A 112691-nucleotide genomic window follows, 5' to 3' on the forward strand; every position below is an offset into this window, starting at 1 on the left:
TTGTCTTCGGCTCCCTGAACCAGAGCGACGGGGTGGCCGGCCGCTTCGAGAAGGGCAGCATCATCCGTCACCGGACCCTGATGGGTGCGATGCAGGTCCAGCAGAAGCGGGAAGTGGAAGCCCTGGGGCGTCTGGGCACGCCACAGCGATTCGCGGCATACGGTTGTATCCACCAGGCCGTCGCGACCGCGCTTGAGCGTATCAGCAATGGCAACGGCTGGGATGGCGCCGGGATGGCGCTCCAAAGCTGACAGCACGTTGCGCACGACATCTGCAGGGACATAGGGACGGGCACCGTCGTGAACCAGCACCAGATCGGGTGGTTCGGGAAGCTGCGCGAGGGCTTCGAGCCCGGCACGGACGCTGTCCTGACGCTCCCGCCCACCCGCGACCGGGGGCAGGGTCTCGAGGCCGTCGAGCGCCTGCAGTAGGAGCGGATCGTCTCCGACCGGCTGGATGAGGGTCACATGGTCTCGCAGCGCTTCGGCTGCATGACGAATGACTGTCTTGCCACCGAGCAGCATATACTGCTTCGGCATGGCGGCGAGGCCGGTGGTAGCGGCGGCGCTGGCATCAGCGAAGCGGCGACCGGAACCGGCGGCGAGGAGGATGGCAGCAATACGCATGGTGTTCAGGGAATGCGGATTTGTCACCTGCACGTCAAGCCAAGAAAAAGCCCCGCAGAAACTGCGGGGCCTCAACTTTGAAACAGGTCGTTTCAGTCGGCGGTCAGCGGCCGATATCGCGTAGTCTGACGCCCTGGTTGAGCTTGTGCTCAAGGGATTCGAGCGTAACACCGCGTGTCTCAGGCACGAAGGCGAGAGTCACGAGAATGAAGACGCCGTTAAGGGCGGCATAGAGCCAGAACGTATGCGACGGGCCAAGCGCGCCAAGCAGCGTCAGGAAGGTCGAACCGACCGCCATATTGGCGATCCAGTTGGTGAAGGTCGAGCAGGCGATACCGAAATCGCGGCCCTGCAGCGGCTGGACTTCGGCGCAGAGTACCCAGATCAGCGGACCGGCCGAGAAGGCGAAGCCGGTGATGAAGAGCAGCAGCACGGCAACCGAGAGGTAATGCATCAGCGTGCTCGAATCCTGTCCGAGCGAGAGAAGAACCGCAAGGGCACCCATGCCGATGGCCATGATGATGAAGCCGGCGATCAGCATCGGGCGACGGCCCCAGCGATCGACGAAACCAATGGCGATGAAGGTGGCGAGCATGTTCACAAGACCAACGATGGCCGTACCCCACATCTGACCGTCCTGACCGAACCCGGCCACTTCGAAGATACGCGGGGCGTAGTACATGACCACGTTGATGCCGGTGAGCTGCTGCACGATCTGAAGACCGATGCCGAGCATGACCGAGCGGCGGAAGTTCGGGTTTTCGAGGAACATCGAAAAGCCGCGCTGCTTCTGCTTCAGGCCTTCCTGGATATCCCTGATCTCGCCTTCGGCTTCTTCACGCGACGGACGAAGTGCCGTGAGGGTTTCCAGTGCCTCATCGTGACGGCCTCGTAGCATCAGCCAGCGCGGGCTGTCCGGCAGGAACAGCGATCCAACCAGGAAGAAGGCGCCTGGAATGGCGACAATACCCAGCATCCAGCGCCAGGCGCCACGATAGGCGAAAATGGCGTCAGACACGAAAGCCAGCAGAATCCCGATCGTGATCATGAGCTGGTAGACCGAAATCAGGCTTCCACGGTGCTGCTCGTCAGCGACCTCCGAAATATACAGAGGGGCAACGAAGCTCGCTACGCCGATCGCAAGGCCAAGAATGGCGCGAGCGACAATCAGCATCGTGGCCGAGTTCGCGCCGACGCAGCACAGGGCGCCAATCATGAACAACGCCGCGCTGAGAACCAGAGCGCGTTTACGGCCGATGGAGTAGGACAGCCGGCCAGCGCAGAGAGCGCCGAATGCGGCGCCGACCATCATTGAAGAGACGATCCATTCCTGCGCGGGAACGCTGGCGTTGAATTCCTTGGTGATGAAGCCGAGCGCTCCGGAAATCACACCGATATCGAGCCCGAACATCAATCCGGCCACAGCGGCCAGAATTGCTGCGAGCATCATTTTTCCTACCAGCGGAACTTTCGCTTCGCTTGGAGCAGAAGGAGAACCATGACTCATGTGAGGGAACCTTAGTCGAGAAAACCTGAGCGTGTGTATCGTGAAAGCCCTACTGCGCGACACGGGAAGTCTCAGGATGGATGTGATGTTCTACCATCCGGGACGTTATTTCAAACCAAATTCATTGTGACCCATAACATGAGCCATTGAGTGTGTCCGATTAATCGCAGCGCTCGTGACAAGCCGCGACGTTGTAAAGGGGCGCGCGAGTAATGGATTAATTTATCATCAAAATTGAAAGTAACGAAGTTTATCTATAATATAACCGATAAAATAGGTCGATTTTCTATAAATACGTGGAATCAAAAACGTAAATAAAATGATAACATCAATTAAAATAAATATTTTATAAATATATAGTATTTGATTTTTTCACAACTCTTACGTCGTGCCATTCTATAACTCGTCGAGACATTGTTCAATTGGTCTTTTATCTATGGATCAAGCAATCATGCTTACTTCTGATAGAGAAAAGATATCATGAACATTTTCACAATTGTTTCACGTGGTCTTTCGATTCTTGTTTTCGCTGGTTCTGTTGCCGCTGCCAGCCAGGTCGTGCCTGCGAATGCTCTCGCAGTTCACGCCGACAAGAATGACGGCGCGCGTATCGCTCTGACAGGTCCGCGTCCTGAGAAGGGCACAAACATTGACCCTTGCACAATCGCTGGTAATTGCATCGCACATATCGGATGATATAGCGGGTTTTTAACGACCGCCCTTGTGAGATAGCCTAGTGTGTTTGTGGAAATGAACCGTCCGTATAGCGAGGACTAGGCACTGACAGTTTTACCGGTCGCCTCTGATAACAAGGGGGCCAGCAGATCAATCACGCTGGCCACCCTTTGTCATACGCTTTGTATATTATTCGGGCATGCTTGCATCGCTCTGTTGGGAGCTATGTTTCTTGTCTTGCCAGCGCATTCGAGTGACATCGCTCTGGGTATGCAGCGTTTTGCTCAGCAGAACGGCATAGACAATTCGTATATTTTCGATATGTCCCAAGACCGTCAGGGTTATATCTATCTCTCGACAATAAGAGGGATCTATTTTTTTTCCGGAACCAGATTTTACCGTCTCCCGGTAGGGAGCGCGCTTTCGACGGGTAACCGTACTATAATGATGCGCCAGATACCGGATGGCAGAATGCTGCTCTCCGACGGGCGCCACCTGCTGATCTCCAGAGGCGAAACGTCTGTTCGCCGTTCCCCATCGACATTGTTGTTCGATACATTGCCCTTTGATCATCAGGGGCACATTGATGGGATATTTGTCAGTAGTGATCAGGTTTTTCTGCAGGATCGATCGGGTCTTCACGGATGTAGTTTCTCCCCGCAGTCAGAAATGCTCTCTTGTGCGGAACAGAGTGTTTCGGGAACGAGAGGCGCTTCAATCTATCAGACGGGCAATCGTGTTCTCGTCGTTTCAAGGAATGCGACCTCAGTTCGTGATCTGAGTGGGCGGGACGTTATTCCTTCCTCAAGATCGTCAGGGTTTTCGATCTGTCCAAACGCGCCTGCTGGCTTGAACATCTGCCTGCTGCGCGAAAAAAATCTAACGTCCTCCGATAGCGCTGGCGTTCTTTCTCAAGCTCCTATCGATTGGGAGTTCAATGTGGCAGATCTTGGAGAACGACCCACCTTTGCTGTCGGCTCATCCGATGCGACTATTTTCTTCGATGGCAACTGGATGCGATCATTTGACGGTCGACACTGGAGTTTTCTCAACCACGATCTGAGCCGTGAGCAGGATATTACCTTCGCCTATGTCGACCGGGACAAGCAGCTCTGGACCGCACAGGATCTGGTTGAACTCGACAAGCTGATTGGCTGGGGCGATTGGGAAAATCTCGAACCGCAGGACATCCGTTCTGTTTGGTCAGTCCTGCCAACTGGCGATGATAACCTCGTATTCACAGGCCAAGGAATATATGCGCTCTCCGGCGATGAATTGGGTCACAGGCTTGCGGACGGGAACTTTTTCTTCGGAACGAGCGATGGCGCAGGAGCATTCTGGGCTCCTGTAAACGATGCGACCTTACTTCGTTGTCGTATAAAAAATCTGATGCTGGCATGTGATAGACATCTCGAGGTTAGCCGTGTGATGGGTCTGGCCTTTTCAAGACGATCTGGCACGTTATGGATCGCCTCCGATGACGGTTTGCTGTCTTTCGCCTCCGGCACGGAAGCGAAGCCAGATATGGTTAGGGATGTGCAGGGAAGGCCGCTTGCGGCCCCGGCCGCCACAGTTGCACTCAGGAAAGATGGAACGCCCTGGGCCGTTGAGGGTAACATTCTCTATCGAAAATCGGCTGACGAGCGATGGGTCCCTGTCGTCACGCACTGGCCGAATTCTGCTGATTTCAAGCCGATTGCCATGACCTTCTCATCGCGGAACGATCTGTGGATCGGAGGATTGCGGGCTCGTAACGGACTTCTGCATCTCACGCTTGAGGGGAATCATGTTCGCAGAATCGAACAGATCGATCCCTCGCTGGTTGGCTCTTCGATTGTTTTCAGTCTGCTTTGGGATTCAAGGGGGCGTCTGTGGGTCGGAACGGAGAATGGACTGGCGGGGTTTGACGGGCATCAGTGGGTCCGTGCGACCAGGGATGACGGTCTGATCGCAGCGAACATCAACCAGCAGGGTCTTTCAGAGGACCGGGACGGGACAATCTGGATAACGGCGTCTCGCGGCGTCTCGCATCTGATGCATCCAGAGCATCTGTTTCAGAAGCAGGATCTCAGGCCAGTTTTCATCAAGGTGATGCTGGGCGAGAAAATGTTGCCGGAAAAAGCTGTGCCCTATTCGCGTGACCCGCTCATGGTCACTCTGGGCGCTCTTAATACAGCGCTCTCTTCCACGACTTATTTCCGCTATCGTCTCGACGGCGTGCATGGGAACTGGATTACAACGACGACCGGCGAAATTCGCTACAATTTCGTACCGCCGGGACATTCCCGCCTGATAGTGCAGGCCCTGAATGATAACCGCAATCTGGTCTCCGAGCCTATCGTCCTAGAAATCCGGATGCAGCGGCCGTGGTGGAGCGCATGGCCGCTCATCCTGCTCTATACGGTTTCGATCATCGCGCTGCCTTATGCGCTGAACAAGCTGCGTTTTCGTTATCTGATGAAACGCCAGCGCCATCTCGAGGCTCTGGTCGATGAACGCACGATCGAGATGCGAGCGGCCCAGACGGCGCTCGAGCAGCAGGCTCGTCAGGACGGTCTTACGAAGCTTATGAACCGGCGAACTGCCGAGGCGAGCGTCATGCGTCTGCTCGAGAAATTGTCACGCCCCGACGATACGGGGGTCATGCGCTCGGCTACCCTGGCACTGTTCGATGTCGACTACTTCAAGTCAATCAATGACAGTTTTGGTCACGCGATCGGAGACGAAATTCTGGCAGGGATTGGCGCGCGTCTGATTCAGGCGAAGCGGCAGGAAGAAATCATTGGCCGTCACGGCGGCGAGGAATTCCTGATTGTCGTGCAGGGGGAGTTTGACGATGCGCAAGCACGTATCGCGAGCCTGTTGTCAGGACTGAGCGATGTGCCCTTCGAAACCAAGATAGGGCCGTTATCGATCGGTTGCAGCGTCGGGATAGCCCGCACGAGAGCAGAGGAGGCCTGGGCAGATGCGCTCGAGCGCGCCGACCGGGCTCTGTACAAGGCCAAGCTTGAGGGACGAGGCCGTATCGTGGTTAGTGCACAAGACCAAGACGATGAGGGCTATCCAGACTGAAGGCCGGGATCGTGGCTTCAAAGCGTTCCGATGTGGCGGGAACGATCATATGAAAAAGACCGCGCATAAAGCCGCAAGGCGTCGGCAGAGCAGCCCCCGACGTGTACTCAAAAACTTCATTCGCCACTAGAATGGGCTGCTCGCCGACAACGCCCTCGCCGTGAATATGATCCGTTTTACCGCGTCCGTCGGTTATTTCCCATGACCGGCTCAGGAGCTGGACGGTTTCATCGCCGCTATTTTCGATGCGGATATGATATGCCCATGCGTAATGATGGTCTTCGGGCAGGGACTGATCCTCGAGCCAGAACGTACGCACGGAAATCGTGATGTCTCTTGTCACCGCTTCATAGCGGGGAGCGGCATCCATAGCTTCAGCAAGACTCGCTTCCGGGTCTGCTACAAGGCGGGGAGGGGCAGGCTTATGCGACATGCCCGCCTTGTAGGCCCATGGAGACGCTAAAAGCAATCAGGCTTTGAGCGCGGCGAGGCCCCTCTCAAGATCGGCAATCAGATCCTTGCTGTCTTCAAGTCCCACCGAAAGCCGTATGGCCCCGTCCGTGATTCCAAGCCGTGCGCGTTCCTGCACGTCTACCTTGGAGTGGGTCGTCGTGGCCGGGTGTGTGGCCAAAGAGCGTGCATCGCCGAGATTGTTCGAAATGGCGATGAGCCTGAAGGCATTGAGGAAACGGAAAGCGCCTTCCTTGCCGCCCTCAACTTCGAAGGCAACGAGTGAGCCGCCATTGCTCATCTGTTTTTCAACGAGCGCACGCTGCGGGTGAGAGGCCAGACCCGGGTAGGAAACGCGGGCAATACCGGGCGCATTTTCGAGGAAATGAGCCACCGCACTCGCATTTGCCGCCATGGCATTGACGCGCAATGGCAGGGTTTCAATCCCCTTGAGCAATACCCAGGCATTGAAAGGTGAGAGGGCGTTACCCGTGTTGCGGGTGAATGGCTGCAGTGTCTCTTCGATCCACTGCTTGCGCCCGAGGACAGCACCGCCGAGCACGCGCCCCTGACCGTCGATATGTTTCGTGCAGGAATACAGCACCACATCAGCACCCAGAGCGATCGGCTTTTGGCCTACCGGTGAGGCGAAGACATTATCGACCATCAACAGTGCGCCTGCCTTGTGGGCGAGTGTCGCAATGCGCTCGATGTCGAGAATATCAAGCATCGGGTTGGAGGGGCTCTCGATCAGAACCGCCCCTGTCGGCTGTGAGAGGGCCGCTTCCCAGCCAGCCCAGTCATCACCGTCGACCAATACAGTCTCGATGCCGTATTTCGGCAGCAGCGTGGTGACGATCCAGTAGCACGAGCCGAAAAGAGCGCGCGAGGCCACGACGCGATCGCCCTGCTTGAGGTGGGCGAGTAGGGCGGAAGAGACGGCGCCCATACCGCTGGCTGTGACGATGCAGGCTTCAGCCCCTTCGAGCAGGGCCAGTCTGGCTTGCAGGGCATCGGTCGTCGGATTGCCGAAACGCGAATATTGATAATGGGCGACATCGCCCGTGAAGGTGGCGGCTGCCTGCTCGGCACTGTCATAGACAAAGCCGGAGGTCAGAAAGATCGCTTCGCTGGTTTCGCCGTGCTCGGTGCGGCTGACATCCTGATGAAGCAGCTTGGTCGACGGGCCGTAGGATGTATCTGTCATGGAAAAGACGCTCCAAAATGCACCTAAAAGAAAGTGGTGCGATTCTGGCCGTGGAAAACCTGGAATGCAGAACATCCCGGGCCTCTTTAGCGCTGTTGTTTAGCCTCGCCGCAATCCGGCCTTTCAAATCGCGAGGGACGCCCTCCTTCGAGAAGCGACGGCGGAACTATGCGCAAAGCGAGCCTGCTTCGTCAACCGATGCCGCGTGATTGCATCGTGACACAAGCTGCGATAGAAGGAGCGCCATGCGGGTGTAGTTCAATGGTAGAACGGCAGCTTCCCAAGCTGCATACGAGGGTTCGATTCCCTTCACCCGCTCCAGAATTCCCCTGAAAATTCGAAATAGTTCAGCCGCGCAGAAGCTTCTTCTTTGGCGCTTCCGGCGTCTTGTCTTTTGGGGCCGAGGGGGCAGCCGGGGCAGGAGCGCCGTCCTGATAGCCTGAACCATTCCAGGTCCAGCGATCATTCTTGTCGATCAGCAGATCATGCATGCCATTATGCCGGCTTGGCAAAACCGAAATAGCCCCGCTGACCGAATCCAGAACAAGCTTCCAGCCGCCTTTATGGCGCAGATAGACCGAGGTCGAGCATCCTGCGGAACCACAGAGGCGCGCTGATTGCAGCTGCACGAACAGCGCCATATCGCTGCGATCAGACGAAAGCGGGGCTGACGCAACGAGAACGACCGGATTGTCATCATGCTTGGCGGCATCGGCAAGATCGGCGCTGTTGAGTTGGCGGGCAACCTGATCGAGATTGGTGCCGGGTTGCGCGCTCAGAATGACCGGCCGAGGCCCTGAGGCGTCTTTTGCCTGGGCGGTATTTGTCGTGGCGTGATGCGTTCGGGCAAGGCTCGCTGGTATGGCCAGCCCCATGACTGCGATACTCGCCACAGCAAGACCAAAACGCATCGGAATTTCTTTCATATTCAGTATCGGATCGCTCTTTCGGCGAGTCGTGGGCAGATTGCCTTTGCGGCTCTTTTAGGCGTGACGCAGTGTCACGACCAGTACGTCACGATAGGCCGGACGCGCGGGGTCAATCGGCTCGACAGGAGTTACGCCATGATAGACGCGATGATCGTCGACGAGGGCCGTATCGAGCGGTGCCTCAAGAGTGAAAGAACCGATTTCCTCACGATGATCATTATGGATCGAGGTCACTCCTGAAGCCACGTTCTCGCGATTGACCATCAGCACGAAGACCCAGTCCACGCCGTCGCGATGCATGCCCTCGGGTGTGGGGCGGCCATTCTTCCCCGCCTGCGCCTCTATGCGGAACTGATGAATTTCAGCGTGCCAACTATCGGGCTGCGTCGAGGCGGGTGTCATGCGCAGCGCCAGAAGATGGGCGGCATTCAGAATGGATAGCATGACGGGATGCGCGGCAATCGCATCCTCAATGGGCCCAAACCAGCGTTCTATGCCGCCATTGAGGAGATTGTAATCGCGGCTCTGATAATGCGGTTGGTGGCGTTTGCGCTCGATACGCCCGCCCGTCAGCGCGTAGGTAGCATAGCGTCTTTTACGGTAGCGCCCGCCATCGGCCATGTAACGGTCGAGACCTAGGCGGTTCCAGCTTTCAGCGAAGTTCTCCCAGTCCTGAAAGCCGAAGGCTTCCAGGAAGGAACGCATTTCCTTGCCGCGTTCGAAAGCGAACCCCTTCTCCTGAAGGGTCGCGACCATCGTGTCGAGGCGCGCCGATTCGGCTGGGGGAAGGACTTGAGAACGCTGCAAGGGCATGACGTCAATCTACCGCTGATCGAAGGTTACTGGTCCAGACGCGGACGAGTCGGCAACAGATGTGCCTTCAGGAAAGCTGCCGTTCCGCGCGCAAGACCCATGACGCCGATCTGATGCTGACGGAAAATTAGATCATGCAGCCATCGCGGTGCAAGCCCACGCAGAAGGCCACCTCCGAAACTCGTCGAGGAGCCGACCATACCCCAACCATTATAGTCACCTAGCGAGACCACGGCACCACGATCGCGGTAAACAAATGTCGAGGGCTCACGTCCCTGCGCGATGACAGGAATGGCGCGCCCCAGATAGATGCCCTGCTGTCTGGCGACCTGTGCCGTGGCAGGAAGCGGCGCGTCATTGATGCGCGCGCAGTCGCCGAGAGCGAAAATCGACGTATCGCGGGTCGATTGCATGTGATGGTTGACGACGATCTGTCCACCACGGGCGATATCAAGCCCTTCGAACAATTCCGTTGCGGCACTTGCTCGCACACCTGCCGCCCAGACGCGCAGCTCGGCGGGAACGACACGGCCATCCTTGAGTTGGAAGCCTTCCTCATCCACCGAGGTCACCATCGCCTCGGTCAGAACGCTGACACCAAGCGCCTCAAGCTGCTTGCGGGCATCGTTGGAAACGCGCTCGGGGAAAGCGGGAAGAATGCGCTTGCCTGTCTCGATCAGGGAAAGGCTGAGAATGTTCTTTCTGGCTTCCTTGCCATAGCCGGGGGCGAGGTCGATGGCGCTGCAGAGCTCAGCGGCCAATTGTGTGCCTGTTGCGCCGCCGCCGACAATGCCGACATCGAGCTTGCGGTTGGCCGCAGCTGCCTCGCGGAAGGCGGCACGGAATTTTTCATGGAACAGGCTGGCATCGGGCAGGGAATCGATGAAGGTGCAATTGGCCATGACCCCTTCGATGCCGAAATCATTCGAGCGGGAGCCAAGAGACACGATCAGCATGTCGTAGGGAACGGTCTCGTCATTCGCGAGACGGATCTCGTGCTTTTCGCGATCAACGCTGCTCAGCGAGCTCTGCACAAAGCGAAAGCCGAAGCGGCGACTCGCCTCGACGAAGGTCGTACAGTCACGCGATTCTTGGCCGGTGCCCGCGGCAAACTCATGCAGCATGGGTTTCCAGTAATGCACGGCACCCTTGTCGATCAGCGTGGTCTCGATCAGGCGATGACGCCCACGACCGAGGGTCATTGCCGTTTCCATCCCGGCAACGCCACCACCAATGATGACCACGCGAAATGCATTTGCCATGCCTGTTCCTCCTCAGCGTCGTTCGGGCGCGTATACGACGCTGATCTGATTGCGTTTTGGAGTAGCTCTCGGAGCTATCGACCCATAATGTGGGTGCAATCGATCCGTCCGTCCAGTCGCTGAAAGCCCTCGGACGATCAAAAATGGACAGACAGGGTACTAAATCTGAACGCAATCAGATGCAAGCGGTTCTCAACAAAGAGAAGGCCCGACTATGAGGGCAATCTAATGCCGCTCTTGTCGTCGCTGGGCGACCGACCTGAAAAGCCGGTCGCCGGAAATTTCAGCTCCGGTAGGAGCCGTTGATGTCGATATAGCCATGGGTCAGGTCGCAGCTCCAGATCTGGGCATGACCATTGGCCAGCCCAAGGTCGATCTGGATCTCGATTTCCTGCCCCTTCATATGGGCGACGACCGGTGCTTCGTCATAGCCTTCGACGACAGTGCCCTGACGGGCAATCCAGGTGCCTCCGATGGCGACCGAGAGGGTGTCGCGATTGGCGGGTTCGCCGCTCTTGCCGACTGCCATTACGACACGTCCCCAATTGGCGTCTTCACCAGCGATGGCGGTCTTGACCAGCGGCGAGTTGCCGATGGCAAGCGCGATCTTCTTGGCGGACTCGTCGGAAACCGCACCGTTCACACGCACGGTGAAGAGCTTCGAAGCGCCTTCGCCATCGCGCACGACCATCAGGGCCAGTTCGAGAAGCAGGGATTCGAAAGCCTCACGGAAAGCAGCCAGTTCCGGATCAGCCAGAGAGGTGATCGGGGGGTGTCCGGCTTTGCCAGTGGCAAAAACCAGCACCATGTCGGAGGTGGAGGTGTCAGAATCGACCGTAATGGCGTTGAAGCTGTGATCCGTGCCGACATGCAGCATGGCCTGCAGCACGTCATGGGAAATGGCAGCGTCTGTCACTACAAAGCCGAGCATGGTCGCCATGTCGGGCGCGATCATGCCGCTCCCCTTGGCGATACCCTGAATCGTGACATCTTTGCCCGCAATGGTGACCTTGCGTGTGGCCGCCTTGGGGAAGGTATCGGTGGTCATAATGGCGCGTGCCGCATCTTCCCAGCCGCTCGGTGTGAGCGTCTCGTACAGACCCGGCATCGCATCACTGATGCGTTCGGCGTCCAGCGGCTCGCCGATCACGCCCGTCGAGGCGAGGAAGACTTCAGTGGCGGCGCAATGAACGGCGCGTGCAGCAGCAGCGGCAGAGATCTGGGTGGCCAGAACACCGGCACGCCCGGTGAAGACATTGGCATTGCCCGAATTGACAACCAGCGCCCGTGCCGTGCCCTGGGCCAGGGCAGCGCGGCTCCAGTCGATGGGGGCGCCGGGACATTTGCTGCGGGTGAAAACGCCTGCTGCTGTCGTGCCGGGCTCGAACTCCATCATCATGAGATCGGGGCGATCCTTGTAACGGATCTGAGCGGCGACAGCGCCAAGCCGCACGCCTGCTACCGGCTCAAGGCGCGGCAAAGGCTGGGCGAGGGGGGAGAGGGGAAGGGCTTTGGCCATGATCTGTCTCCGAGCTTGGAAGGTCGGAAGGAGGATGCACGGCTTGGGGCTCAGGTCCAGCCCCTCGCCCCTGAATGAGGCGAAAAGACCGGATTTCTGAGTGAAAAGTGAGCGTTAGCGCTTACTTCTTGGGGGCAGCAGGAGCGGCTGCAGGCGCGTCGGGAAGCGGCTTGCCCTGTGCGTCGTAACGCACGATCTTGACCTTGTCCTGAGCGGCCTTGACGATATCGCGCACATTGTCGCGGATCAGCTGCTGGCGGATCTCGTCATGAACCTGCTCCAGCGGCGGCACGGGGGCTTCACGCGAGGCCAGAACCTGAATGACATGCCAGCCATACTGGGTCTTGACCGGGGTCTGGCTGATCGTGTTCGGCTTCATGGCGAAGGCTGCCTTGGAGAATTCCGGCAGCATATCGTCCTTCTTGAACCAGCCGAGATCGCCACCGCTTGCGCCCGACCCCTTGTCGGTCGAGAGCTTCTTGGCGAGATCTTCGAACTTCGCGCCGTGGTTCAGCTGCTTGATCACGTCCTTGGCCGTGGCCTCATCAGCAACCAGGATGTGGCGTGCATGGATTTCCTGCTCGCCCTTCTTGGAGGCGTAATTCGCCTGATAAGCCTGCTTGATGGCGTCTTCGGTGACCAGCGGTCCGACCTTCTCCTGCAGATAGGCATTCTGCAGCGCGTTATCGGCGGCTTCCTGCATCTGGGCCTTCACGTCAGGCTTCTTGTCGAGGCCTTCTTTCAGGGCGTCGATCTGGATGGCCTTCTGGCTGACGATCTGGTTCAGCAGGATGTTGACCAGCGTGTTGGGCGGCAGCTGACGCGCCTGCGGGGGCAGGCCGGCTGCGGCCTTCTTGACGTCATCCAGATAGATCTTCTGGCCGTTGACCGAGGCGATCAGCGGGTTGGCGTCGGCAGGAGCCGCCGGAGCAGCGGCCGGGGCCGCATTCGCCGGAGCGGCGGGAGCCGGGGCAGCGAAGGACGGCGCTACCAGAGTCGTGCCGGAGAGGAGAGCAGCGCAGAAAAGAGCCGGGCGGATAAGCCGCATGGAGAAACAACCTCGAAAAACTCGTGGAACTTCTGCCAGCATGGCGCAGGCTTTACCTCGCGGCAAGGCCGCTTGCCGGAACTTGGCGTGTTTTGATGGCACTCTTCATGAAGAAATCGTGCATTGCAGCCTGTTCAGACGGCCTGAACGCAGGGGGCTCGGTTGACCGGGGCAAGTGCGCGCCTTATCTCATTTCCCGCGTGGACGATCCTGATCCTGCTTCGGCGGGTGCGCCGCGCTTTCGCCGTATTCCGGGTTTCGACGCTTTCGGCTTCGGAACAACCCGAAAGGGGCGGGTCGGGATAATCCGCCTCTCAGTTCGCGGTCCGTCTGTTTCGGACCAGGTCGCCAGAAGGACAGTCATGTTCGCTCGTATCGCCCGCGCCGTGTTCGGCACCGCCAATGATCGCTCACTGAAGGGCTATCAGAAGCGCCTGCCTGAAATCAACGCGCTCGAGCCTGCCGTCAAGGCGCTCGACGATGAGGCGCTGCGCGCGAAGACCCAGGAATTCAAGAGTCGTATTGCCGGGGGTGAAAGCCTCGACAAGATCATGCCCGAAGCATTTGCCGTCTGCCGTGAGGCCTCGCGTCGTGTGCTGGGCATGCGTCATTTCGATGTGCAGCTCGTGGGCGGCATGGTGCTGCATTCGGGTCGTATTGCCGAAATGCGCACAGGTGAGGGCAAGACGCTGGTGGCGACACTGGCGGTCTATCTCAGTGCGCTCGCAGGCAAGGGCGTGCATGTCGTGACGGTCAATGACTATCTGGCCAAGCGCGACGCCGAGGAAATGAGCAAGCTCTATACCTTCCTCGGCCTGACCACCGGTGTGATCATTCCCAATCTGTCGGACGACGAGCGTCGTGCGGCTTACGGTTCTGACATCACCTACGGCACGAATAACGAATTCGGCTTCGACTATCTGCGCGACAACATGAAATACACGCTGGAAGAAATGGTCCAGCGTCCATTCTATCATGCGATCGTCGACGAGGTGGATTCGATCCTGATCGATGAAGCGCGTACCCCGCTCATCATTTCCGGCCCTGCCGATGACAGCTCGGACCTCTATCGTGCGGTCGATGACGTCGTCATTGAGCTCGTGAAGAACAAGGAAGCCTTCGAGCGTGACGAGAAGCTGCGCACGGTTATCCTGACCGAGCAGGGCTCAGACCAGGTTGAGGCGCTTTTGCATGAGGCAGGCGTTCTCAATGAAGGCGGCCTGTATGACGTGCATAATATCGCCGTCATGCATCATGTGCAGCAGTCGCTGCGCGCCCATACGCTCTTCGCGCGCGATGTCGAATATATCGTGCGTGGCGGCAAGGTGATCATTATCGACGAGTTCACCGGCCGCATGATGGATGGCCGTCGCTATTCCGATGGTCTGCATCAGGCGCTTGAAGCCAAGGAACATGTTGAGATCCAGCCTGAGAACCAGACACTGGCCTCGATCACCTTTCAGAATTATTTCCGTCTCTATCCCAAGCTTTCCGGCATGACCGGCACGGCCATGACCGAGGCAGACGAATTCGCCGAGATCTACAAGCTCGACGTGGTCGAGATTCCGACGAATCTCCCGGTCGCGCGCAAGGATACGGATGATGAGGTCTACATTACGGCGCGCGAGAAATTCGAGGCGGTAGCCAATCTGATTCAGGAAGTCTCGAAATCCGGCCAGCCTGTGCTGGTAGGCACGACATCCATCGAAAAGAGCGAGCATCTTTCGAACCTGCTCAGCTCCAAGAAAATCCCGCATAGCGTGCTGAATGCGCGTTTTCATGAAAAGGAATCGCAGATCGTTGCGCAGGCCGGGGCACCCGGCGCCATCACGATTGCCACGAACATGGCGGGCCGCGGCACCGACATCAAGCTCGGCGGCAACCTCGACATGCTGATCCGCCAGAGCCTCGAAAAGATCGAAGATGAGTCGGCGCACGAAGCCGAGACCCTGCGTCTGCGCGAGGAAATCGCGGTCAATCACGGCAAGGTCAAGGAACTGGGTGGGCTCTATGTGATCGGCACCGAGCGTCACGAAAGCCGTCGTATCGACAACCAGCTGCGTGGTCGTTCCGGCCGTCAGGGCGATCCGGGCGCGTCGCGCTTCTTCCTCTCGCTCGAAGATGATCTGATGCGCATCTATGGTGGCGAGCGCATGGGGGCGTTCTGGACCAAGCTCGGCATGAAGGAAGGCGAGGCCATCGTTCATCCCTGGCTGAACAAGGCCCTGGAGCGCGCCCAGAAAAAGGTCGAGGCGCGCAATTTCGACATGCGCAAGAACGTCCTCAAATACGACGACGTCATGAACGACCAGCGTAAGGAAGTTTACGCCCAGCGCCGCGAATACATGGCGATGGAAGATGTCTCCAGCATCGTTCAGGATCTGCGTGAGCAGAGCATCGAGGAAGCGGTCCATGCACGCATCCCCGAAAAGGCTTTTGCAGAGCAGTGGGAAAGCGAGGCGCTCGAGGCCGATCTGCTGTCGCTTCTCAACCTGAACCTGCCGATCAGCGACTGGTCGAAGGAAGACGGCATGGATGCGGGGCTGGTCATCCAGCGCGTCGAGGAAGCTGCCAATCAGGCACAGGCAGCGCGTTCGGCCAATATCGGCCCGAATATCATGCGCCATATCGAAAAGCAGGTTCTCCTGACCTCGTTCGACGCCGTGTGGAAAGAGCATCTGCATGCGCTCGACCAGCTGCGTCAGGGCATCGGCCTGCGTGCCTATGGCCAGCGCGACCCGTTGAACGAATACAAGCACGAGGCCTTCCAGCTCTTTACGGCCATGCTGGATGACATGCGTCTGCGCGTGACCACCACCATGTCGCGTATCGAGGTGGTGCAGCAGGCGGATCCGTTCCCCGGAACCGAGGCGCAGCAGATATTTGCGCCCAATGACGAGGGCTTCTCGTCTGCGGGGCTGGAGCCGCGCCAGGTCGGGATGCAGCCTTCAGGTCTGTTTCAGGCGCCTACGGCCGACGGGCTGAGCGTGTCAGAGGCCCAGACCTATGCGCAGGAAACGCCGCGCAACGCGCTCTGCCCCTGTGGGTCGGGCAAGAAATTCAAACATTGTCATGGCCGTCTGGCCTGAAGAAAAAAAGCAAGGTTGAGGAGAGGTTCTGATGGCCGGTCATTCGCAATTCAAGAACATCATGCACCGCAAAGGTGCGCAGGACGCGAAGCGCGCCAAGCAGTTTGCGAAGATCCTGCGTGAAATCACGGTGGCGGCCCGTTCGGGTCTGCCTGACCCCACCTCCAATCCCCGTCTGCGTGCTGCCATGATTGCGGCGCGTGAAGCCAACATGCCCAAGGACAATGTCGAGCGCGCTATCAAGAAAGCCAGCGGTGCCGGCGGTGGCGAGGATTATGTGGAAGTGCGCTATGAGGGCTATGGCCCGGCTGGCGTCGCCGTGATTGTCGAAGGCCTCACCGATAACCGCAACCGCACCGCCAGCGAAGTACGCGCCGCTTTCTCTAAGCATGGCGGGTCTATGGGCGAGAGCAACTCGGTGTCGTTCATGTTCCAGCGTCTGGGCGTCGTGACCTATCCGATCGCCGCCGCGTCTGAAGAAGACATGCTGGAGGCCGCCATCGAGGCGGGTGCCGATAATGCCGAGCTGACAGCAGACGGACATGAGATCACCTGCGCCATGGAAAACCTCTTTGCCGTGCGTGACGCGCTCGAGGCGCGTTTTGGTGAACCCAGCTCGGCCAAGCTCGACTGGCGCCCTGAAAATACGGTGACTCTGGATGAGGAAAAGGCGCGCTCGGTCCTGAAGCTGATCGACGTGCTTGAAGACAATGACGACATCCAGGCCGTCTATGCCAATTTCGATATTCCCGACGACGTCGCCCAGGCACTGGCTGCTTGATCCGACTTCTCGGGATTGACCCCGGCCTGCGCTTCATGGGCTGGGGTCTGATCGATGTTGAAGGTAATCGCCTTCAACATGTGGCCTCAGGCGTTATCGCAACCGACGGGGCTGAATCGGTGCCGCTGCGCCTGTGCGAATTGCACGGCGCCTTGCAGAAGCTGATACGTGACTATCAGCCTGCCGAAGCTGCCGTTGAAGAAACCTATGTCAATCGTAACGGCTCCTCGACACTCAAGCTTGGCTATGCACGCGGCGTCGCCTTGCTGACCCCCGCCTATGAAGGCCTGCCTGTTGCCGAATATGGGGCGATGATGGTCAAGAAGTCGGTTGTGGGCACGGGCGCTGCGACGAAGGAGCAGGTCACGATGATGGTCAAGCGCCTTCTGCCCGGTGCGGTAATCCACAAGGCCGATGCTTCAGATGCTCTCGCAGTGGCAATCTGTCATGCACATCATCGAGAGACCTCGCGTCTCGTTCAGGCCGGAAAGCGCATGGCATGATCGGACTTCTGACCGGCATTATTGTCAGCACGGAAACGGATCGCTGCATTCTTGATGTGAACGGGGTGGGCTATCTCGTTTCTGCCTCCAGCCGAACGCTTGCCAATCTGCCTTCCGCCCCCGAGAAGACACGTCTTCTGATCGAGACCGTGGTGCGTGAGGATGCCATCCAGCTCTTCGGGTTTCTGGCCTCGGAAGAACAGGAGTGGTTTCGTCTGCTCACGACGGTGCAGGGGGTAGGGGCCAAGGTGGCGCTTGCCATCCTCTCCGTTTCGACGCCGGGAGATCTCGTTCTGTCCATCAGTGCGGGAGACAAGGCGATGCTGACCAGAGCGGCAGGCGTCGGGGCACGTCTGGCCGAACGCATCGTGACCGAACTCAAGAGCAAGGTGGGCAAGATGCCCGGCGGCGGCGGCGCCCCATTGGGGAAGGTTGCTGGGTCTGCGGTCGGGAGCGTCGAGGTGGATGCCCTGCAGGCTCTGGCCGGTCTGGGGTTCCGTCGTGCCGAGGCATGGCCCGTTCTCAGCCGTATTCTGGTTGACCATGAGGGGGCGAGTCTCGACAAGGTCATCCGGCTGGCTCTGAAGGATCTGGCCCGATGAGCCCGACAGGAAGGTCTGAGCAGCTCCGGAAGGGTTCAGGTAAGCGTTCAACCACACGGTCAGGCCAGGGAGCGGGCGGAGCAGGATCATGAGTGAAACAGATCGCGGTGCCCTGAACCCCGAGCGCCGCATGGATGACAGTGATCACGGGCTGCGTCCGCAGACACTGGAAGATTTCACGGGGCAACGCGCGAGTTGCGAAAACCTGTCCGTCTTCATTCAGGCGGCCCGCAGCCGCGGCGAGGCGCTTGATCATGTGTTGCTTCACGGTCCGCCAGGACTGGGCAAGACGACGCTTGCGCAGATCGTGGCGCGCGAACTCGGGGTGGGGTTTCGGGCGACATCGGGGCCGGTCATCCAGCGCGCGGGCGATCTTGCGGCTATCCTGACCAATCTGCAGCCCAATGACGTGCTGTTCATTGATGAAATTCATCGGCTGCAGCCTGCGATCGAGGAAGTGCTCTATCCCGCGATGGAGGATTTCCAGCTTGATCTGATTATCGGCGAGGGACCGGCGGCGCGCTCCGTGCGTATCGATCTCGCGCCCTTCACGCTCGTTGCTGCGACGACACGCGCAGGCCTGCTTGCAACGCCCCTTCGCGATCGCTTTGGCATTCCGCTGCGTCTCGTTTTCTACACGCCCGAGGAACTGCGTTCGATCGTCTCCCGTGGCGCCACAAAGCTCGGCATGAACCTGACCGAAGAAGGCGCAGAGGAAATCGCCATGCGCTCGCGTGGCACACCCCGTATTGCCGGTCGGCTGCTACGCCGTGTTCGTGATTTTGCTGCGGTAGGCGCGCCGGAGGGGCGGGCGATTACACGCCCGATGGCCGATGCTGCGCTGTCACGTCTGGAAGTCGATTCGGTTGGGCTGGATGCGATGGATCGCCGGTATCTGCTGCGTATCGCCGAGCATCATCATGGTGGGCCGGTTGGTGTCGAAACCCTGGCTGCGGCGCTGGCCGAAGCACGGGACACGCTTGAAGATGTCATCGAGCCCTATCTGATCCAGGAAGGGCTCGTGCTGCGTACCTCAAGAGGGCGCATGCTCGGTGAGCGTGGCTGGGCCCATCTGGGCATGAAGGCGCCTGCCTCGGCCAGCGCTGCCCAGTTCGATCTGCTGAGAGAAAATGATGAAGGCGCATAAGACCGGTTTTCGCGTTTACTACGAAGACACGGATGCAGGCGGAATCGTCTATCACGCGCGTTACCTCGCCTTTGCCGAGCGGGCGCGCACCGAGGCGTTGCGGATGGCCGGAACGCCTGTTTCTGCCCTCCAGGAAGAAACAGGTCTGGTCTTTGTCGTAACGAAGCTGGGCATAGAGTATCACCAGCCCCTGCGTCTGGATGACTGGGCCGAGATCACAACTACAATTGATACGGTAGGGGCCGCACGTTGCCAGTTGCGTCAGATCGTGACGTGTGGCGACATGCGTGCCGCCACGCTGACAGTCGAGCTGGCATGCATCATGCAGAATTCCGGGCGGCCCGCCCGAATTCCGCCGCGATGGCGTGCTTCCCTGCAGGCGTTATCGAACCAGAGCTGAGGATCGGCGGGAACGATTGCGCGTAACGATTCGGGATAGGCGCCGGTATCGCTTGCACTGTATAGGCGTGACGCAGAACGAAGCCTCAGGAGGTTTTTTTGGATCGAGCGGTAAATGCGGCTGACCTAGGGGCCGCCGCTTCTGGTTTGTCACCGTTGGACTTGTTCCTTCATGCGTCCATCGTGGTGCAGCTGGTCATGCTGGGGCTGATCTTGTGCAGCGCCTTTGTCTGGGCCGTGATCATCGAGAAGATCATTCTGATGCGTCGCGTCAATCGCGAAGCGACGGAATTCGAGGACCGCTTCTGGTCCGGTGGCAGCCTTGAGGATCTTTACGATTCCGACGGCGCCAAGCCGCTTCATCCGATGGCTGCCGTATTTGGCGCAGCCATGGGCGAATGGCGTCGTTCGGCGCGTATCACCGGCATCGATCTTGCACGCGGTGGCGTACGCGACCGCGTGGATCGCGCCATCAACATCACCGTCACGCGTGAAATGGATCGCCTCAGCCGTCGTGTCGTCGCCCTTGCCACCATCGGCCCTGTAGCGCCGTTCGTTGGTCTGTTCGGCACGGTCTGGGGCATCATGCATGCCTTCGGCTCGATTGCCGCCATGCACAACACCAATCTGTCGGTTGTGGCGCCGGGTATTTCCGAAGCGCTTTTCGCGACAGCCATTGGTCTCGTGACCGCCATTCCGGCCTATGTCGCCTATAACGTGACAAGCAGCGCGCTCGACCACTTCGCCGAGCGTATGGATGCATTCGGCACCGAGTTCGCGGCGATCCTGTCGCGCCAGTCGGAAGAGCGGAGCTAAGACCGATGGGCATGTCTGCAGGGGGCGGCCCCGCGCGCGGCCGCAGGCGACGCCCGGCGTCGGAAATCAACGTGACCCCGCTTGTGGACGTCATGCTGGTGCTGCTTATCATCTTCATGGTGACAGCCCCCATGATGACGAGCGGCGTCAATGTGGATCTGCCCAAGACCGATGCGAGCCCGCTCAACGCCGATACGAAGCCGATCACGGTGTCGATCAAGGCTGATGGCAGCATTTTCATGGGTGAAGATCCTGTCTCGGCCGACCAGCTGGTGGCGCAGCTTCAGCAGGCGGCACAGAACGACAAGGAGCATCGCATCTTCGTGCGTGCCGATGCTCATATCAATTACGGTCAGGTGATGGACATCATGGGGAAGATTACCTCGGGTGGCTTCACGCACGTGGCGCTGCTTGCCCAGCAGCCCGCCGCGGGCCAGTAACCAGAGGAGAAGCAGCCTTGCTGCGTCCCCGTCGGTCCGATGTCCGGCGCTTCCGTTATGCTTTGGGAGCGTCGGTTGCAGCGCACGCGCTGTTCATCGGCTTTCTTCTCGTGCGGCTGCCGATGAGCAAGCCGCCCGAGCCCCCCGAACCCCCGCCGATCGAAATGGCTTTCGAGGATTCCGGCCCGCCGGCGACGCCGCACAAGGCTGATACGCCTGCGCCCAAGCCCGCTCCTGCGCCCGCCCCGACGCCCACCGACGCACCTCCGGCGCCCACGCCCCCCACGCCTGAGCCTGTTGAAGAGCCTCAGCCGCCGCCGCCGCCGCCTCAGGCTGTTCCGCCACCGGCAGAGAGCAAGACGCCGCCTTTACCCGACGTGAAAACGCCGGAGAAGATGGTCGACGACTCGGCCGAGCCCATCAAGGCCTCGCCGCCCAAGCCGTCACCGCCATCCGCTTCCAAGCAGGTGGCGCCGCCTTCGCCGCAGACACAGCCTGTCGACAAGCTGCCTGAGACACCGACTTTCTCGCATATCACGCAGCCCAACCCGACGAAGAAGACGCAGGCCGACTCGCATTCGCTGCTCGCGACGCTGGACGCCCTACGTGCAGACCAGAAGCAGACCCATCCGCCAAAGGCACGCGCCAACCCGCAGCAAGGCGGTGCGCCCAATGGTGGTGGTGCCCCCAATGGCGATATCACCAACGCCCTGAGCTCAGCCGAGCAGAAGGCAATCGGCGGGTCCGTGCGGCGCTGCTACTCGGAAGACACCGAAGCACGTAATTATGCCTCATTTACTGCGCATCTTATCGTCACCGTTGATGCGACCGGAGAGGCAAGAATGGCGCGTTTCGCACCCGATACACAGGCGAAGGCAAATGCCGACCCGTCTTATCGGGCGCTGGCCGAGCGGGCACGTGATGCCGTGTTGAGCCCGACCTGTTCGAAACTTCCCATACCTTCAAACCTTCTGGGCAAGACGCACGAACTCAAATTCGTGTTCCGCCCATGATCCTCAAAGAGCGCAAGAGAAGCGAAGTCATGCCAGTCGATATGCCCCTGTTGACCGACGATCAGGCACAGAGCCTTTCCACCCTTTTCTCCCGCCGCTCCCTTCTTGGTGCATCCATTGCTGCAGGCGGCCTGATGGCCACCCCGCTCAGTGCCTTTGCCCAGGCAGCCAGTGCGCCGGGTGAAGCCGAGATTACGGTCGATCAGGCCCGTACGGCACCGATCCCCATCTCGATCCCCTCCTTCGGACCGGGGCTTGGTGAGCAGATCACCAGTGTTGTGTCGGCCGATCTCGATTCGACCGGACTCTTCACTATTCTGCCCGGCTCGTCGGGAACGCCTGATTTTGCAGCTCTCAAGGCGCAGGGCGCCCGCGCCGCCGTGACGGGCAGCGCCGCCGGGTCGAGCAGCACGCGCGTCGAGATGCGTCTGTGGAACGTCCTGACCGGTGAGCAGATCCAGGGTACGGCCTATACGGCATCGGCAGGAAACTGGCGCCGCATCGCCCATACGATTGCTGACGTGATCTACGAGCGCATGCTGGGCGAGAAGGGCTATTTCGACACGCGTCTCGCCTATATCGCCCGTACCGGCCCGCGCCATCATCAGATCACCCGTCTGGCTGTCATGGATCAGGATGGGGCAAACAACCACATCCTGACGTCGGGACAGTGGCTGACCCTGACGCCGCGTTTCAATCCGGTGCGTGACCAGATTGCGTTCATGTCGTACGCGAATAACCGCCCGCGCGTTTATACGTTCGATCTGGGCTCAGGCAGCCAGCGCATGCTGGGTGAGTTCGACGGCATTTCCTTCGCGCCGCGCTTCTCTCCCAATGGTAGCCAGGTCGTTCTGTCGGCCACGCGTGGTGGTGGGTCAGATATCTTCGTTGTCGATCTGGGGTCGGGTGCCAAGCGTCAGATTACCAATTCGGGTGCGATCGACACCAGCCCGTGCTTTAGCCCGGATGGCAGCCAGATCGTGTTCAATTCCGATCGTGGCGGTTCCCCTCAGCTTTACATGATGAGCGCATCGGGCGGCGGGGCACGACGCATTTCCTACGGTCATGGCACTTACGGTTCGCCCGTCTGGTCGCCGCGTGGGGACCAGATTGCGTTTACCCGTCTCAGCGGCGGTCGATTCTCTCTGGGCGTGATGGGCCCCGATGGCTCGGGTGAGCGCATCCTGACAGAGGGCTTCACCGTAGAGAGCCCGACCTTCTGCCCCAATGGCCGCGTGATTGCCTTCTGCCGCCAGTCTGCGGCTGGTGCCGGTGGCGCTGGATTCTCGAGCGGAATCGGAACGATCGACATTACCGGTTTCCACGAGCGTCCGATCCGTACCGAAACCGGTGCATCCGATCCGGCCTGGTCGCCGCTGCAGGGCTGAGTTTCGTGTCCCCGGCGCCGCTTTTTGTGGCGTCGGAGACACTAGTTTCTGAATTTCTCATGAATTCCGCGCGACTTGGCTCGTGACGGTTATCATCCCGCTTGACCACAGTTCTCAGGAATGAGTATGGCCGATCTTGGTCGTCGGGATCGGTGAGGCCCAATGGTTCTGGTAACCAGCAAGCAAAACGGGAACTCCGACCTTCGTAATTAGTTGTCGTCACGCTTCCTGGTCCCGGATGGGGACTATATTCAGGGTTGGCAAAAATGAATTTCAAGCTTCTCGGTGCGCTTGGTCTGGCAGTCGTTCTGGCTGCCTGCTCGGACGAATCAAACAAGGGTGCATCGACCGGTGCAGGCGCAACGGCTCAGGAAACCGGCGCTGCGCCCGGTAGCGAAGCCGATCTGGTCGCCAATGTCGGCGATCGCGTCTTCTTCGACCTGAACCGCAACACGCTCTCCAGCGATGCGCAGGCAACCCTCGACAAGCAGGCAGCATGGCTCGCCCGCTACCCGCAGGTCAGCGTCCAGATCGCCGGCAACTGCGATGACCGCGGCACGGAAGAGTACAACATTGCTCTGGGTCAGCGTCGTGCAAACGCAGCGCGCGACTATCTGGTCGCCAAGGGCGTTGCTCCTTCGCGCATCACGACGATCTCCTACGGTAAGGATCGTCCGACCGCCGATGGTGACGACGAGCAGGCATGGGCTCAGAACCGTAACGGGATCACCTCGGTCAAGTAATCGGTTCGACGCTCGAAAGGGCGTTTCTCCGACCGACGTCTGACGGCGGACCGTCCAGCGCAAGCGGGACGGGGAGAAGTTTCTGTCTCAGGCCTTCAACTGCCTGAGACGGTACCCAGCGAGCAAAGCCTCGAAACCGGCTGGCGCTTATGCGTCAGCCGGTTTTGTTTTATGGTGAATGCAATCTTGCGTGGCATGCTGCCCGCTCCCACGATTTGACTGAAGGATGCGCCATGCGCGGTGCCCGAGTTTCCCGGTTCTTCATCCTCTCGACCGTTTCCCTGCTCTCCGTGCTCGGCGCTTCTGCCGCACAGGCTCAGGTCACGAGCCGCGAAGGCATCGCCCTTCAGAACCAGATCCAGCAGCTCAGCGAACAGCTTCAGCAGGTTCAGTCCAGCGCGCAGAGCGTTCCTGTTTCCGGTGGAGGTGCCGCGTCATCTGTTCCGGCTGGCAGTGGCGATCTGGTTTCGCAGCTCCTGCAGCGTGTCTCGACCCTCGAAAACGAGAATCGGGAAATGCGCGGCGAGCTCGATCAGCTCACGAATCAGGTCCAGACGCAAAACGCGACTCTCACCAAGCAGATTGGTGATATGCAGTTTGCCGCGCAGAATGGCGGCGGCGGCAGTGCACCGGCAGCAGCGCCTGCGGCATCCGACGCGCCAGCCTCGCCCCCCGCAGCCCCTGCCGCAGCCGACAAGCCGGTAACGGCGCTTGAGCTGCTCAAGACCGGGCAGGCAGCGCTCAAGAGCCGCGATTACGCGACAGCGCAAAGTGACGCCAGTCAGGCGCTGAAACTCGCCAAGACACCCAATGGCAAGCTCGAATCGCAGTTCCTTCTCGCTCAGTCTCTCGCCGGTCAAAAGCAGTATCGTGACTCGGCCGTCGCCTATTTCGATGCCTATAACCGCGCACCAAAATCGCCGCGTGCGCCTGAGGCGCTGTTGGGCGTTTCCGCGTCGATGCTGGCGCTCGGAGACAAGAATTCTGCCTGTCAGGCCCTGCAGAAGCTGGACGCTGAATTTCCCTCGGCCACGCCCCGCGTGAAGGCCGCTGTGACAACCTTCAAGGGTCGCGCAAGCTGCCATTGAGAAAAGCTCACCCGGTTGGCGAGAGTGAGTTCGCCAGCCTGATGTCTGTCTTCGGGCCTTTCCTCCCTGATGAGGCCCGCTTTCCCATCGGTATTGCTGTGTCAGGCGGGGCAGATAGTCTGTGCCTTGCCTGGCTGATGCGACGCTGGCGCTATGCGGTCCTGGCGCTGGTTGTCGACCATGGTCTGCGAGACAATTCCGCAGCCGAGGCGGCAGAGACGGCGTCCCGACTGCAGGCGCTCGATATCCCCTCCGTCATTCTCAGGCTCGACTCCGTTATTCGCACGGGGAGCCTGCAGAAAAACGCCCGTATCGCTCGTTATGAGGCGCTCGAGGCGGCCTGCCATTCTCGTGGTATTCTCGATCTGGCGCTGGGCCACCATGAGCGCGACCAGGTCGAGACGTTTCTGCTTCGAGAGGCCCATGGGAGTTCGACCCATGGTCTGGCCGCCATGGCGTTCGCGAGAGAGACGCCGCAATTGCGATACCTCAGACCACTGCTCGAAATCGCGCCGGAACGTCTGAGGGCGACCCTGCGACAGCAAGGGATCCAGTGGGTTGAGGATCCCAGCAATCGCAATCCTGTGTTTGAGCGCGTTCGTATCCGTCTTTCCCTTGATGAATCCGGGCATAGAGCGGCACGGGCCCAGCTTGCTCTTCATGCAGGACAGCGAAACGAGGCCGCTCTGGTGAACGTGGCGGCACTCTCGAAACTGCATGCCGATCCGTTGGGATTTGTGGTCATGGATTCCTTGCCCGGCGATCCAGCCCTTCTCGGGCGAATTTGGCAGAGCGTTTCCGGTGCCGCCTATCCACCGTCTCCTCAGGCTCTTGCCGCGTTGATTGCGGCGCCAAGGCCGGCGACATTGGCGGGCGCGCAGCTCTGCGCTGCCGGGCGGCTGGGTAAAACCTGGCTGTTGGTGAGAGAGCCCGCAGCGATTGCTAGACGTATCGCAGCGCAGTCTGGTGTGACATGGGACGGAAGGTTCACCCTTCGGGGCATGGTGCCAGAGCCGGGGACAGAAATCGCGGCTCTTGGCGCCGAGGCGCGTCACTTTCGAGACCATGCGCTACCGGCAAAAATCCTGAGCGGGCTGCCTGCGCTCTGGATCGGGACACGCTTGATGGCCGTGCCTCAGCTGGATGCTTTTGCTGCGCCTCATTGGGCGAGGCTGCGTTTCTCTTTCAGTCCGGCCACGCCCCTCAGCGATCCCTCATTCTGGCCGGAATACCGCGAAACAGTGAAAACTTGATCGCAAGGGGGTGGGAACATACTGCCGAATGCTTATGTTAGTTCGCAAAGTGTGGTTGCTGCCGGTCCCTGGCAGAGAACCAGGGACTGTCGTGTCATCGTCGAGCAGTCTTCGACCCAAAGTTTGGAAACAATAGAGACAGTGATGAACAATTTCGGCCGTAATCTGGCACTCTGGGTGATCATCATCGTTCTGGCGCTGCTGCTCTTCCTGGCGTTCCAGCCAAGTGGAAGCCAGCACGCCTCCCAGCAACTCGCCTATTCCGATTTCGTCACTGACGTCGATCAGGGTAAGGTGCGTTCGGTAGTGGTTCAGAACCAGAACATCACCGGTACGCTCAAGGATGGCACATCCTTCGAGACCTATGCCCCCGTCGACCCGGGCCTCGTGCCCCGTATGACTGGCAAGGGAGTTGAGGTTGTCGCCAAGCCGCTCGACGCCGATGGCAGCCCCATCCTGCGGGCGGTCACGAGCTGGTTACCGATGATCTTCCTGCTCGGGATTGGCATTCTGTTCTTCCGTCAGATGCAGTCCGGCAGCGGTCGTGCGATGGGGTTCGGCAAGTCCCGGGCCCGTCTGCTGACCGAAAAGCAGGGGCGCGTCACTTTCGATGATGTTGCGGGTATCGATGAGGCGAAGGCTGAGCTCGAGGAAATTGTCGAATTCCTGAAAGATCCCCAGAAGTTCACGCGTCTTGGCGGCAAGATTCCCAAGGGGGCGCTGCTTGTCGGTCCTCCGGGCACAGGCAAGACCCTTCTGGCGCGCGCCATTGCCGGCGAAGCCAACGTGCCGTTCTTCACGATTTCCGGTTCCGACTTTGTCGAGATGTTCGTAGGTGTTGGTGCGTCCCGAGTCCGCGACATGTTCGAGCAGGGCAAGAAATCTGCTCCCTGCATTATCTTCATCGACGAAATCGACGCTGTGGGCCGTCATCGTGGCGCTGGTCTCGGCGGCGGTAACGACGAGCGCGAGCAGACCCTCAACCAGATGCTGGTCGAGATGGATGGCTTTGAGAGCAATGAAGGTGTGATCCTGATTGCCGCCACCAACCGCCCGGACGTGCTTGACCCCGCGCTGCTGCGTCCCGGCCGCTTCGATCGTCAGGTTGTGGTGCCTAACCCGGACGTCTCTGGTCGCGAGAAGATCCTGCGTGTGCATATGCGCAAGGTGCCGCTTGCCTCTGACGTCGATCCCAAGGTCATCGCGCGCGGTACGCCTGGTTTCTCGGGTGCCGATCTGTCGAACCTTGTGAACGAAGCGGCGCTGCTTGCTGCCCGTCTCGGCAAGCGTACGGTCGCCATGCTCGAGTTCGAGAATGCCAAGGACAAGGTGCTCATGGGTGCCGAGCGCCGCTCGCTGGTGATGAGCGATTCAGAGAAGCGTAATACGGCCTATCACGAAGGTGGACACGCCATCTGCGCGATCCTGACTCCGGGTTGCGATCCTGTGCACAAGGCAACAATCATTCCGCGTGGTCGTGCGCTTGGCATGGTCATGAGCCTACCGGAGGGCGATCGCTATTCGAAGAGCAAGGCTCAGTGCAAGGCTGATCTAGTTCTGGCGATGGGCGGTCGTGTTGCTGAAGAGCTCATTTTCGGTGCCGAGAATGTCTGCACGGGCGCTTCGGGCGATATCAAGATGGCAACCAATCTGGCGCGCCGCATGGTTACCGAATGGGGCATGAGCGACAAGCTCGGCATGATTGCCTATGGCGATAACGGGCAGGAAGTGTTCCTCGGGCATTCGGTAACGCAGAATAAGAATGTCTCTGAACAGACGGCGCGTGAAATCGACCGTGAGGTGAAGGAACTCGTCGACGAAGCCTATCGCCGGGCTCATGCCCTGCTGCTGGAGCACATCGATGATCTGCATCGTCTCGCGAATGCGTTGCTCGAGTTTGAAACCCTCTCGGGTGACGAGGTCGGCAAGGTTATTCGTGGTGAGCCAGTGGAGCGCGCGGCTGTCGATGATTCCGCCCCGGATAACCGCCGCGCCTCGGTGCCGACGGTGAAGCCAGAACCTGTCGGTGAAACCGACGCCCTTGATCCTTCACCTCAGGCAGGGTGAGCCAAGATCAGGACTGAGAGAGAAATGGGGGGCGAGAGCCCCCCTTTTTTCGTAATACAGGCTATGCTTGAAGAAGGTCGTTTCACGACACGGACAAGTGGGAAGAAGGACTGTCATGAATAAAGAGCGCAAGGCAGAGCGTAAGCTGTTCGGCACAGATGGTATTCGGGGGACGGCCAATAGCTTTCCGATGACGGTTGATGTGGCGCTGCGTCTCGGTCAGGCCGCAGGGCTCTACTTTCGTCGCGGTGCCCATCGCCATAGTGTCGTTTTGGGCAAGGATACGCGGCTTTCGGGTTACATGATCGAAAGCGCTCTGGTCTCGGGATTCCTCTCTGCCGGGATGGACGTCATTCTCGTCGGTCCTCTGCCGACACCTGCGATTGCCATGCTGACCCGCTCGCTGCGCGCCGATTTGGGCGTGATGATCTCAGCGTCGCATAATCCGTTCGGCGATAACGGCATCAAGCTTTTCGGCCCTGATGGTTTTAAGCTGTCTGACGAGGTCGAGGCAGAAATCGAAGATCTCATGGACCAGGATCTGACAGCCCAGATGGCGCCGCCGGAAGAAGTGGGGCGTGCCTCGCGGCTGAATGATGCTGCCGGTCGCTACATCGAGGCAGCCAAGGCTTCTTTCCCGAAAGGGTCACGACTCGAAGGTCTGCGTATCGTGCTGGATTGCGCCAATGGCGCTGCCTACCGCGTGGCGCCTACGGCCCTTTGGGAACTAGGGGCTGAGGTCATCAAGATCGGCTGTGAGCCGAACGGGGTGAACATCAACGCAAAATGCGGCTCCACCTGTCCGGAACCCCTGCGCGAGGCGGTGATTGCTCATAAGGCGCATCTTGGCATCGCGCTCGATGGTGATGCCGATCGCGTCATTATTGTCGATGAAAAAGGACAGATCGTCGATGGCGATCAGATCCTCGGCCTGATTACCCTGTTCCTGCAGAAAAGCGACCGTCTCGGCAGTAATGATGCAGTTGCCACGATCATGTCCAATCTCGGTCTTGAAAAAAAGCTGGCCGAGCATGGCGTGACTCTTCATCGCACAGCGGTGGGCGATCGATACGTCGTCGAGAAAATGCGTGAGCGTGGAATCAAGCTTGGTGGCGAGCAATCGGGACACATGATCCTGTCCGATTTCGCGACAACGGGTGATGGGCTCATCGCAGCCCTTCAGGTGCTTGCTGTCCTCGTTGAGGAGGGGCGCCCCGCAAGCGAGATCCTGCGTGTTTTCGAGCCCTATCCGCAATTGCTGCGCAATGTCCGCTATCAGGGTGGCGATCCACTTCAGACCGAAATCCTTGCCGAGGCACGACGTGCGGCAGAGGCGCGGCTTGGCACGCAGGGGCGTCTTGTCCTGCGTAAAAGCGGTACCGAGCCGCTGATTCGCGTGATGGTGGAGGCAGAAGATCCGGCTCTGGTTGAAGAGATCGTCTCTTCGATCTGCGATGCGGTCCAGAAGGCGGTTGCGGTCTGATGAAGGGCCGGGTGCTGATCGTTGCCGGAAGCGACTCTGGTGGTGGCGCGGGGATTCAGGCCGATATCAAGACGGTCAGTGCCTTTGGGGGCTTCGCAACGACGGCGATCACAGCTGTCACCGCGCAGAATACATGCGGGGTGAATGCGATCGCCTATCTGTCGCCTGGCATGGTGGCCGATCAGATGAGGGCGGTGCTTGAGGATATCGGGGCTGATGTCATAAAGCTCGGCATGCTGGGTAATGCCGAGATCATGGAGGCGGTGTGCGATACGCTTGCGCGCTATCCTTCCATACCCTGCGTGATCGATCCGGTGATGGTCGCAACCAGCGGGGCGCGGCTGATGACTGAAGACGGCGAGGCTGCATTCCGACGTCTCTACGCCCATTGCTTCATGTTGACGCCCAATCTGCCTGAACTCGAAGTTCTGAGCGGACATTCGCTCTCGACGTCACAGGAGATGAGAGAGGCTGCAAGCGAGGTCATGAAAAGTCAGGATATTGCGTGGATCCTCGCAAAAGGCGGGCATCTGCCAGGAGAGGACGTGATCGATATCCTGCTTTCAAAGCAGCACGAACGGCAGTTTTGGGACCGGAAGATCGACACGCTGCATACGCATGGGACAGGTTGCACCCTGGCGAGTGCTATTGCCGTGTGCCTTGCCCAGGGCGAGGGCGTAGAGCGGGCGGTGGAGCGCAGCAGGGCTTATGTCCGCCATGCAATCCTGCAGGCACCACCTTTTGGAAAAGGAAGCGCCCGGCCGATGAATCATATGCATCAGAAGGAAGGCTGAAGGGACGATACCGTCAGTTTGTTCTGTTCCGTCGTTGCGTCAGGCAAAAGCGGTTTGCTGTCGTCGCGTAGCACATAGCCACGCCCCCAGACTGTGCCGATCAGATGCCCGGCGCCAAACTGCTGCAGTTTTCTGCGCAATTTGCAGATGAAGACATCGATGATCTTCATCTCCGGTTCATCAATGCCTCCGTAAAGATGGTTCAGAAAAGCATCCTTCGTAAGAACATTGCCCCTGCGCAATACGAGAAGCTCAAGGATGGCATATTCCTTGCCTGTAAGCTGCACGGGGTTGCCATCGACAGAAGCGCTCTTGGCATTCAGGTCGAGCGAGAGGGGGCCGACCGTCATGACCGTGGTGCTGAAGCCGCGCGAGCGGCGCAAGACCGCCTGAAGACGAGCCAGAAGCTCCTCTGAATCGAAGGGCTTCGTGATGTAGTCATCAGCCCCGGCGTGAAACGCTTTTATTTTGGCTTGCGCCCGGCTTAGTCCACTCAGAACAATAATCGGCGTCTGTATTTGGGTTTTTCGAACGCGCCTGATGACTTCGTATCCTTCGAGGTCTTCGAGAGTCAGTTCGGTCAGGGCAAGATCGTAATCGTAATGGCGGAGCATATCGATTGCTTCATGCCCTGTATGAGCATGATCAACAGTAATGCCGCCCTGTTTGAGGGTTTTGATCAGCGCATGAGCCGCAGCTTGATCGCTTTCCACAAGAAGGAGGCGCATCTCATCAATCTCCTGGGTTGATGATGGTTTGGTACTACCTAAGGTTGCTGTCGGCAAGCAAAATACTTTCTTTCACTGAAAACATTTCCTCGAATTAGTAACGAGTTTTTAACGTATTGATCCTAAGGTTTTCTTGTGGATACACAAGTCTACATCAAAAAAATCAGATTTTCTGAATGAGTTACGCTATCTCATACCTTGTGTTTATCGCATAGTTGCGGCGAGAGTTGACGTTCTTTAACACCAGCTTCTGGTATTCCCCTTAGGTACCCCAGGGTTCGGTGATCAATACTCGTATAGGTTGTATTGATATAAAGTTATCAGAAAGCAAACCAAAGTCGAGGATAGGGCGAAGGGACGATGCCCTCCAATCTTTTTTGGATTTTTTCGCGACTGAAATTCGGTCAATACTAGGTATGGATTGTGAACCGAGAGTAGGCGCCGTGCGGCTCAAGCAAAACACGCAAATACAAAGGTGGCATGAGATGCTTGATCGTGCCCAAGCACTTATTGAAGTTTTGCGGCGGGAAACGGGCGTTCGTCTCACGCGAAGAAACGCGGAGGCGAAGATCGTCAGTGCCGAGCGTGCCATACTCATGTCTAATGACGGTGATCAGGCTGTAGAGGGGTTCGTCAGCTGGTTACCAAAGGCAAGAAGCGCCATTGAAAAGGCGCGCAGCGCCGAGCGCGAAGTCGCGATCGACGTGGCTGTGGCCTATCATGTGTTCATGCTTGCCAAGGGGGATCAAAGCGAGATTAGCGAGCGCAGTGAGAGTTGTGAAAAGAAATGACTGTCTCGCGGCGACTTATCGGCCTTATGTGCTGCCCGGGATCGCCATCAAGGTATTATAGGCGGCGCTCAGCCTCGATGGCGCTCCAGGGGCGAATGCCGATTATAACGCAGGCTACCGGGTGCGTGCGATCACGCACAAAAGAGAGATAGGTTTCGCCATCATCTGAGAAGAGATCGGTTCGGGCGCTCATCGTTGCGCTGACCGCACCTGGCGTCTGCTTGCTGAGAGTGGCTGCGGCGTGGCTCAGGAGGCGCCAAGCTGCAGCCTCGACCGCCTCAATCAGGCGTTCCGGTGCTGCCTTTTCGCGCCCGAACCGTTCGGCAAGGCAATCCCAGTCCTGTCGGGTGACAAAAGCGGGAATACCTCCGGATGGGGTTTCCCGCTCGGCACGGCAAAGGAGCCCTGCCTGGGCCAGCTCAAGAATGTCGGTGGCGGGCAAGGTGGCTGGGTCGAGCGCAAATTCTTGCATTGGCAGATCGACTCCAGTCTCAGTTCTGTCCGGGCGGTGTGCCCATCGCCTGCATGAGCGCGGTAACCTGCTCCGGATGCGCGTGGAACAGGGCAACGTTGCCAGCGTTCGGCGCGGGCAGACCGGCGGGCAGCGCCTGTCCGTTTGTCGCCGCCAACGTCATGCCGAACGCCGTCATGCCCATGGTGAAGCTCTCGGGTGTGAAGCCATGGGCGCTCAGGATCGCTGGTACACCGGGGGTTGCTGCAATCTGACCAATTGTCTGCTGCAGTGAGAGCTGTGTCGAGTTGGGCGGGCGAATATTGGCCGCCTGAAGCGCCTGCAGGGTTTCGGCGGCGCGTGGCAAGAAGTCGGCCGGTAGCGGATAACGCAGCCCCGCCTCGATATCCTGCTTCATGACAGGAGAGAGGGTTTGCTGCTGTGCACTCTGGGCAAAGGCCGATGGGGTGAGTGTCCCCAGGATGCCGAGGGCGGCGGCTATTGCGACGATTCTGGTCATCAGACCCATTCCCCCTTTCGCATGAGTGGCGTGCGTGCGCCGTCCTGATGAACGCCATCGAGATCGATTTCGTTCGAACCGATCATCCAGTCGATGTGAATCATGCTCGTATTGGCACCGCGTCTTGCCAGTTCTTCCGGCGTCGCCCCTTCGGTATCAAACAGGCACTTCGTATAGGCCTGACCCAAGGCGATATGGCTCGACGCGTTCTCGTCAAACAGGGTGTTACGAAACAGGATGCCCGTATCCGAGATGGGGGATGCGTGGGGAACGAGCGCCACTTCGCCCAGTCGTGCTGCACCGTCATCGGTTTCTAGAATACGTCTCAGGGCGTCTTCGCCCTTGGCGGCGTGAGACTCGATGATCCGTCCATCGGCAAAGGTCACGCGGATATCGTCGATGAGCGTACCCTGATGAAAAAGCGGCTTCGTGCTGGCGACATGGCCACTCACACGATGGCTATGGGGCGTTGTGAAGACTTCTTCTGTCGGGATGTTCGGATTGCATTCTATGCCGTTGGTGGTGTGCTCTGCGCCACCAGCCCAGGCATGGCCATCGGCCAGCCCCACCAGCAGATCGGTACCCGGACCGGTGAAGTGTAAAGAGTCGAAACGACGTTCATTCAGCATCGCGGCCTTCGCGTGAAGCGTCGCATTATGCTGTTTCCAAGCAATAACCGGGTCGGGCGTGTCGAGGCGGGATGAGGCAAAGATCGCATCCCACAGACGTGCCTGAGCCTGGTCCGGGGAGAGATCGGGAAAGACCTGCGCCGCCCAGTTGGCCGTGGCATAGGCTACGATGGTCCAGTTGGTATCGAAGCGGGTGATGATTTCCATCGCCTCGCGATTCGCATGCGATGCGGCGCGGCTGGCGCGTGAGACTCTTTTGGGATCCTGACCGTTCAGCAGGGTCGGGTTGGCCCCCGTAACGGCCAGGCGGGCCGCGCCCTCGCGATAGGCGCGGGCGATACCGTCCGCCATCCAGGCGGCACTTGTGTCGAGGCTTTCATCTGACGCAAAGCGATAGCGGGCGAGGGTTGTCTCGTCATCGCTGTACTGCGTCGTGACGAGGCTCGCCCCGGCGCGATAGGCGTGTTCGGTCAGGCGCCGCACCAGTGGCACGGCTTCGAGCGGGGCTGAAATGACCAGCTCCTGTCCGGGCTGAAGATTGAGGCCGATTCTGATCGCAACCTCGCCGAGTCTGTCGAGACGTTCGGCGAAGGGCAGGGTGGTTTCAGACATCAGTTTTCTCCTGGCGGGCAACGCCCGTTCTGGCTCGATTGGGGCGCCTGATCGAATGTTTATTCGCCGAATGTCTCGGCGTGATGAGCGCGGCGCGGGGCGCGACGCGGGCGTTCCTGACGGGGTGCCTTGTCGCGGCTGGCCGGCTTTTCATCGCGTGGCGCCGTGCGGATTTCCACTTCCAGTTCACGAATGCGGCGCTGGACGCTCTCCTTCAGGGAAGGGGAGGTATGCGGCTTCATTGTGGCCAGGGTTTCCTTGAGGTCGCGCAGTTGCTTCTGCTTCTCGGCCAGGTTGCGGCGGATTGGCTGGTTGTCGGAAAGCTGTCCTGTGTAGGAGCGCATGGTCGAGTCTCTTTATTCTGCTCTGGTACAGGCCAGAGTGTGTCGTTACCCGGAATCCGTCTGGCGCAGCTTGGCGTCAGGGCGGGTCCGGTTGCGGTCATGTTGGAAGGGCAGGACGCGCGCCTGATTTCAGCGCGACGTCAGACCCATGGAGGCAAGTGCCTCGATCAGCCGGTTCATTTCTTCATCCGTGCCGATCGTGATGCGAAGCCAGTCGCGAATGCGTGGCGCACTGAGCTGTCGCACGATGATGTGGCGCTCCCGCAGACCCGCCAGCAACGTGCTGGCCTGGTGGGCGGGGTGATGCACAAGAACAAAATTGGCACAGGACGGCAGAATGTCAAAGCCCAACCCGGCCATGCGCTGCACAAAACGTCCTCGCGTCGCCATGACCTGCCCCGTTGTGTGCTCGAGCCATTCCTCATCGGCGATGGCAGCGGCAGCGCCCGCCTGGGCAAGGCGGCTGAGCGGGTAGGAATTGAAGCTGTCCTTGACGCGGATAAGGCCTTCAATCAGATCGGGATGGCCGATGGCGTAGCCTACCCGAAGCCCCGCCAGCGCACGTGATTTCGAGAGTGTCTGCACGACGAGAATATTGTCGTGTTCCTCAGTCAGTCGGATGGCGGATTCAGCGCCGAAATCGACATAGGCTTCATCGATGATGATTGTCCGGTCCGGCTGAAGCATCGCAAGGCGTGACAAGGCCTCGAGCGACACTGCGTGGCCGGTGTTGGCATTCGGATTTGCAATGGCAATGCCGCCACAGGCAATGGTGTAGCTCTCGATATCGATCTCGAAGCGCTCATTGAGCGGGATCTCGCGATAGGGCTGGCCAAACAACCCGCAATAAACCGGATAAAAGCCATAGCTCACATCGGCGAAAAGCATGGGGGCATCGGGCGAAATCAGGGCACGGAAGGCGTGGGCGAGCACTTCGTCCGAGCCATTGCCGACGAATACCCGGTCTTCAGTCGTGCCATAGGTTGCGGCAATGACGCGCCTCAATTCCCGTGCCGTGGGGTCGGGATAAAGACGCAGCGTGTCGTCGCAGCCGTTCTTCATCGCCTCAAGGGCGGCCGGGCTGGGACCATAGGGAAGCTCGTTCGTATTGAGCTTCAGAATATCGGTGAATTGCGGCTGCTCGCCCGGGATGTAGGGATGCAGATCCGCTACGAGGGGGTTCCAGAAGCGGCTCATGAGGAACTCGCCATGTCAGAAGTGAAGAGATGTTTCTGGCCATGGGTTTCAGCGATGTCGCGAACAGACAGACCCTCGGCGTCACGCTGGTCGGGGTCTGCTCCATGAGACAAAAGAAGGCTCACCATATCCTGTCGGCCGAACATGACGGCAAACATGAGGGGGGTGCGTCCGAGATGGCTCGGGATGTCGAGTTTGGCGCCAGCGCTGACGAGCAGTTCCGCCACGGCCAGATGACCCTTGAAGGCAACACCCGAAAGGGCCGTTGCCCCCTTGGCATCCTGTCTGTTCGGGTCGGCGCCACGCTCCAGAAGCAGGGCGGTAGCCGGCAGGACTCCGTTATAGGCGGCGACGATGAGCGCCGTATAGCCGCGGCTATCCTGCGCATCGACCGCCATTCCGGCATCGAGAAACTGGGTCAGCATATCGGTGTCGCCAATGCGTGCCGCATCGATGAAAAGCGCCGTTATCTGCTCGGGCGAAAAACTGCCTGCCGGCATCATTTCGGTCATGGAAAAGCCTGAAGCTGTCATATCCTTTCCAGAATAGCCGAGCGTCCGTAGAACCGGAAGCTCAGGCATTTCTTTTCTTCATATGCGGCCTTTCGCCCTGCCTGTGGCTGGTCAGGGCGCGCGCAGGCTCTGCCCTCGCTCCGGCAAGCTGAACCAGGAGAGGTCTCTGCCCGTGGATTTGAGGCAGCGTTCTAGACGGCCTCCCGGCTCCCAGTATCCTTCATCTGTAAGCTGGAATGTGCCGAAATGCATGGCAACCGCATGACGGGCTTCAAGCAGCATGGCGGCTTCGACGGCCTGCTCGGGCGTCATATGCACCGGCTGCATGAGCGAGATCGGCTCGTAAGCGCCAATTGGAAGCAGGGCGAGATCCGGCGCACCCAGGCGGCTGTTAATCTCGGCCCAATGATGGCCATGGGCCGTGTCGCCTGCAAAAATCAGGCTCTTCAGCCCTGTACCAATATGAAAGCCACTCCATAGCGCCCGATTCTGGTCGAATGGTGTGCGGGCCGAGCCGTGCAGGGCCGGAATTGCCGTTATTGTGATCGGGTCGATACGAAATTCCTGCCACCAGTCGAGCGTGGCGACGGCGGAAAAGCCCAGACCACGCAGATGGCGCCTATTGCCAAGCGGCGCGATACAAAGCGGCCTGTCACGCCGGCCAAATCGTCTGAGTGTCGGGCGATCGAGATGATCGTAGTGACAGTGAGACACGAGAATGATGTCGATCGCCGGTATGGCGTCGAAAGCCAGCCCAGGAGGCACCACCCGTCTGGGGCCGAGATGTCGAAAAGGGGAACAGCGTTCGGACAGGATGGGGTCTGTCAGAATGGCGAGTGGGCGTTCTCCCGCCCGACCGATGCGGATCAGAAAGCTCGAATGGTTGATGAAGCTGGCAGAAATCTCGCCCGGCGCAAGTTCGGGAAAAGGCTCGGGTGAGAAAGTCGGAACATCGTTCGGCCATCGGAGCCGCAGGCTTCTTTGCCAGGAGAGGATACTCGTGAAGTCAGGTTCGACCGACGGGCGTTCCGGGGGAGCCTGCAAGGGAGGGGAAAGGCGATAAGAGGCCGGGTTATGAAAACTCCGGCCGTCGCAATGATCGGATTCTGGAAAAGGCTTCACCGCAAATCCTGCAAATTTTCGTGTGGTCGAGCAGTCGTGAAGAGTTTGGCTCTAGCACAATGTGGGCAATAGGCGTCTTATGCGCAACGCAATGTATTGCCGGGCCGGTAGGTTTCAGTTTGGTGTCAATGCTGTCGGGATTTTGAGGCAATATGTGCGGCGCAGCGGAACATCGTCATCACGCAGGCGTATGTTCAGGGTGTTCTGGTGATCTTCTCCCCGTGGCCAGGCCATGAGAGGTGAGAGTGGTCGCCAATTCTGCGTGGTCGCCTATGCGAAAAGGATCCCTGGTGGGGTTGTCTCAGGCAGCAAACCGGTCTTGAACATTGATGTCTGTCCGGCGGATGGTTTTCCATCGCAGAGAGTTAATTCGGAGGTCGATTTTTGATGCGTTCTTTAAGCAACCCGTCCGCGTTTGGCGCGGAAACAGGTGGAGCGGCCGGCGCCAATGTCTCTGACATCGCACAGCTGAGCATCAACACTATCCGCACCCTGTCGATGGATGGTGTGGAAAAGGCCGATTCAGGCCATCCGGGAACGGCGATGGCGCTGGCTCCTGTTATGTACACGCTCTGGCAGAACGACCTGAAATATGATCCGGCAGATCCGCTCTGGCCGGCACGCGACCGCTTCGTGCTGTCCGTTGGTCATGCTTCGATGCTGCTGTATTCGACGATCTATCTCACCGGCATCCGCGATGTGGTGAAGGACAAGGTTCTCGACAGCCCGTCGCTGACCCTTGAAGACCTCAAGCAGTTCCGCCAGCTGAACTCCAAGACCCCGGGTCACCCGGAATACCGCCACACGGCGGGCATCGAGACCACGACCGGCCCGCTGGGCCAGGGCTGTGGCAACTCGGTCGGTATGGCAATGGCCGAGAAATATCTCGCAGCCCATTACAACCGCCCTGGCTATGACCTGTTCGATTACCACACCTACGTGTTCTGTGGTGACGGCGACATGATGGAAGGCGTTTCGTCCGAAGCAGCTTCCATGGCCGGTCATCTGGGTCTGGGCAACCTGATCTGGCTGTATGATTCGAACCAGATCTCGATCGAAGGCTCGACCAACCTTGCCTTCACCGAGAACGTTGCCGAGCGCTTCCACGCTTACAAATGGCATGTTGTGACCGTCAACGATGTCAATGACATCGCCGCTGTCAGCAAGGCGCTTGAAGAAGCCCGTTCGGTCAAGGACCGTCCGAGCCTGATCATCATGCACACGATCATCGGTTTCGGTGCCCCCAAGAAGGCTGGTACGGCTTCGGCCCATGGTGAGCCCCTGGGTGAAGAAGAAATCGCCGGTGCCAAGAAGGCCTATCACTGGCCCTGGACCGACGCATTCCATGTGCCGGAAGGCGTTCTGGAGCATTTCCAGGAAGGTCTCGGCAAGCGTGGCGCTACGGCGCGTGCAGAATGGCATGCCCTGTTCGACCGCTACACGAACGAATATCCGAAGGAAGCCGCAGAGCTGCGCGCCATCTTCGAACGTCGCCTGCCAGAAGGCTGGGACAAGGATATTCCGAAGTGGGATGCAGACGCCAAGGGCATTGCCTCGCGCGCAAGCTCGGGCAAGGTCATCAACGCCGTTGCCAAGAACGTCCCCTGGATGCTCGGTGGTTCGGCTGACCTTTCGCCGTCGACCAAGACCAACCTCACCTTTGAGGGTGCAGGGTCGTTCCAGCCGCCGCAGTGGGGTGGCACCTATGCGGGTCGCAATATCCATTTCGGTATTCGCGAACATGCCATGGGCTCGATCTGCAACGGTCTGGCGCTGGCCGGTCTGCACGCCTATGGTTCGGGCTTCCTGATCTTCTCTGATTACATGAAGGCTCCGATCCGTCTGTCGGCTCTCATGGAACTGCCGGTCACCTACATCTTCACGCATGACTCGATCGGCGTTGGTGAAGACGGTCCGACCCATCAGCCGATCGAACAGCTTGCTCAGCTGCGTGCAACACCTGGCATCATGACTATTCGTCCGGCAGACGCCAACGAAGTGTCTGAAGCCTGGCGCACCCTGATGCCGATGACGCACAAGCCCGCCGTGCTGATCCTGAGCCGCCAGAACCTGCCGACGCTGGATCGCAGCAAGTATGCCTGCGCTTCCAACCTCGCCAAGGGCGCCTATGTGCTCGCCAGCTGTGAAGGCAAGCCGGACGTGATCCTGATGGCTTCGGGCTCGGAAGTGTCTCTGGTGGTCGACGCCTATGAGAAGCTGACCGCAGAAGGCATCAAGGCGCGTGTCGTTTCCTTCCCGTCCTTCGATCTCTTCGAAGAGCAGGATCAGGCCTACAAGGACAGCGTGCTGCCGCCGGACGTCAAGGGACGTGTGGCTGTCGAGCAGGCTGCTGCCTTCGGCTGGGATCGTTACACCGGCATCGGCGGTTCGATCATTGCGATGAACAGCTTCGGTGCTTCGGCTCCGCTCAAGGCGCTGCTCACCAAGTTCGGCTTCACGCCGGAGAAGGTGTATGACGCAGCGCGTGAGCAGGCTGCTCGCAAGTAAGACGACTACCGGGGCCTGACCGCTTCCTCGGCGGTCGGGCCTCTGGGGCCACAGCGTGCTATGGCCCCCTCTCATGAGGTCAGGGTCGGAAGGCCGACCTGAGCTGAGACGGGTGTCCACAGGGAGCCCGTCAGGTGGACAGACAGGAGTACGTCATGGACGTCGAACAGAAGCAGGGTGCCGCTACGAGCGGGAACCCGCTGCGTGATCTTTCCAATTTTGGCCAGTCACCCTGGCTGGACTTCATCCAGAGATCCTATACTGCCGATGGCAGCCTCAAGAAGCTGGTGGACGAAGACGGCCTGCGTGGCGTGACGTCAAACCCGGCCATCTTCGAAAAGGCGATGGGCTACGGCACGGATTACGACGCCCAGATCAAGGATCTGCTGGCCGCCGAAACCCTCTCTCCCGGCGAACTCTACGAAAAGCTTGCCATCACCGACATTCAGGCTACCGCTAAGGTCATGCACCCGGTCTTCGTTCAGACCCAGGGTCTCGACGGCTATGTGAGCCTTGAAGTGTCGCCCTATCTCGCATTCGAGACCAAGGCTACGGCTGACGAAGCCCGTCGCCTCTGGGCCGCCGTCAACGAAGAAAATCTGATGATCAAGATCCCGGGCACGCCCGAAGGGATCCCGGCATTCCAGGAAGTCACGTCTGAAGGCATCAGCGTCAACGTCACGCTGCTGTTCTCGCTCGAAGCCTACAAGAATGTCCTCGAAGCCTATATCAAGGGCCTCGAAATCCGCCATGCAGCGGGCAAGGACATCAGCAAGATTGCCAGCGTTGCCTCGTTCTTCGTGTCGCGCATCGACGGCAAGATCGATGGCGCCATCGATCGTCGCGTCAAGGAAGGCGACAAGGACGCAGAAGCCCTCAAGGCCCTGCGCGGCAAGGTCGCTATCGCGAACGCCAAGGTTGCCTATCAGCATTATCTGGAAGTCACGGCTTCCGAGCGCTGGAAGAAGCTCGCCGCCGCTGGTGCCCAGCCGCAGCGTCTCCTCTGGGCCTCGACGGGCACCAAGGACAAGACCTTCTCCGATGTGCTTTATGTTGAAGAACTGATCGGTGCCGACACGGTCAACACCATTCCGCCGGCAACTTTCGATGCCTTCCGCGATCACGGCAAGCTGCGCGCCAGCCTGACCGAAAACGTCGAAGACGCCTTCAAGGTGATCGAGCAGCAGGCCAAGCTGGGTCTCGACCTCGACGGTGTCACCAAGACTCTCGTAACAGAAGGCTGCGCTTCGTTCTGCGACGCTTTCGACCAGCTGCTTGGGGCGGTAGCAAACAAGCAGGCCACGTTTCTCGGGTCCAAACTGATTGAGCAGAAGGCCGAGCTTCCAGCCGACCTGAAAGCCGCAGCCGATGCGGTGCTCGAAGACTGGCGCAAGACCGGCAAGGGCCGCAAGCTCTGGGCCAAGGACGCGACGGTATGGACCGGCGGCGACGAAGCCAAGTGGCTGAAGTGGCTCGACATTGTCGATGAGCGTCTGGCCCATGTGTCTGAGCTTGAGGCGTTTGCGAGCGAGGTGAAGGCCAAGGGCTTCAGCGACGTGCTGCTGCTCGGTATGGGCGGTTCGAGCCTCGGTCCGGAAGTGATTGCCGAGACCTTCGGTCACATCGCAGGCTTCCCGAAGCTGCATGTGCTCGACAGCACCGACCCGCAGCAGGTCAAGACGTATGAAAATGCCGTCGACCTCAAGAAGACCCTGTTCATCGTTTCGTCCAAGTCGGGCGGTACGCTTGAGCCGAACATTCTGAAGGCCTATTTCTTCGCTGCTGCCGAAAAGGCACTCGGCTCGGCTCCTGGCGCACATTTTGTCGCCGTGACCGATCCGGGCTCGCATATGGAAGGAGTGGCCAAGAAGGATGGCTTCTGGAAGATCTTCTACGGCGAAAAGCAGATTGGCGGCCGTTTCTCGGTTCTGTCCAATTTCGGTCTGGTTCCTGCCGCTGCTGCCGGTCTGGACGTGCGCGCATTCCTCGAATCAGCGCTGCGTTCGGTCAAAGAAGCTTCGGCCAGCACCCCGCCCGCGCAGAACACTGCGCTCCAGCTCGGTGCCATCCTCGGCGCTGCCGCAACCAAGTTCGGCCGCGACAAGGTGACGATCATCGCATCGCCTGCGATCTGTGATCTCGGCGCCTGGCTCGAGCAGCTTCTGGCTGAATCGACCGGCAAGAAGGGCACGGGCCTGATTCCCATCGACGACGAGACCCTCGGGGCTCCTACCGTCTATGGCAAGGATCGCGTCTTCGCCTATCTGCGTCTGAAGGGTGAAGCCTGCCCCAACCAGGAGAAGGCAATCGCCGCTCTCGTGGAAGCAGGTGAGCCGGTTGTGACGATCGATCTGGCCGACAAGCTCGATATCGCTCAGGCTTTCTTCCACTGGGAATATGCCACGGCAGTTGCCGGTTCGGTTCTCGCGATCGACCCGTTTGATCAGCCGGATGTGGAATTCAGCAAGATCGAGACCAAGAAGCTCACGACTGCCTTCAACGAGACGGGCAAGCTTCCGCCTGAGACACCGTTCGCAACCTCGGGTGCGTTCGAGTTCTTTGCTGACGATGCCAACGCCAAGGCGCTTGGCGGCGGCGATGCGCTGGCGATCCTGAAGGCCCATTTCGGCCGCGTGAAGGCGGGCGATTATGTGGGTGTTCTGGCTTATGTCGAGCGCGATCTGAAGACACGCGAGTGGATCCAGAACGTTCGCCTCGATCTGCGTGACCAGTTGAAGGTTGCAACGGCTGCCGAGTTCGGCCCGCGCTTCCTGCACTCGACCGGTCAGGCCTATAAGGGCGGCCCGGATAGTGGCGTGTTCCTGCAGATCACGGCTGACGATCATGCCGATCTGAGCGTCCCTGGTGAACGCTTCACTTTCAGTGTGGTGAAGGCTGCTCAGGCACGTGGCGATTTCGATGTGCTTTCCGAACGTGGCCGCCGTGCCCTGCGCGTGCACATCAAGGGACCGCTCGAAGCTGGCCTTGCCGAACTGGCAGCGGTCATCAAGAAAGCCGTCTGAGACTGACGCAATCCGCCCCGCTCCAACGGGGCGGATTGTTTTTTGACGTGGTAGTTAGAGGGCACAGGAAGACTGTGCAGGAGTTTTGAAGATGCAAATCGGTATTGTTGGCCTTGGCCGTATGGGCGGCAACATTGCAGTGCGCCTGACCCGTCATGGTCATGACGTCGTGCTGTTCGACCGCACGCCTGAAGTTGTGACCAAGACGTTCGACCGTGCCGAAAAGGGCCGTGCGATCGCCTCGAACTCTGTCGCCGATCTGGTCAGCAAGCTGACGGCAGAGCGCAAGATCGTCTGGGTCATGCTTCCGGCTGGTGAGATCACTGAAGCCTGCGTGCAGGAACTGCGCGGCCTGCTCGGCAAGGACGATATCGTGATCGATGGTGGCAACAGCTACTACAAGGACGATGTCCGTCGTGCGCACGAGCTGATGGAAAAGGGCATTCACTACATTGACGTCGGTACGTCGGGCGGCGTCTGGGGCCTCGATCGCGGCTATTGCATGATGTACGGCGGCACCAAGGACTCGGCCGATCATATCGACCCGATCCTCAAGGCACTGGCACCCGGCAAGGGTGACGTCGTGCGCACGATCGGTCGCGACCGTGAAGGCCTCGATCCCCGCGCTGAGGAAGGCTATCTGCATTGTGGTCCGGCTGGTTCGGGTCACTTCGTCAAGATGGTCCATAACGGCATCGAATACGGCATGATGCAGGCCTTCGCCGAAGGCTTCGACGTCATGAAGTCCAAGAACTCCCCCGTCCTGCAGGAAGACCAGCGCTTCGACCTGAACATGGCCGATATCGCTGAAGTGTGGCGTCGTGGCAGTGTCGTCTCGTCCTGGCTGCTCGATCTGACGGCCGATGCGCTCGCCAAGAATGAATCCCTCTCCGAGTTCTCGGGCGAAGTGGCTGATTCCGGTGAAGGTCGCTGGACGATCGAAGCGGCCATCGAAGAGTCGGTGCCGGTTCCGGTCATGACGGCATCGCTGTTCACACGCTTCCGCTCGCGCAGCGGCAACAACTACGCAGAGAAGATCCTCTCTGCCATGCGCTTCGGCTTCGGCGGTCACGTCGAGAAGAAGTGACATTTCGGGCCGGGACCGCTCTGGTCCCGGCCCTTTTTTTATTCCTACACTCTTGGCCAGAATGTCAGCGGGAGCCGTAACGCTCCTGCTTGCACTCCGGCTTTCAGTTTATCGACTAAAAAGGTTTGGCATATGGTCGAGATTTCCGCTTCAGCGCGTGCGGCACTGTCCAATTCAGAGGCGCCGCGCGGCGTACGCCCGGCCCCTCCGGGCTCCATGGTCATTTTCGGCGGTGGCGGCGATCTGACGAAACGCCTTCTGGTTCCGGCTATCTATAATCTGGACGTGGCTGGTCTGCTCAGCGAGGATTTCTCCATCATCGTGGTCGACTGGGCCGAGATGACGACAGAAGGGCTGCTGGAGCAACTCAGCGCTGCCCTTGATGATTTCGTCAGCAAGCGCGGGACCAGCGCCACAGTGCTGCGTCAGGATGTGTGGGATCGCCTTTCCAAGAGCATCACCTATCTGCGCGGTTCTTTCGAGGAAATCTCAACGTTCCAGGCATTGAAGGAAAAGCTGGGCGATCGCTCTGCTGTTTTCTATCTCGCTGTGGCCGCGCGTTTCTTCGGTCCCATTGTCGACCTCCTCGGGGAATCCGGTCTTGCCGAACAGACCGATACGGTCTCGCGTCGCGTCATCATCGAGAAGCCCTTTGGTGCAGATCTGGAATCGGCTAAGGCGCTCAATGCGCGTCTCCAGCGTTCGCTCGATGAAAACCAGATCTACCGCATCGACCATTATCTCGGCAAAGAGACGGTGCAGAACATCCTGGCCCTGCGTTTCTCGAACGGCTTCTTCGAGCCGCTCTGGAACCGGCAGAACATCGACCACGTGCAGATTACGGCAGCAGAGACGGTCGGTGTCGAACGTCGCGGTCGCTTTTACGAAAGCACGGGTGCCATTCGCGACATGGTCCCCAACCATCTGATGCAGCTGCTGTCGATGGTCGCCATGGAGGCGCCGACTTCGTTTGACGCCGAAGCCGTGCGTGACGAGAAGGCCAAAGTGCTCAGTGCCATCCAGCCAATCGATCTGAGCCAAGTGGTACGCGGGCAGTATGTCAGCGGTTCGTTCGGCGTGGGCGATGAGGCCGAAGCGCTGCGAGGCTATCGTGAAGAACCCGATGTCGGGATGGGCAGTCAGACCGAGACCTATGTCGCGATGAAGCTGCGTATCGATAACTGGCGTTGGGCTGGTGTGCCGTTCTATCTGCGCACGGGCAAGCGCCTGCGTCGTCGCAAGACCGAAATCGCGATCCACTTCAAGCAGGCGCCGTTCGCTCTCTTCCGTGACACGCCCGTCGACAAGCTCACGCCCAATATCATGGTGCTGCACATCCAGCCGACTGAAGGCGTGACCATGCAGTTCTCGGCCAAGGTGCCTGGTCCGTCGGTGCGTCTCGGCGGTGTGCGCATGAAATTCGATTATTCCGACTGGTTCAGCGAGGGGCCGAGCACGGGCTACGAGACGCTGATCTATGACTGCATGATCGGTGACCAGACGCTTTATCAGCGCGCCGATACCATTGAAGAGGGCTGGCGTATCGTTGAACCCGCCTTCAAGGAGAACATCGCCGATAAATCGCCGCTCTGCTTCTACCCGGGTGGCCTTGATGGCCCGCGTGAGGCCGATGAACTGCTGGCACGCAGCGGGCGTCGCTGGCTCGATCTGAACAACTGACGCACTTTCGCGCCAAGACAGGAACTCCCATGACACATGATCTGGATGCCATCCACGCAGTCCTGCCGCCCATGGCATCCACCATTCGCATGGTTGTCTCGGATATCGACGGCACGCTGATCGGTCCTGACAAGAACCTGGCAGAATCGACGCAACAGGCGGCGAAGCAGCTCAGCGAGGCGGGCATCAAGCTTTGCCTCGTGAGTTCGCGCTCGGCTGAGGGCATGCTGCGTTATCATCGGGAGCTAGGTCTCGATACGCCATTCGGTGCGCTAAATGGCGGGCTGATCGTGGGACCGGACGACGAGATTCTCTCGACCCTGTCACTCCCCGCCTCCTGCGTCGATGCGGCGTGCGACACGCTTTCGGTGCACCAGGTGGATACCTGGCTGTTCCGTGGTCACGAATGGCTGATTCGCGATCCTGGCGCCTATTATGTCGAGCATGAGCGCAGATCGGTCGGTATCGACCCTGTCGTCGTGCCCGACTTCAAGCCGTTTCGCGAGGGCGTTGGCAAGATCATGGCCGCCAGCAGCAATTTCGCGTTGCTGCAGCGCATGGAAGTTGAGATCGGCGCCATGCTCAAGGGCGAGGCGAGCGTACACCGGTCGTCAAATTATTATCTCGATATCACGCACAAGGATGCGAACAAGGGCTTTGCCGCGCGTGCTCTGGCCGAGCGTCTGGGCATCCCGATGAGTGAGGTTGCCTGCATCGGCGACATGTCCAATGATGTGCCGATGCTCAAAATCGCCGGGCTAGGGATTGCCATGGGCAACGCGACCGAAGAGGTCAGTGCGCATGCCCATGTGACAACAGGGCACAACGATGCAGATGGATGGGCAGAAGCCATGCGGCGCTTCGTCCTTCCTAGGGCCCCCGGCGCGGCCTGACATAAAGGAATGATAAGATGAGTGGACACGATGTGACTTCAGCCCGCGTGGTCGTTCTGGAGGATGGCGAAGCCGTCGCCCAGAAGATGGCCCAGTGGCTGCTGGATCAGGCTCTGGCCAAGACCGACGGGCCTTTCGTCGTGGCGCTGTCGGGCGGCTCGACGCCCAAGCGTCTGTTCAAGATCATGGCTGAGCCGGCTTATGCCTCGAAATTCCCGTGGCGCCGGACCCATATTTTCTTCGGCGATGATCGTCATGTGCCCTTCACGCATGACGACAGCAATTATCGCATGACGGACGAGCTGCTGCTTGAGCATGTCGATCTACCTGCCGAAAATGCACACCCTATTCCTGCCGATGGTACGGCCGAGCAGGATGCGGTCTGGTATCAGAGCGCTCTGCAGGACCTGTATGGCAGCCATCATCTGACCCCGGGCAAGCCGCTTTTTGACGTCGTCATGCTGGGTATGGGCCCTGACGGGCATACCGCCTCGCTCTTCCCGCGTCAGCCGATCCTGCAGGAAAAGACGAAATGGGTCGCTGCCTGCACGCCAGATAACGCGCCTCATGACCGTGTTTCGCTGACCTATCCCGCCATCCATTCGAGCCGCAATGTCGTGTTCCTGATCGAGGGGGCAGGCAAGGCCGAGATGCTGGCACGGGTTCGCAGCGGCGATGAATCGCTTCCGGCATCGCATATCACCTCCGAAGGTGAGGTTGTGTTCCTGGTCGACAAGGCCGCTGCAGGAGAGCTTCAGAATGGTTGAGATCGCTCAAGACGCCGCTGCTCGCGTCGCAGAACTGAAACGTGAAGCTGCTACTCATGCCATTTCCTATATCCAGGATGGCATGGCTGTGGGCCTCGGGACGGGCAGCACGGCGAAATTCATGATCGATGCGCTCGGTGAGCGCGTCCGTCGTGAAGGGCTCAAGATACGCGCTATCCCGACATCGGAGGCCAGCGCGGCTCAGGCACAGAGCCTGAATATCCCCATCACGAATTTTGCTGATGATCCATATCTCGACGTCGCCATTGACGGCGCCGACGAGGTGCAGACGGGCTCGCTGTTCCTGATCAAGGGGCGGGGCGGCGCGCTGTTGCGTGAGAAGATCGTGGCCGTCTCGGCTCGCAAGTTCATTGTGATTGTCGATGAGAGCAAGATCGTCACCGATCTGGGCACGCATATGCCCGTGCCTGTCGAGATCATTCCCTGGGGTTGGGAGCGCGTCGAGAACCTGCTGCGCAAGACAGGCGCGAAAGCCTGCGTTCCGCGCCGTAATGCAGACGGCTCACTTTACATGACCGATAATCACAACATCATCATCGATTGTGATTACGAGTGCATCAAGGATCCGCGCGGTCTGGCAGACCACATCATCTCCATTACAGGTGTCGTGGACCACGGTCTTTTCCTTGATATCACCTCGGAAGTTCTGGTGGCCGGCGCGGCCGGTCTGCAAAGGCTGAAAGCATGAGCGGGGCGACAAATCAGGCCGGTCCCGGCCTCTACGTCGTCATGGGTGTCTCTGGCTGCGGCAAGACGACCGTGGCCCAGGGGCTTGCTCAGCATTTTGGTACGCCTTTCCAGGAAGGGGACGACCTGCATCCGGCGGCGAATGTCGCCAAGATGCATAGCGGTATTCCGCTCGACGATGCCGACCGGGCGCCCTGGCTTCAGATCTGTCATGAATGGCTGAAGATGCATGCGCAGACCGGGGGCGTACTGACCTGCTCGGCGCTCAAACGCAAATACCGTGATACGCTGCGCAACGGGCTTGATGTGACATTCGTCTATCTCGAGACGAGCGAACGCACGATTGCCGAGCGATTGAAGCAGCGTATCGGCCATTTCATGCCCCCAAGCCTCCTGCCAAGCCAGCTTGCAACACTGGAGCCGCCGGGCAAGGATGAGAATGTCATCACTGTGGACAGTGCTGGCACTCCGGAGATTGTAATGGGCAAGCTTCTGGCGTCGCTGAAAGCCCGTGGCGCCTGAATTTTGTCAGTGCAGGGATCGATTCATGAGCAGTTTATGGATCGATCCAATCGCCTGTGGGCGTCGGATTATCCCTTGTCGTCAACAGCTTATGCACAGGCTGATCCGCAGAGTTGTTCCTCGAATCTGGGGATAAGTTTCCTGTCTTGCGGCAGGCCTGAGGAACCGTGCGCTGTCGCGCGAACGCGTCATGCTGAGCGATACCTTCCCAAAAGGCCCCGGCCGTGATCCTCTTTGCCTAATCTGGCAATTCGGAAAATCTGATGATGAAGCAAAAAATACGGTACAGCCTGCGGCGACTGGCGGGACCGGTTGTGCTTGGCGTTGTTCTGGCCAGTCTTGCGGGCTGCAAGCACAGGCATGGTGAAAACCGTCGCACAGAGATGAGCTACGGGTCATTCTCACTGCAACACGCGCCTTCTCCGATCCCCGCAGCGATGCGATTTTCCATGAGGGGTAAGGTCGGTCAGGGCAATATTGCTTATGAGCATAGCCTCGCCTTGCGTGTTTCGGCAGACAAGGTCGGCGCCCATCTGGCGACTTTGCGTGATTACTGTCTCGCGCAGCAGGGCTGTGAGCTGGTCTCGGCATCGGAAGATGCAGAAGACCAGAATGAGGGGAGTGAAAACCGTTCGGCGAGGCTCTCGGCGCGTTTGCCTCATGACAAGGTCGAGGCGTTTCTCAAAATTGCCGCGGCGCCTCTGGCAGGGGAAACCGCAGATGCTGTCGTCACCCAGAGCCTGCGCACCAGTGAGCGTGATCTCAATAGAGAAGTCACCGATGTCGATCGCCGTCTGGCCCAGATGACCGCCTATCGTGACCGTCTCGAGGTGCTTGAAGCCCAGAGTGCAGGCAAGACGGATGACCTCATCAAAGTGGCGAAAGAGCTTTCAGAGGCGCAGAGTACGCTGGAAAGCGCATTGAAAGAGAAAAAGGATCTCTCCCGTCAGGTGGATACGGAAGAGGTCAATGTCACCTATAGGTCTGCACATGAGAATCTAGGGCCCCTGCGTCAGCGCTGGAAAGATAGCGGTGCGCTTCTTAGTGAGACGCTGGCAGATCTGTGGGATTTCCTGATTCAGGCTGTGGTCTGGGCACCGCTGGTCGTCATCGGCCTGTTGATTGTCAGGCGCGCGATCCGTCACGGCTGGTTCAGTCGTAAATAGGGCGGTCCTGCTCAGGGTTTTGTGAGGCGGTGAACCTTGGCCGCCTCCATGCGTCATGAAAAGATGAGAGTGAATATTTTGTAATAGAAGAGAGGGCGCCCCTTGCAGCTTTCCACTGATCGAGACGCGCGGCCCGGTAAGAAGATTCATGGCCGGCCCATAGAGACGGATATTCCTGCGCGTCTCGACCGGCTGCCCTGGTCACGGTTCCACATGCTGATTGTTGTGGCGCTCGGCATCACCTGGATCCTCGACGGGCTTGAAGTCACCATTATCGGCTCGCTGGCGCCCTCGCTGCAGCGTGACGATACGCTTGGGCTGTCAGCCGATGGCATTGGCTTTGCGTCTTCCTCCTATGTCGCGGGGGCAGTGCTGGGGGCGCTTGTATTCGGCTGGATGACCGATCAGCTCGGGCGCAAGCAGATCTTCTTTCTCACTCTCGCTCTCTATGTCGTTGGTGTTGGCGCTTCGGCGCTCTCATGGAATCTGACCAGCTTCGCCGTGGCCCGCTTTCTGACTGGCATGGGTATCGGTGGCGAATACTCGGCGATCAATTCCGCAATTGACGAGCTTGTTCCGGCGCGACTACGCGGCCGTGTGGACGTGATGGTCAACGGGACATTCTGGGCTGGCGCTGCCTTTGGCGCCATCGGCTCGGTCTGGTTACTCAACTCTGCGATCATTCCAGTCTGGCTCGCATGGCGCGTGGCGTTCGCACTGGGGGCGCTCCTCGGTGTGGCGGTGCTTTTTCTCCGCACCTTCGTCCCTGAGAGCCCGCGCTGGCTGATGACCCATCGCCGCGTGGAAGAGGCCAATGCCATCGTCAGCCATGTGGAATCCCACTGTGTTGAGCCTGAAGGCGGTTGGGGGCAGAAGCTGCCAACCGTCCTTATCTACCCGGCAGGGGTATTCAGCCCGGCCGAAATGATCCGGATCATGGTGCAGCGCTATCGCGGACGCTCGCTCTATGTGCTGGTCCTGATGATCTCCCAAGCATTTCTTTATAACGCTGTGTTCTTTACCTATGGCATGGTGCTGACGAAATATCATGGCGTGTCACCGCGCGCAGTTGGCTGGTACATTCTGGCCCTCGCCATCGGCAATCTCTTCGGCCCGCTCATTCTGGCACGCTGGTTCGATACCTGGGGTCGCAGACGGATGATCGGATTGAGCTACGCCATTTCGGGCGTACTCATGATGGCTGTGGCCTATGCCATGGGCGTTCATGCCCTGACTGCCGCCAGTCAGACACTCTCCTGGTGCTGTATCTTCTTTTTCGCCTCGGCAGCGGCCTCGTCGGCCTATCTGACTGCAAGCGAGCTCTTTCCCCTCGAAATGCGGGCTTTTGCGATCGCGGTGTTCTATGCGGTCGGCACGCTTTTCGGCGGCGTTGCGGCACCCGTCATCTTCGGGCACCTGATCGGCACCGGACGGCTTTCCCTGCTTGTCATGGGCTATGTCGTCGCAGCGATCCTGATGCTGATTGCCAGCGCAGTGGCCTGGATCTGGGGCGTGGATGCCGAAAACCGCTCACTGGAAGAGGTCGCGCCACCGCTTTCCGAATATTATGCCCGGGAGGAGGAGCGCGCCGTCTGATTGCGGCCCGTTCTCCTCACTACTCCTTAGCCCGGATAGCCGATCAGCTCTGATAGAGCTCCAGGGGGAGACCGTCGGGATCGCTGAAGAAGGTGTAAAGCTTGCCGGTATAAGGGTCCGTTCGTACCGGCTCGCAGGTTACGTTATGGCGCTCGAGATGCTCGACCGCTTCCTGCATGTTATCGACACCAAATGCCAGATGACGCAGCCCGGCGGCCTCTGGCTGTGTCGGGCGTGAAGGCGGGGTTGGGAAGGAGAACAGCTCGATCTGCGTATCGCCGATGGCAATGTCGCATTTCCATGACTGCCTTTGGGCCCGCCAGACTTCACGTATGATGCTCAGCCCAAGGATCTCGGTGTAGAAGCTGCGGGATTTCTGATAATCGGATGTGATGATTGCGATGTGATGGACGCAGGTGAACATCGTCTGAGACCTATTGCTGACGGGCTTTGCGGCCATTGGACAATTCGGTGACGACACCATGCATGGTGCGCAGTTCCTGCTCTGTCACTTCACCACGCTGAAAGAGGTGGCGCAGATTGCGCACCATACCGGGGCGCTTCTGCTCATTGCGCAGAAAACCGCATTCATCCAGATCGCGTGTCAGATGACCGAGGAAGTTCTCAAGCTCGCCCTTTGTCGCCACGTGGGTTTCGTTCGTCATGAGCGTACGCGGCGGGGTGGTCTCGCAGGCCATCCACCACTCATACGCCATGATCAATACGGCCTGGGCGAGGTTCAGCGACATGAAATCAGGGTTGAGCGGATAGCGTATCAGTACATCGGCGCGCGCCATGTCCTCGTTATCGAGACCGGCGCGCTCGGGGCCGAAGAGCAATCCGGCTTTCAGCCCCCGATCGGCAATGGCGCGGAGTTCCGACGCTGCGCCACGGGCGGTCATGACAGTCTTTACGATGTGGCGCGGGCGCGGGCAGGTAGCCATGACGTGGTGCAGGTCTGCTACGGCCTCATCGACCGTATCGAAAACCTGCGCCGCATCGAGAATGCGATCGGCGCCTGATGACGCGTACCATGCGCGCTCCTGCGGCCATCCATCGCGCGGGGCGACCAGACGCAGATGAAACAACCCGCCATTGGCCATGGCGCGTGCTGTCGTACCGACATTTTCGGCCAGCTGCGGCCGGACGAGAATAACAACGGGGCTGAATTCCCCGATCGGCCCGATATCGGCGCCGCCGTCACGACCTGTCATGCGCGCCTCCATGTCGTGCCATTGGCAGTGTCTTCAAGAATGATTCCCTGTTCGGCAAGCTGGCTGCGGATACTGTCCGCAAGAGAAAAATCTCGCGCTTTTTTCGCGGCAACACGCTGGGTGATCAGCGCATCGATGGCAGTATCCTCGGAGCCCGAACGAAACCACTCATCCGGTGTGGCTTCCAGAAGGCCGATATGGGCACCGCAGGCCTTGAGAGAGGCAGAGGCTTCTGCATCACCACCAAGGGCTGCATCGGCAAGCGGATGGAGGCAGGCAAGGGCGAGGGGGGTGTTCATGTCATCGCACAGTGCCAGCATGAAGGCATCGGGTATTATTCCGGTGTCTGCTGGTGGGGTCTTTTCCAGGGCACGATAAAACCGGTCGAGAATGCGCTTGGCTTCCTCGAGTTTCTCCCAGGTAAAGTCGAGCACCGAACGATAATGCGTGCCCAGAATAAGCAGACGCAGAGCTTCTGCGGGTGCGCGCGTCAGAACCTCGCGAATGGAGAAGAAATTGCCCAGTGATTTGGACATTTTCTCGCCATTGGAGAGCAGCATGGCGTTGTGCAGCCAGTAGCGTGCGAAGCTGCTGCCGGGGTGGCAGCATAGCGACTGGGCGCGTTCGTTTTCGTGGTGCGGGAACATCAGATCGTCGCCGCCGCCATGAATGTCGAAGCTCTCGCCGAGATAGCGATGCGACATGGCCGAGCACTCGATATGCCAACCCGGTCGGCCACGCCCATACGGGCTGTCCCAGCCAGGCTGATCGGGTGTCGAGGGCTTCCACAGGACGAAATCGCCTGGATGGCGCTTGTAGGGAGCCACCTCGACGCGTGCGCCTGCCAGAAGATCGTCAGGGCTGCGGCCGGAGAGGCTGCCATAGCTGGCGCAGCGATCAACGGCAAAGAGCACATGCCCTTCGGCCTCATAGGCATGACCATTGGCGACAAGCTGGGCGATCATGCTTAACATGTCATCGATATGATGCGTGGCGCGCGGTTCGATATCGGGCGGCAGAATGCCGAGGGCCGCCACGTCTTCATGAAAGGCGATGGTGGTGCGTGCCGTCAGGCTTGCAATATCTTCACCATTCTGTTGCGCACGCGCAGTAATCTTGTCGTCCACATCGGTGATGTTGCGCACGAAAGTAACCGTCGGATAGAGCCGACGCAGCAGACGAACGAGGATGTCGGCGCTGAGCATGGCGCGCAGATTGCCGATATGCACGGCATCATACACTGTGGGCCCACAGTAATAGACGCGCACATTGGCAGGATCCAGCGGCACGAAAACCTGTTTCTGCCGGGTCTGGCTGTCATGAAGGGACAGGGAATAGGAAGGGCTGGCCATGATCCAGAGTAGATGCGTCAGCCCTGCGCCTAGCGCAACTCTATTTTACGGCTTTGAACGCTGGTTTTCTGCCCCTCGTGGTATAAGCAGAACAATATGACAGAACTTCGCTCTTCCATCACGGTGCCGCATTGGGGCCAGCATTTGCGCGCGCTGGTCAAAATAGCCGCGCCGCTCAGTTTTTCGCAGCTGAGCGAGATGGCCATGAATGTGACCGATACGGTGCTGCTGGGCAGTCTCGGTGCGACGGCGCTTGCTGTTGGGGGCATGACCACCAATCTTTTCTTCTGCACCTTCATCACGTTTCAGGCGGCCCTTGGGGGGGCCAGCATCCTGATCTCCCGGGCGAGGGGACGGGCCTTTGCTGCGCAGAACACGCTGGAAGATCTTTCGGGAATCGTCTCTTCAGGCGTGGTCCTCGCGTTGCTGCTCTGCCTTCCTGTGCTGGTGATACTTCTGCCTGCAGGCTCTCTGTTGGCATTTTTCAATGAGCCGTCGCAGATCGTCACCCAGGGCAGCCGCTTCATGCATTTGCTGCTCTGGGCGCTGCTCCCCAATCTGGTCATCATCGGCCTGTTGCGCATCATTCTGCCTGCCTTCGGAAGCGAGCGGCTGCTTTTATGGACCATGCCGGGCATGGCCGTCATGAATGGCTTCCTCAATGCCGGGTTGATCCATGGTCGCTTCGGACTGCCGGAGATGGGGCTATGGGGCTCGGCTTGCGCCACGATCGTGACAGGATGGTCCATTGCGCTGCTTCTGGTGGTGCTGGCCCGTCGGCAGGCCCATCTGAAGCGCCATCTGCGCGTAGCGCGCCCTGACCCGCGTGCGATGGGCGAGATGCTGCGTCTGGGGCTGCCCATGATGGGGGCAACCGGCGCAGAGTTGCTGGCTTTCCAGATGACGGGGCTGCATGCGGGGGCCCTGGGGGCGGTCTCTTCTGCCGCGCATCAGATCGCGCTGAGCGTCACAAGTACAGCTTTTATGATCAGCCTCGCCGTTTCACAGGCGGTCAATATCCGTGTTGCCTATTGGCTGGGCGCCGGCTCACCCCGTGCCGCCTTGCGCTCGACGCTCGGTGCTCTTTTTCTGGTGCTGCTCTGGACCAGCTTCACAGCGACCGTGCTGCTCGTCTTTCCTGAATATATTGCCGGGTTCTATCTGCGCTCGGGAAGCGCAGATGCGGCCCAGGTCATGCCGATTGCGGTGTCGCTGCTGAAGATTGCCGGTATTTTCCAGATTCTGGATGGCGTGCAGTGCGTTTGCGCCGGTGCCCTGCGTGGCTGTCACGACACATTCATGCCGATGGTGCTGATGGTACTGACCTACGTACCTGTCTCGATTTTCGGTGGCGACTGGCTTGCCTTCAAGGGGGGATACGGCGCGATCGGTCTGTGGATCGGTCTTGCGACGGGGCTCGGTATCCTGGCGTTTCTGCTGTCGATACGTCTCGCCGTCACGTTCAGGCGCAAACTCGGCTCTGGCGAGCCCGTTCCGGGGGAAGGGCTCGCAGATCCGGCGTGAAGGGTATGATTCAGGCCTCGGGAATACGGATGGTCTGTCCGGGATAGACACCCTCACTATGGGCGAGTTCGTCCTTGTTTGCCTCGTGCAGATCCTGCGCCGTGACGTCGGCATCCGTCTTTTCCGCGATGGCGGCCAGCGTCTCGCCCGGCTTGACCTGATGGAAGACCGGCTCGGGTGTTCCTTCCGGTACCGTGATATCGGCGTGGACGGTATCGATACCGGCGATGTTGCCCGCGGCAAGAATGATGGCGTCACGCTCGGCAGCACTTTCGGCCTTGGCTTTGACCGCCACCGTCGTGTCTCTTACCGTGATATGCGATACGGAAAGCTGTGAAAGCCCGTACTGCTTGAAGGCGCGCTTGATCAGGCTCTCATGGGGCGCACGCGGCGCCGGTGCCCCTGCGGGATTGATCGCCTCGATCTCCGCCTTGTCATTAAGCTTGCGACCCGCCGCCCGGTTGAATTTGAAAATAGCCATGAGAAGGCTCCCTTTTTCTTCGTCCTGCGCAGATGACTCGCTGCCGCAGGCTATGCCCATCGTATTTCTGCTGACGTATCAGTCCAGTGATTGTTCCCTCACTGACCCGATTTGCCCTGGTGAGGTATCCTACTGTGGGGTCGATTTAGATTGACAGCGTGGCGGGGGTCCTATACCTGCCGCCGCTATTGCCGGGAACGTGGACATGCCGGCCGTTACCAGACCGGGATCTGCATCCCGAGGTTGCGGTTCGAGGAATGCGCCCGTCTTTCCTAATTCGGGGGAAGGCCTACCGGCGCAACATGCGGTTGCCACGCAGCATAGGGCAGCCCGAAGTCGAAGCGAGTTCTTGCACATGAGCAAGCGCCAAGAGAGCAAGTATAAAATCAATCGCCGTCTGGGCGTAAACCTGTGGGGCCGCGCCAAGTCGCCGGTCAACAAGCGGGAATACGGCCCCGGTCAGCATGGCCAGCGCCGCAAGCAGAAGCCCTCCGACTTCTCGATCCAGCTGATGGCCAAGCAGAAGCTCAAGGGCTACTACGGCAACATCAGCGAGAAGCAGTTCCGCAAGTATTATGATGAGGCCGTGCGTCGCAAGGGCGATACGTCGGAGAACCTGATCGACCTGCTGGAGCGTCGCCTGGATGCGGTGATCTACCGCCTCAAGTTCGCGATCACCCCGTTCGCTGCCCGTCAGTTCGTGAGCCACGGCCACGTGACGGTCAATGGCCGCAAAGTGAACATCCCTTCGTATCTGGTTCGCGATGGCGACGTGATCGAAGTGCGCGAAAAGTCCAAGCAGCTTGCTGTTGTTCTTGACGCCGCCCAGTCCGCTGAGCGTGACGTGCCGGAATACATCGAGGTCGATCATCGCCAGATGAAGGGCAAGTTCGTTCGCAGCCCGCGTCTGTCCGATGTGCCGTACCCCGTGCAGATGGAACCGAACCTCGTGGTCGAGTTCTACTCGCGCTAAACGCCGGTTTTTCTACCGGGTGTTTCTGGCCAATGCCGGATCGGGTTCACCCCCGGTCCGGCATTTGTCGTTTCAGGTAATTGCCGTTTTACCGAAGGTCTTTTTCGATGTCCGAAGCCGCGTCCGCCCCCGTTTCTGCCACCGGCCTTGCCAGCGAGATCCGGCGTCGCCGGACCTTCGCCATCATTTCGCATCCTGACGCCGGCAAGACGACCCTGACAGAGCGCATCCTGCGCGCTGGTGGTGCCATCCAGCTCGCGGGCAATGTGCGCGCCAAGGGTGAACGCCGCCGCACCAAATCCGACTGGATGGGTATCGAGCGCGATCGCGGCATTTCGGTCGTTACCTCGGTCATGACCTTCGAATATGGCGGCTGCGTTTTCAATCTGCTCGATACGCCGGGCCATGAAGACTTCTCCGAAGACACCTATCGTACCCTTACGGCTGTTGACTGCGCCGTGATGGTCATCGACGCTGCCAAGGGTATCGAGGATCGCACACGCAAGCTGTTCGAGATCTGTCGCCTGCGCGATATTCCCATCGTGACCTTCATCAACAAGATGGATCGTGAGGCGCAGGATTGCTTCGGCCTGCTGGACGAGATTGCCTCGACACTGGCGCTCGATACATCTCCGGCGACCTGGCCTATCGGACGCGCCGGGCATTTCGCTGGCACGTATGACATGCGCACACGTGAGATACGCGGTGAAGCGGTCGATCTGCCCCAGTCGGATGCCCGCATGGTCGCGCTCTCGGAGGAGCTGGAACTGGCTGAAGCGGCTCTGCCGCTCTTTGATCGTGAGTCTTTTGACGCCGGTCATCTGACGCCGGTATTTTTCGGCAGTGCGATGAAGGAGATTGGCGTTACCGATCTTCTCGACGCACTGGTGGCTTATGGCCCCGAGCCACGTGCGCAACCCAGCGAGACGCGAGAAGTAAAGGCCGATGAAGAGCAGGTAACGGCACTGATCTTCAAGATTCAGGCCAATATGGACCCGAACCATCGTGACCGCATGGCTTTTGCCCGTATCTGTTCTGGCAAGCTGACGCGTGGCATGCGTCTGAAGCATGTCCGTACAGGAAAGCAGTTTGCTCTGCACACCCCGCAATTCTTCTTTGCGCGTGACCGACAGCTTGCCGAGGAGGCTTTCGCGGGTGACGTGGTGGGACTTCCCAACCATGGGACCCTGCGTATTGGGGACACACTCTCAGAGAGTGAAGAACTGCGCTTCACAGGCGTGCCGCATTTTGCGCCTGAAATCCTGCGGCGTGTGCGGCTGGACGATGCCATGAAAGCCAAGAAGCTGCGTCAGGCTCTGGTCGAACTGGCGGAAGAGGGGGTTGTGCAGCTTTTCCGTCCACAGGACGGGTTGCCGCCGATTGTCGGCGTCGTGGGCACCCTGCAGCTTGATGTGCTGCAGTCGCGTCTGCAGGGAGAGTACGGGGTTGCTATCGGTTTTGAGTCGACGCCCTATACGATTGCCCGGTGGGTAACGGGTGAGCGCGCCAAGATCGAGGCGTTCTCCATGGTCAATCGCTCGGCCATGGCTGACGATCTGGATGGCGATCCCGTGTTTCTCGCCAGTTCGAATTTCATGATGCGCCGCACGGTCGAAATGAATACCGATCTCGGTTTTCACGATATCAAACAGATCGGCCTGAGCGTCTGATCCTGATCTCAGAACTGGGAAAGAGCCCCGGAATTACCGGGGCTTTTTTTTGCGCTGCGCCTAGGTGAAGAAGGCTCCTATCGGTCAGTCAGTATGGTTTTCCAGTCTGCAGGCCAAAGAGCGGGTCTCGAGACCGATGGTGGACAGACGCCCCTCACATCATGAGCAAGGCGATCGTGCCTAGAGCAATCAACCCGCCGAGAATGGCCCCCATGGTGAGGCCTATGCCTTCCTGACGATGATCCATTGAGGAACGGTGCAGGTTCGGCGCATCGCTGAAATGAGAAATCTGGGTCATGGCAAACTCCCTTTTCCGGGATTGGTGACACGACTCTCTTATAACGGATTACACGCACGTAATGTGTTGTGCTGATTGCATGGCAGATAGGCAAAGAAAAAGGCCCTTGGCATGATTGCCAAGGGCCTTTGTTCCTGAACCAACCTGAAAGCCGCCTGAGCAGCGATCAGATCAGGCCAAAATCAGCGCAGGATGATTTCGACGCGACGGTTCTGCGGCTCGCGGGTGTTCGGACCCGTCGGGACCAGCGGATGCTGCTCACCATAGCCGTGGATGTCGATCGCAGCGGCAGGAACGCCGTCACGGATCAGCTCAGCCTTGACCGACTGCGCACGACGGACCGAGAGGCCCTGGTTGTACTTCTGGCCGCGAGCACCGGGGTGTGCAGCAGAGTTGTCGGTGTAGCCGTTGACTTCGATGCGCGTCGTCTGGACGTGCGTGGAAGCCTGAGCTGCCTGGGCAACGATCTCACGAGCGCGACCCGTCAGGTTCGACTTGTCCCAATCGAAGAAGACCAGGTAGGTGCGGGCCGGCTGCACTGCCGGCGGAACGACGACCGGAGCCGGCGGCGGCGGCGGGGGAGCCGTGTCGAATGCATAACGCAGGCCGACGATGAACTGGTGCTGGAAGCGGTCACCGAAGTTCACGTTACCCTTGTGCACGCCCGTACGGTTCCACGAGGTGGAGCGGTATGCGCCATCCGTGAAGGTCTGGCCGATCATGCGGTATTCACCGGTGAGGGCGAGGCCCGGAACGCCCGGGATGTCATAGGCTGCACCGACGATGCCCTGGTAGGCGAAGCCACCCTGCGTGCCGCCAACGCGGTTGGTCGCGCCGTTGGTGTAGGACGTGGTGATCGGGTTGTAGTGCTGCCACAGGTAGCCTGCACCGACACCAACGAACGGCGTGACCGGCAGGTTGATGCCGAACTGAGCCAGATCGATGTCATACAGAACGTTGACGAAGCCGCCATAGGACTGGTCGGAACCGCTGGTCGAACCAGGCGTACCCGTCGGGTTGCGGTGGTTGATCTGCGAGTAGTTGTAAACGCCTTCGACTTCAGCGCGCAGGCCGTTGCCGAAGCCCCAGCCGAACGAACCGAAGCTCGTGAAGCCGTCCTTGTGACGGAACTTGGAGCTGGAGCCGTTATCGCTGGTCGTGCCGTCAGCCTGCGTCGTCGGGGAGAAGTGCGCGTGCTGGGTCTGAGCCAGGTTATAGCCACCGCCGATATTGACATACGGGCCGGTGATGGTGCTCGCCATGGCGATCGTCGGGGCGGCTGCCATCGACGTCATGGCCAGAAGTGCCGTGCGGAGACGCATTAGTTTCGTCCTCATAAATTCATCCATTCAAGCCTGCCTCGTTGCCCCCGAAGAGGCGAAGCAACAACAAGCTCAGCGCGATGCATAAGTGCGTATAGAGCCGTCAGTTCCGGTTCAGGAAGTGAGTTCCATAGGTATTTGACGATTAGACGAAATAGCCGTGTCCAAACTGCAACACTTCATTCCGTCCGATTAACAATTTCTTATGCAGTGCCTCGTTCTAACGGGGTTTTTTCTGATTCGTGTCATCAACGGATCGTGAGGTGACTGACTGATTCGTAAGGAAAATCGCGAAACAGGTCCGGTTCCGTTACTCCCGGCATCCGGCTTGCACCAAAACGTCACGCACCGTGTCCATTTCAACATCGCGACTGGTAAATGCCTTGCCGATTCCGCGCACCAGCACGAATGACAGCCGTCCGTCCTGAACCTTTTTGTCACGTGCCATCGAAGCAATGAGTTCTTCCGCGCTTAGTGTCTCGTCGAGCCAGTCGAGGCCGGCGGGCATGCCCAGACCGCGCAGATGGGCATCCAGACGCTGCATGTCACTTTCCGGACAGTGACCAAGCGCCACTGAAAGAGCAGCGGCCAGGTGAAGGCCTATTGAAACCCCCTCACCATGAAGAAGGCGGCCGTCATACTTGTAATGGGCCTCAAGGGCATGGCCGAAAGAGTGGCCCAGATTGAGCAGGGCGCGTCCATCCTGGGCTGCAGTTTCTTTTTCGTCCTCCATGACGACACGCGCCTTGAAACTGCAGGCGCGCTGCACGGCCTCGGCAAGTGCTGCAGGGTCGCCATCCAAGATATCGGCCCCATGGGTCTCGCACCAGGCAAACAGTTCAGGGTCGGCAATAAGCCCGGCCTTGACGATTTCGGCATAGCCCGCGACCCGTTCGCGTCGTGAGAGGGTTGCCAGCGCAGAGCTGTCAGCCAGTACGATCTGTGGCTGATAGAAGGCGCCAACGAGATTTTTGCCTGCGCGAGCGTTTAGCCCCGTCTTGCCGCCAACGGAACTATCGACCTGCGACAGAAGGGTGGTCGGAATCTGGACGAAAGGGACACCGCGCAGAATGCTTGAAGCAACGAAACCGGAGAGATCGCCAACCACACCGCCGCCGAGGCCGATGACTGCCGTGCGGCGTTCCATGCCGTGGTCGAGAATGTCGTTGATGAGCTGCGCATAACGCGTGAGCGACTTCGATTCCTCACCCACTGGCACGACAAAGGATTTTGCCTCGATGCCGGTTTCGGCGAGCGCCGCCATCAATCGGGGAAGATGCAGCACGGCAACATTTTCGTCTGTCACCACAACAGCGCGCTTCTGCGGCAGAATCGGTGCCAGGTAAGCGCCCGCGCGGCTGATCAGATCCGACCCGATGAGCACTTCATAATGATGGGATTCCAGCGTGACGGGCACCTTGAGGGGATGCGCATAGGAATCAAGGGCTTCGATTATACGTTGGGCGCCGTGATCGACGCTGTCATCTCCACAATCCACGATGATATCGGCCTCTGCATAAATAGGGTGACGCTGTGCCTGAAGCGTCGCCAGAGTTGTCTCCACATTGCCCTTGTCGAGAAGGGGGCGCCCGGTGCGTCCTGAAACGCGCTTGACCAGAATGGGCAGGGGGCAGCGCAACCAGATCGAGCGGGCGTGTTTTTTAACGAGTCCACGCGTCTGGGCGTCAATGAAGGCGCCACCGCCCGTCGCCAGCACCTTGGGCGCACCTTGCAACAGGCGCTGGATCACCCGTCGCTCGCCATCGCGGAAAGCAGGTTCACCATGGCGCGCGAAAATTTCAGCAATCGTGCACCCCGCAGCCCGTTCGATTTCGTGATCGGCATCGACAAAATCGAGACCGAGTCGAGAGGCGAGGCGCCGACCGATTGTCGTCTTTCCTGCCCCCATCAACCCGACAAGAACAATAATTCCGTGCGAGGAGGCGGTCAGGGAGGAGACCGATCCCGGGACGGGATCAGGCAGGTCGGTCATCGTTCGGTTTCGATCAGAAAAAAGGTGGGGCGTGACATTCATGCAAGGCTAACATACAGGAAAGCCGCTCGCCACCGACCTGACCCTGTGTGGGTTGCGCGACGTGTCGAAAATCCCGTTTTCGCGCCTATGTTCAGGAGCCCTCATGTCTACGTTGAGCTTTCCGAGGATCGCCCTCGCCCTTCTCGTTCTGCTCGTTCTGGGTCTGGGCGGCGCCTTTCTGAAGCTGGGCATGAACCCGCCGCTGCCGGTTCAGACGATCGTGCATAAAGAGCTTCCAGGTACACAATTCGCGGTGACACAGACACAGGCGATGCCCCAGGCTGGCCAGCCGCTGCCTGCCATGCCCGAGCCGGTCGCCGCGCCGACGCTCCAGCACTGAAGCCCCGCTCTCATACGAAACGGGAGAGCGCCTTGCCGCCAGCGGCCGAGGCCTTTCTCGAAATGCTTCTCGCAGAGCGCAACGCCGCTTCGCGTACGCGTCAGGCCTATGCGGCGGATCTGGAAGATTTCGTGGCCTTTCTGCGTCATGCCTCACCGGGTGGCGCCCTTCTGAATGCCGATCGTGCGGCGATAGCGGCCTATGCGGCTGTGCAGGGCAAGGCGGGGCTTTCGTCCCGCACCACGGCGCGTCGGCTCTCCTGCCTCAGGCAGTTCTTTCGCTTTGCGTTGAGGGAGGGGTGGTGTGTTGTCGACCCCACCGAGACAGTCGCCATGCCACGGCACAAGAGTGCCTTGCCCAGATTGCTCTCGCAAAATCAGGTGACAGCCCTGATCGATCTGGGCTGCAACGGACATGACGATCCGAGGCGTGACCTTGTGAGCCGCGCCGCGCTTGAACTGCTCTATACAACCGGGCTGCGCATTTCCGAGCTACTCGGCTTGCCGGGGAGGGTGTTCATGCGCGACGCCCCCATGGTGCTGATCAGAGGCAAAGGGGGGCGTGAACGGCTCATTCCTGTGTCTCATGCGGCACGAGAGGCTGCGCTCGCCCTGCTGCATCACGACCGGGACATCGACAGCCCTTATCTCTTCCCCGGGCGAAACCCTTCAAAGCCCCTGACACGTCAGGGATTCGACAAGATTCTTCTGCAGGTTGCGCTCAGGGCTGGCATTGACCCCGATCTGGTCTCGCCGCATGTGCTCCGTCATTCCTTTGCGACCCATCTGCTCGAGCGCGGCGCCGATCTGCGGGCGCTGCAGATGCTGCTCGGTCATGCCGATATCGGCACGACCCAGATCTATACCCATGTGATGCAGGAACGGCTCAGGCAGGTGCTTACCCAGCATCATCCGCTCTCTGATGAGACGGTCTCGTGACGCAACGGATTGTTGTCGGGATGGAAGCCGTGCTATCGGCGGGTCATGCGTCAGTATCTCGATTTCGAAAAGCCGGTTGCCGAGCTTGAAAACAAGATTGCCGAACTTCGTCAGATGGCGAAGGACGGCGAAGGCATCAACATTGCCGACGAAATCGGCAAGCTCTCCGACAAGGCGGAAAAGCAGCTTCGGGCAGCTTATACCAAGCTGACGCCTTGGCAGAAGGTGATGGTCGCGCGTCATGCGCAGCGTCCTCGCGCCCTCGATTACTTTAAGGGGCTGCTTGAGGAATATACGCCGCTTGCCGGTGATCGCCTCGGCCATGACGATCAGGCCATCGTCGGCGGTCTGGCCCGTTTCCGCGGTCAGGCCGTGATGGTGATCGGCACCGAACGTGGCTTCGACATGGAGTCGCGCCTGCGTCACAATTTTGGCATGCCCAAGCCTGAAGGCTATCGCAAGGCACAGCGCCTTGTCGAAATGGCCGGACGTTTCGGGCTGCCGATTCTGACCTTTATCGACACGTCTGGCGCCTGGCCGGGTATCGATGCCGAAGAGCGCGGTCAGGCCCAGGCGATTGCCCGTTCGACCGATTGCTGTCTGCGTGCCCCTGTGCCGCTTATTGCCATCATCATCGGTGAAGGTGGTTCCGGCGGTGCTGTGGCTCTGGGCGCGGGCGATCGCGTGCTCATGCTCGAGCATTCGATCTATTCGGTCATTGCCCCTGAAGGTGCAGCGTCGATTCTCTGGCGCGACCCGAAGCAGGCTTCGACTGCTGCCGAGGCCCTCAAGCTGACGGCTCAGGATCTGCTGAAGCTGCGTCTTATCGACCGGATCATCCCCGAGCCGATCGGCGGTGCCCAGCGCTTCCCGGATGAGGCAATTGCGTCGGTGGGTGATGCTATCGGCGATATGCTTGGCGAGCTTCTGCCGTTTGAAAGCGAAAACCTGGTTGCCAAACGTCGCGAGAAGTTTCTCGCCATGGGGCGCGAGGCGCTCTAGGCGCGCGCGAGCGAAGCAATCCACGCATTAAGATAAAGCATACAGATGCCCGACCGAGAGGTCGGGCGTTTTGTCGTTTCAGGGGGCGGGTTCACCGGGGATCGGAGTGACGCCCAGCGATTCGATCAGCGCCTTGATACTCTCACCGGCGGCTTCGACTTTTTCCTTGTCATATCCCTTGGCCACAAGAGACACGCCCCTGCGCCCGTCGGGTCTTTCGAAAGGATAGGAGCCGAGATCGAGCTCGGGGAAATCGTGCTGTATGGCTTCCAGCCCCTCGGCCAGCGTCCCCTCGCGCAGATCGGCATGCCAGGCGACCGAGCAGAGCGGCGCGCCACCTTCTAGTGTGGGGAGCAACGCGGTGAACATCGATTGCATGATCGAGGGGACACCGGCCATGACATGAACATTGGCGATGCTGAAGCCCGGTGCGATCGACACCGTATTGCGTATCGGAACGGCCCCTCGTGGCAGCCACGCCATACGCTGGCGGGCCTTGTTGAATTTCTCCTGGCCGAGATAGGCCTCGAGTTCACGATAGCTTTCTTCATGGCATTCGAGCGGAACGCCGACGGCCTCAGCGACGCATCCGGCCGTGATGTCGTCATGGGTCGGGCCGATGCCCCCCGTCGTGAAGACGTGATCGAACTGGACGCGACAAGTCGCAACAGTTTCGACGATTTTTCTGGCTTTATCGGGGATGACGCGCACTTCCTCAAGGGCGATCCCGGCCTGAGCGAGGCCGGTTGCTATAAAGCGGATATTGGCGTCCTGCGTGCGGCCTGAGAGAATCTCGTTGCCGATAACCAGGAGGCAGGCGGTAGGAGTCATGACTGGGTCCCTCTGAGTGACGAGGAATGGAAACATCGACAACCATACAGTGTTGTTTTGCGTTAAACCTCGAGTAATCGATGACTTTTTCGCGGGAGAACAGAAATGGCCGAACCCAATGTCGAGGCTTGCGCGTCATGCGCTTACGACGTGCGTGCCGAACTCGGTGAAGGCCCCGTCTGGATCTCCGGCGAAAACGCCGTGTATTTCGTCGATATCAACGACTGTAAGGTGCATCGGTTCAGCCCGGCTCAGGGCGAGGCCTGTCATTGGGCAGCGCCGGGCAAGGTTGCGTTTCTCATGCCGGTTGATGATGGCAGCTTTCTCGCGGGGCTCCCGGACGGGCTCTATCGCTTCGACCTTACAGACGGAAGCTTTGTGAAAGCACTGGAGGTCGAGGCTGAATTGCCAGGCAATCGTCTGAACGATGGCTGCGTCGATCTGCACGGGCGAGGCTGGTTCGGGACGATGGATGATTCTGAAGAGGCGCCCTTAGGCTCGCTTTACAGCGTGACGCATGAGGTTGGCGGATTCGTGCTCAGAAAACACGATACGGGCTATGTGGTATCGAATGGCCCCACCGTCTCACCTGACGGCAAGCATCTCTACGCCTGCGATACGCCGAATGGCGTCATCTATCGCTTCGATATCACGGACGAGGGTGAGCTTGAGAACAAGCAGGTCTTCCTTCGTCTTCCCGAAGAGGAAGGTTATCCCGATGGCGTAGTGGCCGATTGCGAGGGGAATGTGTGGTGCTCGACATGGAGCGGAGGGCATGTGCGCTGTTTCACACCGGAAGGTGCAGAGCGTTTCTCCATCCGTATTCCCGCAGCCAATGTGACAAAGGTCTGTTTTGGTGGCGATGATCGCAAGACAGCTTATGTGACGACTGCCCGCAAGGATGTTTCAGAAGAGGCGCTTGCTGCCCAGCCGCAATCGGGCAGCCTTTTCACCTTCCGTTCTGACAAGGCGGGCTTGCCGCAGCATCGTATCGCCCTGTCAGCCTAGAATAAGTTCCTTGAGCAAAGGAATGAGTGGCCGGTCAGGAGCTGGCATCGGGTAGGCATCAAGCTGGTCTGCGGTAACCCAGGCCAGCGCCTGTCCTTCTTTGCCGACGGGCTGGCCACGCCAGCGTCGGCACACGTAGAGTGGCATAAGGAGATGGCGCGAGCCAATATTCTCCGAGACAAAGGTGAAAGGCGCAAGGCAGCCAGACGCGATGTCGATGCCGAGTTCTTCATGCATTTCACGAATCAGCGCCTGTTCCGGTGCCTCATGCGGCTCGACCTTTCCGCCGGGAAACTCCCAGAGCCCCGCAAGGGGTTTGCCCGGTGGGCGTTGCGCCAGAAGGATGCGACCTTCGCCGTCTATCAGGACGCCAGCAACGACAAGCAGAATGCGTGAGGCAGCTTTATCGGTCCGGGTAGTATCCATACTGGTGTCGCGTTCCCTGCAATAGGTCAGTACGGGATATGGATCCGGGCCCCGTGAAAGAAATGGCACACGCGTCGTGCCAGAGCGCTGGAAATCCATTTTTTCCAGCAAGGCGATTGATGCCAGATTGTCGTCAGCGACATCCGCTAGGATACGGGAGATGGGCAGGGTCTCGAAGGCCCATTCCACAACCGGGCGCACGCAGGCTGTTGCGACGCCTTTCTGCCAATAGGGGCGCCCGACCCAGTAGCCGATCTTGGCGCCCTGATTGGGATGGCCAAGAGAGAGGCCGATGCAGCCAATCAGCATTTCGCCCTCGCAGATCGCGAAATGCCAAGCTGTGCCCGCTGTCTGGCGATCAATCGTGCTTAGAATCCATTGATCGGCCAACTCCCTCGGGTAGGGAAAAGGGAGGTGGCTGAGCATGCGCACCACGCTCCAGTCATTGACCAGACGATGCACCGCTGCACCGTCACCAGTGCAGAGGGGGCGAAGCGTATAGGGGGCGACGTCGAGCGAAAGACTCATTCGGAGCGTCACTCCGCTGCTGCGCTGTCCGGCTGGATGCCCGCGCGCCGCAGAAGGTCGCGCAGTGCATTGATGACCGGAAAGACTTCCTGATTGCGGTCACCGCCCAGTTCGCGCCAGGCATTCTGTTCGAGTTCCACAATTTCGCGGTCTTCGGCGAAGATGCGGTTCGTGAAGCCGACCAGAAGCGGCCAGGCAAGTTCGAGCGCTCCCTTCAGCTTCGGGCGACGAATCGAGAGCAGGCCGAATACGCGGCAGGTGAGGTGATCCTCATCCTGGGGCACGTAGACGATCCAGAGATCCATGACCGGCGGCTCGTCTTCGGTGCGGATATGCAGTGTCTGGTAGGGGTAGACGGTCCGGATGGTCATGACATCGCGGTGGGCGAATTTGGCACTCGCATCACGACGCTCGCCGAAGATCAGCGCCTCACCCCAGGGTTGCTTGCCGCCAACACGCGCAAAGCTGTAGCGCGCCTCAACCATGCGGGGTTCGTTTTCGCCGCCCAGATAGCGGGGCTTCATCTTGCCCATCTGCTTCGAGTGCATGAACTGATGATTCATATCCATCAGATTCTCATGCATGAAGCTGTAATGGCATTTCACCTTCTCGCCGAAGCGCCGTGTCTTGTAAGCCGGATCGGCCACTGAACCGAGCTTGGGGAAGGGGGTGGTCTCTGCTTTTTCGGCATCGCCGGGGAAGACGAAAATCAGCCCCTCGACTTCACGGCAGGGATAGGTGCGCACGCCATTGGGCAGTTTGCCCTTGCCGAGATAGGGCACGTCGATGCAGCGTCCCGAGCGGCCATAGGCCCAGCCATGATAGCAGCACTGCACGGCCTCGCCTTCGACGCGACCCTTGCTGAGTGGCACCTGACGGTGGGCGCAGCGATCTTCAAGCGCGAAAACACTGCCTTCCTGCGGGCGGACGAGGGCAATGGGCTGACCCGCAAAGCGGGTGGCGATGGTCTTGCCCTTCTTGAGTTCATGTGACCAGGCGACAGGGTACCAGTAATTCGGATCGCATTTGACCCGCCTCAGATCGACCGTGTCCTTGCCAAGGCGCATGGCGTCCGAACAGCGTTGTTCGGCCAGTTTGTGGGGGGCGGTGTCGAGAGTAAGGCTTTCCGTCATGGGTATTCCTGTCGTGACCTCCTCCTGACCGGTGACTTCAGAAGGACATGCCCTCGAAAGTCTGGGTCCTGAGATTGAGCATGATGATGCGCAGCCAGACACTAGCAGGCTTGTCGTATAGGGGAACAGCGCCTTTCTGGCGCAGGTCGTGCGAGGGTAAGTTTCATGCGTGCGTCGAGATTCGAGAGAAAGAATCTTGCGTTTTCGAGGCGTTTTGCGCTGGCCTTGTGCAACAAACTGTGTTTTTTTTGTCGCATTCAATCCGATACCGAAAGAAAAATCCTTTCCGCTGTTGTAACGATTTTTCATTACTGCATAGACTGTCTCCTGTTGAAGTTCCCATGGAGAGACAGCTCGAACGATGTTCACAAAACGAAGAATACTTGCGGCAGCGACCCTTCTCTCCTTTCCTTTCGGGTTCACCTATGCTCAGGCTGCCACCCAGCCAGCTGCACAGACCGCGCCCAAAGCGAAAAAAGCCGCCTCTGTCCATAGCAGGACGTCGATCGGCTCGACGCAGGCGCTTGCCTCCGTCCCTAAAATCCGCACGCGCAAGGCCCGCGATGCGAGCGGCGACAGCGGTGAATCTGTCATTGTGACCGGCACGCACGCCTTCAATCGCAAGGCGCGTGACAGCGCGGTGCCGGTAACAGTCGTTTCATCGGCGACCCTGCGTCGTTCCGGTCAGCTCAATCTTGCAGACGCCATCACCCGCGTTGATCCGTCCATCACGGTTACGGCCAATGGTGCCGATGCCGGTGCGTTGACCTCAGCCATCCGTATGCGTGGTCTCAACCCGAACGAAGTGCTGGTGCTCGTCGACGGCAAGCGTCGTAACACGACTGCCAATATCTATGCCGATAACGGTCCGCAGCAGGGCTCGACGCCCGTCGATCTGAACATGATCCCGGCAGGGGCCATCGATCACATCGAAATCCTGCGTGATGGCGCGGCCGCGCTTTATGGCTCGGATGCCATTGCGGGCGTCGTGAACATCATCACCAAGAAGACCAGTCATGGCATCAATACTGTCGCCCAGACCGGCGCCAATGCCTATAATGGCGATGGCTGGCAGTATCTGATTGGCGCCGATGGCGGCCTTAAATGGGGTAATGACGGCTTCGTCCATCTGAGTGGTCAGGTCTATCACACCGATCACTGGGTCTCGAATCTCAAAAGCACCAACGATCATCGCTGGACCCCGACCTCAAGCTGGCCCGCAAACTCCAACAAGATCCTCTCCAACCCCGAGGAAACCCGCGAAAACCTCTCCATCGAATGGGGTAAGGGCATCACCGAGGGCATCGAGACCTATGGTCTGATCACCTATGCCCATCGTCACTCCGAGGCCTACGAGAACTACCGTACCCCCACCGTCGCACCGAGCGCCTTTCCTTACGGGTTCTCGCCGCTCGAGACCATTGAAGAGAATGATTTTCAGGCGAATCTCGGCATCAAGGGCGATAATCTTTTCGGCTTCAGCTGGGATCTGAGCACGCTCTACGGTCAGGATGACGACGATATCGGGAACAAGAACACCTTCAACCCGAATTACTACAAGGCGTATGGCTTCTCGCCTACCACCGTGCGCGCGCAGAGCTATTCACTTGCGCAGTGGACCAGCAATTTTGACGCGCGACGCAATTTCCGCATTGCCGATGTCGTGCCGATGACGTTGGCATTTGGTGCGGAGCATCGTCTGGAGATGTACAAGATCAAGGCGGGCGAGCCGGCTTCGTATGAGCTGGGCGGTACGCAGGGCTTCGCCGGTCTGACACCTCAGAACGCGGGCCAGTGGCAGCGTAATATCTGGGCAGGCTATCTGGATGGCGATTTCCACCCACTGCCGCATTGGGATCTCGATTTCGCCGGACGCTTCGAGCACTACACCGATATGGGTAACACCGAAAACGGCAAGGTTACGACGCGCTATGACATCACCAGCAAGCTGGCGATCCGAGGCACGATCAGCAACGGTTTCCGTGCGCCGACCATGCCCGAGCAATATTACTCGGCGCTTAACGTGTCGCCGACCGGTGCTTCGGGGCTGCTCCAGACGGTTGGCGCTGCTGGCAAGACCATTGGTGCGCAACGTCTGAAGCCTGAGAGATCGACCAGCGCTGAAGGTGGCATCATCGCCGAGCCGCTTAAGGACTGGCACGTCTCGGTTGACGTCTATCAGATCAACATCCGTGACAGAATCATTGGCTCGGCGACAGTCAATGGTCAGCAGGCGCTTGATGCTATCGCTCTAACGGGCGTGAACCTGCCGAGCGGGATTGAACTGGACAACGTGACCGCCAATTACTTCGCAAACGTGGCCAGCACGCGTACGCAGGGTCTCGACCTGCAATCCGATTACCTGTTGCATCTGCATCGCTTTGGCACGCTCAACCTGAGCGCAATGCTCAACCTTAATCGGACCCGCATCAGCCATATCAACACCAATGCGTTTGGCGACCCCGCGGCCAATGCGCAGACGGTGGGCTACCTCACCACGGGTTCACCGCGCAGCAAGCTGATCCTGAATGCGTACTGGACATATCACCAGTGGGATGTGAACCTGCGTCAGACCCGCTATGGCGAGACGAAGTCGCTGCTCACCTATGAAGATCTGGCGCCGACTGCAATCAAGTATTCCAACACCGAATGGGCCGAGTTCAAGAATACCCCGGCATGGCTGACCGATCTTGAAGTGGGGTATCGCTTCACCGAACATTGGCACTTCGCTATTGGTGCCAACAACATCTTCAACCAGCGTCCGCGTCACGTGAATCCGATCACCAACTATCTGGGACCGAAGATCTACGACACCGATTCCTCCGGTATTCCGATCTACGGCGCCTATTACTACGGTCGCCTGAACGCGACCTTCTGATCCGTGCCTGACATGCGGGGCCCACTGACCGGACCCCGTATGACGCTATCGTTTCAGAATACTTTTCCAGGCCTGACTGACATTTTGTCAGTCAGGTTTTTTTGTCTGCCATGCTTCAGCCGAGCGTCGCACTCAAATGATCAATGAACTGGGCGGCGACACGCCCCGAGCGACCACCGCGCTCCATGGCCCATTCGAGCGCATGACGGTGCAGGGTCTCTTTCGAGATTTCCAGCTTGCGGTGCGTCGCATAGCCATCGACGATGGCCAGATAGGTTTCCTGGTTGCAGCCATGAACGCCGATCCAGAGGCCGAAGCGGTCTGAGAGCGAGACCTTCTCTTCGACCGCTTCCTGAGGATTGATGGCGCTGCCGCTCTCGTTTTCCACCATGTCGCGCGGCATCAGATGGCGACGGTTCGACGTGGCGTAGAACAGCACATTCTCCGGTCGGCCCATGATGCCGCCATCGAGCACCGATTTGAGCGATTTATAGTCTGCATCCTGTGTCTCAAAGGAGAGATCGTCACAGAACACGATGCAGCGTCTTGGCTGGGCACGCAGGATATCGAGAAGGCGGGGCAGGGTGGAGAGGTCGTCGCGCTGTATTTCGATCAGCACGAGAGCATGAGGAAGATCGCGATTGGCCTCGGCAAAGCAGGCCTTGACCAATGAGGATTTCCCCATTCCGCGCGCGCCCCAGAGCATGACATTATTGCCGCTGCGACCTTGGGCGAAATGACGTGTGTTTTCCAGCACGAGGCGCGTCTGGCGGTCTATGCCGCGCAGCAGGGACAGATCGACGCCCTGAACGCGGGCTACGGCGCGCAGTGTCGCAGAGCTTCCCTGCCACATGAAGGCATCGCTGTCTTCGAGTGTTGCCGGGCTGGCCGGAGCGGGTGAGAGGCGCTCGAGCGCACTGGCAATGCGTTCGAGTTTTTCGATCAGAACGGCGTCCATGGGTATGTCCCTTGCTCCGTGGCTATGCTTGACGAGCGGGCGCGACCTATTATGGTCCGGGCCAATCGGGCTGGCTTTCGGGCGCGTCCGTTCCCTGACCTATCGACATATGGAAGAAACGCATGCTCGCCAACAGCGGGATTATCTCACTCCTCCCGATGATCCTCGTGTTCGTCGTGTTCTATTTTGTGCTCATTCGCCCGCAGCAGGCGCGCCAGAAGGAGCTCAAGGCCCAGCTCAACGCGCTGCGTCGTGGTGATCGTATCGTGACCAGTGGTGGTATCATCGGCACGGTACAGCTCGCACGCGAAGGAACCAAGGAAGTCGAAGTCGAGATCGCTCCCGGCGTGAAGGTCCAGCTGATGCGTGAAAACGTGTCGCAGGTGCTGACCAGCTCTGCCAAGCCTGCCAATGACGGCGCCAAGCCCGCCAAGTAAATCCGGCTTGAAAACTGGACATAAAAAAACCGGCTCCCGTGAGGAAGCCGGTTTTTTTGTTCGACCTGACAGTGATCAGGCAGAGAGCAGCTCTGCTTCGGCAAACTCGTAGTTGGCGAGCTTGTCGAGATAGTTCGTGATGTAGTCCGGACGACGGTTGCGGAAGTCCAGGTAATAGGCGTGTTCCCACACATCCAGACCCAGAAGGGCGCGACCCTGGCCCTCTGCCAGCGGGTTGGAGCCATTGGCGGTCTTGGTCACGGCGAGCTTGCCATCGGTGCCCAGAACCAGCCATGCCCAGCCCGAACCGAACTGCGAGATAGCTGCCTGCTTGAAGGCGGCCTTGAAGGCATCGAGACCACCGAGATCGGAGTCGATCTTGGCAGCGAGCTTTGAAGGCACCTGACCGCCATTCGGGGCAAGGTTCTTCCAGAACAGGATATGATTCCAGTGCTGGCCAGCATTGTTGAAAACGGGCGCCTGGGCAGCGTCGCCCTTAACGGCGAAAATGATTTCCTCAAGGCTCTTGCCCTGAAGCTCCGGCTTGGCTTCGACAAAGCCATTCAGCGCCGTGACATAGGCCTGATGATGCTTGCCGTGGTGCAGCTCGAGAGTTTCCTGGCACATGCCCGAAGCGGCGAGCGCGCTGGTCTGGTAGGGAAGGGACGGCAGTTCGAAAGCCATGGTGCGTCTCCTGGACTATCATGGTGAGGACAAAGCGGAGCTGCTTGGTCTTCCAAGGCAGCTATGGTGCCGGACGGGTTTCGTCAACCCGTCGGCCTTTTTGTGAGCTCAGGCTTTTTCTGACGGCTCCGGCGAATGGACGACGCTCTTTTCAATGGCAGAGAGCAGCGCAGAATAATCATCATTCGCGTGGCGCTTGTTGGCGAGGGCAAGGGCCTGATCAGCGATGGCAATGGCCGGGCAGAAGCTATGGGTGCTGCGTGCTGCGGAAATGAGCAATCCCATATCCTTGGACATCAGGCGCGTCGGAAACTGCGCGCTGAAATCACCACGTTCGGCATAAGCGAGCTTGCGCTTGTGATGCGGGGAAATTACCGCCACCTGACCGAGGGCTTCGTAGAGCATAGAGCGATCGAGTCCGCTCGACAGGCCATAGCCGACAGCTTCTGCAATGACGTTGAGTGTGGCACCCATGATGCCGTTGATCACGAGCTTCAGGCGCGTTCCGGCCCCGACGGGACCTGCATGGATGCTGAGCTTGCCGATGGCGCTGAGCACAGGGCGCGCGGCTTCTAGGTCGTCATGTGACGCCCCCACCAGCATGACGAGTTCGCCTTTTTCGGCCTCGGGTGTGCTGCCCGACATGGGCGCATCGACAAAACGCAGCCCCTTTGCGTTGGCGAGATCGTGAAGCTTCTCCGTGGCCTCGGGCGAGATCGTGCTCGTATTGATGATGATGGTACCGGCTCGGGCTCCGGCCAGAAACCCTTCCGCACCTTCGGCAGAGGCGAAGACAGCAGAATCATTGGGTACGCAGAGAACCAGAATGTCGGACAGCGCGGCGAGCGCAGAGGCCGTTTTCACGACGGGGGTGTCAGCATCCTGCTGTTTACCCGACGGTGTGTAGGCACTGACGCCATAGCCGGCTTTTCTGAGATTTTGCCCCATGAGTGCGCCCATGGCGCCATAGCCTACAAAGCCGATCGTCTGTTGAGTCATTCCTGTTACATCCTCTATGCGCATGATGTACCTGATTAAAGCACTGGCATGACACCGGTTGCGCTCCCGATGCCTAGCTTGTCCGATCTGCAGTAAGGGCCGGAACTGTCCGGGTGAGAAGTGGTGCTATGGTCTCAATATGCCTGCCGCAACTGGCGTGGAAGTTCGCCAGGGCCAATCCGTCGGGTAGGGCGGTGATCTGGCCGGGGCGGAAAGGCACCCGGGCCCAGCCCATGCCGTAAGCATCGATTGTCGACAGATGGGCCGCGACCCCGAAGGTGATGACCAGCTTAAGGTTGGTGAGTATGCCGAGCAGTTCGGCCAGAACAGCGACATTTGTCGGCTGCATGGGGGAGGGATCTGCGTGGTGCAGATCTGTCCCGCCCAGATGGTGGAAGGCCAAGCTCGCCCCTATCGTCTCGGGTATCTCGTCATGCAGGCGCTCTTCAACCGCCAGGCGCTGATCGGCTGCGAAGGGCGCGAGACTGACAATAAGGATGCAGGCATCCTGGGAGGGAGAAAATTTTCTGGCCATGTCGAGAAGGTCATCAAGCCTCTGTCATCGTATCAGTCGTCGAGATCGTCATCAGAGACGATATCGGCCGGATGTCTGACGGGTGCCGAGCGTGTCCGGACCGGAGCGTCTCCCTGGCGTCGGGTGAATTCGCCCGCGATATCGGCCAGTTCGATGAACTGATCGACCTGGCGGCGCAGATCGTCGCCGATAAGAGAGGGAGAAGAGCGCAGCGAGGATACGGCTGTTACCCTTACGCCGCGTCTCTGTATTGCCTCGACGGCGCGTCGCAGATCGGCATCTCCGCTGAAGATAATGGCATGGTCGATGCGGTCAGCCAGTTCCAGCAGGTCGACGGCAAGCTCGACATCCATGTTACCCTTGAGACGGCGCCGCCCGGACTGATCAGTGAATTCGCGCGCATTTTTGGTGACAAGCATGAAGCCATTATAAGCAAGCCAGTCGGTGAGCGGCTTGAGCGGCGAATACTCTTCAGTCTCTGGTATTGCGGCGTAATAGTGGGCGCGCAAGAGTTTTGTATTGCTTTTAAAATACCGTAGGAGCCTTCTGTAATCTACTTCGAAGCCGATGGTCTTCGCGGTATAATAGAGGCTCGAACCATCTATAAATACGGCAGTTCTCTCGTTTTTATCGAGCATCTCTTACCCATTTCAGAAAAACTGCAACACTTTACGATGTCGCAGCAGGAATAATCTCAAACTGTGGTTTAACGAATTCTGAATTCAGAATATAGTGATATCATTGCTTTATAGCCATTTCTCATCATATTGCTGCGTTCATTGCATTTGTGATGCTGCTTCAGCCCGCTCGCAGCAGCGATATCTGGGATAGTGCTGGTACGAAGGAATGTTTGCCCGGGGAGGGCATTTGTGCTAGCCGATCCAATTCTCGTGGATTTGCGGATATTGGTTGGGAAGAGTCTATGGCACGCGTAACCGTTGAAGATTGCATCGAAAAGGTTCCGAACCGCTTCGACCTCGTTCTCCTTGCTGCCCAGCGCGCCCGCGGCCTCTCGCGCGGTGAGGAAATGACCCTTGATCGCGATAACGACAAGAATCCCGTCGTTGCCCTGCGCGAGATTGCTGAAGAAAAGGTCAATCTGAGCGCGCTCAAGGACGGTATCGTTCGTTCTCTCGCCCGCGCTCCCGAGCCCGAGCCTGTTGACGAAGAAGTCATGGATCTTATCCCGACCGATCAGAATATCTTCGGTCTGCAGGACGTCTCCACCGAAGAAGAACACGCCCACATGGCTGAAACGATGTCTCCTGCCGAGCTCGAGGCTTCCTTCGAGGCGGAATTTGGAGGACGCGGTCGCCGCTAATCTCTTGCGATGCCGGACCTTTTTGTGGTCCGGTATTGTCTCCGGGTCTGATGGGGCCCGGATGTGATCAGGATTGGGAGAGAGTACCGGCATGTCTGACACCCTTCTCCCCGGCGCCGAAATGGCAGCTTCGGTCCCCTCGATCTCCGGTCTCTTGCGCCGCATTGCAGGCTATGACCCCCATGCGGATCTAGCCCGCGTCGAAGAAGCCTATGCCGTCGCCGAAAAGGCGCATCGCGAGCAAAAGCGCGATAATGGCGAGCCCTACATCATCCATCCGATTGCAGTGGCCAATATCCTTGCGGGTTTCCGCATGGATGTGCCTTCGATCATGGTGGGGCTGCTGCATGATACGGTCGAAGATACCGGCATCACCCAAGCTTTTCTGAAAGAGCGCTTCGGCGAGACGGTCGCAAGCCTTGTTGATGGCGTGACCAAGCTGACGAGGCTTGAGCTTCAGTCAGATCGCACCAAGCAGGCCGAGAATTTCCGCAAGCTTGTTCTGGCAATGTCACGCGACATCCGCGTGCTGATCGTCAAGCTGGCCGACCGTCTCCACAACATGCGCACGCTGCATTATGTCCAGCGGCAGGACCGCCGCTTGCGTATCGCGCGCGAGACCATGGACATCTACGCGCCGCTTGCCGAGCGCATCGGTATGGACCGGGTCAAGACGGAACTGCAGAATCTCTCCTTTGAGCAACTCGAGCCCGAAGCCGACGCCACGATCAGGGCACGTCTGAACTTTCTGCGTGGCCATGGCGCCGATATCATCGAGCAGATCCGTACCGAGCTGAAAGAGCTTTGTGCAGAAGTCGGCCTTGAGCATGTCGATGTGACAGGGCGTGAGAAATCGCCTTTTTCGATCTGGGCGAAAATGCAAAAGCGCAATGTCGCTTTTGAGCAGCTTTCCGACATCATGGCATTTCGCGTGATCGTGCCGACACGTGATGCCTGCTATGCCGCCCTGGGTGCCATTCATGGCGCCTATCCCATGATTGCCGGGCGGTTCAAGGATTACATCTCGACGCCCAAGGCGAACGGATATCAGAGCCTCCATACCGGGGTCACGCTTCGTCAGCCGCGCAATCAGAAGATCGAAGTCCAGATCCGCACCGCTGATATGCATGACTTCGCCGAAAACGGTGTGGCCGCTCACTGGGCGTACAAGGAACGTGACGCTGCGCAGGCCTCGAACAGCGAAGTTGCAGCGCTGGGACTCAACAAGCTGCGCTGGGTGCAGGATCTTCTCGAAATTCTCGAGGATTCCGAGGCGCCGGACGAGTTTCTCGAGAACACGAAGCTCGAGCTTTATCAGGACCAGGTTTTCTGCTTCACCCCCAAGGGGCAGCTCATTTCCCTGCCACGCCGCGCGACGCCGGTCGATTTTGCCTATGCTGTGCATAGCCAGGTCGGTGATGCCTGCGTGGGGGCGAAGATCAATGGTCGCCTGATGCCGCTGCGGCATGAATTGCAGAACGGCGATCAGGTCGAGATCATGACCGCGCGTGGTGGCACGCCGTCGGCCTCGTGGGAACGCTTTGTCGTTACTGGCAAGGCGCGCGCGCGTATTCGCCGCTATGTTGCCTTGCAACAGCGCCAGGTCAATCTCGACACGGGGCGGACTGCCCTGGCCAAGGCTTTCCGTCAGGAAGGTGCCGATGGCAGCGAAAAAGTGCTCGAGACCCTGCTGCGCGATCTGCGCCAGCCTAGCATCGAGGATCTATACGTTGCCGTTGGTACGGGGCAGATCGGCCCCCGTGACGTCGTCAATGCGGCTTACCCCGAGTTGCGTCAGACCCATCGTGCGCCGCGCATGGTGCCGGGCCTGTCGGGTCGCCTCGGCGGCGGTCTGGGTACGCCCGCGCGCTACGGGGCAAAGAGCGGTTCGATCATCAATGGCGTTGGCTCGGGCATCGCGACACATTTCGCCGGGTGCTGTCACCCGCTGCCGGGCGACCCCATTGTCGGGATCATCGCGCAGGGCAAGGGCGTGACCATCCATCAGCGTCATTGCCAGAATCTCAGTGCGTTCTCGTCTACGCCTGAGCGGTTCCTCGAGGTCGACTGGGACTACGAGGCCCTGGCGCAGGGCGAACGTGGCGCACCGCATATCGGACGTGTGAGTGTCATCGCCGCCAATGAATCCTCTGTGCTGACAACCCTCACCAACACGGCCTCGAAGCATAATGGCAGCGTGGTCAATCTGCGCATTCTCAACCGGCAGCTCGATTTCATGGAAATCCTCGTCGATCTGGAAGTGCGCGATGTGCGGCATCTTTCTGCAATGATCGCCGCGCTGCGTTCAGCGCAGGGGGTCATGCAGGTCGAGCGTACGAAGAACTGACCTGACCTCATGATACGCGGTATTGGCACGGATCTTTGCGACATGCGGCGTATTGCCCGCGCGCTGGAGCGTTCGGGAGATCGCTTTCTGGAGCGCAGCTTTACACCTGCCGAGATCGCCTATGCCAATACACGCAAGGGCGACGGGCGTCTGGGCATTCTGGCCAAACGCTGGGCAGCCAAGGAAGCCTGCGCAAAGGCTCTCGGGACCGGATTTCGTGATGGTCTGCACTTTACCGATATCGAGGTGCGCAACGATCCGCTCGGCAAGCCGCTGCTGCATCTTACCGGCAAGGCAGCTGACTGCCTGAATGCGATGGCCCTGCCGGGCGAGCGTGCCGATATTCAGGTGAGTCTCAGTGACGAGACCCCTTATGCAATTGCCTATGTGATCGTGCAGTCAGTCTCGCAGCATTTGTGATAGGCTGTCGCCAAATCCCCCATATCTGCGCTAAGAACCGGAAATGACCGAAATGAATCCGGAGGCTTCGCCCTCCAAGCGAAAAGAAGACACCCCTCTGGAAATCGTTCGCTTCGTCGCGATCTGGATCATCGTGTTGATGGTGATACGAACGGTGCTGGTCGAGCCCTTCAATATTCCGAGCGCGTCGATGATTCCGACCCTTCAGGTCGGTGACTATATTATCGTTACGAAGTTCGATTATGGCTGGTCACGTTTTTCGATGCCGTTCTCGCCGCATCTTTTCGATGGCCGTATCTGGGGTACGACACCGCATCGCGGCGATGTGGCGGTGTTTCGCTACACCCAGAACAATTCGATCGACTATATCAAGCGCATTATCGGTCTGCCTGGCGATCACATTCAGATGCGCGCGGGTGAGCTTTATCTGAACGGCACTCTGGTGCCGCGCCAGTCGCTTGGTCCCTATTCGGTCATGGATGAAAATCGCATGCCCCAGACGGGCATACGCTATCTCGAATCCCTGCCCGGCAGCGGTGGCGCGGCGACCGTGACCCATCAGATCCTGAAGCAGACCGATGAGGGTGAGCAGAACGATACCCGCGAATATGTCGTGCCCGAGGGATATTTCTTCGCGATGGGCGACAATCGGGACAATAGCGGCGACAGCCGCTTCCAGCGCGATAACGGGCAGGATCTTGGGTACGTGCCGATGGTCAATCTCGTCGGAAAGGCGCGTTTCGTGTTTTTCTCTTATGAGGCCGTGCATCCGCTCTGGCAGTTCTGGCAATGGCCGTTCGAGATACGGTGGAGCCATCTTTTTGCGACCATGCATTGAGGCTCTGTCATGACGGGTCATGACGACACTCTCGACGCGTTGCAGAAGGCTCTCGGTCATCGCTTTGCTGATCAAGGCCTGCTGCGTCAGGCCCTGACCCACCGCTCTGCCGTATCGTCGCGACAGGGACGGCGCGCGCCTCGCGGCGGAACCAAGCCGGTCGACGCCATTTCGAATGAGCGGCTCGAATTTATGGGTGACCGCGTTCTCGGGTTGCTTATGGCCGAGTGGCTGCTTGAGCAATTCCCCAATGAGCCCGAAGGGGCACTGGGGCCGCGTCATGCGTCTCTCGTGTCCCGTAACGCGCTGGCTCCTATTGCCGAGAGTATCGGTGTGGCCGGGGCGTTGCGCATTGCCGAACACGAGGAGCAGGCCAATATCCGCAGCCTTGCCAATGTGCAGGCCGACGCGATGGAGGCCCTGCTGGGCGCCATCTATCTTGATGGCGGGCTCGAACCCGCACGCCGTCTCGTGCGCGAAAAATGGAAAGATCTGCTCCTGTCGCAGATAACCCCGCCCAAGGACCCAAAGACGGCCTTGCAGGAATTTGTGCTTGCGCGCGGCTCCGCCTTGCCGGAATACGAGACCCTGTCGATGGAAGGCCCATCGCATGCGCCGCGCTTTACCGTTGCGGTTTCTGCTATGGGTGAGGCAGGTGAGGGTGTTGCAGGAAGCAAACGCCAGGCCGAGAGCGAAGCGGCGACAGCCCTCCTCCGGCGATTGAACCGTAGCCGTAAAGGCACGAAGGATAAGAAATGACGACACGTTGTGGTTTCGTCGCCCTTGTGGGGGCACCGAATGCCGGAAAATCAACCCTGATCAACCGCATGACCGGCACGAAGCTGTCGATCGTGAGCCCGAAGGCGCAGACAACGCGCTTCAGGGTTCTCGGTATTTTGATGCGCCAGACAACGCAGATTCTGCTTGTCGACACACCTGGCATTTTCAAGCCAAGGCGCAAGCTGGATCGTGCGATGGTCGCCGCAGCCTGGACCGGCTCACAGGACGCCGATATTTCGCTCCTGCTGATCGATGCGAAGGCGGGTATTCGCGAAGAATCGCAGGCTGTCATTGAGACCCTCGCCAAGCAGAAGCGCCGCGTCTGGCTGGTGCTGAACAAGACCGACCTGATTGGTGCCCAGCAGCTTCTGCCTCTCACCAAGGCCATCACAGATCAGCTGGCGGTTGAGCATGTCTTCATGCTCAGTGCACGATCCGGCGATGGTGTGGACGATCTGCTTGACCATCTGGCGGCAGAACTGCCCGAGGGGCCCTATCTCTATCCTGAAGATGATCTGACTGATCTGCCCGACCGTCTGCTGGCGGCCGAACTGGTGCGTGAACAGATCTTCATGCAGACGCATGAGGAAATTCCCTATCAGGCAACGGTCGAGACCGAGAGCTTCAAGGAGCGGCCCGACGGCTCAGTGCGTATCGATGCAACGATCTACGTGTCGCGTCCGGGGCACAAGGCCATTCTCATTGGCGAGGGCGGTCGCAAGATTCGCAGCATCGGCGAGCGGGCGCGTCTTGATCTGGGGCGTCTACTTGAAAGGCCCTGCCATCTTTTCCTCAACGTGCGCGAGCGCGCCGGCTGGGATGAGGAAAAGGCCAGACTGCGGGCTATCGGTCTGGATGACGCCTGAGAAGTTCTTGTGAGGACAGGCCGCGCCCTATAAGAGGGGCGCGGGTTGTAAAATGGCCTTCATAAGGCTGCAACGAAAGAGGATGCGATGACCGAAACTCCTGCACGCTACAAGCGCGTTCTTCTCAAGGTTTCGGGCGAGGCCCTCATGGGCAAGGGCTCTTTCGGCATCGAGCCGCAGATCGTCGAAGAGATCGCGAATGATGTTGCCCTGGTCTCGCGTAGTGGCGTGCAGGTCTGTCTTGTTATCGGCGGCGGCAATATCTTCCGCGGTGTCGCAGCGGCGGCCAAGGGCATGGATCGTGCCCAGGGCGACTATGCCGGCATGCTGGCGACGGTCATCAATGCATTGATGATGCAGAACGCGCTCGAAAAAGCCGGGATCGATACGCGCGTCATGTCGGCCATTCAGATGTCCTCGATCGCCGAGCCCTATATCCGTCGTCGTGCCGTGCGCCATATGGAAAAGGGGCGCGTGGTCATCTTTGCAGCCGGAACCGGCAATCCGTTCTTCACAACAGACACGGCGGCAGCGTTGCGTGCCAACGAGATGGAATGCGACGTCTTGCTCAAGGGCACCCAGGTCGATGGCGTCTATTCTGCCGATCCGCGCCGCGTGCCCGATGCCGAGCGCTATGATGAACTGTCCTATATGGATGTGCTCTCGCGCGATCTGAGCGTGATGGATGCGACGGCCATTTCGCTCGCTCGCGAGAATCGTCTGCCAATTATCGTATTCAATATTCATGCACCGGGAGCCTTTGCCAGCGTGATGCGCGGCGAAGGGCGTTTCACCCGGATTATCGAAACGGCTTGAACTGGGCGCCATCAGACGCCCCCCTTTTGAATATCCGTAAAGGAGAGAACAATGCCTGCTGAGCTGAACGACCTGCTCGAAGATCTGACCCGCCGTATGGATGGCGCCATGGAAAGCCTGCGCCGCGACCTGTCCGGTCTGCGTTCGGGCCGTGCGAGCCCGAACCTGCTCGAGCCGGTTCGTGTCGAGGCCTATGGCAGCGATGTGCCGCTGTCTCAGGTCGGGTCGATTGCGGTTCCCGAAGCCCGTATGCTGACGGTGTCGGTCTGGGATCGCGGGCTCGTTGGTGCCGTTGAGCGCGCCATTCGTGATTCCGGTCTGGGCCTCAACCCTGCGGCAGACGGGCAGACGGTACGTGTGCCGATTCCCCAGCTGACCGAAGAGCGTCGTAATGAGCTGGCGCGCGCTGCCGGTCGTTATGCCGAGAACGGCAAGATCGCCGTGCGTAACGTGCGCCGCGATGGCATGGATCAGATCAAGACCCATGAGAAAAAAAGCGAAATCAGCCAGGATGACATGAAGGTCTGGTCCGATGGCGTGCAGAAGCTGACGGATCAATACGTCAAGAAGGTCGATGACATGCTCGCGGACAAGGAACGCGAAATCAAGCAAGTCTGACCAGGCGCCGTGTCCTCCTCACGCACCCTTCCTGCCGCAGCAGCGGACCCTGCGCCCGGCATTGTGCCGCGTCACGTTGCTGTCATCATGGATGGCAACGGGCGCTGGGCACGCGCACGTGGCAAGCCGGTGATGGCTGGCCATCGTGCTGGGGCTGAAGCCGTCAAACGTTGCGTGAAGGCCGCCATCCTCTCGGGTGTACGCTATCTGACGCTTTACGCGTTTTCTTCCGAGAACTGGCAGCGGACGACAGAAGAGGTCTCTGACCTGACCTCCCTGCTGAGGTTCTATCTGCGCCATAAGGTTGCCGAGTTGCATGAGCAGAATGTCCGGCTCGAATTCATCGGCGATCTGTCCCGGTTCGATGCCGGGCTGCGGGCGGAGATTGAGCGCGCCAGAAATCTTACCGCCCGCAATGGGCGCCTGACACTCATTCTGGCGCTTTCCTACGGCGCCCGGCATGACATGCTTGCTGCGGCGCAGCGTCTTGCGCTGGCCTCGGTCCGGGGGGAAATCGATCCCGCATCGCTTACAGAGCAGGATTTCAGGGATCACCTGCAGACATCGACCTTTCCTGACCCAGATCTCATTGTGCGCACCAGTGGCGAGCGGCGCCTCTCCAATTTTCTGCTCTGGGAATCGGCCTACGCCGAATTGTCTTTTCTCGACGTGATGTGGCCGGATTTTGATGAGACCCATTTCGCAGCGCTTTTGACCGATTTCGCTGGACGTGAGCGCCGGTTCGGCAGGCGTCTGCAGCCGGATCCCGTATTGTGACATCCAGCAGCGCCAATCCGCGCTGGTCCGATCTGCGCCTGCGCCTGATTTCCGCAAGCGTGATCGTTCCTGTTGCGCTTTTGTGTATCTGGGCAGGCGGCAGCGCCTATCGCCTCATGATCCTGCTCGTGAGTATCGGCCTCGTCTATGAGGGCGCGGCAATGGCCGGGCTGAGCTGGCAGAAAGGTGCGCGCAATTGGCGAGGCGCTCTGCTTCTGCTCTGGCCGCCCCTTGGATTGCTGCTAGCCATGAAGGGCGAGTGGCGCGCCGCTCTTGGGCTAGCGCTCTCTGCCGCGATTTTCGGCGCTGCCCAATGGGCGTGCGTTGCTGTTGCCAGTCTTGGCGGGTTGTCTCTGCTGTGGTTGCGTGAGCAGCCCGGTACGGGTGCCCTGCCCGTACTCTTTATCATTCTTGTCGTGATTGCCAGCGATAGCGGGGCCTACATGGCCGGGCGCATTATCGGTGGGCCAAAACTGGCCCCGAGCATTTCGCCAGGCAAGACACGCTCCGGCGCGGCAGGCGGGCTTGTGGCGGCAGGGCTGGCAGGGCTGGCAGTTGCCGGTTGCTCGGGGCAGGGCGGTCTTGCTGGCGGGGCAGTCTGGGGAATGATCCTTGGCTGCGCTGCGCAATGCGGCGATCTTGCCGAGAGCGCTGCCAAGCGTCGTGTCGGCATCAAGGATTCCGGCTGGCTCATTCCCGGCCATGGGGGGCTTCTGGACCGCTTTGACGGGCTTCTAGCGGCGGCACCTTTGGCCGCTCTGGTTTCTCTTGCCGTGCCAGGGCAGGTTTTCTGGACCGCTCTTCCAGTCGATATCCTGGGCGCCCTTCTGCATCCGTTCTTTCCGTCTTTCTCTGCTTTCTCGCATTGATCTGGAGTATCCTGAGATCATGACCTCCTCACCGCGCAGCGTTACCGTTCTGGGTAGCACCGGCAGCATCGGCTGCTCTACAATCGATCTTCTGCTGGCCGAGCCGGAGCGTTTTCAGGTTCGTGCGCTTGTGGGTGGCCGCAATGTGGCCCTGCTCGCAGAGCAGGCCCGTGCCCTTCATGCAGAAATCGCGGTGATTAATGACGAGACGCTGCTCGATGATCTGCGTGGCAGATTGCAGGGGAGCGGCGTGAAAGTTGCAGCCGGGCGTCAGGCGGTCATCGAAGCCGCAGCCATGGAAGCTGACTGGACGATGGCCGCCATAACCGGAGCAGCCGGGCTGGAGCCCACCCTGGCCGCGACCCGCAATGGTCATTCCATCGCCCTGGCGAACAAGGAGGCTCTGGTCAGCGCGGGTGATGTCATGCTGCGCGAGGTTGCTACGGCGAAGGCGACCCTGCTTCCGGTTGATTCCGAGCATAACGCTATCTTCCAGAGCCTGACGGGCAGCCCGATCGAGAGCATCGAGAAAATCATTCTCACGGCATCGGGCGGTCCATTCCGTTGCGCGTCACTTGAGACCATGCGTGAGGCAACACCGGAACACGCACTCAAGCATCCGACATGGAGCATGGGCGCCAAGATCACCATCGATTCGGCCTCCATGGCCAATAAAGGACTTGAGGTCATCGAGGCCGCGCGTATTTTCGGTTTGAGCAACGAGCAGATCGACGTGCTGGTGCATCCGCAATCTGCGGTGCATGGTCTGGTGCAGTTCCGCGATGGCAGTCTGATCGCCCAGCTCGGCGCGCCTGATATGCGCGTGCCGATCGCCAATACGCTGGCATGGCCGGATCGCATGCAGACCAATGCCCCGCGTCTGGACCTCGCAGCACTCGCGCGCCTCGATTTCGAAGCGCCCGACGAGGTTCGGTTCCCCGCGCTGCGTCTGGCGCGTGAGGCACTCGTCGCAGGATCTGCCTCGCCGACAATTTTCTCGGCAGCCAATGAGATTGCTGTCGAGGCGTTTCTGAACCGTCGTATCGGCTTTCTGGGCATTGGCGATACCATTGCCTATGCCATGGAGACGCTTGGCGCGCCGAAGCTCGATACGCTTGACGATGTGCTGCATTGGGATGCGGAAGCGCGTCGCGTTGCAGAAATCTTTGTTTCGCGTGAGCGCAGCAACTCTCTCAATAGCGCGGTGTCTCTCCATGCATGAGTTTGCGGTAACGATTCTGGCCTTCGCCTTGATTCTGGGTGTGCTCGTTTTCGTGCATGAAATGGGTCACTATCTTGCGGCACGCTGGCGTGGTGTGAAGGTGGACACTTTTTCCATCGGTTTCGGCCCGGCGCTTTACCGCTGGCGCGATCGTACCGGCACGGAGTGGCGTATCTCGGCCATCCCTCTTGGGGGCTTCGTCAAGCCGCATGGTTTCGAGGACCCTGAAGACGCCACGCCCGAGCAGAAAGCGGCCTGGGTTCCGGGGCAGACCTTTCATGACAAGCCTGTCGGCTCCCGCATGCTGGTCATTGTCATGGGACCGGTTTTCAATTTCATCTTCGCGATCCTGCTCTTTACCGTGCTGTATGTCTCGGTAGGCAAGCCGGAACTCAAGAACGAGATCGCGCAGGTTGTGCCGCATAGCGCTGCCGAACGCGCCGGGCTGCAGAAGGGCGATATCATCACGCGTCTTGGTACGCTCGATGTGTTCAATTTCGCCGACATCCAGGCACACGCCGTTGCCATGCCTGGCGTGCAGACCACTCTGGGCATCACGCGCGGTGACCAGAAACTGAACGTACCGATCACGCTCGATCGTGTTCCGGGCAAGAAGGGCGCCGCCGATACTGGCAGCATTGGCGTCTTCGCTGAGCTCGTTCCAGGCAAGCCAATGTCTTTTGGCAAGGCCGTGGGGGCGGGGCTGCAGGAAACCTGGCATGTCTCGGTGCAGACATTGCAGGGCGTATGGCAGATCCTCTCCGGCCATCGTAGCCCGAAGGAGCTTGGAGGCACGATCCGTATCGCCCAGCTCTCAGGGCAGGTCGCCCATTACGGCTTTGCCAGCATCCTGTCTTTCATGGCGCTGCTTTCGATCAATCTCGGCCTGATCAATCTCTTTCCGATTCCATTGCTCGATGGCGGCAGATTGATGTTTTACGTGGCGGAAGCTGTGCGTGGAAAGCCGGTGTCACGCCGCGTTCAGGAAGTCAGCTATCAGGCTGGTTTTGCGATTATTGCGGCGTTGTTCCTGTTTTCGACATTCAACGATCTGTCGAATCTGGGCCTCTTCCATTAGGATAAGTCAAGCGCTATGCGAACTGACACAGAGTGTTACGACACTTCATGTGGTGGGGTGCTTGCCTCGCAGGGCATAAGTCGGATACGTCCGATTTGAACAAACGCGGTCGACGGTTCCGGCTTCGTTGCGTAAAGTTAAATTGTCTGAAATAAACCTTCACGCTGGGTTGATGAAGTTAAGGAACGTCCGTCTTGTCAGGTAAACGTCTCGTTCTCCTTGCGTCTGTTTGCATGCTCCCGATATGGGCAGGCACAGCCGAGGCTCAGAAGACCCGTCGTGCCCCCTCGCATCATGGCGCGCATCAGCGCCCTGCCGATGGGCAAGTGATCGAAGCGATCGATGTGAAGGGCAATACGCGCATCGAAACCAGCACCATCCTTTCCTATATGGTGGTGCAGCCTGGTAACCATTTCAACCAGGACGACCTCGATCGTTCGCTGAAGACGCTCTACGCGACCGGCCTGTTCAAGGACGTCACCATGCGTCGCTCCGGCGGCACATTGATTGTGGATCTGGTCGAGAACCCGATCGTCAACCGCATCGCCTTCGAAGGCAATCACGCGGTCAAGGACGAGGATCTTCGCAAGGAGATCAGCATGCGTCCTCGTGCCGTGTTCTCGTCTCAGGCCGCCGCCGCAGATCGCCAGAAACTGCTTGATCTTTATGCGTCCAAGGCCCGTTTCGGCGCAACCGTAACGCCGCAGATCATCAAGTTGTCGCATAATCGTGTCGATGTGATCTTCAAGATCAACGAAGCGCGTCAGACCCTGATCAACAAGATTGTCTTCGTCGGAAACAAGGCTTTCAACGAAGCGCGTCTCGCCTCAGTCGTCTCGTCGAAGGAGACGGAATGGTATCGTTTCTTCTCGTCATCTGACGAATACAACCCGGAGCGTATCAAGTACGACGCCGAGTTGCTGCGTCGTTTCTACCTGCATAACGGGTATGTGGATTTTCACATGATCAATGCGACGGGTGAATTGTCACCTGATCGCAAGAACTTCATCATTACCTTCACGCTCGACGAAGGCCCGCGCTATCGTATCGGCAAGATGGATGTGCGCTCGAGCCTGCGTCACGTCGAGTCCAAGGATCTGAAGAAGTATATCGACCTGTTCCCGCACCAATGGTACGACGGCACAGCGATCCAGAACAACGTGACGGGCATGCAGGAGCGCCTGCAGGCAACCGGACACCCCTTCGCCATGGTGCGCTCCGAGATTGCGCGTAACCCCGAGAAGCATATCGTCGATCTGCTCTTCGACGTGAATGAAGGGCCGCATGTCTATGTTGAGCGCATCGACATCAATGGCAACACGGTAACCAAGGACAAGGTTATCCGTCGTGCGCTGCCTATGGCAGAGGGCGACCCATACACCCCGTTTGATCGTAAATATTCGAAGGCCGCATTGCAGGATCTCGGTTATTTCAGCACGGTCTCTGTCGACCAGACGCAGGGCTCAGCCCCCGACAAGGTCAACGTGGCAGCCAATGTGGTCGAAAAGCCAACGGGCGAATTCTCGCTTGGTGGTGGTTATTCGACCGACGTCGGTATTCTGGGTAACGGCTCGGTCAAGCAGCATAATCTACTCGGCACGGGTATGGATGCCGGTATCTCCGGAACAGTGGCGTATTATCAGAAGCAGGTCGATCTCTCTTTGACCGATCCCTACTTCCTGAACCGCAACATCGTGGCAGGTATCGATATCTTCGGTATCGAAAACAACTACCAGACCTACCAGTCCTATAAGGAAGGGCGGTATGGTGCTACGCTGCGCATGGGGTATTCGTATAATAACTATCTGTCGCAGTCCTGGAGCTACTCGCTGATTGATCGTCACGTCGGCAATATCTTTAGCCAGAGCGACATTGACACTTACGGTTATCAGTATGTCCCGTCCTATTATGTGCAAGACTCCGCTGGCTGGTCGCTTCTTTCCCAGTTGAGCACCACGCTGACCTATGATCGTCGCGACAACCGCATGCGTCCGCGCAAGGGTTTCGTCATCAACGTAAGCGGAGACTTCGCCGGCCTCGGCGGCAATGTGAAATATCTGCGCGCCAAGGTTGACGCTCAGTATTACGTGCCGCTGGACTCAATCACAGGCAATCACGACTGGGGTCTGCAGTTCAAGGGCGGCGCCGGCTATATGGGCGACTGGTCCAAGAACAGCAATGTCAGCATCATCGACAATTTCTATCTCGGTGGTGAAAACCTGCGCGGCTTCTTGCAGGGTGGTGCGGGCCCCCGTTCCGGCCATCTTAACTCGTCTACGCCTTTGCCGGGTCAGGAAGATCTTATCGGTGGCCGTTTCATCTATACCGCTTCAGCGCAGCTTAATTTCCCGCTGCCTATGGGCGACGATGTCGGTATTTCCGGTCGATACTTCGTCGATGCCGGTAGTCTTGACGGTTTGCGTGTGAAGCATCTTTACACCAACGCCGCGCAGGATGGATCGCGATATACGCCGGTTACGGGTAATACGCTTGTTCCCCGTGTCACTACGGGTCTTGGTATTTCCTGGAAGAGCCCATTCGGCCTCGTCAATATCGACGGCGCCGTGCCTATCCGCAAATCGCGTAATGACCGTCTCTATCCGCTCCGTTTCGGTTTCGGACAGCAATTCTGAACGCAGCCTAATCCGGTCGGGTCATAGTCTCTCGCAAGCATTCTGGCCCGACGGTTTTGAACAGAGGTTTCCATGTCCTTTTTCTCGGCAGCCCGTTTCATGGCTGCTTCGGCACTGCTCGCTTCCGTCAGCCTTCCGAGCCTGGCTCAGGCCCAGTCCGCGCAGTCCTCTTCCGGTAATGGTGGCTGGTTCGTTCCCAAAACGGCGCAGCCCGCCCAGGCTCCGGCACCGCATGCCGTGCGTCGTGTGCCCGTCGCCCAGCCAATGCCGCAGCAGGATGGCGATGAGCCCATGCAGCAGCCGGAGGCTCCGCCTGTCCTGCCGCAGCCGCCGATCCCTGACTCGCCAGATCTGCCCAAGGCCGCGCCTCCACCGGCAGCGTTGCTTGGTGTGATCAGCATCCCGACGGTGATGCGTCTCTCCAGTGCGGCTGCCGAGGCTCAGCGCGTTTTGGGTGAGCGCCGTGACAAGCTGGCAGCAGCGGCCCAGAAGGAGCAGGCAGGCTGGCGTGTCGAACAGCAGAAGCTGCAGGAAAGCGCCCGCACGCTGACTTCGGACCAGATCCAGCTGCGCGAGCGTCATCTGCAGGAACGCCGCGCTAAGGCACAGCGTGATTTCGCAAATCGCGCTCGCATCATTCAGGAAGCGGCCAATGTGTCGCTCAACCAGATCGAGCGCGAACTTGTACGCATCGTGCGTCAGGTTGCAGCCTCGCACAGCATGAACCTCGTTTTGCACAGCGAGCAGGTTGCCCTGCATGTTGATGGTCAGGACATCACCGAAGAGACCGCCAAGGTTCTGAACAAGATCCTGCCGCACGTCTTCATTCCTGCTGAAGATGTTGATCCGGAAGTACTTGCCAAGTCTGGCAAGATGCCGACCACCGCCGATGAGGACACAAACTCGCAGGTTGGTCCCGGGCCCGCTGCCGATGCAGCCGCGCCACAGGCTCCTGCCGCGCCTGCCTCGATCCTCCGGAAGCACTGATCTGCCATGACGCTCTCTTTGCCCGATGCTCTTCCTGGCGATCCGCGTTTTTTCGATCGTCAGGGACCATTTTCTATCGACGCGCTCGCTGCCTGTGCGGAAGCCGAGATCGTCGGTCAGGAGGGGGCAGGCGAGATCACGCTGCGTGGTGTGGCGCCTCTTCAGGCAGCGACCAGCCAGGAAATCAGCTTTCTGGATAACCGACGGTATCTGCCCCTTCTGGCAGAGACGAAGGCCGGCGCAGTCATTCTGGGGCCGGCTTTCAAGGACAAGCTGCCTCCCGGTGTGATCGGTCTTGTCAGCAAGGCGCCTTATCTTGCCTGGGCGCGTATTGCTGCGCAGTTTCACCCTGTCACACCGTCCCGCCCAAGTGTGCATCCCACCGCGCTGGTCGACGAGACGGCCAGGCTGGGTGAGGGGGTCGAAATCGGTCCTTTTGTCACCATTGGGGCTAATGCGGAGATCGGCGCAGATAGTGTCATTGCGGCCCATGCCGCAATCGGCGACGGTGTCGTGATTGGTGCACATAACCGCATCGGTGCGCATGTCTCGTTATCTCATGCGATACTCGGTGATCGTGTGACACTTTATCCCGGTGCCCGCATCGGTCAGGACGGGTTCGGTTTTGCCGTGGGGCCAGCCGGTTTTGAAACGGTGCCGCAGCTTGGTCGCGTTGTGCTGGGTCATGATGTCGAGATCGGCGCCAACTCGACCATCGACCGTGGCTCAATGCGTGACACCATCATCGGGGCGGGCACGCGGATCGATAATCTGGTGCAGATCGGTCATAATGCCCAGCTCGGGCGCTGCTGCATTGTCGTGTCGCAGGCAGGAATTTCCGGCTCGACCGAGCTTGGCGATTTCGTCACCATTGCCGCTCAGGCGGGGCTCATCGGCCATATCAAGATCGGTGACAAGGCTCGTGTTGGCGCGCAATGCGGCGTGATGTCCGATGTCGAGGCGGGTGCCGATGTGATCGGCAGCCCGGCCATGCCTTTCCGGGAGTTCTTCCGCAATGTGGCCTTCCTCCGTCGTCTGGCGAAGAAGGACGGCAAGAGCGAGGCATGAGCCTTGCATGCCTGCCTGTGGCCACGAAGACAGAGTTTTGCTAGAAGCAGGCCGACACGTTAAACCTGCCGTCATGTTTGTGACGGATGAACGCTGCGGCATATCCGTTTCGTTCAGGAACAAGAAGTGAGCAGAACATTGGACGCCTCTGCGAAAGAGAAGAACAAGGAAGTGACGGCCGAGACCACAGCAGTCGATATCGAGACAATCGATATCATGCGCATCATGTCGGCCATTCCGCATCGCTATCCTTTCCTGATGATCGACAAGATGGTCGATATCAAGCTCGGTGAGTCGGCGACCGGCATCAAGAATGTCACCATCAACGAGCCGTTCTTCACGGGGCATTTCCCCGCGCAGCCGGTCATGCCGGGCGTGCTGATTGTCGAGGCCATGGCCCAGACCGCAGCAACGCTGGTGGTGCTGACGCTGGGTGACGCGTTCGAAGGCAAGCTGGTCTATTTCATGACCATCGAGGGCGCGAAGTTCCGCCGTCCTGTTGGCCCTGGTGACCAGCTGCATATCACGGTCGTCAAGGAGCGTGCCCGCGCCAATGTCTGGCGTTTCAAGGGCGTTGCACGCGTCGATGGTGTGTCGGTTGCCGAGGCGACCTTCAGCGCCATGATCATGGGTTAAGAACAGCTTCGTGGATCGTTCCGTGTCAAAATGGCCCAGCACTGTCAGCATTCATCCAAGCGCTCTTGTCGCCCCTGAGGCGGTCCTTGGCGAGAATGTCACTATCGGGCCCTGGTGCTCTGTCGGTCCTGAGGTTTCGCTCGGTGAGGGCGTCAGGCTTCATGCCAGCGTCATCATCGACGGCGTGACGGATATCGGCGCTCAGGTCGAGATCTATCCTTTCGTCACGGTCGGGCTCGCACCGCAGGACCTCAAATATCGCGGCGAGCCGACACGATGCAGCATCGGCGCTCATACGGTGATCCGTGAGAACGTCACCATTCACCGTGGCACGGCACAGGGAACTGCTCTCACACGGGTAGGGTCTCATTGTCTGATTATGGCCAATGCCCATGTGGCGCATGATTGCGACATCGGTGACGGCGTGATCATCGTCAATAATGTCGTCATGGGTGGTCATGTCGAAATCGGCGATGGCGCACGGATCATGGGCGCTGCGGCACTTCATCAATTCGTGCGCATCGGCCGCGGGGCGCTGGTCGGGGGTGTTTGTGGCGTCGAGGCCGATGTCATCCCCTATGGCAGCGTGCTTGGCAATCGCGCACGTCTGGTCGGTCTGCACTGGATCTGGCTCCGCCGTCAGGGTGTCAGTGCTGAAGAGATCCAGCAGATGCGCCGGGCCTTTCGCATTCTCTACCCACGTACGGGACGTAACGAGGCCGTACTCGAGTCACGTCTGGCTGCGGTCAAGCGTGACTTTCCCGAAAGCGCCCGGGTGCAGGAAATCATTGCCTTCATGGAAGTGCAGAGCCGCCGCGGTCTCGTCCGAGCCGCGAGCCCGGCCCAGCTTTCGGCAGAAACCGAGGGCGCGTGACGGGGAGCGCGGTCGGCATTCTAGCGGGTGGCGGGCCGCTACCGTTTCAGGTTGCCGAATCAGCGCGTCGTCAGGGTCGCGACGTTTTCATCATCGGGTTTCAGGATTTCGTCGATCTCGACCAGATCCGTCACTGGCCCCATCGCATCATCCGTCTCGCGGCGGCTGGCGAAATTCTCTCATCACTACGTCAGGCCAATTGCGGCGACATCGTGCTTATCGGCCCGGTGCGACGTCCTGCCCTGCGTGATCTGCGCCCTGATGCCGAAGGCGCCAGGTTGCTGGCGCGGGTCGGTCGGGCCCTTTTTTCCGGCGATGACGGATTGCTGGGCGCGCTGGTCCGTATTTTTGGTGAGGAAGGGTTTCGCGTCCGTGGGGCGCATGAATTTCTGACACAGTCTCTCGGCAGGGTTGGCGCTCTCGGGCGCATCCAGCCCGATGTGCAGGCCAGAGCCGATATAGAGAGAGGGATTGCGGTCGTGCGGGCGATCGGTGCGCTCGATATCGGGCAGGGCTGCATCGTGCAGGACGGGCTTGTCCTTGCTGTCGAGGCGATAGAAGGCACAGATCAGATGCTGGAGCGGGCAGCCCGTTTGTTGCAGCCCGGGCCGGGTGGGGTTCTGGTCAAGATGCTCAAGCCCGGGCAGGAAGCGCGGGCGGATATGCCGACGATCGGGCCCAGAACCATTATCAATGCGCATGCGGCAGGGTTGCGGGGCATTGCCTTTGAAACAGGCTTCACCCTGCTGACCGATCCTGTGGAATGCGAAGCAACCGCCGACAGGTTGGAGCTGTTTCTCTATGGCTTGAGCCGCGCCGAGAGTCAGGGCGCAGGCTGAGTCTTATTTTTCGGGAGTAAAACCATGGCAACCTATTTGCACACCATGATCCGCGTGTTTGATCTCGATAAAAGCGTGGCCTATTACCAGATGCTCGGCATGCGCGAGATCCGTCGTCGGGAAGTGCCTGACGGGCGCTATACGCTTGTCTATCTCGGCTTCAACGACAATGCGCACGGCGAAGCGGAGGTCGAGCTTACCTATAACTGGGATCAGGCTACGCCCTATGACCTGGGGAATGGTTTTGGTCACTTCGCCATCGGCGTTCCCGATGCGGCGGCAACTGTCGAACGGATCCGTGCCGGTGGCGGCAAGGTAACGCGTGAGGCGGGGCCTGTGAAGTTCGGCACGACGATCATCGCATTCGTTGAAGATCCCGATGGCTACAAGATCGAGATCATTCAGAAAGACACGTTCTGATTGTCCGGTCTGCCCGGCATTGTGATGCCGGGCAGATCTTTCAGCTAACCGGCTTTCCTGGAGCGTTTCAGGCGCTCGGTCGCTTTTTCCAGCGCGTTCACGATGCTTGTGGCATGGCGTTGAACGCTCTCATCGGCATGGTTCGTGAGAAGGTCTGCAGCGAGCAGGGCTGTTGCAAGATCGTTGCGCAGATCATGCCGAAGCGTAGAGAGGCGCTTTTCTGCATCATCGCCTGATGAATCCCTTGTCTGCGTCATGCTCAGATTCCTTGATTTGATTGACAGGGCTGTTCTGGGCTCGTAAAAGCCCGCGCACAGAGGAAGATGGCGTCAGCCTTGTGTCGTCTTCTTGTCAGGGTGGGCCTTCACCGGCTTCGCCGTCAATCATTGCCTTGAGGAATGACGCCATGAAGCGTACTTACCAACCGTCCAAGCTCGTCCGCAAGCGTCGCCACGGCTTCCGCGCCCGTATGGAAACCGTCGGTGGCCGTCGCGTCATCAACAACCGTCGCGCCAAGGGCCGCAAGAAGCTCTCGGCCTGATTCCCGACTTGGCAGGCCAGCCCCAAAAACTTCGGAAAAGACCCGAATTTCTTCGGGTTGCCAGCCGGGGGCGCAAGGTCGCCACATCCGGGCTCGTGCTTCAGGTTTTGAAAACAGACGAAGAAGCACCGGCCCGCGTCGGATTTACAGTGACCAAGAAAGTCGGGAACGCCGTTGTGCGTAACCGTACGCGCCGCCGCCTTCGGGCGGCGTTGCGCCATGTGGCCTCAGGGAACGATCTCTCTGCAGTCGACCTTGTCCTTATCGGACGCGATTCGACCAGAGGTCGTCCTTTCGGCAAGCTGGTTGCCGATCTGGAACATGCCCTGAAAAAGGGCCAGGCCCTGTGATGGAATCGGGCAGAAAGCTGGTTCTCTCCTGTCTTCTGGCCCTTTTGCATGTCTATCGCCGCTATATAAGCCCACAGCTCGGCACGAATTGCCGGTTTTACCCGTCATGCAGCGTCTACGCCCAGGAAGCCCTGCGTCGACACGGCGTATTGCGTGGCCTCTGGCTGACGACAAGACGGCTGTCTCGGTGTCATCCCTATTGCAGCGGGGGCATCGATCCTGTGCCCTGACGGGCATAAAATACCGAATTCACCTTGCGCCTATTGTTTTGTGACCGGAATTCGGCCACTTGAACCGCTACGGACGCGGCCTTAGGCCTGCTTCCCTCGTTATTCGTTTCATTCTCATTGGAAAGACCGGTATTCGGCTGATGGATATCAAGCGCATCATCGTGGCAACCAGTCTCTCGGCCGCGATTGTGGTCGGCTTCGATTATTTCGTGCCTCAGCACGCGAAGAAAGACGTCGAGACCCAGACAACCCAGCAGGCCCAGGGCACAACGCCCGAAGCGGGCGGCAAGGTCTCCGCTCTTCCCGTGGCAGTGCCAGGCGGGGCCCCGGCCAATGGCCCGGCTGCTGCTGCAGGCCCTGCCGGTCGCATTGCGATTGAGGGGCCCGATGCTACGGGGTCTTTCAGCCTGCGCGGCGCTCGTTTCGATAATCTGGTGCTTACGCATTATCGTGAGACACTGGACAAGAATTCGCCGCTAGTGCGTCTGCTTGAGAATGGCGACGGTCCGCAGCCGAGCTTTGTCGAACTGGGCTGGCAGGCACCTGCAGGGTCGTCCCTGCGTCTGCCGGACGCCACGACCGACTGGGACAGTGACGACAAGGCGCTCTCTCCCGATCATCCTGTGACCATGCAGTGGGATAACGGGCAGGGGCTGATTTTCAGGATTGAGATCAAACTCGATCGTCGCTATCTGTTTGCCATCACCCAGAGCGTTCAGAATCAGGCCGGTGCGCCTGTTTCGCTGACGCCGTTCCAGCGTGTAGAGCGTGACTACAAGCCGCTCGAGACCGGTGGCATGATCGTGCAGGAAGGCCCGCTTTCGGTCATGAATGACCGTCTGGACGAGGAATCCTACAAGACCATGCGCAAGGGCGCGACCAAGCCCGATAATTCGGCGTGGTCTGCCGATGGTGTGGGCGGCTGGGCAGGCATCACCGACAAATACTGGCTTACGGCGGTCATCCCCGACCAGAAGGCAGCGGTTTCGGTGCATTATCGCTTTGTCCCGAATGCCAAGGAAGGGTCGTATATCGTCGACACGCAGTCCAGCCAGCCAATCCAGATTGCGCCAGGCTCGACAGTCCAGACGACCAGCATGGTCTTTGCGGGCGCGAAGGAGGTCAATCTCCTCGACCAGTACACGAATGACCTGCATATTCCGTATTTCTACAAGGCAGTGGATTTCGGCTGGTTCGCGTTCCTGACGCGCCCGATGTTCCATGTGCTGCACTGGCTCTACGACAAGGTCGGCAATTTCGGCATCGCACTGCTGATCATGACGTTGATCATCAAGCTGATCCTCTACCCGCTCGCCACCAAGTCCTTCGCCTCGATGGCGCGCATGCGGACGCTTTCGCCACGTATCCAAGCCATCCGTGAGCATAACAAGGGCGATCAGCTGGCCCAGAACCAGCAGATCATGGCGCTTTACAAGGAAGAGGGCGTCAATCCGGCTGGGGGCTGTCTGCCGCTTCTGGTTCAGGCACCGGTTGCGTTCTGCCTCTACAAGGTGCTGAACATCACCATCGAGATGCGTCATGCCCCGTTCTATGGCTGGATCCGCGATCTCTCGGCGCCCGATCCGACGACCATCTTCAACCTTTTCGGCCTGCTGCCGTTCAACCCGAGCTTCATGCCCGAAATGCTGCATGTCGGCATCTGGCCTATCCTGTTCGGCATCACCATCTGGCTGATGCAGCGTCAGAGCATGGTCAGCATGGACCCGGCACAGCAGAAGATCATGCAGTTCATGCCGGTCATCTATACGATCTTCCTGGGTCGTCTCTCGGCAGGCATCGTCATCTACTACACCTGGAACAACATCCTCAGCTATGCACAGCAGAAGCTCATCCAGGTGCAGATCGACAGTAAGGTAAAGAAGGGCGGCAAGGCCGTCAGCAAGTCGTGACCCGCAAAGAAGACCCGACCGTTTTCACCGAAGAGCAGATCGAAAACGGTCGTCTGCTTTTCGCCGCGGAATGCGAATTCTTCTTTGGCGCCCAGAAGCTCGATCAGCTTCCTCCGCTCGCCGGACCGGAAGTGGCTTTTGCAGGGCGCTCCAATGTCGGCAAGTCCAGCCTGATCAATGCCCTGACGGGGCGGAACCGGCTGGCGCGTGCGTCTTCCGAGCCGGGCCGTACCAAGCAGCTGAATTTCTTCGATCTCGGCGGCAGGCTGGCTCTGGTTGATATGCCGGGCTACGGCTTCGCGAAGGCGGCCAAGTCGGTGAAGGAAGAATGGCAGACGATGATGTTTGCCTATCTCCGCGGGCGTCCCACCCTGACGCGCGTCTTTCTGCTGCTAGATGCCCGCATCGAGCTGAAACAGGCCGATCGCGATGTCATGGAGATGCTCGATCGCGCTGCCGTGCTTTTCCAGGTTGTGCTGACCAAGGCCGATGGCATGGGGCCGAACAAGCTCAAGGCCAAGATTGCCGAGGTCGAGGCCGTGCTGGCCAAGCATGCGGCAGCCTATCCACATATCGTGATAACCAGTAGCGAAACCGGACTGGGCATCGAGACTTTGCGTGCCGAGATCGCCCGCTCCTGTGCGGGCTCAGGGTCGGAAGGGGAGCAGGGATGAAGAAGGACGCAGCGGAGTTCACGCTCCCTGACATGAATGACGAGGGACAGCAGCAGGCGGCCCTGCTTGCCAGTGCCCTGCCTTTTCTGCGTCGTTATGCCGGTGACACGATCGTGGTCAAATACGGCGGCAACGCAATGGGCAAGGATCATCTGTCGAGTGCGTTCGGTCGCGACATTGCCCTGCTGAAGCTGGTCGGTATCAACCCGATCGTTGTGCATGGCGGCGGTCCGCAGATCAGCGCCATGCTCAAGCGTCTTGAAATCGAGTCCCGCTTCGTTGACGGGCTGCGCGTGACCGATCAGGCGGCCATTGAAGTGATCGAGATGGTGCTGTCGGGCAGTGTCAACAAGCAGGTGGCCGATCTCATCAATCGCGCCGGGGCGCTGGCTGTCGGCATTTCCGGCAAGGATGGCGGGTTGCTGCAGGCGCGCAAGCTGATGCATCGCAGCCGCGATGCGCGCTCAGGGCAGGAAGAAGTGCAGGATCTCGGCTTCGTCGGCGAACCGACCAAGATCGACCCGCGCGTCCTTTATTCCCTGCTCGGGTCTGGCCTCATCCCCGTGATCGCACCGGTTGGTGTGGGCGAGAAGGGTGAGACTTATAATATCAACGCAGACACGGCTGCAGGAGCGATTGCTGGCAGCGTCAATGCATCTCGTCTGCTGATGCTGACGGATGTGGCCGGGGTGCTTGACGAAAACGGCAAGCTCATTCCCGAGCTGACAGCCGAAGAGGCGCAGCGCCGTATCGCCGATGGCTCGATCTCGGGCGGGATGATCCCGAAAGTCGAGACCTGCCTCGCCGCCGTCAAGGCGGGCGCCAGCGCAGCGGTGATTCTGGACGGGCGTGTGCCCCATGCCTGTCTGCTGGAGCTTTTCACCCATAAGGGGTCAGGCACGCTTATCCGCGCGGCCTGATCAGGCATTCTCGTGGGCAAAGTACCAATCAACCTTTTCCTCATGGGCAATCGAGAGAGCGAGGCGCGCTCTCTCGAAAAACACATCCAGCGTATCGGTTGAATGCGGTTCGCGTGTCACGAGACCGATCTTGACCGAGACCAGCGGATTGGCCCCGGCTGAGCACATATAGCGTCGCTTGCATATAAGATCAGCGCGCTCTACCGAGGCAAACCGATCCCCGCCATCGAGCCAGAGCACGAAACTCTCACGGTCCAACTGCCCGATCAGATCGGTCGGGCGGATGGCACGCTGCAGGAAACTGATGGCATCGCGCACATGCGCAATTTGCTCGATGGCATCATCTGCCTTGACCAGACCTTCGGGCGTGTTCAGCAGGCCCGAGAAGCAGACCAGCATCAATGTGGCAGGAAGACGCTCACGATCAAGGCGTGGAAAGCGACGCTCCACCTTCTCGCGAAACAAGGACCAGATGGGTAGGTGGGTTAGAGGGTCATAGGGCAGGGCGCGCATCAGAACGCGGTAACGGTGATCGACTTCGATCATCGCAGCTGCCGTCTGAACCAGAGTAGCGAGTATACGCCGACAGGCTTCCGCAGCGCGCGCCGGAAAGCGACGCGGATAATAGGCAAAAATGCCGATCTCACCCTGATGCCGCACCTCGGTGATCGCGCGCAGGCAGAGATTGGTGCAGCTTCGCTGTCCGCCGAGCGACTCTCGTGGTGTCCGGTCCTGCTGGGGCCAGGAATGCAGAATATGTAATTGCGGCTCTGACGGCGGAGGGATGACAAGTGCCCCGGCGCTCATGAGAATGCCACGGTCCGGTTTTGTCTGAACGCAGAATTGCTCGAAAGCCATGCGCAGCCCCTCTGAAACAGATATCGCGGCTCGCAGGGTTTCAAGAAGCGCAGCCTGTAATTCGGCTTCGCGCCTTTTCCAGTCCTGTCTTTCTTTTTGCATCGTACTTTCACTCGCCCCGAGGGCGAAAGGAGAAAACGTCGAACGCATGGTGTTCAACAGAAATGCGTTCATCTGGCATGATCCCGGGGGTAGAGAGGCAAGGCCTGCGACGCTCTCGATAACAGAGGTTCCTGGGGCAATGCCCCGTTTCCTGACTCGCCCGGGAGTATAGCCATCGGTATTTAATTCATCCTTAACGCCTGTTTGGCGCAAGATTCGTTGACTTCCTGATGCGTCCTGAGCATGGTCCGCTCACTTGAGTAACCCCGCCAAAGGACGCCTGAAGATGCCCGTCTCCGACCTGCGCACCGTGATCGACTCTCTGTGGGAGCGTCGTGACACGCTCAACGCCCATACGGAAGGCGAGGCGCGCGAAGCGATCGAGCACGCACTGACGGCTCTCGACGAAGGCAAGCTGCGTGTCGCAGAGCCGAGTGAGAATGGCTGGGTCGTGCATGAATGGCTGAAAAAGGCTGTTCTGCTTTCCTTCCGTATTACTGACAGCCGTGTCGCCGAGCGCGCCTGCGGTGGTGTTCCTGGCTTCGACAAGGTGCCGCTGAAATTCGATGGCTGGGACCAGTTTCGCTTTGCCGAAGCGGGCTTCCGTGCAGTCCCCGGTGCTATCGTGCGTCGCTCTGCCTATATCGCGCCGGGCGTGGTGCTGATGCCGAGCTTTGTCAATGTGGGCGCACGCGTTGATAGCGGCACCATGGTTGATACCTGGGCGACCGTCGGTTCGTGCGCGCAGATCGGCAAGAACGTGCATATCAGCGGCGGCGCCGGTATCGGCGGTGTGCTCGAGCCCCTGCAGGCTGCGCCGGTTATCATCGAGGACGACTGCTTCATCGGCGCACGCTCGGAAGTTGCCGAAGGTGTGGTCGTCGAGCGCGGGTCGGTGCTCTCGATGGGGGTGTTCATCGGCGCGTCCACCAAGATCGTTGATCGTGCAACGGGCGAGATTTTCATGGGCCGCGTTCCTGCCTACTCCGTGGTCGTGCCCGGCACGCTTCCCGGCCGCACGCCGGACGCGCCGCATCTCGCCTGTGCCGTGATCGTCAAGCGTGTCGATGAGCGTACACGCTCCAAGACCTCGATCAACGAATTGCTGCGCGACTGATCGTGTCTCTCGATGTCGTTGCCCTTGCCGCTCAACTGATCGGCTGTCGTTCCGTCACGCCGGCCGATGACGGGGCGATGGCCCTTCTTGCCGACACGCTGACGGGTCTCGGTTTCAGCACCGACCGTATCGATTGCGGGCCTGACGGCAGTCAGACCCCCAATCTTTTTGCGCGTCTGGGCGACAAGGGGCCGCATCTCTGCTTTGCCGGCCATACCGATGTCGTGCCGCCCGGTGACGGCTGGGTGCATGATCCATTCGGGGCCCAGTGCGCCGATGGAAAGCTTTACGGCCGTGGCATTGCTGACATGAAGGGCGGTATTGCCGCTTTCGTGGCAGCCGTGGCGTTACTCAAGGCCGAGCGGCCTCTCAAAGGCTCGGTTAGCCTGCTGATTACGGGTGATGAAGAAGGGCCCGCCCTTCACGGTACGAAAGAGGTTCTCCCCTGGATGATGGAAAACGGGCATCGCCCCGATTTCTGTCTGCTTGGCGAACCGACCAACCCCGATCGACTTGGCGACGTCATCAAGATCGGCCGTCGCGGCAGCCTCAATGCCTGGATCACGATCGATGGCGTACAGGGGCATGTTGCCTATCCGCATCTTGCCGATAATCCGGTCCATCGTCTGCTGCCGATCCTGAGCGACTTGACCGCTCGCGTGCTCGATGAGGGCAACGCCCATTTTGCGCCGTCATCGCTGCAGGTGGTGAGCGTCGATGTGGGCAATACGGCTACAAATGTCATACCCGGCAAGGCCACAGCCTTGCTCAATATCCGGTTCAACACCGAGCATCGAGGCGATGATCTGGTGCAGTGGATCCGTGACACCGTGTCGGCTCATGCACCCCGTGCGCAGGTCGAGGCGAGTATCAGCGGTGAAGCGTTTCTGACCGAACCAGGGGCGGCTGTCGCAGCCCTCTCCGAGGTCGTGCTTCGTCATACGGGTCAGGTTCCCAGGCTCGATACGGGTGGTGGCACATCTGATGCGCGCTTCATTGCCCAGTATTGCCCCGTTGCCGAATTCGGCCTTGTTGGCGCGACCATGCACAAGGCAGATGAATGCGTCGCCATCGCCGACCTGCAGGCGCTGGTTCTGATCTATCGTGATTATCTCGAGGCATTCGGATTGTGAAAAGCGGCTCTATCCCCCCAGGCGAGACCCCGGCAGGAGCCGCCTCGCGCATCATAACCGGCACCTTGCAGCTTGCCCGCGGCGATGCTCAGGGTATCGAGGCCTTTCGTAACACGCCCGAAGCACTTCTTTCTGCTCTCGCACCGAGTGTTGCGCTTTTTGTGGTGATGGGGCTTTCCCAGCTCACGCAGCGTTTTGACGCGATGCAGGTCACGAAGGTGCTCATTCTCATCGCGGCCCTACTTACAAGGCTGGTGATTTCCCAGCTTGCTGCGGCGTTCTGGGGACGTGACTCGCTCTGGACGCGCTATGCCACGGCGCTTCTCTGGTGTGGCTGGCTGCCGGTTGTGGTGTCGCTTTTCGCGCTCACGATCGTCCAGCTCATCCTGCCAGGTATCGGGTCGCTCCCTGCCGCACTGGGGGTCATCATGCTGGGGGTCGAGCTCTACGAGCTCTGGCTCGGCTGGTTCATTGCGCGCAAGGGTTTGCAGATCAGCGGTGGCAAGGCGGCTGGGCTGGTTGTGCTGATGAATGTGTCGGTGGCGGCGCTCTATCTCATTGCCGCGCTCTTTCCGCCTCATTACAACGCGCTGCATGAACTCATGGCACCACTGCCGAAATCCTGAGTCGGTCAGCCGAACGGGTCCTGAGCATAGCCTACCCCGACGAGACATAGCCCCTCAGACGGGGCTGTGGGGCCGGCCTTACGGCGGTCACAGGAATCCAGCACTTCACGCAGCTTCGAGACAGGCCATTGTCCGCTGCCGACAAGGTGCAGCGAGCCTGCGAGATTGCGTACCTGATGATGCAGGAAGGAGCGCGCCTCGACATCGATGTGGATATGCATCCCGCAACGTGTGACATCGAGACGATCAAGCGTGCGTATCGGGCTGTTGGCCTGACAGGCCGCAGCGCGGAATGACGAGAAATCATGCCGGCCAAGCAGGGTCTGGGCGGCCTCATGCATCGCGCAGGCATCGAGCGGGCGCCTGACATGCCAGACGTGATCGGCATCCATAACCGGTCGCGTCGGCCGGTTCAGTATCGTATAGCGATAGCGGCGCGAAAGCGCTGAAAAACGGGCATGCCACCCTTCGGCTGCTGCGGCCGCTTCAAGCACGGCAACACGATGCGGCTTGAGGTGGAAACTGATACCGTCGCGTATCTGACGGGCATCGAGGCGCTCATGGCAAGGCAGATCGAGCTGCACAACCATGGCGGAAGCATGCACCCCGGCATCGGTGCGTCCTGCCGTGGCGCTCATGACGGGGGCATCACCCACGAGGCGCGACGCGGCCTCTTCCAGCAATTCCTGCACGGACAGGCCATTATTCTGCTTCTGCCAGCCTACCAGACCGGTGCCGTCATACTCGATCTTGAGTGCCCAGCGGGTGTAGCCTGACGCGAGGCCTTCGCGCCCCTGCGTCTGTGCTTCCTCCGGAGCGCTCTCAATGGCGCAGTCACGCACCAAGGATCGTCCCCTCAGGCACAGGCGTTCCCCTAAGGAAATCGGAGGCCGCCATCATGGCTTTGCCGGGACGCTGGAGTGTCAGGATCTGAAGAGCGCCTTCACCGCAGGCAATGGTCAGGGCATCGTCCAGAGCAATGCCTGGTGCGGCATCATGCGTGCGCGCCACGATACGCGCCTGCCCGATCTTGAGTACGGTGCCGTCCTGCGTCGTGAAAGCGCCGGGCCAGGGTGTGAGCCCCCTGATCTGCCGATCCAGGATGGTTGCCGGGTTGCGCCAGTCGATCCGGCCTGTCTCGCGGGTCAACCGCTCGGCATAGGTCACGCCCTGTCCGGATTGCGGTACCGGCGCGAAGGGGCGACGCAGGGTTTCGATCAGCAATTCGGCGCCAAGAAAAGACAGGCGGTCATGCAGGGTCGATGCGGTCTCGTCAGGGGCCAGATCTATGGCTGCCTCAGCCAGGACATCGCCCGTATCGAGCCCGGCATCCATCTGCATGATGGAGATGCCGCTGCGGGCATCACCGGCGAGCAGCGCAGACTGGATCGGTGACGCCCCACGCCAGCGTGGCAGAAGGCTGGCATGCACATTCAGGCAGCCGCGCCCTGGGGCATCCAGCATCCGCTGCGGCAGGATCAGCCCATAGGCAACCACGATGCCCAGATCGGCGTCGAGCGACTCGAAAAAAGCCTGCTCTTCCTCGTTGTTCCTGATCCTGACGGGGCTTCGTACCGTGATGCCTGCCCGCTCGGCGGCATTCTGCACCGGCGAGGGGCGTAGCGCCTTGCCGCGCCCGGCCGGACGTGGAGGCTGGGTATAGACATGAACGATCTCGTGCCCGTCAGCCCTGAGAGCATCGAATACCGGCACCGCAAAATCCGGCGTGCCCATAAAGACCAGACGCATGGTGTCAGCGTCCTTTCTGTTCCTTGGCGAGGCGACGCATGATCATGTTGCGCTTGAGCTTCGAAAGGTGATCGACAAACAGGATGCCGTCGAGATGATCGATCTCATGCTGGATGCAGGTTGCCAGAAGGTCGTCTGCCTCCATTTCCTCAATGGCGCCGTCGAGCGTGCGGTAACGCAGGCGAACGCTGAGCGGGCGGACAACCTCGGCATATTGATTGGGCAGAGAAAGGCAGCCCTCTTCACGAGCAGCAAGCTGTTCGGACTCGTCGATGATCTCCGGGTTGATCAGCACCAGAGGATTGCGCTCTCCTTCATCGGCGACGTCGACCAGCGCAAAGCGCAGACCAAGGCCGATTTGCGGGGCGGCAAGGCCGATGCCGGGGGCCTTGTACATGGCCGAGAACATGCCGGGCAGATGCGTTTTGAGCAGCGCCATGTCGTCTGCCGTTACCTCGCGCGCCACGGCGCGAAGAACGGGCTGGGGGGCAACCAGAATCGGAGTGGGGGCGATGGACTCGATGTCCGTCAGGAAAGAGAGCGCTGTCATGATGCTGGAGATTTAACGACTCGCAGAAGAGAAAACCAGTTCTAAACCGTCGGGCGCTGACGGTCACAAGAGCATGGAAACGTGGCTGCGGCTTGCACCTGGGGCGAAACATGCCCATATCGGAAACGTGATCCGGCGCCGCTTATGGGCCTGATCGTATTACCGTCTCGCTCATGGAGGAGGCTGCATGTCAGGCCGTCTGTTTACATCGCCAATGTTTTTGGGTTTCGACCATCTGGAACAGATGCTCGAACGTGCGTCGAAAACGGCGTCTGATGGATATCCGCCCTATAATATCGAGCAACTGAACCAGACCACGCTGCGCATTACGCTCGCAGTCGCCGGTTTTGTGATGGACGATCTGCATATTACCCAGGAAGACAACCAGCTCGTCATTCGCGGTCGTCAGACCGATGACAGTCAGGGCAGGGTGTTCCTGCATCGCGGCATTGCGGCGCGTCAGTTTCAGAAGGCTTTCGTGCTCGCAGAGAATATAGAGATCGGCGAGGCGTGGCTTGATAACGGGTTGCTGCATATCGATCTGCTGCGGCCCCAGCCGGAAGTGCGGGTCAAGCGTATCGAGATCAGCGCCGGACGTCGCGATCATCCTGTGCCGCGGGCGACTCATATCGAGATGCCAAAGCCGCGACGCAGCCGCGCCATACGCGATCTCGACGACGAGTGAGATGCATGGCCGGGCGCGTGCAGGCGCTGCTGGAAAGTAAGGGCTGAAGGCCCAGTCGGTCCGTGTTTTTCGGGTCGAACCGAAAGAAAGAAGTCAAGATGAGCAAGATTGTCCACGACGAAGAAGCGGGCAAGGTTCAGGCACCGGTGTCAGATCTGCGTCGCATGACGCATCAGGATCTCAAGGAGTTCGGCATGAGCCACGTCGCTTATGTCAAACCGGTGGTTTACGAAGGTGAGGCCGCTTTTGCCATCCATGCCGCGGACGGCACACCGATGGCGCTGGCCGAAGATCGCTCAAGCGCGTTCGAGGCCATTGTCGACCATGAAATGATCCCTGCCTGGGTGCACTGAAATGAGCCAGACCAATAGCGACATCACGCGCTTTGCTGAAGAGAACCGTCTGAGCGGCGCTGTGCGTCACGGCAACACGCTTTATCTGGCGGGACAAGTCGCCGATAATCCGTCTCTCGACACAGAGGGGCAGACGGCGGACATCCTGCGCCAGATCGACGCGCTGCTGGCCGAGGCAGGCACGGACAAGACGCGTCTGCTTTCCGTTCAGATCTTCATGACGGATATCTCCGAGATCGATTCCATGAATCGGGCCTGGGATGCCTGGCTTGATCACGCGCATAAACCGGCACGCGCCACGGTCGAGGCACGGCTGGTCAATGCAGAATGGTCGGTAGAGATCACCGCTATTGCGGCGATCTGACTCATAACGCTGGGGCAGCTGCTTTACGTCGTTGCAGCCCCCGCAAGATGGGCTTTCAGCTTCTGGTCGCGGCGGCGCTGCGCCGACCCGGCGATGCCCAGTGCTTCCCGATATTTGGCAACAGTGCGTCTTTGGATGGCCAGCCCGGCCTCCTGCAGTTTCTGCGTGATGGCGTCGTCGGAGAGGATTGAGGCGGGGGCCTCCTCACCGATGATCTGTTTGATACGGGCCTTGATGGCATTCGCACTGGTCTGCTCGCCTTCCTCACCCAGCCCGGTCGAGAAAAAGCTGCGCAGGGGCAAGACGCCCCTCGGTGTGCCGACCAGTCGAGACGCGGTTACGCGGCTCACTGTACTCTCGTGCAACCCTGTTTTTTCGGCGATCTGCGAGAGGGTGAGCGGTTTGAGAGCCGCAATCCCCTCCTTCAGATAATTCGTCTGCACGCGGGCAATTTCCAGACAGATGAGCATCAGAGACCGGGCGCGTTGCTCGACGGCGCGCAGGAGCGCTGTCGCCTCGCTCTGCTTCTCCTGTGCATAGTGACGGGCGTCTTCCCGACCGGATAGCAGCCGCCGATAAAGGGCGTCATCGATTGTAAGCCGCGGCCAGGTTGCCGGGTTTAGCGATATAAGAGGGCCGTTCGGGGCCAGCGTGATGAAGAGATCGGGCTCGGCCTCAGTTTCAGCCTCAGGCGTACTGAAGCTACTGCCAGGGCGTGACTCACAGGCTCTGAGTTCCTGAAGCAGCTCAGCGTAATCCTGTGCGTCCAGCGCGCAGGCTTTTCTCAACCTGTCATGCTCACCGCGAGCGAGCCAGTCGAGATGATCGAGCAGGGTCGCGACGGAAGGATCGTAGCGATTGCGAGCCTGAAACTGAGCAGCGAGGCATTCGGCAAGCGAGAGTGCAAAGCACCCGACAGGCTCGAAAAACAACATGGCCAGGCGCACCTGTTCGATTGCGGCGGGCGAGGTGCCGAGAGATGTTGCGAGTTCTCCAATCGGTGTCTCGATACGCCCGGATTCGTCGAGTGCCTCGATCAGGGCAAGCGCAATGGCCTGGTCATGCTGGGTGTCAAAGCGCAGCCGGATCTGGCTCAGGAACTGATCCAGCCGTGTCGGGCGCGGGGCCATCGGCTCATGATGAGACTCATCTTCGCTGTCATAGGCGCCATGGTGCAGAAGTGGTTCGTCTTCCCATGTCTCGCCACTCAGGCCGGGCGTTTCCGGCTCCAGATCACGCGGCAGATCGCCGTCGCGCAGATCCAGCGCAGACTCGGTGAATGACGGAGCGTCGTCTTCAGGGGGGGAGACGATCAGCAGCGGGTTGGATTCGGCGAGCATCGTCAGCTCGGCAAACAGCTCCTGATTCGAAAGCTGCAACAGACCGATCGCCTGTTGCAGCGCACCGGTCATGACAAGGCCGGTCGTCTGGCGCGCCTGAAGAGAAAGGCGCGCCATCAGAAATCAGAGGGAGAAATTCTCTCCCAGATAGACGCGGCGTACGTCTTCATTCGCGACGATCTCCTCGGGGATGCCTTCCATCAGCACCTGACCCGAATGCATGATATAGGCCCGGTCGATGACCTCAAGGGTTTCGCGAACGTTATGATCGGTAATCAGCACGCCGATGCCGCGGTCCTTGAGGTGAGACACCAGATCGCGGATTTCACCGACAGCAATCGGGTCAATGCCTGCCAGAGGCTCATCGAGCAGGATGTAATTGGGCTGGCTTGCCAGAGCGCGTGCAATTTCGAGACGACGACGCTCGCCGCCCGAGAGCGCGAGCGAGGGCGAGTGACGTAGATGCGAAATGCCGAACTCAGCCAGCAGGCCATCAAGCATGGTCTGACGACGGTCATAATCGGGCTCGACCACTTCAAGGGCAGCCAGAATATTCTGCTCGACATTCAGCCCGCGGAAAATGCTGGCTTCCTGCGGCAGATAGCCGATGCCGAGGCGCGCCCGACGATACATGGGCAGTTGCGTGATATTGGCGCCATCCAGTGTGATCGTGCCGGTGTCTGGCTGAACCAGACCGACGATCATGTAAAAGCTCGTCGTCTTGCCGGCACCGTTAGGCCCCAGCAGACCGACGGCTTCGCCGCGCTGCACCTGAAGGGAGACATTGCGCACGACCTGACGCTTTTTATAGCTCTTGCCAATGCCATGGGCGATCAGCCCCGTCTGCACCTGTGGATCATCCAGGACGTCGCGCAGGAGAACGGTCTCGTTATCGCTCATGGATGTGTGTCTCCGGGCTTGCTGCTCGAGGCTTCATTGGGAATGACCATACCCTCGACGCGCTGACCCGGCGCCGGATTCATGATCGCGACGCCTGTCTTCATGTTCACGATGGCCGAGGCGCCATTATTCTGGTTCTGGCCGCTGGTGACGTGCACATGACCGATCAGGCGTGCCATTTGCGTATCAAACACATAGACACCACGGTCGCCGGTGGCTGTCTCGTTGGGCGTGCGCAGCATGACATGGCCCCATGCATAGGCGCGATCGAGCTTAGACGAGCGCTGTGCCGTGCTGTCGCCGCCATTCGGGCCGGGGACGGGCTTGGCCTGAGCCGGTGTTGCGTTGTCGGGCTTGCTGAAAGCCACCAGAACATCGGCCTTGATGCGCTTGCCGTCATTGGTGGTGACAGTGGCATCGCCACGACCGACGGACATGCGCGTATTGGCGTGGTATTCCATCACGTCGCGCGCCGTCATCACATCCTGAGGGGTGGTGAGTTTGAGCGCCTTGCCGGTCATGACCAGAACGGCCTGGTCGATATCGTAGAGCGCCTTGTCACCCCAGGCCTGATCGGTTGTCGTATAGATGTGGACATGGCCGATGGCCTCCATCCGGTAGAGCTCCATCGAGCCCCCCATGGCACCATCGCCGTCACTCTTCTGGCCATCGGCCTTCGCATCGCCGGGCGGCGGGGGCGGGGCGTTCGGGTCCGGCGCCTTCTTGCGCAGAAAGCCGATAAGCTGATCGGCATCGATGGTTACATCGCCACGCACAGCACGAGCCTGATCGACAAAAGTGACCGTCTGGGCATCGTGGTCATAGGTCTGAGGGCCTGCCGAGCTGATATTCACCTGCTCGCCGTGAGACATGTCGATGGCCTGAGCCAGAGCCTGCGAGCCGGTAAAGCCGAGAAGCGAGGCACCGGGAAGCGGCAGGCCCATCAGAAACGAACTCAGGGTCAAAGCAGGGATGAGGCGACGCATCATGGGGCCTTGTGTGCGGGTGAAGTAAGGGCGGGCATGGCATCCTGACGGTCATCATTGCGGATGACGCGTTGCGGTCCGACGAATTGCAGCAGATTGTCGTGCTGGTCGATAAAATAGCCTTGAGCGTCGAGGATGCCAAATGGCCCTTCGGCATGCACCCAGTCATTCGAAGAAATGACGCTGCGATGCAGATCGATATCGGCGGTCAGGCCGTTGAGCAGCGTGCCGTCATCGCGATAAAGCACCACATGGTCAGTCAGATTGAGCGTCTGCTCATGCTGCATGTAGACGCCCTTGTCTGCCTTGATCTGCGCCCAGCCGCCCCCTGCCATATGGGTGTCGGCCACCGGGTCGATCAGATCGATGCGGTCGGGACCGTTCTGATGGGCGATCCGCGCCGTGACCATATAGGGTCGGTTATGGGCATCGAGTCCCCGATAGATCGCGCCTTCCAGATTGCCGCTCTCGACGCGCATCTGCGCCATTTCCTGCATGACGGCACGATTGGCGCTGAGCCAGCGGGCGATTTCGGGCCAGACGGCGATCGACCCCAGAAGAAGGGCGGCGAGCAAGGGCAGCGCCCATTTTGCGGTGTCGAGCAGACGACGACGCGATGCCAGATCGGACGAGGTAGGAATGGCGCGTTGTCTCTGCTGCCCCTGCTCGCGCATCGCTTCGCGCAGCGCGGCAAGCTTGGCAGCATCACGCGCAAAATCGTCGCGTTGCGGTTTCTTGCGATCGTCAGGGGAGGAACTCTGCGTCATGCAATCCCCATGCGAAGCAGGTCGTGAAGCCGGACGATTCCTGCCGGGCGTCCGGCCTCGTCGAGAATGAACAGACTATTGATTGCCTTGCGCCGAGCCGTCATCAGATGAATGACTTCCTGAGCAAGAACGTCTCCCTTTGTCGTTATGGGGTTGCGGTTCATGATCTCCCCGGCGGTCGTCGTATCCAGATTGCGTGTCAGGGCAGGGCGCAGATCGCCATCGCTCACAAGCCCGACCAGTGTTCCAGCGTCATCTGTAATGCCGATGCAGCCAAATGCCTTGCGTGTCATCTCGATGATGACATTCGATAGCGTCATGTCCGGCGTACCCAGCGGCATGGCGTCGCCATCATGCATCAGCCGACTGACCGGCTTGAGCAGGGCTCCAAGTTTGCCGCCCGGGTGAAATGCCCTGAAATCGGTCGCCGTAAATCCCCGGCGTTCCAGCAGGGCGATGGCCAGCGCGTCACCAAGGGCAAGCTGCATGATCGTGCTGGTTGTCGGGGCAAGCCCCATAGGGCAGGCCTCGCGGGCGTGCGGCAGGATCAGAATGATCGTGCTCGCGCGAGCGAGGGTGGAGTCTTGTGATGAGGTCATGCCGATGACCGGCAGGGCGTGCAGGGCGGCATGCTCAAGCAAGGCTGCGAGTTCGCTTGTCTCACCCGATTGCGAGAGCAGAAGCAGCACGTCATCCGTGTCGATCATGCCCAGATCGCCATGGGCAGCTTCGGCCGGATGGACGAAAAAGGACGGGGTCCCGGTTGATGCGAAAGTAGCCTGAATCTTACGGCCGATATGGCCGGATTTGCCGATTCCGGAAACGACGATGCGCCCTTTCGCGCTGGCGATCAGTGTAACGGCATCGATGAAGGCGCGTCCAAGCGCATGAGAACGCCCGAGAACGGCATGCAGGGCGGTAAGCCCCGTGATTTCGGCGGAGAGGGTGGCGCAGGCGCTATCGAGCGCGGAACTGGGGCCGTTCTCCGGATCGTTCCTGGTGCGAGAGCCGGATGGGGGAAGCTCGGTCATGCGTTCTCTTCCCGCTTTGCTGGTCTGAGGTCAATCACCGAGTTTCCATCCGAGCAAGGCCTTTCTGTGGCGCTGCCCCGGAGAGGAAACAACCGGGCCGGTCCTGAGCGCGGCCCGATCGGATAATCAGGCTCGATGGGAGAAGATATCGGGCTCTTCATAACCGAGAATATCGAGACGTCCCCGAGCAGGGAGGAAGTCGTAGCAGGCTTGCGCCAGTTCGCGTCGACCTTCACGGATCAGCAGGGATTCGAGCTTTGCCCAGAGAGCATGCAGATGAAGCACGTCTGATGCGGCGTAGCTGAGCTGCTCGGGTGTGAGGGTTTCGGCGCCCCAGTCTGATGTCTGCTGCTGCTTGGCGAGATCGACACCGAGAAGTTCGCGGCAGAGATGGGCGAGGCCGTGACGGTCTGTGAAGGTACGGACCAGACGCGCTGCAATCTTGGTGCAGATCACAGGGGCCACGGTAATGCCGAGCGCATGTTGAAGAAGCGCGACATCAAAACGGGCGAAATGCATCAGCTTTATGACGCTGTCATCTGCCATCAGAGCCTTGAGGTTTGGGCAATCCTCATAGCGCCCACCCAGGGATTTGGGGCGGATCTGGACCAGGTGTGCCTCGCCGTCACCGGCGGAAAGCTGCACGAGGCAGAGACGGTCGCGATGCGGGTTGAGGCCCATGGCTTCGGTATCAACGGCAACAACCGGGCCGAGATCGAAATCATCGGGGAGATCACCATCATAGAGATGGATCGAAGCGCTCGGTGCGGCCATGTTTTGAGAACCCTGGGGCTAGAAAAAACGGAAGCCGACGATTTCTCGTCGGCTTTTCCGTTTTTCGTATGGTGCCCAGAAGAAGACTCGAACTTCCACGTCCTTGCGGACACAGGTACCTGAAACCTGCGCGTCTACCAATTCCGCCATCTGGGCTCAGAGGCTGTCCGGGGCGCCGCTTTTTTC

Annotated in this window: 112 protein-coding genes, 2 tRNA genes and 1 riboswitch (1 of these 115 only partly in view); of the genes, 69 read left to right on the forward strand and 45 right to left on the reverse strand. The window is 59.5% G+C overall.

The features are described 5' to 3' along the window. The 3 genes from ispF to AAID99_RS01665 form a co-directional block, all read right to left on the reverse strand. Positions 1-626: the 5' portion of a 2-C-methyl-D-erythritol 2,4-cyclodiphosphate synthase gene (gene ispF / locus AAID99_RS01655; protein WP_188425389.1), read on the reverse strand. 538 nt of this gene lie to the left of the window's left edge; 626 of the gene's 1164 nt are visible here — the first part of the coding sequence; it begins with the start codon at positions 624-626; its stop codon lies off the left edge, out of view. 103 nt (positions 627-729) lie between these two features. Beyond that, positions 730-2076, reverse strand: a complete 1347-nt coding sequence (locus AAID99_RS01660) for a sugar porter family MFS transporter (RefSeq protein ID WP_229719479.1) — start codon at positions 2074-2076, stop codon at positions 730-732. Positions 2077-2997: 921 nt separating this feature from the next. Then, positions 2998-3450, reverse strand: coding sequence for a hypothetical protein (locus tag AAID99_RS01665; RefSeq protein WP_498492926.1), 453 nt, complete (start codon positions 3448-3450; stop codon positions 2998-3000). A gap of 297 nt (positions 3451-3747) precedes the next feature. Here AAID99_RS01665 and AAID99_RS01670 point away from each other — a divergent pair, with 297 nt between their 5' ends. Next, on the forward strand, positions 3748-5880 hold the full coding sequence (locus AAID99_RS01670) for a ligand-binding sensor domain-containing diguanylate cyclase (protein WP_498492928.1): 2133 nt from the start codon (positions 3748-3750) through the stop codon (positions 5878-5880). Here the strand turns inward: AAID99_RS01670 and apaG are convergent. Together apaG and metZ are read right to left on the reverse strand one after the other, a co-directional pair. Beyond that, on the reverse strand, positions 5840-6313 hold the full coding sequence (apaG, locus tag AAID99_RS01675; RefSeq protein WP_188424994.1) for a Co2+/Mg2+ efflux facilitator ApaG/CorD: 474 nt from the start codon (positions 6311-6313) through the stop codon (positions 5840-5842). The two genes, AAID99_RS01670 and apaG, sit on opposite strands and share 41 nt — an antisense overlap. A gap of 36 nt (positions 6314-6349) precedes the next feature. After that, positions 6350-7537 carry an O-succinylhomoserine sulfhydrylase gene (metZ, locus tag AAID99_RS01680; RefSeq protein ID WP_188424996.1) on the reverse strand — a complete coding sequence of 396 codons (1188 nt, stop codon included), beginning with the start codon at positions 7535-7537 and terminating at the stop codon, positions 6350-6352. 65 nt (positions 7538-7602) lie between these two features. Next, positions 7603-7682: riboswitch (SAM riboswitch) on the reverse strand. Positions 7683-7784: 102 nt separating this feature from the next. On the opposite strand from metZ, the gene AAID99_RS01685 reads away from it, so the two are divergent. After that, a tRNA-Gly gene (locus AAID99_RS01685) sits at positions 7785-7858 on the forward strand. 26 nt (positions 7859-7884) lie between these two features. On the opposite strand, the gene AAID99_RS01690 is transcribed toward AAID99_RS01685, so the two are convergent. From AAID99_RS01690 to AAID99_RS01710, 5 genes are all read right to left on the reverse strand, one after another. Beyond that, positions 7885-8448, reverse strand: a complete 564-nt coding sequence (locus AAID99_RS01690; RefSeq protein WP_188424998.1) for a hypothetical protein — start codon at positions 8446-8448, stop codon at positions 7885-7887. Between the two features lie 72 nt (positions 8449-8520). After that, entirely contained in the window at positions 8521-9279 is a 759-nt protein-coding gene (locus tag AAID99_RS01695; protein ID WP_371869808.1) for a 2OG-Fe dioxygenase family protein, read from the reverse strand. 26 nt (positions 9280-9305) lie between these two features. After that, positions 9306-10541 (reverse strand): NAD(P)/FAD-dependent oxidoreductase, encoded by a 1236-nt coding sequence (locus AAID99_RS01700; protein ID WP_498492932.1) that lies wholly within the window; start codon positions 10539-10541, stop codon positions 9306-9308. A 283-nt stretch (positions 10542-10824) separates the two neighbouring features. Beyond that, positions 10825-12060, reverse strand: coding sequence for a bifunctional glutamate N-acetyltransferase/amino-acid acetyltransferase ArgJ (gene argJ, locus AAID99_RS01705; protein ID WP_188425002.1), 1236 nt, complete (start codon positions 12058-12060; stop codon positions 10825-10827). 121 nt (positions 12061-12181) lie between these two features. Next, positions 12182-13108, reverse strand: coding sequence for a peptidylprolyl isomerase (locus AAID99_RS01710; RefSeq protein ID WP_229719480.1), 927 nt, complete (start codon positions 13106-13108; stop codon positions 12182-12184). A 362-nt stretch (positions 13109-13470) separates the two neighbouring features. Between AAID99_RS01710 and secA the strand changes: the two genes are divergently transcribed. The 16 genes from secA (at position 13471) to thiD (ending at position 30714) form a co-directional block, all read left to right on the forward strand. Then, positions 13471-16197, forward strand: a complete 2727-nt coding sequence (gene secA, locus AAID99_RS01715; protein ID WP_498494240.1) for a preprotein translocase subunit SecA — start codon at positions 13471-13473, stop codon at positions 16195-16197. 31 nt (positions 16198-16228) lie between these two features. Beyond that, the gene (locus tag AAID99_RS01720; RefSeq protein ID WP_498492935.1) at positions 16229-16978 is read left to right on the forward strand and encodes a YebC/PmpR family DNA-binding transcriptional regulator; all 750 of its coding nucleotides are present in this window, start codon (positions 16229-16231) and stop codon (positions 16976-16978) included. Next, positions 16975-17481, forward strand: coding sequence for a crossover junction endodeoxyribonuclease RuvC (gene ruvC, locus AAID99_RS01725; protein ID WP_025823960.1), 507 nt, complete (start codon positions 16975-16977; stop codon positions 17479-17481). The genes AAID99_RS01720 and ruvC overlap by 4 nt, the downstream gene beginning before the upstream one ends. Continuing rightward, the gene (gene ruvA / locus AAID99_RS01730) at positions 17478-18083 is read left to right on the forward strand and encodes a Holliday junction branch migration protein RuvA (protein WP_498492937.1); all 606 of its coding nucleotides are present in this window, start codon (positions 17478-17480) and stop codon (positions 18081-18083) included. The genes ruvC and ruvA overlap by 4 nt, the downstream gene beginning before the upstream one ends. Before the next feature lie 88 nt (positions 18084-18171). Beyond that, complete coding sequence (gene ruvB / locus AAID99_RS01735; protein ID WP_408860515.1) at positions 18172-19230, forward strand: Holliday junction branch migration DNA helicase RuvB; 1059 nt, start codon at positions 18172-18174, stop codon at positions 19228-19230. Next, on the forward strand, positions 19217-19630 hold the full coding sequence (ybgC, locus tag AAID99_RS01740; RefSeq protein WP_188425392.1) for a tol-pal system-associated acyl-CoA thioesterase: 414 nt from the start codon (positions 19217-19219) through the stop codon (positions 19628-19630). The genes ruvB and ybgC overlap by 14 nt, the downstream gene beginning before the upstream one ends. Positions 19631-19776: 146 nt before the next feature. Further along, positions 19777-20445, forward strand: a complete 669-nt coding sequence (gene tolQ, locus AAID99_RS01745; RefSeq protein WP_371869809.1) for a protein TolQ — start codon at positions 19777-19779, stop codon at positions 20443-20445. Positions 20446-20450: 5 nt separating this feature from the next. Next, positions 20451-20885, forward strand: coding sequence for a protein TolR (gene tolR, locus AAID99_RS01750; RefSeq protein WP_188425012.1), 435 nt, complete (start codon positions 20451-20453; stop codon positions 20883-20885). Positions 20886-20902: 17 nt separating this feature from the next. Beyond that, a complete protein-coding gene (gene tolA / locus AAID99_RS01755) occupies positions 20903-21898 on the forward strand; it encodes a cell envelope integrity protein TolA (protein WP_188425014.1) in 996 nt (331 codons plus the stop codon). Positions 21899-21927: 29 nt separating this feature from the next. Continuing rightward, on the forward strand, positions 21928-23286 hold the full coding sequence (gene tolB, locus AAID99_RS01760; RefSeq protein ID WP_371869811.1) for a Tol-Pal system beta propeller repeat protein TolB: 1359 nt from the start codon (positions 21928-21930) through the stop codon (positions 23284-23286). Positions 23287-23552: 266 nt separating this feature from the next. Next, positions 23553-24029 carry a peptidoglycan-associated lipoprotein Pal gene (gene pal, locus AAID99_RS01765; RefSeq protein ID WP_188425016.1) on the forward strand — a complete coding sequence of 159 codons (477 nt, stop codon included), beginning with the start codon at positions 23553-23555 and terminating at the stop codon, positions 24027-24029. A gap of 233 nt (positions 24030-24262) precedes the next feature. Further along, positions 24263-25117, forward strand: a complete 855-nt coding sequence (locus tag AAID99_RS01770; RefSeq protein ID WP_498492941.1) for a tol-pal system YbgF family protein — start codon at positions 24263-24265, stop codon at positions 25115-25117. 41 nt (positions 25118-25158) lie between these two features. Beyond that, a complete protein-coding gene (gene tilS / locus AAID99_RS01775; protein WP_498492943.1) occupies positions 25159-26370 on the forward strand; it encodes a tRNA lysidine(34) synthetase TilS in 1212 nt (403 codons plus the stop codon). Positions 26371-26514: 144 nt separating this feature from the next. After that, positions 26515-28437, forward strand: a complete 1923-nt coding sequence (ftsH, locus tag AAID99_RS01780) for an ATP-dependent zinc metalloprotease FtsH (protein ID WP_188425027.1) — start codon at positions 26515-26517, stop codon at positions 28435-28437. Positions 28438-28552: 115 nt separating this feature from the next. Further along, the gene (gene glmM / locus AAID99_RS01785; protein ID WP_188425029.1) at positions 28553-29920 is read left to right on the forward strand and encodes a phosphoglucosamine mutase; all 1368 of its coding nucleotides are present in this window, start codon (positions 28553-28555) and stop codon (positions 29918-29920) included. Continuing rightward, on the forward strand, positions 29920-30714 hold the full coding sequence (gene thiD / locus AAID99_RS01790) for a bifunctional hydroxymethylpyrimidine kinase/phosphomethylpyrimidine kinase (protein WP_498492946.1): 795 nt from the start codon (positions 29920-29922) through the stop codon (positions 30712-30714). Before glmM ends, thiD begins: the two co-directional genes overlap by 1 nt. On the opposite strand, the gene AAID99_RS01795 is transcribed toward thiD, so the two are convergent. Next, positions 30699-31442 (reverse strand): response regulator transcription factor, encoded by a 744-nt coding sequence (locus tag AAID99_RS01795; RefSeq protein ID WP_188425033.1) that lies wholly within the window; start codon positions 31440-31442, stop codon positions 30699-30701. The genes thiD and AAID99_RS01795 overlap by 16 nt on opposite strands. 485 nt (positions 31443-31927) lie before the next feature. Between AAID99_RS01795 and AAID99_RS01800 the strand changes: the two genes are divergently transcribed. Beyond that, a complete protein-coding gene (locus AAID99_RS01800; RefSeq protein WP_188425035.1) occupies positions 31928-32233 on the forward strand; it encodes a hypothetical protein in 306 nt (101 codons plus the stop codon). 55 nt (positions 32234-32288) lie between these two features. Here AAID99_RS01800 and AAID99_RS01805 read toward each other — a convergent pair whose 3' ends face one another. From AAID99_RS01805 to AAID99_RS01835, 7 genes are all read right to left on the reverse strand, one after another. Further along, positions 32289-32705, reverse strand: a complete 417-nt coding sequence (locus tag AAID99_RS01805; protein WP_498492949.1) for a hypothetical protein — start codon at positions 32703-32705, stop codon at positions 32289-32291. A gap of 19 nt (positions 32706-32724) precedes the next feature. Next, positions 32725-33204 carry a hypothetical protein gene (locus AAID99_RS01810; protein WP_188425040.1) on the reverse strand — a complete coding sequence of 160 codons (480 nt, stop codon included), beginning with the start codon at positions 33202-33204 and terminating at the stop codon, positions 32725-32727. Beyond that, positions 33204-34445, reverse strand: coding sequence for an aminopeptidase (locus tag AAID99_RS01815; RefSeq protein WP_188425042.1), 1242 nt, complete (start codon positions 34443-34445; stop codon positions 33204-33206). The genes AAID99_RS01810 and AAID99_RS01815 overlap by 1 nt, the downstream gene beginning before the upstream one ends. A 59-nt stretch (positions 34446-34504) precedes the next feature. Next, a complete protein-coding gene (locus tag AAID99_RS01820) occupies positions 34505-34789 on the reverse strand; it encodes a hypothetical protein (protein ID WP_188425044.1) in 285 nt (94 codons plus the stop codon). 129 nt (positions 34790-34918) lie between these two features. Continuing rightward, complete coding sequence (locus AAID99_RS01825) at positions 34919-35986, reverse strand: pyridoxal phosphate-dependent aminotransferase (RefSeq protein WP_498492952.1); 1068 nt, start codon at positions 35984-35986, stop codon at positions 34919-34921. Beyond that, on the reverse strand, positions 35983-36498 hold the full coding sequence (locus AAID99_RS01830) for an ankyrin repeat domain-containing protein (RefSeq protein ID WP_188425049.1): 516 nt from the start codon (positions 36496-36498) through the stop codon (positions 35983-35985). The genes AAID99_RS01825 and AAID99_RS01830 overlap by 4 nt, the downstream gene beginning before the upstream one ends. 111 nt (positions 36499-36609) lie before the next feature. After that, positions 36610-37620, reverse strand: a complete 1011-nt coding sequence (locus AAID99_RS01835; RefSeq protein ID WP_188425051.1) for an MBL fold metallo-hydrolase — start codon at positions 37618-37620, stop codon at positions 36610-36612. Positions 37621-38007: 387 nt separating this feature from the next. Between AAID99_RS01835 and tkt the strand changes: the two genes are divergently transcribed. The 10 genes from tkt (at position 38008) to AAID99_RS01885 (ending at position 51570) form a co-directional block, all read left to right on the forward strand. Further along, positions 38008-40128, forward strand: a complete 2121-nt coding sequence (tkt, locus tag AAID99_RS01840) for a transketolase (protein WP_188425053.1) — start codon at positions 38008-38010, stop codon at positions 40126-40128. A gap of 155 nt (positions 40129-40283) precedes the next feature. After that, complete coding sequence (locus tag AAID99_RS01845; RefSeq protein ID WP_498492955.1) at positions 40284-43151, forward strand: bifunctional transaldolase/phosoglucose isomerase; 2868 nt, start codon at positions 40284-40286, stop codon at positions 43149-43151. A gap of 91 nt (positions 43152-43242) precedes the next feature. Continuing rightward, positions 43243-44238: a phosphogluconate dehydrogenase (NAD(+)-dependent, decarboxylating) gene (gene gnd, locus AAID99_RS01850; RefSeq protein ID WP_188425057.1), complete on the forward strand. Its 996-nt coding sequence runs from the start codon at positions 43243-43245 to the stop codon at positions 44236-44238. Between the two features lie 132 nt (positions 44239-44370). Further along, positions 44371-45918: a glucose-6-phosphate dehydrogenase gene (zwf, locus tag AAID99_RS01855; protein ID WP_188425059.1), complete on the forward strand. Its 1548-nt coding sequence runs from the start codon at positions 44371-44373 to the stop codon at positions 45916-45918. Positions 45919-45947: 29 nt separating this feature from the next. Continuing rightward, a complete protein-coding gene (locus AAID99_RS01860; RefSeq protein ID WP_498492958.1) occupies positions 45948-46811 on the forward strand; it encodes an HAD family hydrolase in 864 nt (287 codons plus the stop codon). A gap of 17 nt (positions 46812-46828) precedes the next feature. Next, entirely contained in the window at positions 46829-47578 is a 750-nt protein-coding gene (gene pgl, locus AAID99_RS01865; RefSeq protein WP_188425063.1) for a 6-phosphogluconolactonase, read from the forward strand. Continuing rightward, entirely contained in the window at positions 47571-48287 is a 717-nt protein-coding gene (gene rpiA, locus AAID99_RS01870; RefSeq protein ID WP_188425066.1) for a ribose-5-phosphate isomerase RpiA, read from the forward strand. The genes pgl and rpiA overlap by 8 nt, the downstream gene beginning before the upstream one ends. After that, entirely contained in the window at positions 48284-48808 is a 525-nt protein-coding gene (locus tag AAID99_RS01875; RefSeq protein WP_188425068.1) for a gluconokinase, read from the forward strand. The genes rpiA and AAID99_RS01875 overlap by 4 nt, the downstream gene beginning before the upstream one ends. A 263-nt stretch (positions 48809-49071) precedes the next feature. Next, positions 49072-49974 (forward strand): DUF4349 domain-containing protein, encoded by a 903-nt coding sequence (locus tag AAID99_RS01880; protein WP_188425070.1) that lies wholly within the window; start codon positions 49072-49074, stop codon positions 49972-49974. Positions 49975-50187: 213 nt separating this feature from the next. Next, a complete protein-coding gene (locus AAID99_RS01885) occupies positions 50188-51570 on the forward strand; it encodes an MFS transporter (protein ID WP_498494243.1) in 1383 nt (460 codons plus the stop codon). A gap of 43 nt (positions 51571-51613) precedes the next feature. Here AAID99_RS01885 and gloA2 read toward each other — a convergent pair whose 3' ends face one another. From gloA2 to cysS, 3 genes are read right to left on the reverse strand one after another with little or no spacing between them, the layout of a single operon-like run. Continuing rightward, positions 51614-51994, reverse strand: coding sequence for an SMU1112c/YaeR family gloxylase I-like metalloprotein (gloA2, locus tag AAID99_RS01890; RefSeq protein WP_188425072.1), 381 nt, complete (start codon positions 51992-51994; stop codon positions 51614-51616). A gap of 10 nt (positions 51995-52004) precedes the next feature. Further along, a complete protein-coding gene (locus tag AAID99_RS01895; protein WP_267310772.1) occupies positions 52005-52784 on the reverse strand; it encodes an RNA methyltransferase in 780 nt (259 codons plus the stop codon). Then, on the reverse strand, positions 52781-54136 hold the full coding sequence (cysS, locus tag AAID99_RS01900) for a cysteine--tRNA ligase (protein ID WP_188425076.1): 1356 nt from the start codon (positions 54134-54136) through the stop codon (positions 52781-52783). Before cysS ends, AAID99_RS01895 begins: the two co-directional genes overlap by 4 nt. Before the next feature lie 96 nt (positions 54137-54232). Here cysS and AAID99_RS01905 point away from each other — a divergent pair, with 96 nt between their 5' ends. After that, positions 54233-55660 carry an MATE family efflux transporter gene (locus AAID99_RS01905; RefSeq protein ID WP_498492962.1) on the forward strand — a complete coding sequence of 476 codons (1428 nt, stop codon included), beginning with the start codon at positions 54233-54235 and terminating at the stop codon, positions 55658-55660. A 10-nt stretch (positions 55661-55670) separates the two neighbouring features. Here AAID99_RS01905 and AAID99_RS01910 read toward each other — a convergent pair whose 3' ends face one another. Beyond that, entirely contained in the window at positions 55671-56141 is a 471-nt protein-coding gene (locus tag AAID99_RS01910) for a LysM peptidoglycan-binding domain-containing protein (RefSeq protein WP_188425081.1), read from the reverse strand. A 355-nt stretch (positions 56142-56496) separates the two neighbouring features. On the opposite strand from AAID99_RS01910, the gene rpsD reads away from it, so the two are divergent. Next, entirely contained in the window at positions 56497-57114 is a 618-nt protein-coding gene (gene rpsD / locus AAID99_RS01915) for a 30S ribosomal protein S4 (protein ID WP_023978552.1), read from the forward strand. Between the two features lie 107 nt (positions 57115-57221). Then, the gene (locus AAID99_RS01920) at positions 57222-58784 is read left to right on the forward strand and encodes a peptide chain release factor 3 (RefSeq protein WP_188425083.1); all 1563 of its coding nucleotides are present in this window, start codon (positions 57222-57224) and stop codon (positions 58782-58784) included. Between the two features lie 154 nt (positions 58785-58938). On the opposite strand, the gene AAID99_RS01925 is transcribed toward AAID99_RS01920, so the two are convergent. The 3 genes from AAID99_RS01925 to aroB all read right to left on the reverse strand — a co-directional run bounded on the left by AAID99_RS01925 (position 58939) and on the right by aroB (position 62397). After that, positions 58939-59082, reverse strand: coding sequence for a hypothetical protein (locus AAID99_RS01925; protein WP_188425085.1), 144 nt, complete (start codon positions 59080-59082; stop codon positions 58939-58941). A gap of 182 nt (positions 59083-59264) precedes the next feature. Beyond that, a complete protein-coding gene (locus tag AAID99_RS01930) occupies positions 59265-60404 on the reverse strand; it encodes an OmpA family protein (protein WP_188425087.1) in 1140 nt (379 codons plus the stop codon). A gap of 310 nt (positions 60405-60714) precedes the next feature. After that, positions 60715-62397, reverse strand: coding sequence for a 3-dehydroquinate synthase (gene aroB, locus AAID99_RS01935; RefSeq protein ID WP_498492966.1), 1683 nt, complete (start codon positions 62395-62397; stop codon positions 60715-60717). Positions 62398-62542: 145 nt separating this feature from the next. Between aroB and AAID99_RS01940 the strand changes: the two genes are divergently transcribed. The 3 genes from AAID99_RS01940 to AAID99_RS01950 are packed head-to-tail and all read left to right on the forward strand — an operon-like array spanning position 62543 to position 64719. Further along, a complete protein-coding gene (locus AAID99_RS01940; RefSeq protein WP_188425091.1) occupies positions 62543-62779 on the forward strand; it encodes a hypothetical protein in 237 nt (78 codons plus the stop codon). Between the two features lie 32 nt (positions 62780-62811). Beyond that, complete coding sequence (locus AAID99_RS01945; protein WP_188425093.1) at positions 62812-63717, forward strand: tyrosine recombinase; 906 nt, start codon at positions 62812-62814, stop codon at positions 63715-63717. 45 nt (positions 63718-63762) lie between these two features. After that, the gene (locus AAID99_RS01950; protein ID WP_188425095.1) at positions 63763-64719 is read left to right on the forward strand and encodes an acetyl-CoA carboxylase carboxyltransferase subunit alpha; all 957 of its coding nucleotides are present in this window, start codon (positions 63763-63765) and stop codon (positions 64717-64719) included. A gap of 78 nt (positions 64720-64797) precedes the next feature. Here AAID99_RS01950 and AAID99_RS01955 read toward each other — a convergent pair whose 3' ends face one another. After that, on the reverse strand, positions 64798-65550 hold the full coding sequence (locus AAID99_RS01955) for a competence/damage-inducible protein A (RefSeq protein ID WP_498492969.1): 753 nt from the start codon (positions 65548-65550) through the stop codon (positions 64798-64800). A 105-nt stretch (positions 65551-65655) separates the two neighbouring features. Between AAID99_RS01955 and AAID99_RS01960 the strand changes: the two genes are divergently transcribed. Then, positions 65656-66558, forward strand: coding sequence for an SMP-30/gluconolactonase/LRE family protein (locus AAID99_RS01960; RefSeq protein ID WP_498492971.1), 903 nt, complete (start codon positions 65656-65658; stop codon positions 66556-66558). Here AAID99_RS01960 and AAID99_RS01965 read toward each other — a convergent pair. Then, complete coding sequence (locus AAID99_RS01965; RefSeq protein ID WP_498492973.1) at positions 66550-67512, reverse strand: bifunctional GNAT family N-acetyltransferase/(deoxy)nucleoside triphosphate pyrophosphohydrolase; 963 nt, start codon at positions 67510-67512, stop codon at positions 66550-66552. The genes AAID99_RS01960 and AAID99_RS01965 overlap by 9 nt on opposite strands. A gap of 8 nt (positions 67513-67520) precedes the next feature. Further along, positions 67521-68579, reverse strand: a complete 1059-nt coding sequence (locus AAID99_RS01970; protein ID WP_371869820.1) for a Rieske 2Fe-2S domain-containing protein — start codon at positions 68577-68579, stop codon at positions 67521-67523. 427 nt (positions 68580-69006) lie between these two features. On the opposite strand from AAID99_RS01970, the gene AAID99_RS01975 reads away from it, so the two are divergent. Then, positions 69007-71523 carry a TonB-dependent receptor plug domain-containing protein gene (locus tag AAID99_RS01975; protein WP_188425105.1) on the forward strand — a complete coding sequence of 839 codons (2517 nt, stop codon included), beginning with the start codon at positions 69007-69009 and terminating at the stop codon, positions 71521-71523. A gap of 115 nt (positions 71524-71638) precedes the next feature. On the opposite strand, the gene AAID99_RS01980 is transcribed toward AAID99_RS01975, so the two are convergent. Continuing rightward, positions 71639-72481: an ATP-binding protein gene (locus AAID99_RS01980; RefSeq protein WP_188425106.1), complete on the reverse strand. Its 843-nt coding sequence runs from the start codon at positions 72479-72481 to the stop codon at positions 71639-71641. Positions 72482-72603: 122 nt separating this feature from the next. Here AAID99_RS01980 and yajC point away from each other — a divergent pair, with 122 nt between their 5' ends. Further along, positions 72604-72918 carry a preprotein translocase subunit YajC gene (gene yajC, locus AAID99_RS01985; protein ID WP_188425107.1) on the forward strand — a complete coding sequence of 105 codons (315 nt, stop codon included), beginning with the start codon at positions 72604-72606 and terminating at the stop codon, positions 72916-72918. A 75-nt stretch (positions 72919-72993) separates the two neighbouring features. On the opposite strand, the gene AAID99_RS01990 is transcribed toward yajC, so the two are convergent. The 4 genes from AAID99_RS01990 to AAID99_RS02005 all read right to left on the reverse strand — a co-directional run bounded on the left by AAID99_RS01990 (position 72994) and on the right by AAID99_RS02005 (position 75774). Continuing rightward, positions 72994-73602 carry a superoxide dismutase gene (locus AAID99_RS01990; protein ID WP_188425108.1) on the reverse strand — a complete coding sequence of 203 codons (609 nt, stop codon included), beginning with the start codon at positions 73600-73602 and terminating at the stop codon, positions 72994-72996. 108 nt (positions 73603-73710) lie between these two features. After that, positions 73711-74601, reverse strand: coding sequence for an NAD(P)-dependent oxidoreductase (locus tag AAID99_RS01995; protein WP_188425109.1), 891 nt, complete (start codon positions 74599-74601; stop codon positions 73711-73713). A gap of 73 nt (positions 74602-74674) precedes the next feature. Next, positions 74675-75136 (reverse strand): hypothetical protein, encoded by a 462-nt coding sequence (locus AAID99_RS02000; protein ID WP_498492977.1) that lies wholly within the window; start codon positions 75134-75136, stop codon positions 74675-74677. Between the two features lie 32 nt (positions 75137-75168). Beyond that, positions 75169-75774 carry a LabA-like NYN domain-containing protein gene (locus tag AAID99_RS02005; protein ID WP_267310755.1) on the reverse strand — a complete coding sequence of 202 codons (606 nt, stop codon included), beginning with the start codon at positions 75772-75774 and terminating at the stop codon, positions 75169-75171. Positions 75775-76058: 284 nt separating this feature from the next. Here AAID99_RS02005 and rpoZ point away from each other — a divergent pair, with 284 nt between their 5' ends. The 19 genes from rpoZ to gloA all read left to right on the forward strand — a co-directional run bounded on the left by rpoZ (position 76059) and on the right by gloA (position 94545). Further along, positions 76059-76457, forward strand: a complete 399-nt coding sequence (gene rpoZ / locus AAID99_RS02010) for a DNA-directed RNA polymerase subunit omega (RefSeq protein WP_188425112.1) — start codon at positions 76059-76061, stop codon at positions 76455-76457. Between the two features lie 91 nt (positions 76458-76548). Next, positions 76549-78804: a RelA/SpoT family protein gene (locus AAID99_RS02015; protein WP_188425113.1), complete on the forward strand. Its 2256-nt coding sequence runs from the start codon at positions 76549-76551 to the stop codon at positions 78802-78804. A 9-nt stretch (positions 78805-78813) separates the two neighbouring features. Then, positions 78814-79224, forward strand: coding sequence for a holo-ACP synthase (gene acpS, locus AAID99_RS02020; protein ID WP_188425114.1), 411 nt, complete (start codon positions 78814-78816; stop codon positions 79222-79224). A 43-nt stretch (positions 79225-79267) separates the two neighbouring features. Then, positions 79268-80062 carry a signal peptidase I gene (gene lepB / locus AAID99_RS02025; RefSeq protein ID WP_188425115.1) on the forward strand — a complete coding sequence of 265 codons (795 nt, stop codon included), beginning with the start codon at positions 79268-79270 and terminating at the stop codon, positions 80060-80062. Positions 80063-80071: 9 nt separating this feature from the next. After that, on the forward strand, positions 80072-80821 hold the full coding sequence (gene rnc / locus AAID99_RS02030) for a ribonuclease III (RefSeq protein WP_188425116.1): 750 nt from the start codon (positions 80072-80074) through the stop codon (positions 80819-80821). Then, on the forward strand, positions 80818-81708 hold the full coding sequence (gene era, locus AAID99_RS02035) for a GTPase Era (protein WP_188425117.1): 891 nt from the start codon (positions 80818-80820) through the stop codon (positions 81706-81708). Before rnc ends, era begins: the two co-directional genes overlap by 4 nt. An 87-nt stretch (positions 81709-81795) precedes the next feature. Beyond that, positions 81796-82524: a UMP kinase gene (gene pyrH, locus AAID99_RS02040; RefSeq protein WP_188425118.1), complete on the forward strand. Its 729-nt coding sequence runs from the start codon at positions 81796-81798 to the stop codon at positions 82522-82524. Between the two features lie 51 nt (positions 82525-82575). Beyond that, complete coding sequence (gene frr / locus AAID99_RS02045; RefSeq protein WP_188425119.1) at positions 82576-83142, forward strand: ribosome recycling factor; 567 nt, start codon at positions 82576-82578, stop codon at positions 83140-83142. 87 nt (positions 83143-83229) lie between these two features. Then, positions 83230-83919, forward strand: coding sequence for a polyprenyl diphosphate synthase (gene uppS / locus AAID99_RS02050; RefSeq protein WP_188425395.1), 690 nt, complete (start codon positions 83230-83232; stop codon positions 83917-83919). Further along, the gene (locus AAID99_RS02055) at positions 83913-84788 is read left to right on the forward strand and encodes a phosphatidate cytidylyltransferase (RefSeq protein WP_371869821.1); all 876 of its coding nucleotides are present in this window, start codon (positions 83913-83915) and stop codon (positions 84786-84788) included. Before uppS ends, AAID99_RS02055 begins: the two co-directional genes overlap by 7 nt. A gap of 19 nt (positions 84789-84807) precedes the next feature. Beyond that, positions 84808-86010 carry a 1-deoxy-D-xylulose-5-phosphate reductoisomerase gene (gene dxr, locus AAID99_RS02060; protein WP_188425121.1) on the forward strand — a complete coding sequence of 401 codons (1203 nt, stop codon included), beginning with the start codon at positions 84808-84810 and terminating at the stop codon, positions 86008-86010. Further along, the gene (gene rseP, locus AAID99_RS02065) at positions 86003-87088 is read left to right on the forward strand and encodes an RIP metalloprotease RseP (RefSeq protein WP_188425122.1); all 1086 of its coding nucleotides are present in this window, start codon (positions 86003-86005) and stop codon (positions 87086-87088) included. The genes dxr and rseP overlap by 8 nt, the downstream gene beginning before the upstream one ends. 233 nt (positions 87089-87321) lie before the next feature. Next, complete coding sequence (gene bamA, locus AAID99_RS02070) at positions 87322-89721, forward strand: outer membrane protein assembly factor BamA (RefSeq protein ID WP_498494245.1); 2400 nt, start codon at positions 87322-87324, stop codon at positions 89719-89721. Between the two features lie 72 nt (positions 89722-89793). Then, a complete protein-coding gene (locus tag AAID99_RS02075) occupies positions 89794-90708 on the forward strand; it encodes an OmpH/Skp family outer membrane protein (protein ID WP_188425123.1) in 915 nt (304 codons plus the stop codon). A 6-nt stretch (positions 90709-90714) separates the two neighbouring features. After that, positions 90715-91776, forward strand: coding sequence for a UDP-3-O-(3-hydroxymyristoyl)glucosamine N-acyltransferase (gene lpxD, locus AAID99_RS02080; RefSeq protein ID WP_188425124.1), 1062 nt, complete (start codon positions 90715-90717; stop codon positions 91774-91776). A gap of 216 nt (positions 91777-91992) precedes the next feature. Then, positions 91993-92412, forward strand: a complete 420-nt coding sequence (gene fabZ / locus AAID99_RS02085) for a 3-hydroxyacyl-ACP dehydratase FabZ (protein ID WP_025841234.1) — start codon at positions 91993-91995, stop codon at positions 92410-92412. Positions 92413-92434: 22 nt separating this feature from the next. Beyond that, positions 92435-93286 (forward strand): acyl-ACP--UDP-N-acetylglucosamine O-acyltransferase, encoded by an 852-nt coding sequence (gene lpxA, locus AAID99_RS02090; RefSeq protein WP_188425125.1) that lies wholly within the window; start codon positions 92435-92437, stop codon positions 93284-93286. Continuing rightward, positions 93283-94125, forward strand: a complete 843-nt coding sequence (locus AAID99_RS02095; RefSeq protein ID WP_188425126.1) for an LpxI family protein — start codon at positions 93283-93285, stop codon at positions 94123-94125. The genes lpxA and AAID99_RS02095 overlap by 4 nt, the downstream gene beginning before the upstream one ends. A gap of 24 nt (positions 94126-94149) precedes the next feature. Continuing rightward, complete coding sequence (gloA, locus tag AAID99_RS02100; protein ID WP_188425127.1) at positions 94150-94545, forward strand: lactoylglutathione lyase; 396 nt, start codon at positions 94150-94152, stop codon at positions 94543-94545. A gap of 44 nt (positions 94546-94589) precedes the next feature. On the opposite strand, the gene AAID99_RS02105 is transcribed toward gloA, so the two are convergent. Beyond that, positions 94590-94802, reverse strand: a complete 213-nt coding sequence (locus AAID99_RS02105) for a hypothetical protein (protein WP_188425128.1) — start codon at positions 94800-94802, stop codon at positions 94590-94592. Between the two features lie 149 nt (positions 94803-94951). Here AAID99_RS02105 and rpmH point away from each other — a divergent pair, with 149 nt between their 5' ends. From rpmH to argB, 6 genes are all read left to right on the forward strand, one after another. Beyond that, positions 94952-95086, forward strand: coding sequence for a 50S ribosomal protein L34 (gene rpmH / locus AAID99_RS02110; RefSeq protein ID WP_023978518.1), 135 nt, complete (start codon positions 94952-94954; stop codon positions 95084-95086). A gap of 8 nt (positions 95087-95094) precedes the next feature. Continuing rightward, the gene (rnpA, locus tag AAID99_RS02115) at positions 95095-95436 is read left to right on the forward strand and encodes a ribonuclease P protein component (RefSeq protein WP_188425129.1); all 342 of its coding nucleotides are present in this window, start codon (positions 95095-95097) and stop codon (positions 95434-95436) included. Further along, positions 95436-95666 (forward strand): membrane protein insertion efficiency factor YidD, encoded by a 231-nt coding sequence (gene yidD, locus AAID99_RS02120; protein WP_229719483.1) that lies wholly within the window; start codon positions 95436-95438, stop codon positions 95664-95666. Before rnpA ends, yidD begins: the two co-directional genes overlap by 1 nt. A gap of 140 nt (positions 95667-95806) precedes the next feature. After that, a complete protein-coding gene (gene yidC, locus AAID99_RS02125; protein ID WP_188425130.1) occupies positions 95807-97576 on the forward strand; it encodes a membrane protein insertase YidC in 1770 nt (589 codons plus the stop codon). After that, positions 97573-98250, forward strand: coding sequence for a ribosome biogenesis GTP-binding protein YihA/YsxC (gene yihA, locus AAID99_RS02130; protein WP_332361921.1), 678 nt, complete (start codon positions 97573-97575; stop codon positions 98248-98250). Before yidC ends, yihA begins: the two co-directional genes overlap by 4 nt. Next, entirely contained in the window at positions 98247-99170 is a 924-nt protein-coding gene (argB, locus tag AAID99_RS02135; RefSeq protein WP_229719484.1) for an acetylglutamate kinase, read from the forward strand. Before yihA ends, argB begins: the two co-directional genes overlap by 4 nt. Here argB and AAID99_RS02140 read toward each other — a convergent pair whose 3' ends face one another. Continuing rightward, positions 99171-100130 (reverse strand): GGDEF domain-containing protein, encoded by a 960-nt coding sequence (locus AAID99_RS02140; RefSeq protein ID WP_498492987.1) that lies wholly within the window; start codon positions 100128-100130, stop codon positions 99171-99173. It abuts the gene before it with no gap. Positions 100131-100416: 286 nt separating this feature from the next. On the opposite strand from AAID99_RS02140, the gene dapD reads away from it, so the two are divergent. The 3 genes from dapD to AAID99_RS02155 are packed head-to-tail and all read left to right on the forward strand — an operon-like array spanning position 100417 to position 103006. Then, positions 100417-101247, forward strand: a complete 831-nt coding sequence (gene dapD / locus AAID99_RS02145; protein WP_188425133.1) for a 2,3,4,5-tetrahydropyridine-2,6-dicarboxylate N-succinyltransferase — start codon at positions 100417-100419, stop codon at positions 101245-101247. A gap of 2 nt (positions 101248-101249) precedes the next feature. After that, a complete protein-coding gene (gene dapE / locus AAID99_RS02150) occupies positions 101250-102380 on the forward strand; it encodes a succinyl-diaminopimelate desuccinylase (RefSeq protein ID WP_498492990.1) in 1131 nt (376 codons plus the stop codon). Next, positions 102377-103006: a hypothetical protein gene (locus AAID99_RS02155; RefSeq protein ID WP_498492992.1), complete on the forward strand. Its 630-nt coding sequence runs from the start codon at positions 102377-102379 to the stop codon at positions 103004-103006. Before dapE ends, AAID99_RS02155 begins: the two co-directional genes overlap by 4 nt. Positions 103007-103011: 5 nt before the next feature. Here AAID99_RS02155 and truA read toward each other — a convergent pair whose 3' ends face one another. The 3 genes from truA to def form a co-directional block, all read right to left on the reverse strand. After that, a complete protein-coding gene (gene truA / locus AAID99_RS02160; protein ID WP_267311024.1) occupies positions 103012-103755 on the reverse strand; it encodes a tRNA pseudouridine(38-40) synthase TruA in 744 nt (247 codons plus the stop codon). Between the two features lie 85 nt (positions 103756-103840). After that, positions 103841-104755, reverse strand: a complete 915-nt coding sequence (fmt, locus tag AAID99_RS02165) for a methionyl-tRNA formyltransferase (protein ID WP_498492994.1) — start codon at positions 104753-104755, stop codon at positions 103841-103843. 4 nt (positions 104756-104759) lie between these two features. Further along, positions 104760-105305, reverse strand: a complete 546-nt coding sequence (gene def, locus AAID99_RS02170; protein WP_498492996.1) for a peptide deformylase — start codon at positions 105303-105305, stop codon at positions 104760-104762. 187 nt (positions 105306-105492) lie between these two features. On the opposite strand from def, the gene AAID99_RS02175 reads away from it, so the two are divergent. From AAID99_RS02175 to AAID99_RS02185, 3 genes are all read left to right on the forward strand, one after another. After that, positions 105493-105990, forward strand: coding sequence for an Hsp20 family protein (locus AAID99_RS02175; protein WP_188425137.1), 498 nt, complete (start codon positions 105493-105495; stop codon positions 105988-105990). Positions 105991-106088: 98 nt separating this feature from the next. After that, positions 106089-106343 carry a DUF1150 family protein gene (locus AAID99_RS02180; RefSeq protein ID WP_188425138.1) on the forward strand — a complete coding sequence of 85 codons (255 nt, stop codon included), beginning with the start codon at positions 106089-106091 and terminating at the stop codon, positions 106341-106343. A gap of 1 nt (position 106344) precedes the next feature. After that, entirely contained in the window at positions 106345-106707 is a 363-nt protein-coding gene (locus AAID99_RS02185; protein WP_498492999.1) for a RidA family protein, read from the forward strand. Positions 106708-106730: 23 nt separating this feature from the next. On the opposite strand, the gene rpoN is transcribed toward AAID99_RS02185, so the two are convergent. The 7 genes from rpoN to AAID99_RS02220 all read right to left on the reverse strand — a co-directional run bounded on the left by rpoN (position 106731) and on the right by AAID99_RS02220 (position 112661). Continuing rightward, positions 106731-108164 carry an RNA polymerase factor sigma-54 gene (gene rpoN / locus AAID99_RS02190; RefSeq protein WP_498493001.1) on the reverse strand — a complete coding sequence of 478 codons (1434 nt, stop codon included), beginning with the start codon at positions 108162-108164 and terminating at the stop codon, positions 106731-106733. Positions 108165-108170: 6 nt separating this feature from the next. Next, complete coding sequence (lptB, locus tag AAID99_RS02195) at positions 108171-108947, reverse strand: LPS export ABC transporter ATP-binding protein (protein ID WP_498493003.1); 777 nt, start codon at positions 108945-108947, stop codon at positions 108171-108173. Continuing rightward, complete coding sequence (locus AAID99_RS02200; protein ID WP_498494246.1) at positions 108944-109933, reverse strand: LptA/OstA family protein; 990 nt, start codon at positions 109931-109933, stop codon at positions 108944-108946. Before AAID99_RS02200 ends, lptB begins: the two co-directional genes overlap by 4 nt. Further along, positions 109933-110700 carry an LPS export ABC transporter periplasmic protein LptC gene (gene lptC, locus AAID99_RS02205; RefSeq protein ID WP_188425142.1) on the reverse strand — a complete coding sequence of 256 codons (768 nt, stop codon included), beginning with the start codon at positions 110698-110700 and terminating at the stop codon, positions 109933-109935. Before lptC ends, AAID99_RS02200 begins: the two co-directional genes overlap by 1 nt. Beyond that, a complete protein-coding gene (locus AAID99_RS02210) occupies positions 110697-111731 on the reverse strand; it encodes a KpsF/GutQ family sugar-phosphate isomerase (RefSeq protein WP_498493005.1) in 1035 nt (344 codons plus the stop codon). The genes lptC and AAID99_RS02210 overlap by 4 nt, the downstream gene beginning before the upstream one ends. Before the next feature lie 126 nt (positions 111732-111857). Next, a complete protein-coding gene (locus AAID99_RS02215; protein ID WP_498493006.1) occupies positions 111858-112505 on the reverse strand; it encodes a ribonuclease D in 648 nt (215 codons plus the stop codon). A gap of 69 nt (positions 112506-112574) precedes the next feature. Then, a tRNA-Leu gene (locus tag AAID99_RS02220) sits at positions 112575-112661 on the reverse strand. Positions 112662-112691: the final 30 nt, after the last annotated feature.

The sequence above is a fragment of the Asaia sp. Ae19-3 genome (assembly GCF_059801175.1).

Excerpts from the sequence above, each read along its gene's own strand:
- AAID99_RS01660 (WP_229719479.1), bottom strand. The coding sequence starts at position 2,076 with ATGATGCTCGCAGCAATTCTGGCCGCTGTGGCCGGATTGATGTTCGGG.
- apaG (WP_188424994.1), bottom strand. The coding sequence starts at position 6,313 with ATGTCGCATAAGCCTGCCCCTCCCCGCCTTGTAGCAGACCCGGAAGCG.
- metZ (WP_188424996.1), bottom strand. The coding sequence starts at position 7,537 with ATGACAGATACATCCTACGGCCCGTCGACCAAGCTGCTTCATCAGGAT.
- AAID99_RS01690 (WP_188424998.1), bottom strand. The coding sequence starts at position 8,448 with ATGCGTTTTGGTCTTGCTGTGGCGAGTATCGCAGTCATGGGGCTGGCC.
- AAID99_RS01695 (WP_371869808.1), bottom strand. The coding sequence starts at position 9,279 with ATGCCCTTGCAGCGTTCTCAAGTCCTTCCCCCAGCCGAATCGGCGCGC.
- AAID99_RS01700 (WP_498492932.1), bottom strand. The coding sequence starts at position 10,541 with ATGGCAAATGCATTTCGCGTGGTCATCATTGGTGGTGGCGTTGCCGGG.
- argJ (WP_188425002.1), bottom strand. The coding sequence starts at position 12,060 with ATGGCCAAAGCCCTTCCCCTCTCCCCCCTCGCCCAGCCTTTGCCGCGC.
- AAID99_RS01710 (WP_229719480.1), bottom strand. The coding sequence starts at position 13,108 with ATGCGGCTTATCCGCCCGGCTCTTTTCTGCGCTGCTCTCCTCTCCGGC.
- secA (WP_498494240.1), top strand. The coding sequence starts at position 13,471 with ATGTTCGCTCGTATCGCCCGCGCCGTGTTCGGCACCGCCAATGATCGC.
- AAID99_RS01720 (WP_498492935.1), top strand. The coding sequence starts at position 16,229 with ATGGCCGGTCATTCGCAATTCAAGAACATCATGCACCGCAAAGGTGCG.
- ruvA (WP_498492937.1), top strand. The coding sequence starts at position 17,478 with ATGATCGGACTTCTGACCGGCATTATTGTCAGCACGGAAACGGATCGC.
- ruvB (WP_408860515.1), top strand. The coding sequence starts at position 18,172 with ATGAGTGAAACAGATCGCGGTGCCCTGAACCCCGAGCGCCGCATGGAT.
- ybgC (WP_188425392.1), top strand. The coding sequence starts at position 19,217 with ATGAAGGCGCATAAGACCGGTTTTCGCGTTTACTACGAAGACACGGAT.
- tolR (WP_188425012.1), top strand. The coding sequence starts at position 20,451 with ATGGGCATGTCTGCAGGGGGCGGCCCCGCGCGCGGCCGCAGGCGACGC.
- tolB (WP_371869811.1), top strand. The coding sequence starts at position 21,928 with ATGCCAGTCGATATGCCCCTGTTGACCGACGATCAGGCACAGAGCCTT.
- pal (WP_188425016.1), top strand. The coding sequence starts at position 23,553 with ATGAATTTCAAGCTTCTCGGTGCGCTTGGTCTGGCAGTCGTTCTGGCT.
- AAID99_RS01770 (WP_498492941.1), top strand. The coding sequence starts at position 24,263 with ATGCGCGGTGCCCGAGTTTCCCGGTTCTTCATCCTCTCGACCGTTTCC.
- tilS (WP_498492943.1), top strand. The coding sequence starts at position 25,159 with ATGTCTGTCTTCGGGCCTTTCCTCCCTGATGAGGCCCGCTTTCCCATC.
- ftsH (WP_188425027.1), top strand. The coding sequence starts at position 26,515 with ATGAACAATTTCGGCCGTAATCTGGCACTCTGGGTGATCATCATCGTT.
- glmM (WP_188425029.1), top strand. The coding sequence starts at position 28,553 with ATGAATAAAGAGCGCAAGGCAGAGCGTAAGCTGTTCGGCACAGATGGT.
- thiD (WP_498492946.1), top strand. The coding sequence starts at position 29,920 with ATGAAGGGCCGGGTGCTGATCGTTGCCGGAAGCGACTCTGGTGGTGGC.
- AAID99_RS01795 (WP_188425033.1), bottom strand. The coding sequence starts at position 31,442 with ATGCGCCTCCTTCTTGTGGAAAGCGATCAAGCTGCGGCTCATGCGCTG.
- AAID99_RS01800 (WP_188425035.1), top strand. The coding sequence starts at position 31,928 with ATGCTTGATCGTGCCCAAGCACTTATTGAAGTTTTGCGGCGGGAAACG.
- AAID99_RS01805 (WP_498492949.1), bottom strand. The coding sequence starts at position 32,705 with ATGCAAGAATTTGCGCTCGACCCAGCCACCTTGCCCGCCACCGACATT.
- AAID99_RS01810 (WP_188425040.1), bottom strand. The coding sequence starts at position 33,204 with ATGACCAGAATCGTCGCAATAGCCGCCGCCCTCGGCATCCTGGGGACA.
- AAID99_RS01815 (WP_188425042.1), bottom strand. The coding sequence starts at position 34,445 with ATGTCTGAAACCACCCTGCCCTTCGCCGAACGTCTCGACAGACTCGGC.
- AAID99_RS01820 (WP_188425044.1), bottom strand. The coding sequence starts at position 34,789 with ATGCGCTCCTACACAGGACAGCTTTCCGACAACCAGCCAATCCGCCGC.
- AAID99_RS01825 (WP_498492952.1), bottom strand. The coding sequence starts at position 35,986 with ATGAGCCGCTTCTGGAACCCCCTCGTAGCGGATCTGCATCCCTACATC.
- AAID99_RS01830 (WP_188425049.1), bottom strand. The coding sequence starts at position 36,498 with ATGACCGAAATGATGCCGGCAGGCAGTTTTTCGCCCGAGCAGATAACG.
- tkt (WP_188425053.1), top strand. The coding sequence starts at position 38,008 with ATGCGTTCTTTAAGCAACCCGTCCGCGTTTGGCGCGGAAACAGGTGGA.
- AAID99_RS01845 (WP_498492955.1), top strand. The coding sequence starts at position 40,284 with ATGGACGTCGAACAGAAGCAGGGTGCCGCTACGAGCGGGAACCCGCTG.
- gnd (WP_188425057.1), top strand. The coding sequence starts at position 43,243 with ATGCAAATCGGTATTGTTGGCCTTGGCCGTATGGGCGGCAACATTGCA.
- zwf (WP_188425059.1), top strand. The coding sequence starts at position 44,371 with ATGGTCGAGATTTCCGCTTCAGCGCGTGCGGCACTGTCCAATTCAGAG.
- AAID99_RS01860 (WP_498492958.1), top strand. The coding sequence starts at position 45,948 with ATGACACATGATCTGGATGCCATCCACGCAGTCCTGCCGCCCATGGCA.
- pgl (WP_188425063.1), top strand. The coding sequence starts at position 46,829 with ATGAGTGGACACGATGTGACTTCAGCCCGCGTGGTCGTTCTGGAGGAT.
- rpiA (WP_188425066.1), top strand. The coding sequence starts at position 47,571 with ATGGTTGAGATCGCTCAAGACGCCGCTGCTCGCGTCGCAGAACTGAAA.
- AAID99_RS01875 (WP_188425068.1), top strand. The coding sequence starts at position 48,284 with ATGAGCGGGGCGACAAATCAGGCCGGTCCCGGCCTCTACGTCGTCATG.
- AAID99_RS01880 (WP_188425070.1), top strand. The coding sequence starts at position 49,072 with ATGATGAAGCAAAAAATACGGTACAGCCTGCGGCGACTGGCGGGACCG.
- AAID99_RS01885 (WP_498494243.1), top strand. The coding sequence starts at position 50,188 with ATGCTGATTGTTGTGGCGCTCGGCATCACCTGGATCCTCGACGGGCTT.
- gloA2 (WP_188425072.1), bottom strand. The coding sequence starts at position 51,994 with ATGTTCACCTGCGTCCATCACATCGCAATCATCACATCCGATTATCAG.
- AAID99_RS01895 (WP_267310772.1), bottom strand. The coding sequence starts at position 52,784 with ATGACAGGTCGTGACGGCGGCGCCGATATCGGGCCGATCGGGGAATTC.
- cysS (WP_188425076.1), bottom strand. The coding sequence starts at position 54,136 with ATGGCCAGCCCTTCCTATTCCCTGTCCCTTCATGACAGCCAGACCCGG.
- AAID99_RS01905 (WP_498492962.1), top strand. The coding sequence starts at position 54,233 with ATGACAGAACTTCGCTCTTCCATCACGGTGCCGCATTGGGGCCAGCAT.
- AAID99_RS01910 (WP_188425081.1), bottom strand. The coding sequence starts at position 56,141 with ATGGCTATTTTCAAATTCAACCGGGCGGCGGGTCGCAAGCTTAATGAC.
- rpsD (WP_023978552.1), top strand. The coding sequence starts at position 56,497 with ATGAGCAAGCGCCAAGAGAGCAAGTATAAAATCAATCGCCGTCTGGGC.
- AAID99_RS01920 (WP_188425083.1), top strand. The coding sequence starts at position 57,222 with ATGTCCGAAGCCGCGTCCGCCCCCGTTTCTGCCACCGGCCTTGCCAGC.
- AAID99_RS01925 (WP_188425085.1), bottom strand. The coding sequence starts at position 59,082 with ATGACCCAGATTTCTCATTTCAGCGATGCGCCGAACCTGCACCGTTCC.
- AAID99_RS01930 (WP_188425087.1), bottom strand. The coding sequence starts at position 60,404 with ATGCGTCTCCGCACGGCACTTCTGGCCATGACGTCGATGGCAGCCGCC.
- aroB (WP_498492966.1), bottom strand. The coding sequence starts at position 62,397 with ATGACCGACCTGCCTGATCCCGTCCCGGGATCGGTCTCCTCCCTGACC.
- AAID99_RS01940 (WP_188425091.1), top strand. The coding sequence starts at position 62,543 with ATGTCTACGTTGAGCTTTCCGAGGATCGCCCTCGCCCTTCTCGTTCTG.
- AAID99_RS01950 (WP_188425095.1), top strand. The coding sequence starts at position 63,763 with ATGCGTCAGTATCTCGATTTCGAAAAGCCGGTTGCCGAGCTTGAAAAC.
- AAID99_RS01955 (WP_498492969.1), bottom strand. The coding sequence starts at position 65,550 with ATGACTCCTACCGCCTGCCTCCTGGTTATCGGCAACGAGATTCTCTCA.
- AAID99_RS01960 (WP_498492971.1), top strand. The coding sequence starts at position 65,656 with ATGGCCGAACCCAATGTCGAGGCTTGCGCGTCATGCGCTTACGACGTG.
- AAID99_RS01965 (WP_498492973.1), bottom strand. The coding sequence starts at position 67,512 with ATGAGTCTTTCGCTCGACGTCGCCCCCTATACGCTTCGCCCCCTCTGC.
- AAID99_RS01970 (WP_371869820.1), bottom strand. The coding sequence starts at position 68,579 with ATGCGCCTTGGCAAGGACACGGTCGATCTGAGGCGGGTCAAATGCGAT.
- AAID99_RS01975 (WP_188425105.1), top strand. The coding sequence starts at position 69,007 with ATGTTCACAAAACGAAGAATACTTGCGGCAGCGACCCTTCTCTCCTTT.
- AAID99_RS01980 (WP_188425106.1), bottom strand. The coding sequence starts at position 72,481 with ATGGACGCCGTTCTGATCGAAAAACTCGAACGCATTGCCAGTGCGCTC.
- yajC (WP_188425107.1), top strand. The coding sequence starts at position 72,604 with ATGCTCGCCAACAGCGGGATTATCTCACTCCTCCCGATGATCCTCGTG.
- AAID99_RS01990 (WP_188425108.1), bottom strand. The coding sequence starts at position 73,602 with ATGGCTTTCGAACTGCCGTCCCTTCCCTACCAGACCAGCGCGCTCGCC.
- AAID99_RS01995 (WP_188425109.1), bottom strand. The coding sequence starts at position 74,601 with ATGACTCAACAGACGATCGGCTTTGTAGGCTATGGCGCCATGGGCGCA.
- AAID99_RS02000 (WP_498492977.1), bottom strand. The coding sequence starts at position 75,136 with ATGGCCAGAAAATTTTCTCCCTCCCAGGATGCCTGCATCCTTATTGTC.
- AAID99_RS02005 (WP_267310755.1), bottom strand. The coding sequence starts at position 75,774 with ATGCTCGATAAAAACGAGAGAACTGCCGTATTTATAGATGGTTCGAGC.
- rpoZ (WP_188425112.1), top strand. The coding sequence starts at position 76,059 with ATGGCACGCGTAACCGTTGAAGATTGCATCGAAAAGGTTCCGAACCGC.
- AAID99_RS02015 (WP_188425113.1), top strand. The coding sequence starts at position 76,549 with ATGTCTGACACCCTTCTCCCCGGCGCCGAAATGGCAGCTTCGGTCCCC.
- acpS (WP_188425114.1), top strand. The coding sequence starts at position 78,814 with ATGATACGCGGTATTGGCACGGATCTTTGCGACATGCGGCGTATTGCC.
- lepB (WP_188425115.1), top strand. The coding sequence starts at position 79,268 with ATGACCGAAATGAATCCGGAGGCTTCGCCCTCCAAGCGAAAAGAAGAC.
- rnc (WP_188425116.1), top strand. The coding sequence starts at position 80,072 with ATGACGGGTCATGACGACACTCTCGACGCGTTGCAGAAGGCTCTCGGT.
- era (WP_188425117.1), top strand. The coding sequence starts at position 80,818 with ATGACGACACGTTGTGGTTTCGTCGCCCTTGTGGGGGCACCGAATGCC.
- pyrH (WP_188425118.1), top strand. The coding sequence starts at position 81,796 with ATGACCGAAACTCCTGCACGCTACAAGCGCGTTCTTCTCAAGGTTTCG.
- frr (WP_188425119.1), top strand. The coding sequence starts at position 82,576 with ATGCCTGCTGAGCTGAACGACCTGCTCGAAGATCTGACCCGCCGTATG.
- uppS (WP_188425395.1), top strand. The coding sequence starts at position 83,230 with ATGGATGGCAACGGGCGCTGGGCACGCGCACGTGGCAAGCCGGTGATG.
- dxr (WP_188425121.1), top strand. The coding sequence starts at position 84,808 with ATGACCTCCTCACCGCGCAGCGTTACCGTTCTGGGTAGCACCGGCAGC.
- rseP (WP_188425122.1), top strand. The coding sequence starts at position 86,003 with ATGCATGAGTTTGCGGTAACGATTCTGGCCTTCGCCTTGATTCTGGGT.
- bamA (WP_498494245.1), top strand. The coding sequence starts at position 87,322 with ATGCTCCCGATATGGGCAGGCACAGCCGAGGCTCAGAAGACCCGTCGT.
- AAID99_RS02075 (WP_188425123.1), top strand. The coding sequence starts at position 89,794 with ATGTCCTTTTTCTCGGCAGCCCGTTTCATGGCTGCTTCGGCACTGCTC.
- lpxD (WP_188425124.1), top strand. The coding sequence starts at position 90,715 with ATGACGCTCTCTTTGCCCGATGCTCTTCCTGGCGATCCGCGTTTTTTC.
- fabZ (WP_025841234.1), top strand. The coding sequence starts at position 91,993 with ATGCGCATCATGTCGGCCATTCCGCATCGCTATCCTTTCCTGATGATC.
- gloA (WP_188425127.1), top strand. The coding sequence starts at position 94,150 with ATGGCAACCTATTTGCACACCATGATCCGCGTGTTTGATCTCGATAAA.
- AAID99_RS02105 (WP_188425128.1), bottom strand. The coding sequence starts at position 94,802 with ATGACGCAGACAAGGGATTCATCAGGCGATGATGCAGAAAAGCGCCTC.
- rpmH (WP_023978518.1), top strand. The coding sequence starts at position 94,952 with ATGAAGCGTACTTACCAACCGTCCAAGCTCGTCCGCAAGCGTCGCCAC.
- yidD (WP_229719483.1), top strand. The coding sequence starts at position 95,436 with ATGGAATCGGGCAGAAAGCTGGTTCTCTCCTGTCTTCTGGCCCTTTTG.
- yidC (WP_188425130.1), top strand. The coding sequence starts at position 95,807 with ATGGATATCAAGCGCATCATCGTGGCAACCAGTCTCTCGGCCGCGATT.
- argB (WP_229719484.1), top strand. The coding sequence starts at position 98,247 with ATGAAGAAGGACGCAGCGGAGTTCACGCTCCCTGACATGAATGACGAG.
- AAID99_RS02140 (WP_498492987.1), bottom strand. The coding sequence starts at position 100,130 with ATGCAAAAAGAAAGACAGGACTGGAAAAGGCGCGAAGCCGAATTACAG.
- dapD (WP_188425133.1), top strand. The coding sequence starts at position 100,417 with ATGCCCGTCTCCGACCTGCGCACCGTGATCGACTCTCTGTGGGAGCGT.
- fmt (WP_498492994.1), bottom strand. The coding sequence starts at position 104,755 with ATGCGTCTGGTCTTTATGGGCACGCCGGATTTTGCGGTGCCGGTATTC.
- def (WP_498492996.1), bottom strand. The coding sequence starts at position 105,305 with ATGACAGCGCTCTCTTTCCTGACGGACATCGAGTCCATCGCCCCCACT.
- AAID99_RS02175 (WP_188425137.1), top strand. The coding sequence starts at position 105,493 with ATGTCAGGCCGTCTGTTTACATCGCCAATGTTTTTGGGTTTCGACCAT.
- AAID99_RS02180 (WP_188425138.1), top strand. The coding sequence starts at position 106,089 with ATGAGCAAGATTGTCCACGACGAAGAAGCGGGCAAGGTTCAGGCACCG.
- AAID99_RS02185 (WP_498492999.1), top strand. The coding sequence starts at position 106,345 with ATGAGCCAGACCAATAGCGACATCACGCGCTTTGCTGAAGAGAACCGT.
- rpoN (WP_498493001.1), bottom strand. The coding sequence starts at position 108,164 with ATGGCGCGCCTTTCTCTTCAGGCGCGCCAGACGACCGGCCTTGTCATG.
- lptB (WP_498493003.1), bottom strand. The coding sequence starts at position 108,947 with ATGAGCGATAACGAGACCGTTCTCCTGCGCGACGTCCTGGATGATCCA.
- AAID99_RS02200 (WP_498494246.1), bottom strand. The coding sequence starts at position 109,933 with ATGCGTCGCCTCATCCCTGCTTTGACCCTGAGTTCGTTTCTGATGGGC.
- lptC (WP_188425142.1), bottom strand. The coding sequence starts at position 110,700 with ATGACGCAGAGTTCCTCCCCTGACGATCGCAAGAAACCGCAACGCGAC.
- AAID99_RS02210 (WP_498493005.1), bottom strand. The coding sequence starts at position 111,731 with ATGACCGAGCTTCCCCCATCCGGCTCTCGCACCAGGAACGATCCGGAG.
- AAID99_RS02215 (WP_498493006.1), bottom strand. The coding sequence starts at position 112,505 with ATGGCCGCACCGAGCGCTTCGATCCATCTCTATGATGGTGATCTCCCC.